This is a genomic window from Pseudoalteromonas sp. D15MCD-2 (assembly GCF_038562745.1).
In the GTDB taxonomy this organism is placed as follows: Bacteria; Pseudomonadota; Gammaproteobacteria; order Enterobacterales; family Alteromonadaceae; genus Pseudoalteromonas.
On the sequence record NZ_JBCFQE010000001.1, the window covers coordinates 3,473,438 to 3,588,780 of the forward strand.

Below are 115,343 nucleotides of genomic sequence, written 5' to 3' on the forward strand. Positions count from 1 at the left end.
CCTTTGTATTTATCGACCAGACGTTTAACGATAGCTAAACCTACGCCACTGCCTTCTACATTTGCATGACTACTTACTCTGTAGAAAGTATCAAACACCTTGTCTTTTTCAGCGTCTGCGATGCCTTTACCTGTGTCTGTTACTTCTATGTAGGCAAGCTCACCTGATGCGCTTATGATTAAGCTGACTTGGCCTTGCTGAGTATATTTAAAAGCATTGCTTAATAGATTAGTAAGAATCGTGATCACCCCTTCTCGGGTGCTTTCAATAAATACAGCCTCTTCAATATCAACCTTAAAGTCGATGGGCTTTTCACCTAACACAGCAAACTGCCCCGCGACCTCTCTGGCTATTGCCGATAATGATACAACTTTAATAATCTCTTCATGGCGCTCATCATAGCGAGTCAAGGTTAGTAGCTTATCGACCAAGTTTTCTAAACGCCGACTATTACGCAATACCAAATTCAGTTGCTCACGCTTTTCAGTATTTCGCTCATCTGCTACGAGCTTTTGCAACGGCGCAATTAACAAACTCAAAGGAGTACGTAATTCATGGGATGCATGTGTGAAAAAACGCACTTTATTTTCGAGTGAGTCACTCAGAGCGTCAGCTTGCTGTTCGATTAGCATTTTTTGCTCTGCGATTTCGTCAGTGCGTTCGCTAACAATTTGCTCCAGATAATATTTTTGTTTGCGTATACGGCGAGTCCAAAGCACTGTGAATAACCACACCATAGCCAAAATCAGCATGGCTGCTAGCAGATAAAACTCACTTGTTTGCCACCAAGGCGCAAGAACCGTTATGTTTAACAGTAATGGGGTGAGCGCATTTGCCCCATTTTCACTACTAGCATTAACTTTCAACTGATATTTACCAGCAGGAAGATTAGTGTAGTCAACAGATAAAAACGACCCTGTAGCTTTTCGCCATTGGTGTTCAAAGCCTGCTAACTGATAGGAGTACTGGTTAGTCTGTGGCTCAGAGTAGTGTAGGTAACTAACCTGAAAATGAACCCGTTTAATTCCCGCAGGAATAGTCACTGAACGGCTTTTTTCTATTTGGTATAAACTGCCTAAACGGCTGACTCCCTGATTTACCACATCCTCATCATCAAACTGCAAACTAGTGAGTGCTAATTGCCCGCCAATAGTATTAACTTCAAGGTCAGCAGGATTAATGACACTAACCCCTTGAGTGCCACCAAACATCAAGCGGCCATCACGGGTTTTTAAATAAGCACCGGCATTAAATTCATTACCTTGTAAGCCATGTCGAGCTTTATAATTTTTTATGCTCATGGTTACAGGGTCTATTTTAGCGAGGCCGTTGTTGGTACTTAGCCAGACCCTATCTTCATTGTCTTTTAGCAACGCATAAACGACTTGATTAGGAAGGCCTTGAGCGACATTAAGCTGATGAACTTGCTGGTTGCTCAAATCAATAATATTTAAGCCGTTCGATGTTGCGAGCCACATTTGCTGATCAATTTTTAAAAACGCTCGCACTGTATTATCAGATAAAGCCAAGTCTCCTTTGCGATAATTAGTGAGGGTATCGGTTGCTGCGTTGTAGTGATAAGCCCCATCACCATCTGTGCCTATCCACAGATCTGCTTGCGAGCTTTTGTATAAACTCGTCACCCGCGCCGTTGGAATTACAAGTTGTGTATTTGCTACAGGCTGTGCAAAACTAATAAATTTGCCGCGCTGCCTATCAAAGCAAAACAGCCCCCCTCCATTAGTGCCGACCCAAACATTATTTTTCTCATCGACTAAAAGGTCATATATACTGTTTTCAGTTAAGCCATGCCCGCCTTCATCTGCCCGAAAGTGACTGATGCTGCCATCGGTATGCAAAACATCAATCCCTTGCTGCCAGCTGCCAATCCATATATCGCCATTACGATCTTCGGCGATGGCTTTAATTGCATTGCTACTGATTGAATACGGTGAACTTTCGGTGGTTATGCGATCTAAACGATTTAATTGCTTATCAAGAATATCGATACCGCCACCCCAGCTGCCATACCAAATACGTTGCTTTGAGTCTTCAAATAACGCCCACGCATCGTTACTTGAAAGTGGCGTTGGCTTTTTTAACTTACTAAATTGCAATGATGCAGGGTCGAGCTTACTGATCCCATGTGCAGTACCAAACCACATAATGTCGCTACTGTCTCGGTAGATACTATATACCCGGTCATGAGCAAGACTATATTTATCAAACGGGTCATGCGCTAAAACGGTGAAGCTTGCATCAATAGGGTCGTAAACATTAATTCCGCCGCCTCGCGTTGCTAGCCAAACTCGGCCTTGGCTATCAAACTCAATATCACGAATTTCATTACTACTAAGCCCAGAATTATCGTCATTAGAAGTTAACCACTGCGTTATTGTTTTGGTGCTTAGCTCAATCTTATACAAACCGCCGCCCTGACTTGCCAACCAAATACTGCCATCAGCGGCCTGTTTGATAGCGAAGATACTGCCATGAATATCTACAGGCTCAGCAAAGCCAGAAAAAACAGTATTAATTTGTTGTTTATTAATAAGATCATAATGAAGTAACCCAGCTCCATGCGTTCCTATCCAAAGTATGTCAGCGATTTTTGATAGCGCATAAATAGGTTTTTTTAACTCTGTTATTAACGTTTCAAGCTGCTCTGTTCGCTTATCGTAACGAAACAGGCTGCCGTCGTAAGTGCCAATATAAACTTGCTGCTGCGCTACTAATAAGCTTGTTATTCGGCGCTCTTTTAAAAGCGGCTTAGAAAATTGATAATTATGTAATGCGAGTTGGTTTACACCACTATTTCGAGTACCTATAAACAACGTTGACTCGTTGTCGATTGCCAATGGGTAAATATAGTTATTCGCTAGGCTATTTTCCTTATCGGATGCTGTGAATACAGTAAACTCATTACCATCAAAACGGTTTAAACCTGCCTGTGTTGAAATCCAGATAAAGCCTTGCTGGTCTTGAACAATATCAAACACAACACTTTGCGATAGACCATCATCAATATCGTAGTTTTGAAATGCACACAAAGCTGAAGGTAAGAACAGAAGAGCTAACAGCGCTATTAAAAAACGGATCATCCCTAAATCTACACATTTATTATTAGTTATTAATCAAGCGTAGTTCAGTTCAGCTAACATTCATAATCATTTCCCAATTTAGGGATGAATAACTAGGAAAGATATCAAGGAGTTGGATTTAGATGTGAGTTAGCGGGGTAAAGGTGCTAGGTGCTAGGTTCTAGGTCAAGCACAATCAGAAGAAAGGTTTGACATGAATTGTGTTGGGTTTCGCTACGCTCAAACCAACCTACACAAAGAATGAACTGGGTGAACACGAGTGAAAACACTGCACTAAACAACACTCTCATTCTACTTAAAACTTATAGCTTAAAGCTTCCAGCTTTTTCAGGCATGAAAAACACGCTTTCGCTTGCCTATTATATAATTTCAGTTGATTGCGGGGGCTGTGAATTTTGAGAGCGAACCGACGACATTCGGGCTCTGAACCGAATTTCAGGCATAAAAAAACACGCTTTCGCGTGCCTACTTATCAAACTCATTTAATTTCAACCTTTAATTTCAGTTGGTTGCGGGAGCTGTGAATTTTGAGGGCGAACCGACGACCTTCGGGCTCTGAACCTGAATTTCAGGCATAAAAAAACACGCTTTCGCATGCCTACTTATCAAACTCATTTAATTTCAATCTTCAATTTCAGTTGGTTGCGGGAGCTGTGAATTTTGAGGGCGAACCGACGACCTTCGGGCTCTGAACCTGAATTTCAGGCATAAAAAAACACGCTTTCGCGTGCCTACTTATCAAACTCATTTAATTTTAATCTTCAATTTCAGTTGGTTGCGGGAGCTGTGAATTTTGAGGGCGAACCGACGACCTTCGGGCTCTGAACCTGAATTTCAGGCATAAAAAAACACGCTTTCGCGTGCCTAGTATTACATATAAATTTTTAATTTCAGTTGGTTGCGGGAGCCGGATTTGAACCGACGACCTTCGGGTTATGAGCCCGACGAGCTACCAGGCTGCTCCATCCCGCGCCTGAAATTATTAAGTTTATTTTACTTCTTGCTTAATTTAAGAAGTCAGCCAATTCAGAGAATTGGTTGCTGGAGCTGTGAAGGTGAAGAGTGAACCGACGACCTTTAAAGTTCCAACAATATACCAATCTTTTAAAAGATTGGTTGCGGGAGCCGGATTTGAACCGACGACCTTCGGGTTATGAGCCCGACGAGCTACCAGGCTGCTCCATCCCGCGCCTGAATATTAAGTTTATTTTACTTCTCACTTAATTTAAGAAGTCAGCCAATTCAAAGAATTGGTTGCGGGAGCCGGATTTGAACCGACGACCTTCGGGTTATGAGCCCGACGAGCTACCAGGCTGCTCCATCCCGCGCCTGTAATCTCTAAGTAACATAAGCATGTTATTGCTGCCCTGTTCCAGAGAGAGCGCTATCATATAGCAATAAGATGAGAAATCAAGAGTTATAGTGACAAATTTAATTCAAGCGAACAAAAAGCACACAAAACACCGTTAGAATGCACGCTGATGAGGACTAATCATTTTTTGCCACTCCCAATCAGGGTGACCCATCACGATAAAATCAGGGTTTTCTGTGCTTTCTCGTTGATTGTAAGTTAACGGGTTGAACTCGGCATCTGTAATACAGCCACCAGCTTCTTCGACAATCACTTGTGACGCACCAGTATCCCACTCACCCGTTGGCCCGATACGTAAAAAGCAGTCCGCTTTACCCTCAGCGATAATACACGCTTTTAATGAACATGAGCCTAATGCCACCGTCGCAAACTGAGTATTTAAATACTGGCTGACCGCTTCAATTTTTTGTCTGCGGCTTACAGCTAAGGTTAAATTATCCGGCGTTGCTACCGAAATTTGCTGATCTTGGCCATTTTCACGTTTAAACGCGCCATTTTGATAACTAGCAAAATAAGTCACTTGTTTCGCTGGCCAATGGATAACACCCAGTACTGGGCGATTATTTTCAACTAAAGCGATATTAACTGCAAAATCACCGCTTTCGAGAATAAACTCCCCGGTACCATCCATAGGATCAAGCAGCCAATAACGGTGCCAATCTTTTCTGTCTGCCAGCGCCGGAATGGGTGTTTCTTCTGACATAATTGGAATATCAGGGGCTATGGCTTTCAAACCAGCCATTAATACATCGTTCGATGCTAAGTCAGCCTTGGTGACCGGAGTATGATCTGACTTTTGCTCAGCACCAATATCATCCTGCTGATAAATGGCCATAATGGCATCGCCTGCTTGCTCAGCTAACCGAATACACGGTTCTAAAAAATCATTCATTGCCCGCTCCCGACTCTAAGTACTTTGTTAATAATAGCAAAGCTGCGACACTTCGTGCTTCAGTAAAGTCTTCTTGTTGCAATAATGATTGCCAATCACTTATTGGCCATTTTACCACGACAAGCGGTTCAGGCTCATCACCGGGTAAGGTTTCAGGGTAGAGGTCTTCAGCATACAAAATATGCATAGTGGCATTAAAGTAACTCGGCGCCATGCTGACTTTTTTAAGTTCAGCAAAATGTTTAGCACCAAAACCAACTTCTTCTTTAAGCTCACGGTCTGCAGCTTGCTGTGGGGTTTCGCCTGGGTCAATTAAGCCCTTTGGAAAACCCAACTGATAATCATTGGTGCCTGCACAATATTCTCGCACTAATAACAGTTCGTTATCGGCCGTTACTGGCACAATCATAACTGCCCCTCTGCCACCGCCACGAATTCTTTCGTATTGCCTTTGCTCATCATTTGAGAACTTCAATTCGAGAGATTCAACAGTAAATAGTCGACTTTTAGCGACAACTTCATTAGACAAAATTTGCGGTGGTGTAGGATGCTTTTTCTGTGTCATTGGCATTAATTTGCTATCATGGCAGTTATGCTCATCATAAATCTTTTAAAGTGAATTGCCTATGTTAAATTGGTCAAAAATCGATACTGTGTTGTTAGATATGGATGGCACCCTACTCGATTTGCATTACGATAATTACTTTTGGCTAACTGTTATTCCCGAGCAATATGCGCGTAAACATAAAATCAGCTTAGACGAAGCAAAAGCTGACATTTTACATCGTTATCAACAAGTTCACGGACAAATTAATTGGTACTGCTTAGATTATTGGCAACAACAACTTGATTTACCAATTATGGCGCTAAAACGTGACATACAACATTTAATCAGAATTCGTGAAGATGTTCCGCCGTTTTTAACTGAGCTTAGAAAAGCAGGCAAGCAATTGATCATGCTTACTAACGCACACCCAGATTGTGCCATGTTAAAGTTTGAACACACTGCTATCGATAATTACTTAGATGGTGTGATCTCAACTCATCAATATGGCGTGAGTAAAGAGCATCAACCATTATGGCAACAAGTACATCAAGAATGGCAGTTTGATAAGGAACGGACTTTATTTGTGGACGACAGCCCTGCCGTGCTAGATGCAGCAAAAGAGTTTGGTATTGGTCATATACTTGCGGTTGCCAACCCTGATAGTCAGCAACCGCATAAGCAGTTCGATGGCTTTTTATCAACCATCGATTTTCGCGAGCTTATACCCGTTGAATGATTACTTCGGGTAACGCTGCTCTAAGCCTTGATATACAAGTTTTGCAAAATCTGCATGCTCTGTATCTAGGCTTTTTACCACTTCAACTAAGTGCTCGTTATCTTCTTGGCCATTCCACACCTTGATATAGCTACCGTCTTTGTAGCCATGATCTTGGCGGAAGAAATTCAAGGTGTTTTTACCAACGTAGCCACGGTATAAATCATCGATATCCATACCGATTTGTGCCATACAACCAGCAAATGCAGCTGCATTAAAACTCTTTTCAGCGACTGCTGAGGCGGCTAATAATTCGAGTGTTTGTTTAAAGTCATCGGCTTTAACTGGTGCACTTAACTCAGCTTCAAGTTGCGCAGCTAAATGCTCATAGCTGGTTTCACCATCAATGCGTAAAGATAAACCAAAATGGAAAATATCAACTAACTCTAAAATAACTTGTTCTGTATCTGGGGTTTGTTTCTTCCACCACTTCCAACCGTAGTGGTCAAGCATTTCAGCACACTCAACCCAAATTGCACGATACCATTCAAAACCTTGGCTAAACCATTGCTCATGAACTTTGGTATTCATCGCATTTTGCATCTCGAGCATAACAACGAGTTTTTGTAAATTAGCAGACATTCTTTATCCCAACTTGCATTTTTTATTTGCCTATATACTACAGTTAAATTTGAGTTTGATGTAGGTAAAGATGAAATAAATCCCGCAACAATCAGGTCATCTTTGCAGTTGATAAAAATAACCGAGGAAGCCCATGTTTAAATCTCTATTCATTAGTGCACTGTTTGTACTATCAAGCCACGTTATCGCTGCAACTGCGACTAATATTGCCGAGTCAGCAGAGCAAGTTAGTCCGTTATTACCTGGCTTAACGGTGCCAAATGTTGAATTGAAAGACCAATACGGTAAAACCGTCTCGCTAGCTGAGCGCTTTAAAGAAAAAACTACCGTGCTGATTGTTTATCGTGGTGGCTGGTGCCCATATTGTTCAAAACAGTTGGCCAGCGTGCAAAAAATTGAGAAAGAATTAGCAAGCTTAGACGCGCAACTAATTGCCGTTTCACCAGATAGCCCTGAAAAACTCGCTGAAACAAAAATTACAGCTCCTAGCTATCAATTGCTTTCTGACGACAGCCTTACTTTGGCGCAAACGTTAGGTTTAGCATTTTATTTAGATGACAAAACAGCAAAGATTTACCGCAATAAGCTTGGGGTTAACTTTGTCTCGTTAGAAGGTGAGCCGAAAGTAGCACTGCCTGTACCCGCAGTATTCGTGTTAGATACAAATGGGTTAGTTCATTTTCAATACGCCAACCCAAATTACAAAGTACGCTTAACAGAAGATTTATTACTAGCTGCTGTTAAATCAGTGAGTGAGCAATAAATTAGCTACCGATAAGCAGAACATGTGTCTGCTTACCGGCCTTGTGTAAATTCTTGCCAAGATTCAATTAAATCAACAAAATCTTCAAAGCCACAGCCACTGCACAGGCCTTCTTCTTCAAGCATTAAATCATCATCTTGGTAGGCAACTAAGTCTTCGTTATCTTGATGTAATGCATGTGCTTCGAACAGCGCTTCATCTTTACTTAAGATCAAATCAATTTCTTGACCTTGTAAGGTTAAAGGCTCATGACTGTTCTTAACAGCAGAGATCAACGCTTGCACCATCGCAATTTTTTCTTTTCCGACTTCTTCGTTTAGCCAACGGCCTATGATGGCGTGTTCAGAGGAAATTTTAATGCGTAAACCGCTAATAGGGTCGCGGATAAATTGATATTCCATGGAGGGTACTCTTAATACGTTATCTGCTAATTATACCGTTTGCAGCTAAACGTGGCGAGTTTAGTCGCCTAAAACAACTCGAGCGCCTAAGTGGCGCTCGTGTTTGTGCTAATTAAATAGCTAGAGTCGCGATTTGAATCGTGCAGCATCAATAATCGCCCATAGGTATACGATTGGCAGTAGAATAAAGCCAACTGCCACATAAATTAGTGCACCACTAATAACCCATGCTAAAAAGAATGCAATAGCCGCCATTAAACGACCTTGTACCAATTGTCCTAAACCAGGAAAAAAGATATTACATATTGCTGCGATTACATTACCGCCAGAACCTTGCTCTGCCATACTAACCTCTGTAGTTTTTAATGATTATACTTTTTATAATCACACTTTATGCCAACTTATTATGACTTACAAATCAAAGTGTTAAAAAGTAGCGTTATTTTAATTTTAGTTCTTTTTGCTAAAAATCGGTCAAATTCACAATTTTTATACTGCAATTTTAATAACTTGCCAAAATAGCTGTTTATAAAAACAGTATTTTATTTAGCCTTGCATAAACACCTGTTATACTCCACCCATTATAGATTGAAAAGGCGTAACGATGGACGTTTCTGAATTACTCGATGGCTTAAATGACAAACAACGGGATGCTGTCGCAGCCCCATTGCAAAATATGCTGGTACTTGCAGGTGCAGGTTCTGGTAAAACTCGAGTACTTGTTCATCGCATCGCATGGCTCATGCAAGTTGAGCAAGCTTCTGCATACAGCATCTTTGCGGTAACCTTCACTAACAAAGCCGCGAAAGAAATGCGTACCCGTGTAGAAGAAACGTTAAAAGCACCGGTTGGTGGTATGTGGATTGGTACTTTCCATGGCTTATCTCATCGTATTTTACGCGCCCATCACCGTGAAGCGAACTTGCCTGAAAGCTTTCAAATCTTAGATTCTGACGATCAACAACGCATGATAAAACGCTTACTTAAAGCGATGAACATCGATGATAAAAAGTGGCCAGCAAAACAATTTGGTTGGTATATCAGCGCGAAAAAAGATGAAGGTCTACGTCCTAAAGACATTCAAGCCTACGATATTAATGAGCAAATGATGCTGAAAGTCTATGCTGCATATCAAGAGGCTTGTGACCGTGCAGGTTTAGTCGACTTTGCAGAAATACTGCTGCGCTGCTACGAAGTACTTAAGAATCACCCAACACTTTTACGTCACTATCAACAGCGTTTTGCCCACATGCTGGTAGACGAGTTCCAGGATACCAACACTATTCAATATGCTTGGTTAAAATTACTCGCAGGTAACACCAACAGTATTATGATCGTAGGTGATGATGACCAAAGTATCTATGGCTGGCGTGGCGCAAAAATTGAGAATATCAAACGCTTCTTAACTGACTTCGAAGCCGAAACCATTCGCCTTGAACAAAATTACCGTTCAACGGCAACAATCTTAAAAGCATCAAATGCGCTGATCAAAAACAATGCTGAACGCATGGGTAAAAGCCTTTGGACAGACGGCAATGATGGTGAGCCTATTTCTGTTTACGCTGCGTTTAATGAATTAGACGAAGCACGCTTTGTCAGCAGCAAACTACGTAGCTGGCTAAATGCAGGTAATGCATTACAAGACGCCGCGATTTTATACCGTAACAACGCGCAATCTCGTGTACTCGAAGAAGCAATGCTACAAGAAGGTTTAAAATACCGCATTTACGGCGGTATGCGCTTCTTCGAACGTCAAGAGATCAAAGATGCGCTTTCATATTTACGTTTAGTGGGTAACCGTCAAGATGATGCTGCTTTCGAGCGCGTTATTAACACCCCAGCCCGCGGCATTGGTGATAAAACGCTAAGTCATATCCGTGACTGCGCGCGCAATGAGTCATTGCCACTTTGGTATGCCGCAAAAGCAATTGTAGAGCAACAACACCTATCTGGCCGTGCAGCAAGTGCCGTCACTAAATTCTTAGAACTTGTTGAGCATATCGAAGATAAAATCAGCGATCTCACCTTAGAAGAGCAAGCGAAATATGCCATTCAAACCTCAGGGTTAATGGCAATGTATCAAGCTGAAAAAGGTGAAAAAGGCCGTGCCCGCGTAGAAAACTTAGAAGAGCTTATTAGTGCTTGTGGTCAATACGAACTTCCTGAAGATGAAGAGTTCAGCTCACCACTACAGGGATTTTTGGCTTATACCTCACTAGAGTCTGGCGAAGGTCAAGCTGATGAGCACGAAGACGCGGTGCAAATGATGACACTACACTCAGCAAAAGGCCTAGAATTCCCATTGGTATTTATGGTTGGTGTTGAAGAGGGCATGTTCCCATCACAACAAAGTAATGAAGAGTCTGGTCGTTTAGAAGAAGAACGCCGCCTCTGCTATGTTGGTATGACTCGCGCGATGGAAAAACTATATATTAGCCATGCAGAAAGTCGCCGTTTATACGGACAAGAAAAATACCATAGCCCATCACGCTTTTTACGTGAAATGCCTGAAGACTGTATCGAAGAAATCCGAATTAAAACACAGGTTTCAAGACCGCCTGCGGCAGGTCGTTTTAGTCCATCAGTAACACATGCCGCATTTGAAGATAGCGGCTTTAACTTAGGGCAACGCGTATTACACGCCAAATTCGGCGCAGGAACCGTACTCAATTACGAAGGTAGCGGCGCACAGTCACGTATTCAAGTGAACTTTGATGACCTAGGCAGCAAATGGCTTGTAACACAGTATGCAAGACTTCAAGCCTTATAATGAGTACTTAACAGCACTGTGTAATGAGCTGGTGATTGCAAAGCATCGCCAGCTTGTCATTGTGCAAGGCAGCGAAACTTGGTGCTACCAGTTTGCAAACCAATTAGCGCTCAAAAATACCTATGTTTTCAGTAGCAGCTCATTATTAGCAAATAGTGAGTTTCCAAAACATGCTCACCAAATTCTTGGCCAAGAGTTTCAACACGCAATTTTTGATGGTTTTAGCGGCTTATATGCCGATAAACTCGCAGCGCTTGCAGGTACCGTAAAAGCAGGTGGTGTACTGATACTGTTGCTGCCCGATGACCGCAAGTGGCAAGACCCTGCACTCACTAGTATTATCTCTTATGGCCAAGTGATTAAACACAGCTTTTTTAATCAGCGTTTATTCTCCAAGCTAAAGTTGCAGCCACATTATTTTACTGAACACTCGCTCCCTGCTTACCAATCAGTATCGCCAGCAACTGCTGAGATAAATCATCAACAACAACAAGCATGTGTTGAGCAAATTATTAAAACCGCAACAGGGCGCGCTAATCGCCCTTTTGTAATCAGTGCGGACCGAGGTCGTGGTAAGTCAGCTGCTTTAGGGATTGCAGCAGCAAGTCTTCAAGATAAAAAAATCCTTATTTGTGCCACGCAAGCCAAAGCCGTACAAACAAGTTTTAAGCATTTAGCCACTGAGCTTGGTGTTAGCAAAGAGCAAAACTTTAAGCAACTAGCTAATCTTAGCTATATTGCGCCAGATACACTGCTAAACGAAAAACCTGACTGCGATCTGTTATTTGTCGACGAAGCAGCGGCGATTCCGGTTCCTATGCTATTGCAGATCCTAAAAAGTTATCCACGAATCGTATTTGCTAGCACTATGGTTGGTTATGAAGGAAATGGGCGTGGTTACACGTTACGCTTTTTACATTACTTACGTAGCCAATATAAATCGCTAAAGGCAGCTACTCTGGATGAACCTATTCGCTTTGCTAAACATGACCCCCTCGAAAATAGCCTACGCGAACTATTACTACTCGATGCAAAGTACCTAGATACGCAGAGTGGTAAGTCTTACCAATTTGAAAATATAAGCAAAGATCAACTCGTTGAAGATGAGCAGCTGCTTAGCCAAATTATGGCGCTACTGGCGCTGGCTCATTACCAAACCACAGTAAATGACTTACGCCAATTGCTTGATGCCCCAGAGTTACAGCTATCGATCTGCAAACAAAAAAATGCATTAAAAGCCGTTTGCTTAATTGCTATTGAAGGTGGCTTAGCACCAGAAATCGCAGAGCAAGTAATAAAAGGAAAGCGCAGGCCTCATGGTCATTTAATGGCGCAAACTCTGACTCAATTGAGCCGAAATACAGAAGACTTGTGTAAACGCTCAGCGAGAGTTGTGAGAATAGCTGTTGCACCTGAATGTCATCAACAAGGTATTGGCTCAGCCCTGTTAAACTACTGCGAAAGCCAATTAAATAATTGCAGTTATTTTGGTGCCAGTTTTGGCGCAAATGCAGCGTTAGTTAAGTTTTGGCAAAGTAATGGCTTTAATATTGTTAAGCTTGGATTTAGTCATGACAAAGCAACGGCTGAACATGCAGCTTTAGTGATTAAAGCGTTAGATAAGCAAACGACTGATAGCGCAGCACTCTTAATAGAAGAGTTTAAACAAGACCTGTCTTTGCAACTCCTTGGTCACTTTAGCTCACTTCCTTGGCAGCTTATTGCAGAGCTATTCAAACGCTTACCAAAAAGTGACCTATCTTCTGCCTTAGATGCAAGAGCTGAGCGGCTGTTAACCGGTGATATTAACCTCTTCCAAGTGCAGCCATTGCTATGGCAAATGATTTGGAGCACACCAATTAGTCTAAATTTATTAGATGAACATACAAAATTCATCCTTATTCGACTAGTATTACAGCAAACCTCTGTAAATAGCTTGATCGAAGAAGCCGGTTTTACAGGTAAAAAAGACTTAGACTCACAGTTCAAAACCGCAGTGCAAGGTTGGTATGCTCACTATAAATCACTTCAAAATAACAGCTATTAAGTGTTTAAGTATTTGTACCTTGCTGCTATCTCAGATAGCTTTAGCTGAACACTCACAGCCTACCATTAAACTCGGAATGTCCACTGCACTCACAGGACCTGCAAAGCAAATAGGCGAACAACTGGCGCTTGGCAGTAATATTTACTTTAATAAAATCAACAAAGAAAACGGTGTTAACGGCCAAAGTATCGACCTGATATTAGCTGATGATGGCTACGAGCCAAAAAATACCGTAGTGAATACCCGCGAGTTTTTATTTGACCAAAAAATCCATGCGATTTTTGGCTCTATGGGCACACCAACAGCCCATGCAATTAAGCCCCTGCTAGATAGACACCGTATTCCATTTCTCATGCCATTTACAGGCGCTGACTTTTTACATAACAGCTCAATGCCAAATGTATTTAATCTTCGTGCGAGCTACCAAGATGAAGCCATAGAGCAAATTAACTACCTAGTTAAAGAGCGTAAGCATGAAAAAATTGGTTTAATGATCCAAGCCGATGAGTTTGGTTATATGGTAGAGAGCAATCTCGTTAACGCCCTAAAAATACATGGTATTAAACCTGTAGAAGTCACGCGATTTAAGCGCAATAGTGATGATATTTCAAAAGCTTTAGCGCTTCTAAAAGAAAGTAATGCAACCGCAATTTGTTTAGTCGGTACCTACAAGCCTCTCGCTGAATTTGTTAACGCTGCAAACAAACAAAACTTCAACCCAGACTATACTTCGGTGTCTTTTGTATCGAGTCATGATTTATATCAGCGAATTAAGCAGCCCGCCAACATTATGGTCACTGAAGTGGTTCCCGACCCTAATAACTGTAAAAACCCTTGGTGTAAGCAGTTTATTGAAGATATCGAGCCTTATCACACGAGTGCGAATAGAATTATATTTGAAGGTTATTTGAATGCCGTTGCATTGGTTAGCGCTGCCCAAAAATGTCCAACGCCTCTAAACAATCAATGTCTGCTGACTGAGCTAAATCGTCTCTTTACTGACACATCAGATTTCGCTGATCTATTTAACACTCACACTGCGGGAAATAACAAAAAAATCTACCGCTCATATTTTAAAAGTAATTAGGTTAAACTACGACTAAATTACAATAATGTTCTATGCTATAGAGACTTAACAAGGCTTTGAGGGAAATATGGATCTGATTAATTTTCGAGTTGGCCAAAAGACCATTTCACTAAAAATTCTCGATATTCTTCTAACCGAGCGTTACGAAGGAAACTTAACGTCGTTGCCAAATGAAAATAAAAGCTTCATTGGAGTTAAAGATTATATGGAAACTCCAACGCCTATCTTTGATTTAGGAATTGTATTAAACAATCACTCAACCAAAGAAACCAATGCTGAATTATCTGACCTTTTAGTCGAAAGAGAAAAAGACCATTTAGATTGGCTAGATGCCTTAGAAAATAGCCTAGTAACAGGTGCACCTTTTACAAAAGCCACAGATCCAGACAAATGTGCATTCGGTCGTTGGTATAACAACTTTGAAACCGATAACGAAGACTTACAAAGTATCTTAGCCAAGTTTGATAAGCCACACCGTGAATTACATGCTATGGCCGGTGAGTTATTAGAATTGCAAAAAAGCCAACCTCACGACAAGGTGATTAGCCTATTTGCAGAGAAAAAGCGCCAAACATTCAACCAGCTTATTAGATTGTTTGAATCGGCACGTGAGCAGATCATTCTTGATTACAAGCCTATCATCATCTTCACCACAAAAGACGGTATAACACCTCATATAGGGCTTCTAGTCGACAAAGTAGAAGACAACATCAACGTAAAAAAAGAAGACATCAAACCGTTAGACCAACTTACCTCGGTTGGTTTTGATGTTGATCCGCAAACTAAAAACATGATGCGCGGACTAATCAAAATGAAGCATAAACACAGCTTGTTATTAGACCCAAGTGCCATCTTCCGCCCAGATCACCTCATGCGCCACGAAGCAGAAGAAACCGAAGAGTATGGGCTTTTTTAGTCGCTAGTTAGCGAGTTAGAAAGAGTAAAGTTAGTGAGGGGAAAGTTGAAAGACCTGGCGTAGGTTGGGTAGAGCGAAGCGAAACCCAACACATCACAGAGCTATCAGCTTTCAGCGTTCAGCCGCGCGGTGTGGGTGTTTGGTGCTGCGTCTTCCTCTGCCGGAGGCTCTAGGCTCTAGGCTCTAGGCTCTAGGCTCTAGGTTCTAGGCTCTAGGCTCTAGGCTCTAGGCTCTAGGCTCTAGGCTCTAGGTTCTAGGTTCTAGGTTCTAGGTTCTAGGTTCTAGGTTCTAGGTTCTAGGTTCTAGGCAAAGTGTACTTGTTGGAATGGCTTTAGCCATGAATGTGTTTGTTATGGTCTGAATTCAGCACTGAAGTGCCTCCTACGAGGTTTTGTTGCTGAGGGTGACTCAGCCCGGTAGATCAACTAACACCTCTTATCTGACGTCTCTTGTCTATTTGGCACTGAAGTACCCCTACGGGGTTTGTTGGAGGGTGACTCAGTTACCTAACAACCCGGTAGATCAAATAACATCTATTATCTAACGTCTCTTGTCTATTTGGCACTGAAGTACCCCTACGGGGTTTGTTGCTGAGGGTGACTCAGTTACCTAACAACCCGGTAGATCAACTGACATCTAATATCTAACGTCTAACCTTCTCATCACGTAGGAATAGCTTTAGCCATGAATGTGTTTTTATGGTCTGAATTCGGCACTGAAGTGCCTCCTACGGGGGTTGTTGCTGAGGGAGTCTCTGTACAGGACAACCCCACATTTCAACTGACGTCTGATGGCTGAAAGCTGACAGCTCAAAACGCAAAAAAGCCCGACTCTTTCGAATCGGGCTTTCTTTAATTTGGAGCCTGGCGATGACCTACTTTCACATAGCAGCTGCTACACTATCATCGGCGCTGTTTCGTTTCACTACTGAGTTCGGCATGGGGTCAGGTGGGTCCAAAACGCTATTGTCACCAAGCAAAAGGCGTGGAAAGGATTCTCGACAAAGCGCGTAGCGCTTACGAGTCCTTTGCGCAAGGTGAACTGATTTCGCATTAAGCGTTGCGGTTCACCCTACATAAATCTGGAATTCTGATATCAAGTAAAATCTACTTTAGTAACTTAACTTCTGTCTGTTACGCTGTCATAAAACGCGTTTGGCGTTGTATGGTTAAGCCTCACGGGTAATTAGTACAGGTTAGCTTAATGGCTCACACCACTTCCACATCCTGCCTATCAACGTTGTAGTCTTCAACGGCCCTTCAGAGACTTTAAAAGTCTAGTGAGAACTCATCTCGAGGCCTGCTTCGCGCTTAGATGCTTTCAGCGCTTATCAGTTCCGAACGTAGCTACCGGGCAGTGCCATTGGCATGACAACCCGAACACCAGCGGTTCGTTCACTCCGGTCCTCTCGTACTAGGAGCAACCCCTCTCAATTCTCAAACGCCCACGGCAGATAGGGACCGAACTGTCTCACGACGTTCTAAACCCAGCTCGCGTACCACTTTAAATGGCGAACAGCCATACCCTTGGGACCGACTTCAGCCCCAGGATGTGATGAGCCGACATCGAGGTGCCAAACACCGCCGTCGATATGAACTCTTGGGCGGTATCAGCCTGTTATCCCCGGAGTACCTTTTATCCGTTGAGCGATGGCCCTTCCATTCAGAACCACCGGATCACTATGACCTACTTTCGTACCTGCTCGACGTGTCTGTCTCGCAGTTAAGCTGGCTTCTACCATTACACTAACCGTACGATGTCCGACCGTACTTAGCCAACCTTCGTGCTCCTCCGTTACTCTTTGGGAGGAGACCGCCCCAGTCAAACTACCCACCAGGCACTGTCCGTAACCCCGATTAGGGGCCAACGTTAGAACATCAACACTACAAGGGTGGTATTTCAAGGACGGCTCCACAAAAACTAGCGTTTCTGCTTCAAAGCCTCCCACCTATCCTACACATGTAGGGTCAATGTTCAGTGCCAAGCTGTAGTAAAGGTTCACGGGGTCTTTCCGTCTAGCCGCGGGTACACAGCATCTTCACTGCGATTTCAATTTCACTGAGTCTCGGGTGGAGACAGCGTGGCCATGGTTACACCATTCGTGCAGGTCGGAACTTACCCGACAAGGAATTTCGCTACCTTAGGACCGTTATAGTTACGGCCGCCGTTTACCGGGGCTTCGATCAAGAGCTTCGTCCGAAAACTAACCCCATCAATTAACCTTCCGGCACCGGGCAGGTGTCACACCGTATACGTCATCTTGCGATTTTGCACAGTGCTGTGTTTTTAATAAACAGTCCCAGCCACCTGGTCACTGCGGCTCCCGTCCGCTTAGAGAGCAAGTCTCATCACAGATAGGAGCGTACCTTCTCCCGAAGTTACGGTACAATTTTGCCTAGTTCCTTCACCCGAGTTCTCTCAAGCGCCTTAGTATTCTCTACCTGACCACCTGTGTCGGTTTGGGGTACGATTCGGTATAATCTGAAGCTTAGAGGCTTTTCCTGGAAGTATGGCATCAACAACTTCACACCCTTGGGTGCTCGTCTCGTGTCTCAGTCTTAAGAGTCCGGATTTTCCTAAACTCTCAACCTACTCACTTTCACATGGACAACCAACGCCATGCTTGTTTAGCCTGCTCCGTCCCCCCATCGCAATTATACCAAGTACGGGAATATTAACCCGTTTCCCATCGACTACGCCTTTCGGCCTCGCCTTAGGGGTCGACTTACCCTACCCTGATTAACATGGGATAGGAACCCTTGGTCTTCCGGCGTGCGGGTTTTTCACCCGCATTATCGTTACTCATGTCAGCATTCGCACTTCTGATACCTCCAGCATACCTCCCGGTACACCTTCAACGGCTTACAGAACGCTCCCCTACCACTCAAACAAAGTTTGAATCCGCAGCTTCGGTGCATAGTTTAGCCCCGTTACATCTTCCGCGCAGACCGACTCGACCAGTGAGCTATTACGCTTTCTTTAAAGGATGGCTGCTTCTAAGCCAACCTCCTGGCTGTCTGGGCCTTTCCACATCGTTTCCCACTTAACTATGACTTTGGGACCTTAGCTGGCGGTCTGGGTTGTTTCCCTCTTCACGACGGACGTTAGCACCCGCCGTGTGTCTCCCGGATAGTACTTTACGGTATTCGGAGTTTGCAAAGGGTTGGTAAGTCGGGATGACCCCCTAGCCTTAACAGTGCTCTACCCCCGTAAGTATTCGTCCGAGGCTCTACCTAAATAGATTTCGGGGAGAACCAGCTATCTCCCGGTTTGATTAGCCTTTCACTCCTAGCCACAGGTCATCCCCTAACTTTTCAACGTTAGTGGGTTCGGTCCTCCAGTTGATGTTACTCAACCTTCAACCTGCCCATGGCTAGATCACCGGGTTTCGGGTCTATACCTTGCAACTACGCGCCCAGTTAAGACTCGGTTTCCCTACGGCTACCCTAATCGGTTAACCTCGCTACAAAATATAAGTCGCTGACCCATTATACAAAAGGTACGCAGTCACCCTCGAAGGGCTCCTACTGCTTGTACGTACACGGTTTCAGGTTCTATTTCACTCCCCTCACAGGGGTTCTTTTCGCCTTTCCCTCACGGTACTGGTTCACTATCGGTCAGTTGGGAGTATTTAGCCTTAGATGATGGTCCACCTATATTCAGTCAAAGTTTCACGTGCTCCGACCTACTCGATTTCACTTAAGATGCATTTTCGTGTACGGGACTATCACCCTGTATCGTCAAACTTTCCAGAATGTTCCACTAACACATAATAAGCTTAAGGGCTGGTCCGGTTTCGCTCGCCGCTACTTCCGGAATCTCGGTTGATTTCTGTTCCTACGGGTACTTAGATGTTTCAGTTCTCCGCGTTCGCCTCTTACACCTATGTATTCAGTGCAAGATACCTGCAAGCAGGTGGGTTTCCCCATTCGGAAATCCTAGCCTCAAGCGCTTTTTACTAGCTTGACTAGGCTTATCGCAAGTTAATACGTCCTTCATCGCCTCCAACTGCCAAGGCATCCACCGTGTACGCTTAGTCACTTAACCATACAACCCAAACGGGTCTTTGTTAGTGACAGCTGTTAACTTCGCCAGAAGTTAATTCATCAAATAATGATGAGAATACTAAAGTAGATACCGATTAATCATTGCTGATTAACTGGCATATTTATTACTTTTGAAAACTCTTTATAGATACGAATATCTATAAGAATTTTAATATCAGCTTTCCAAATTTTTAAAGAGCATATTAATTAGTTAAACCTAGTGGTTTAGCTAACTAACAATCATCTGTGTGGACACTACGAACAAATAAGTTCTAAATCGTATAAGGAGGTGATCCAGCCCCAGGTTCCCCTAGGGCTACCTTGTTACGACTTCACCCCAGTCATGAATCACTCCGTGGTGAACGTCCTCCCGAAGGTTAGACTATCCACTTCTGGAGCAACCCACTCCCATGGTGTGACGGGCGGTGTGTACAAGGCCCGGGAACGTATTCACCGCATCATTCTGATATGCGATTACTAGCGATTCCGACTTCATGGAGTCGAGTTGCAGACTCCAATCCGGACTACGACGCACTTTAAGTGATTCGCTTACCCTCGCAGGTTCGCAGCACTCTGTATGCGCCATTGTAGCACGTGTGTAGCCCTACACGTAAGGGCCATGATGACTTGACGTCGTCCCCACCTTCCTCCGGTTTATCACCGGCAGTCTCCTTAGAGTTCCCGACCGAATCGCTGGCAACTAAGGATAGGGGTTGCGCTCGTTGCGGGACTTAACCCAACATCTCACAACACGAGCTGACGACAGCCATGCAGCACCTGTATCAGAGTTCCCGAAGGCACCAAACCATCTCTGGTAAGTTCTCTGTATGTCAAGTGTAGGTAAGGTTCTTCGCGTTGCATCGAATTAAACCACATGCTCCACCGCTTGTGCGGGCCCCCGTCAATTCATTTGAGTTTTAACCTTGCGGCCGTACTCCCCAGGCGGTCTACTTAATGCGTTAGCTTTGAAAAACAAGTCCGAAGACCCGAGCTTCTAGTAGACATCGTTTACGGCGTGGACTACCAGGGTATCTAATCCTGTTTGCTCCCCACGCTTTCGTACATGAGCGTCAGTGTTGACCCAGGTGGCTGCCTTCGCCATCGGTATTCCTTCAGATCTCTACGCATTTCACCGCTACACCTGAAATTCTACCACCCTCTATCACACTCTAGTTTGCCAGTTCGAAATGCAGTTCCCAGGTTGAGCCCGGGGCTTTCACATCTCGCTTAACAAACCGCCTGCGTACGCTTTACGCCCAGTAATTCCGATTAACGCTCGCACCCTCCGTATTACCGCGGCTGCTGGCACGGAGTTAGCCGGTGCTTCTTCTGTAAGTAACGTCACAGCTAAGTGCTATTAACACTTAACCTTTCCTCCTTACTGAAAGTGCTTTACAACCCGAAGGCCTTCTTCACACACGCGGCATGGCTGCATCAGGCTTGCGCCCATTGTGCAATATTCCCCACTGCTGCCTCCCGTAGGAGTCTGGGCCGTGTCTCAGTCCCAGTGTGGCTGATCATCCTCTCAAACCAGCTAGGGATCGTCGCCTTGGTGAGCCATTACCTCACCAACTAGCTAATCCCACTTGGGCTAATCTTATGGCGTGAGGCCCGAAGGTCCCCCACTTTGGTCCGTAGACATCATGCGGTATTAGCAGTCGTTTCCAACTGTTGTCCCCCACCATAAGGCATATTCCCAAGCATTACTCACCCGTCCGCCGCTCGTCAGCAGAGTAGCAAGCTACTCTCTGTTACCGCTCGACTTGCATGTGTTAGGCCTGCCGCCAGCGTTCAATCTGAGCCATGATCAAACTCTTCAATTAAAAGTTTTTTGAAACCGAAGTTTCGTGCTCAATGAATTCTGAATTTTGATTCTTTCGAATCGAATTGACTGTGCTGAAACAAGTAAACTTGTTTCCGTTGGTCACTCAGTTCAATTGAGACTCTAAATTTGTTTGCGTCATCTAGCGAACTAGAATCTGCTGTTAGAACTCAATCTGTACGAGTGCCCACACAGATGATTGCTTTATATTGTTAAAGAACGTTTGAGATACTTTCGCGTCTCAAGGGCTGTGCATTCTACGCAAGCCGTTATTTTTGTCAACACTTAATTTTGAGAAAAGTTTATTTTTTCAAAACCTAGTCTTACTTGACTTAACCAACTCGTCGTTTTGCTTTTTTGTAAGCAGTCCGCCGTGTCGGTGGATGCGCATTATAGGGAGATCCGAACTGAGATCAACTGTTTTTTTAAGTTTTTATGAAAAAAATGACTGTTCGCGCAAAATACGACCGAAACGGGTGAAAATAGCACTAAAAAAGGCCCTGAAGGGCCTTTTAACGTTATTTTACTATGAGCTTCCAACCTACTTTTGCTTGTAGCTTGGACTCTAGTTGCAGTTCACTGGCCATTAATGGGTGATATTTTAACCAATCACCATCAAATGTCAGTGTGAGAGTGTTTTCATTAACACTGAGATCTATCGCTGGTAGTACATCATCTTGGCGACGCATTGATAAGATCACAGCGATCCGTACTACCCTTGTTAAACATTCTGCGAGTACTTGATGACAGCCTAAGTGAGCAAAGCTGTTTTTAACAAGATCAGCACGATGTTCACTAGCAACAGCTGTGATCAGTTTATGCTCAGATTGCGAGAACCCTGGCATATCTGTGTTTTCTATAATGTAAGCCGTGTGCTTATGATAAAGCTTATACTCGATCAGTAAGCCAATCTCATGCAGTTTTGCAACCGTTCTTAATAATGCGATTGCGTTATCATCGATCGACTGCCATTGCCCCATGATTCTTTTAGCCAATTGCTCTGCTAGTTGCGCAACACGACAAGCCTGTTTTTGATCTACATGATAACGATTCATTAAACCATCAACAGTACGCTTGCGGATGTCATGGTTATGAAGCTCTGGCACCATGCTGTATAAAACGCCTTCACGCAATGCACCGCGCGCAAGACCCATTTGTTTTATATCTAACGATTCAAATAAGGCGATCAATATAGCGAGGCCAGAAACAAACACTAGACGGCGCTCTTCGCTCAAGCCTGGAAGCTCAAGATCAGCAATCGTTTCAAATTGCACTGATTGCTCTTTAATAGCGAGAAGTTTATCAAGCGTTAAAAGCTCATCTTGATTTTGTGCAACCATGATTTCTTGAATCGCTTGCACTGTACCTGACGCGCCGCTCGCAATTTGCCATCCGGTTGCTTGGTATTCATCGACAATTTCTGCAACCACTTCACTTGCAGCTTTAATTGCAGCAGCAAAGTTTTCGTTACTGAGCTTTTGATCTTTGAAGTAGCGTTCTAGGAAGGTAACACAGCCCATATGCAGACTTTTATAATGCAGTGCATCAAAACCCTGACCGATAACAACTTCGGTACTGGCTCCGCCAATATCGATAACCAGTTGTTTACCGCTGCAAGCTGAGGTATGAGCCACGCCTTTATAGATTGTCTTAGCTTCTAGCTCACCACTGATAACATTGATTTTATGACCAAGGATCTGTTCAGCTTTATGCTTGAATACATCAGCATTGCTAGCAAGACGTAAAGTTGCGGTCGCAACAATTGTGATGTTTTTCTGTGGTATGTCTTGCAGACGCTCAGCAAACAAGGCTAGGCATTCCCAACCTCGTTGCATGGCTTCAGTGCTAAGGACGTTGTTTTCATCAAGCCCTGCAGCAAGCCTTACTTTACGTTTGACTCGACCGATCGTTTGTAGACCGCCAGCAATCGATTTAGCGATCAGCATATGAAAGCTATTTGATCCTAAGTCGATTACTGCATACACATTTTTTTGCGGTTGAAGTTGCCCCACCGTTCAAAAACCTCTAGTTACTACTAAGTCTTCAACAACGGCCGTTTATTACGACCGTGATTTCTGGTAACTATTATTTGGTCGACGTCCGTTGTTATTACGATTACGTGGGCCTGTAGAATAGTTCCGCTTTTTCTGAATAGTAGGCTTAGTTAAATCATCAAGCAATGCACTTTTATCATAATGTGATAATGGAATGCTGTGTTCTATATATTGCTCAATTTCGTGGAGATTATAGGCATACTGTTCACAGGCAAAGCTAATAGCGTGTCCTGATGCACCAGCACGTCCGGTACGACCAATACGGTGTACATAGTCTTCACAATCATCTGGCAAATCAAAATTAAATACATGACTTACTTCTGGGATATGCAAACCTCGCGCTGCAACGTCTGTTGCTACTAAAAAGTCTAAATCGCCTTTGGTAAATTGAGCCAAAATTGATTGACGCTTTTTCTGATTTACATCACCGGTTAATAACCCAACTCGGTGACCATCGGCTTTCATCCATGCATAAACATTCTCACAACTGTGTTTCGTATTTGCAAACACAATCGCTTTATCTGGCCATTCTTCTTCAATTAAAGTTAACAGTAACTTAATTTTGTCATCTTGCGATGGATGGAATAGCTCTTCTTGAATACGCTTACCTGTTTTTACATCAGGCTCGACTTGTACATGCTCTGGGTTAGTCATATGTTCAAACGCTAATTCCTGCACGCGATAAGACAAGGTTGCAGAGAATAATAGGTTTAAACGCTCAGACGTTTCTGGCATACGTCTAAACATATAACGAATATCTTTTATGAAGCCTAAATCGAACATACGATCCGCTTCATCAAGCACTACAACCTCGATTTCATTGAGGGTATAACAGCCCTGTTTATATAAATCGATTAGGCGTCCAGTAGTGCCAATTAAAATATCAACGCCTTTTTCTAGTTGTGCACGTTGTTTTTCGTAATCTTCGCCACCATATACTAATCCTAAGTTAAGATTACAGTGTGGCGCTAAAATTTTTGCATCTTTGTGTATCTGAATCGCCAGCTCCCTTGTTGGGGCCATGATCAGGGCTCTTGGATGTTTACTAGATGCTTTGCTAGATTGTAATAACCGATGGCACGTGGCAGTTAAAAACGCCAACGTTTTGCCCGTACCTGTTTGCGCTTGGCCCGCAATATCGCGGCCTTCACAAATAAAAGGTAGGCATTTCGCTTGAATGGGTGTGCAATATTCAAACCCATTTTCGGTTAAACCGGCAACCACTTCCGGTGCGATAGCAAAGTCTGAAAACTTTTTATCGGTCAAATGTGTCTTAGTCATAGCGTTTAAGCATAACGTTTAAACTTGCAATAAGAAACAAGAGTGTTTAAATACGCATTAAATATTTCGCCTAACTAATCGGAGATCGCAATGAGCGAGAAAATTATTCAATTAACTGACGATAGCTTTGAAGCTGACGTACTACAATCAGACAAACCTGTACTTGTTGATTTTTGGGCTGAATGGTGCGGACCTTGTAAAATGATCGCCCCTATTCTTGACGAAGTAGCTGGCGAGTTTGATGGCCGAGTTACCGTTGGTAAACTTAACATCGACCAAAATGCAGGCACACCACCAAAGTTTGGTATCCGTGGTATCCCTACATTACTTCTTTTCAAAGATGGTCAAGTTGCAGCAACTAAAGTTGGGGCACTTTCTAAAACTCAATTAGTAGAGTTTTTAGAAAACAACATCTAATGAAAATATAAAAAAAGGGCTTTTTGCCCTTTTTTTAGCTTTATTTTGTTTAAAGACTGGACGCCTTGCTAGTGACCTGCTAGTTTATAAAGCCAACTAATCCTTAGTTATACCAACAAACCTCACTCATGTATCAAACGATGATTTTGAGTATGACAATTGTAATAAAGAACCCACCAATATGCATTTACGCGAATTAAAAGACAAGTCTATCAAAGAGCTTGTAAACTTAGCTGAGTCCATGGGGCTCGAAAACGTAGCCCGTTTAAGAAAACAAGACATTATTTTCGCCATCCTTAAAGCGCACGCTAAAAGCGGTGAAAATATCTATGGCGGCGGTGTACTAGAGATCTTACAAGATGGTTTTGGTTTCTTAAGATCATCTGAAGCATCTTACTTAGCCGGCCCAGATGATATTTATGTATCACCGAGTCAAATCCGTCGATTCAGCATGCGTACTGGTGACTCAATTTCAGGCCTTATTCGTCCACCTAAAGACGGTGAACGTTACTTCGCACTATTAAAAGTAAATGAAGTAAACTTCGACAAACCTGAAAATTCTCGCACAAAAATCCTATTTGAAAACCTTACCCCACTGCACGCAAACGAACGTTTACGTATGGAGCGTGGTAACGGTAGTACTGAAGACATCACAGCACGTGTACTTGATTTAGCCTCACCAATTGGTAAAGGCCAACGTGCACTTATCGTTGCGCCGCCAAAAGCCGGTAAAACGATGCTACTGCAAAACATTGCGCAATCAATCAGCTATAACCAACCTGATTGTGAGCTAATGGTACTTCTAATCGACGAACGTCCAGAGGAAGTTACAGAGATGCAGCGCCTTGTAAAAGGTGAAGTAGTTGCTTCAACGTTTGATGAGCCTGCAAGCCGTCACGTTCAAGTTGCTGAGATGGTAATTGAAAAAGCGAAGCGCCTGGTTGAGCACAAAAAAGACGTGGTTATCTTACTTGATTCAATCACACGTCTTGCTCGTGCCTACAATACCGTAATCCCATCATCAGGTAAGGTATTAACTGGTGGTGTTGATGCAAACGCATTACACAAACCAAAACGTTTCTTTGGTGCTGCTCGTAACGTAGAAGAAGGCGGTAGCTTAACAATTATCGCAACGGCTCTTATCGATACTGGTTCGAAGATGGACGAAGTTATCTACGAAGAGTTCAAAGGTACTGGTAACATGGAATTACACTTAAATCGTAAGATTGCTGAAAAGCGTGTATTCCCAGCGATTGACTTTAACCGCTCAGGTACGCGTCGCGAAGAATTACTAACCAAACCTGATGAACTACAAAAGATGTGGATCTTACGTAAGATCGTTCATGAGATGTCAGAAATTGATGCCATGGAATTCTTAATTGATAAGCTTTCAATGAGCAAAACCAATGACGAGTTCTTTGACTCAATGAAACGTCAGTAACTATTCCTAGTTTTTAAAAAATGCCTGTTTAATACAGGCATTTTTTTTGCGTAAAACTAAGGACATAACACCTTAAAAGTTATACTTTTACAGAATAAGTTTATTGGTAATTAACAGAAATTTGTTCTATACATTATAGGATTAAAGGTAAGGACCCCTCAATGACTCGCATTAAAGTAGCTGTAGCTCTATTCTTAATAAGCTTACTTAGTTGTATTGCTAGTTTTACCGTATTTGAATTATCTGCAGCAGCAATGGTTGTATTTGCACTAATTGTTGTCGTTCCTTGGCTTGCTTTGATTGGCTACGTTTATACGACTGAGCACAAACAACAAGATCACCTAAGTTTTTTTGTTTCTAACATTACTTCTGAGCAAGGCATCGATTTCACTTTCCGTTTTGACGAAAATGATCGTCAATTACCACAAGCTTGTCATGCCCTAAATGCAAGTCTGACGATGGTTGAGCACATGCTTGGCGAAATATACTCGTCATCTGCCCGCTTATTACCTATGGCTGACGCACTTCGTGATACCTATGCATCGATGACTCAAAAAGCCACCATACAAGATGCTCATGGTATTGATTTAGCAGATACCATTACCCGCACCATTGAAGTATCGAAAGAGCTAGATAGAAGTTTAGAACAAATTTTTAATTCAGTATCTGATGCCACCAAATCAGTACAACAAACCCGTTTAGACACAGATAAAAGCCAGGCGAGTCTTATCAAGCTTGCCGATAATATTAACCTCACCAGTGAGCAGATTATTTTACTTAAGCAAGATAGTGATGCGATTGGCTCAGTTATTGATGTTATCAATAGTATTGCCGAACAAACTAATTTACTTGCGCTAAATGCTGCTATTGAAGCTGCGCGTGCTGGCGAGCAAGGGCGTGGCTTTGCGGTAGTCGCTGATGAAGTAAGAAACCTGGCTGCCCGCACCAGTAAATCAACACAAGAAGTGCGTGAGATGGTAGCTAAAATTCAGCACAGTACAGAGCAAGCATATCAATTAATGCAAACCGCACTGAAAGAAACCGAGCGCACGGTTGAGCTATCTGAGGCATCAACTAAAGAAACCAATAAAATTGAACAAGCGATGCTAGAAATTAATGCGTTTTCTGAGAGTGTTCATGAGCAGGTGGCGATGCAAAGCCAAATGTCAGATGAAGCACAAACCAGTATTGATGCAATGGTTGAGCTCAATTCCGATGCTCTTTCAAGTTCACAAATACAAGCTGTATCGAGTAAAGACTTGGTTCGCCTTGCCCATACCTTAGACGATAAGCTTTCGATGTTTCATATTACACCACCAGAAACCGATCACGAACAGCGCATCGATCGCTCACGCTTCGATACCAATCAAGAAATTGAAAAAATTCAAGACGGTGATATTGAACTGTTTTGATCAACCGAAGCATTATGAAGTTGCTCAAGTAGCTGAGCAACTAAGCTTGTTAAGTCAGTAAGCTTATCTTGCTTTAATGCCGACTCAAGTGCCATTGCACTCATCGCCACATCATCCAGCTCAAACATTTTAGCTGCGCCACCTATACGGTGAGCATCCTGCTGTAAGTTAAACAATTCATGAGCTGCAAAGTGCTGTTGTATCAATGCGCTTTCATGCTCAAAGCTATTGATAAAGCTTGCCACTAAGTCACTCATATCATGCTGGGATTTAGTTGTGGTGCTGTCTTTTTTGCAATGCTTCGCAAGTTGCGTGTAAAACACTTTTTTATCAATCGGTTTAGCAAGGTAACCTGTAAAACCAGCTTCAAGGTAACTGTCGATTTCGTGGCTAATTGCATTGGCCGTTAATGCATATACAGGCTGGGTAAAGCCACACTCTTGTAGTAGCTTGAGTGCATTTAAGCCATCTAACACTGGCATTTGAATATCGAGCAGCACCACATCAGGGAATTCCTTGAGACAATGCTCTACAGCTTGCTCACCATTTTCTACCGCAATCACCTCAAGGCCCATTGACTCTAAATAACGAGAAATTAAACGGCGGTTATCGGGATGATCTTCAGCAAGTAGCACTTTACCAGACAATCTCTTTGTTGCTGGCTGGACATACTTTGCAAGCTCAACTGTTTCCGTGCTTGGTGTATGCTCTTTACACGGCAAGTAAAACGAAAATATGCTGCCTTTATTTAGCTCACTTTCAACACTGATATAGCCACCCATCATCATCGCAAGCTGTTGCGATAGGCTTAAACCAAGCCCGGTCCCACCAAAGCGACGGCTGATGCTATTGTCACCTTGCCTAAAACATTCAAATATTTGCTTAAGCTGCTCGGCGTTCATACCAATGCCCGTATCAGCGACACGAAACCAGACGCCTTGCTCTACTTGAGAGACTTTTAACTCTACTTCACCTTGATTGGTAAATTTAATTGCATTGGCACATAGGTTGATAAGTATTTGTTTAATGCGGGTAAAGTCGAGCTGACTGTAAAATTGTTCGCCAAGCTCATTATGAAATGCAAATTTCAGCCCTTTATCTTTGGCTTGACCACTAAGCATAGAATGAACATCAGTAAGTAATCGAACTAAATCACCTTCCTTTAGGCTTAACTCTAGCTTGTTAGCTTCGATTTTACTGATATCAAGTACGTCATTAATCAGCTCTTTTAAGTGATCACTTTGTTTTTGAATAACAGCAAGCTCATCATTTAACTGCTCTGGTTTATAATAACCATTCATTAGATTATCGGTTTGGCCTAGGATTGCAGTTAAAGGTGTACGAATTTCATGGCTAATATTTGCCAAAAACTGACTTTTAATTTCATTCGCGCTGCGTAATTGATCTGCGGTTTCTTCAAGCTCTTTGGTGCGTTTAGCAACCATTAACGAAAGCTGCTCTTTTGCCCCTTTTTCAATGTTACGACGATAAATAGTAATACCCGTCACCACTATCATCACAAACAAGATAAATAGCATAATGCCCAACTGACGTTGTTTAGACATTTCGAGTTCTTGCACATTCTGTAACTGCTTTAATTCAACAATTTCTTGATTAAGCTGACTTGCTTGGATTTGGCTTTGCAGCTCACCCATCGACTTTAATAATTTTAGGCTTTGCTCGCTTTTGAAAGCGCGAACAAACTCATCAAAACTAGCAACAGCTGCTGCATAGTCACCCTTACCTGACTTAATCAGGGCCATCATTCCAGCGCCGTCTTGTACTCTCAAATCATCTTTATATTGTTTAGCCATAAAAACTGAGGTAGTCAGAGTGGCCTCAGCTTCAGTGAGCTTTCCTTGTAATAACTCAATTTTTGCTTGTGACAATAAGCCAGCCAGCTCTAATGTTTTATTATCAATTTTTTTTGCAAACTCAACAGCTTTTTCTGCATGACTTAAGGCAAGCTCTAAATCACCGGTGCGCAGATACACATTAGCAATATTAGCGTGGCGTGATGAGAGAAAGTAAGCGTTATTCGTTTCTTGGTAGTAGCGCAAAGCACGCTGATAGTAGTGTAAAGAAAGTTGATACTGGCCAAGCTCTGAGTAAGCCACCCCCATATTGCCATACGATTGAGCAACGCCATCTTCATCACCTAATTTTTGGAAAATATCTAACGTTTCTCTATACATATCTAGCGCAATATCATAGCTCGACAAACGAATATAAATACCTGCGATGTTGTGTAAAATATCGGCTTTATCTTGCTCGCTACCATACTCTTCATATATTTCTTTCGCTTCTTTGTAATATTTAAGTGCTTGATCCATATTGAACATGTCAAAGTAAGCAAGGCCAATATTACTGAGTAAGTTTGCTTCGGCAATTGGCTCTGGTAGTTTTTCTGCAACGCTTAATGCCTTGCTATACGCAAGCACAGCTTGTTGCATCAAGCCTTGATAATAATAAGTGACGCCTTGCATTTTTAGACTACGAAAATAGCGATTTGGCGTTGCTGTAAAACTTGTTGCTTGCTCTGCCAATTGGTAGTTTTTCACAGCCGCCGAGAAATTACCTTTATCTAGAGCAAAGTCGGCAAGCTGCATGTATATATCGAGGCTTAGTTCTTGATTTATTGTTTTTTGGTTAAGCAGCTTTTTGGCAAGCTGTTGCTTTTCTTGCCATTGCTCGGATTGGCTAAATTGCTCTAGTAGCGAAGTGGATGCAAAGCTAGACTGCGAACCAAACAAACTACAGCTGAACAGTAAAGCAGTGAGCAAGCTTACACGCAGTGATGTGAACATATGGCGAAATCCCTAAAAATCAACTTAGCCTGAAAATGAAGTTATTTAAGCTCGGCTAAATGCATTCCCTAGTATCTAAAAACATTAGCGTAGTTTCAAAAAAGCAGCTGTGATAGCGTATACCACTGTAGATTACACTAAAGATAGGCTTGCGAACAATGGTTAACCCACTGATTGATGAGATTTTTTACCTTCTTTTGGAACAGCCTATTTGGAAGGTTCATACGCTTGCCAGCGCACTTAGTGAATCAGGAAAAATAGAGCAATTAGACAATGACCCACAAAAAGATCTGTTTAAACGCAACTTTTTAGTTATGAATGGTCTTTATCAACTACAAGCACAACTTGCACCTGAGCAACAGCTACAGATTGCGTCACTTCACATTGAACTTGTTAGTAAGCAAACGGGTAACGCATTAGAAAGTCATGATCCACTACGAGATTACTATTTAGATTGGCAAAACTTTGATACAACGAGCGATGAAATAGATGCGTTGTTAAGTGATTTTTGGCAGCGTTTTTCGTCATTTAGCCCAAACAAGGGCATTCACTCATTACCTCAGCAGCAGCTATTACAATTACTAAAGGCATGGCAGCTACCTACTGATTTTTCGGAAAAACAGTTACAAAAGCGTTGGCGACAACTAGCGCTAAAGCACCACCCAGACCGCCAAGGCTGTGCAATTGAGTTTAAGAAAATACAACTCGAATATGAGCAACTTAAAGCAAGCTGCTCATAACTCAACAATTTATCTGCTCAAACGTCGCGCACGGATCTTGCGCTTTTTAATATTACCTTCAGTCAATTTACGTAACGCAGGTTTTGCAGCAGCTCGCTCAACAGCAATAAAGGCCACATTATCAAGTACGTTAATTTTACCTACCTGATGACCGGCAATTCCCTCTTTGCCTGTTAATGCTCCTAAAATATCACCGGCACGAATTTTTTGCTTCTTGCCTGCATCAATCATAATAGTTGCCATGGTTGGCTTATAAGCGGGCTTTTCTAGCAAGCTAAATGGCGGAATTGGTTCAGGGTCAAAATCACGCTCGTAGTGGTCGCCAATTTGTGCCACTTTAAATTGCTCAGCTTCACCATAAATAGAACATGCAATACCCTTTTTACCTGCTCGACCAGTACGGCCAACACGGTGTACATGGGTTTGTGGGTCATGCGCTAGGTGGTAATTCACTACCATGTCCATATCGTTGATATCTAAGCCACGCGCGGCAACATCCGTTGCAACAAGAATACAGGCGCTTTTATTAGCAAAGCGAATTAAAGTACGCTCACGTTCACGTTGATCTAAATCACCGTGTAAGGCAACAGCACTAAACCCTTCAGCATAAAGATCATCACAAATCTGCTGTGTTTCAACCTTGGTGTTACAAAAAACCACACAGCTTTCTGGTTGGAACTTCAACAACAACAGCTTCAATGTATTAAAGCGCTGTTTATTATTATCTAGCTTGTAAAAGTATTGCTTGATTGTGCTTTTTGTTTGCTCTTCTTCTACCTTAATCATTTCTGGGTTGCTAAGCACTCGCTCAGCTATCGCAGCAATTGATTTTGGATAAGTCGCACTAAACAATAATGTTTGGCGTTGATTTGGAATGCAGTCAACAATAGCATCAAGGGTATCTTGGAAGCCCATATCTAACATTTGATCAGCTTCATCTAACACTAGGGTCTCAACATCATCTAAACGCAATGTGCCTTTGCGAATGTGGTCATCAACACGACCTGGAGTACCAACGATGATATGTGCGCCATGTTCTAGCGAACCAATTTGTGGACCAATAGAGACACCACCACATAAGGTTAAAACTTTAATATTATGGATACCACGTGCAAGCTTACGCACTTCTTCAGCTACCTGCTCTGCTAGCTCTCGGGTTGGACATAAAATGAGAGACTGAATTCGAAACCGTTTCACATTTAACTTAGCCAACACACCTAAACTAAATGCAGCCGTTTTACCCGACCCCGTTTTTGCTTGGGCAATAATATCTTTGCCTTGTAAGATCACTGGCAAACTTTGCGCTTGTACTGGCGTCATTTGCGTATAACCTAAAGTTGATAAGTTATCGGTTAACTCTCGCGGCAAAGCCAAAGATGAAAAAGCAGTAACAGTCACAGTAATATTCCAAACTTGATAATTGAGGGACATCCTCGAAGATGCTGTGGATCATAGCAGAGAATGTGCTGTTTCTCTAAACGAAAACACCGTTCGACATGTTTAATTCATATTTGCTTACAGTTTGCCGCTTTCTAACTCTCTGCATTTGTTCTAGTTTATTGATAGCAATCTTCAGGAAGAAACTATGCTTCTATTTAATACCGCTGCAGCTGATGTTGTTTATAAAAAACAAAAAACGTGCCCTCACTGCCATAGCGAACATTATTCTTTAAGCAATCATAGTAAAGTTTTACGCTTTACTATTTTGCCCATCATGCCACTTTCTATTAATTATCAAAGACAATGTGATGACTGTGGCTATGTTACTCCTGCACCTTGGTATTCACTGCCCGCCTTAGAGTTAGCGTCGTTTATAAAATACTTTATTGGCCTATTCATTATCGTTTACCTATTAACAAATGCATTAATCGGTGCGAATGAACAAACTGAAAATGAGCAAAATTACTTAAACGAGCCAAAGTTATTTGATACCTATTTTGTCTATTCAGATAAATTTACTGGCAAACCAAAACGTATTAATAACTTAAAAGTAGCTCAGCTCGTTGAATTCGATGACAAGAACATGACTTTTAGAGTTGCTAACTACACTTACAAGTACAACAAAGACATCGAAATTGCGATGCGTACCAGCATGCTAGTTCAAGATGATTACTTTTCTAGTAAAACCCTGACTTTCAGTAAGTCACAAATAAAGCAGCTTTATGATGAAGGCAGCATTTATAAAATTATGCGACCTGAGCTTTATAGTTTATTTGGTGGTTTTGTTATGCACCCGCCTAGACCTAAGCCTTTATATACGGGCGTTAAGCTCGATAAACATAATCAGGAAGGGATTACTTACTTCAAAGATGGCCTATACGAGGAAGCGTTGAAAAGTTTTACGCTGTCTGCGGAAGATGGTTATGCATGGGGGCAATTAAACTTGGGTCAGATGTATCGTGATGGCCAAGGGACAGAAGTGAATAACGAAAAAGCAGCTTACTGGCTCAACAAAGCTACCTTACAAGGGAATCCTAAAGCAAAGATTGAGCTCGCAGAGCTATGCTTGAGTTACGATTGTAGTAAATTGAATACTCAATAATCTATTACCCATAAATATCACACATAAGAAACCAGCCTAATTATATGGTTCTCACTATTTACTTTGATTTTGTTATGTTATAACATTTTGTACTGACGTAGTATTTATACTCTTTTAAAGCCGAGTTACTCTCCCTGCTCTGCTTTTGAGATTACGCAGCCTGATGAAAGAATCATCTTTTGAGTTTGTATAACTTGAAGGAAGACCTTGCACACTAGCACGCTTACGTTCCCGTGCTAAATCCTTGCCGGCGAGCTTGCTCGCCGGCACTTTTCTTTAAAGCTTTAAATGATCATCTAAGAAAGCCAATACTTTTTTATAGTAAAGAGTGCGGTGCTCTTCTTTATAAAAACCGTGGCCTTCATCATCTAGAATAGTGATTTCATATGGATGCTTAGCTTTTTTCAACGCTGCTTCTAATGATTCTGCTTGCTCAATTGGCGCACGTTCATCTTCACCACCATGCACAATAAGCACTGGTGCTTTTAGCTTATCGACATTATAAGCAGGCGAGAATGCTTTTAACTCAGCCTCATCTGTACCAATCACTGTTTTTAGGAAATTAACACCATAGCTTCGGGCTTGCGTGTCACCTTCTTCATACATAAGAGGCAAGTCGTAAACTCCCATCAGGCCAATTGCACACTTGAACATATCCGGCTCGATAATCGCGCTTTGTAGTGCCAATTGCACACTTGAACATATCCGGCTCGATAATCGCGCTTTGTAGTGCTGAGTAACCACCGAAGCTGGTTCCCATAATACAAATATTATCTTTATCAACTGTGCCGTCATTAATTAATAGTTTCACACCATCAATAATGTCGTGTTGAATATTTTGCCCCCACTGGCGATAGCCAGCTTCTTGGAAGTTCATACCAAACCCTTTCGAGCCTCGGAAGTTAACCTTTAATACCGCCATACCTTTATTGGCTAACATTTGTACTTCTGGATCGTAGCCCCAGTTATCACGTGCAATTGGGCCACCATGTGGCATAACAACTAAAGGTAAGTTTTTCTCAGCTTTGCCATTTGGCACAGTTAAATAAGCAAGAATTGTTAAACCATCGCGGCTTTTAAAACGCAGTGGTGTGGTTTGCGCCATATCTTTTTGGTTTATCCAGCCACGCGCAGAGAATAACGCTCGTAATTTATTGGTATTCGCGTCATATAGATAATATTGCCCAGGGTTTATATCGCTCGATGCGAAAATAATATTTTTTGAATCATCTTCTGTACTGCTAACTAGCTGTACTTGACTGCCTGGCAGTGCGCCCAATAAATCTTTAAGACGCTGCGATTTAGGCGAATTGCTATCAACAAACGCATAGCTTGGGTAGTCAGCCTCGGTTTCTATGGCAAATAACTCTTTAGAGATTTCATCAACCCAAATATGTGACGGTGAAACATGCTTATCTTGAAAGATTTTCGTCACTTCTTTGGTTTTTAGGTTAATCTTAATAAGGCTTTCTGCTTCTCCACCCTTTGATGCAGTGGCATATACAGACTCGCCAGATTTATCAAATGCCTTTAATGAAATATCGGTGTAATTAATACCTTCTAAATCGAGCTCTTTCCAAAAACCGCCTTCGGGCTCTCGTACATGAAGTGTCGCATTGAGGTAATCGTCACTTGATTCAGCGATACGAACGTTACCATCATGGTCCGTTAGAAATTCACCCATAGGTGCTGGTGATCGCGTAATTAAAGTGCGCAGACCGCGATATACATCGACTTCATAAACAACGGTAGTTGGTTCATTGGTTGCAGTCCACGGGTAAGTGACAACCAAAACTTTTTTATCATCATGAAGTAAGGGATCTAAAAGGTATGACGTTCCTTGAACTGGTGTTTGCTTTTTTAACCGAGTACCAGTTTGCTGTTCACCATGGTAACCAATTACGTATGCGCCACGGCTACCATCGACGTTCACGGCAAATAACTCACCATAATAAATAGGGGTATCTTGCCAACCTTTTAAATACTCTTTTTCAAGAATAACACGCTCGTTGTTAACCCAATGGTATTCGCCAACCTGTGCATTACCCGGAAAAGCAACCGCATGGGTTACTGCAAACTTGGTTGTATCAACAATGATGAGTGAATTTTTACCTTCGTGTTTTTTTATAGCTGCGACGTAGTTGCCATCAGGAGAGATAGTTACACGACTAAAGTCATTACCTTTACTAAAGTCTTCTACTGATAATTTTGCAGGTTTAGCGAAGCTGGTAAATGATAGCGTAAATAACGCTAGTCCCAGCACAAAAGTGAGGTATCGAGACATGATTAACTCCATTTAACGATTTAATTATTATTTTTAACTGAGCAATAATAAAGCAAAGACCCTATATTTGCTACAAAAATTTAACAAAACAACCCAATAATGGATGCTATTTAGCGACGAATTTTGTGCCAAAGTTCAACCACTAACACAACGATAACCCCGGCAATAACGCCTAATAAACCATCAAATATAATCGGCGTAGCCAGCTCACCCGTTTTACCAAGTAAACCCGTAATAAACTCTGTGCTGCCTTGCTGGGCGTGATGTAAAACGGGGATCCCATGTACCAATATGCCTCCGCCAACTAAAAACATAGCAACCGTTCCTGCAAAGGCTAAAAAGCGCATTAACTTAGGCGCTGCAGCAAGTAAAAACTTACCTACTAACTCTTTAAACTTACCGCCACTTTGCTGCGCTTTTTGCAGTAAATACAAACCAGCATCATCTAGTTTAACAATCCCTGCAACTAACCCATACACGCCAATGGTCATAATAATTGCTATTACACTAAGCACTAAAGCTTGATTCACCAGTGTAGCGCCAGCAACCGTGCCTAGCGTTATAACGATAATTTCTGCTGAGAGGATAAAATCAGTGCGGATCGCCCCTTTCACTTTTTGCTTTTCGTATTCTTGTAAGTCTTGTTGTTCAGCCAGAGTTTCATCTTCTTGTTGAGCATGACCAAATAGCTTTTCGATAATTTTCTCTGCACCTTCAAAGCACAAAAACAGCCCGCCAACCATTAACAGCGGAGTAATTAACCAAGGCAACCAAACACTAATCAATAATGCTGCGGGCACTAAGATGGCTTTGTTAATAAACGAGCCTTTTGCCACAGCCCAAACCACAGGCAACTCTCTATCGGCAGTTACCCCTGTGACTTGCTGAGCATTAAGAGCCAGATCATCACCTAACACCCCTGCTGTTTTTTTTGTTGCGACTTTACTCATCGTCGCAATGTCGTCTAAAAGTGTTGTAATATCATCAAGTAAGGTTAGTAAATTTGTGCCTGCCATGGTGGTTCCTTGCCCATTAAATACACTATCAACATAACTTATCCTGCCATTTTCACCAACGGTTAATTTTTCTTTGTTAGGCTTATAGCTCATTCAAAAATAGAGGTGTTTCTATGATTAAACCACTTCTCTCAGGGCTCGCTTTAGTTACCTTGTGCGCGTGTGCTGAGCAAAGTGCACCAAGCAATTATCTGTGCGATGAGACCCTCAGCGCCAGTATTGTTGAATACAGTGATGAGGAAGCAAGACTAACATTTAAGGAGAGTGAATTTTTACTCAATCGCCAAGTAAGCGGCTCAGGGGTTAAATACAGTGCCGATAATGTGCTGTTTTGGTCTAAAGGCGATGAAGCCATGCTGATTTTAAAAGGTAAAAAGTACCAATGTAGCTTAACTCAGTAATAGCAAAAGCTTTGCTTGCGAAATTAGCTTAATCAGTGGTTTTGAGTATAATAGCGACAGTTTATTCAGCGTTTAAGCGGCTATAATGAAATACAAAGATCTTCGCGAATTTATCGAGTTATTAGAACAAAAAGGTGAATTAAAACGGATCAAACAAGAAATTGATCCTTACCTTGAAATGACCGAAATTGCCGACCGTACTTTACGTGCCGAAGGCCCAGCTCTGTTATTCGAAAACCCTAAAGGCCACACTATTCCCGTTCTTGCCAACCTTTTTGGTACGCCTAAGCGCGTTGCAATGGGCATGGGGCAAGATGATGTTAGTGAACTGCGCGAAGTTGGTAAGTTATTAGCTTTTCTAAAAGAGCCTGAGCCACCAAAAGGCATTAAAGAGGCACTAGGGCAAATCCCAGTATTCAAACAAGTACTGAATATGCCAGCTAAAGAAGTAAAAAAAGCGCCTTGTCAGCAAGTTATACTTGAAGGCGATGATGTTGATTTAACTAAGTTACCTATCCAACATTGCTGGCCAGGTGATGCTGCTCCCTTGATCACATGGGGTCTAACGGTTACCAAAGGGCCTTATAAAAAGCGCCAAAACTTAGGCATTTACCGTCAGCAGCTATTAGGTAAAAACAAAATTATTATGCGTTGGCTATCGCACCGCGGTGGCGCATTAGATTTTCGTGAGTGGTGTAAAGAGCACCCAGGCGAACCTTACCCTGTATCTGTCGCATTAGGTGCCGATCCTGCGACAATCCTAGGCGCTGTAACACCAGTACCAGACACCCTAAGCGAATATGCATTTGCTGGTTTACTACGCGGTAGTAAGACTGAAGTTGTTAAATCGGTTTCAAATGACCTACAAGTGCCTGCTACCGCAGAGTTCGTGCTTGAAGGTTATATTATGCCGGGTGAAACAGCACCAGAAGGCCCTTATGGCGATCACACCGGTTACTACAACGAAGTAGACGAGTTTCCGGTGATGACGGTAACTCACATTACACATCGTGAAAACCCAATTTATCACAGCACTTACACTGGCCGTCCACCAGATGAGCCAGCAGTACTCGGGGTTGCTTTGAACGAAGTGTTCGTGCCAATTCTGCAAAAGCAATTCCCGGAAATTGTAGATTTTTACCTACCACCTGAAGGCTGTTCATACCGTATGGCTGTGGTCACGATGAAAAAACAATATCCAGGTCATGCCAAGCGCGTGATGATGGGGGTGTGGTCTTTCTTGCGTCAATTCATGTATACCAAGTTCGTGATTGTTTGCGATGATGATGTAAACGCTCGCGATTGGAACGACGTGATCTGGGCAATTACCACGCGTATGGACCCTGCTCGCGATACGACGATGATCGAAAACACGCCAATTGATTATTTAGATTTTGCATCACCAGTTTCTGGCCTTGGCTCAAAAATGGGCATGGATGCAACCAATAAATGGCCAGGCGAAACAGATCGTGAATGGGGTGAACCCATTGTTATGGATCCAAAAATCAAAGAACGTGTTGATGAATTATGGGACAGCTTAGATATTCTCTAGGCTGTGTCTATGTTAAACTGCTCAAAATTTAACGGTTATGAGTGCGATTCATAACCGAATTTGCTTCTGTGCTTATAAAGGTAAACTATGCAAACACTACTCGCTGACGTTGTTGCGATCAGCCCGCTTACAGACCATGTACATAAGGTCATTTTGAAACCACAGCAACCTGTGTCATTCGAGGCAGGCCAATATATGCAACTTGTATTAGGCGAAAAAGATAAGCGTGCCTTTTCTATTGCAAGCCGCCCGTCGCAAACTGAACAGATTGAACTACATATTGGTGCCGCGGGTGCTGATTCGTATGCAATGCAAGCGCTTGACCATTTACGTCAAGCTCATACAGAGCAACAGCAAGTTAATGTTGAAGTAGGCTTAGGTGTATCACAGCTGCGAGTTGAGGGTAAGCGCCCAATTATTCTACTTGCTGGCGGTACAGGTTTTTCTTATGCCAAATCAATGGCTGATCACCTTGCTGAAATCGGCTGTGAGCGTCCTGTATTATTTTACTGGGGTGTACGTGAGGAAGCTGCACTTTATGCTCATGATGAAATGCAAGCATGGGCAAACAGCAACCCACATTTCCAATACATTCCAGTAGTTGAAAATGCGCCGCAAAGCTGGAATGGCAAAACCGGTTACGTCCACAAGGCTGTTATGGAAGATATCGTGTCTTTAGAACCATATGATATATACATGGCAGGCCGCTTCGACATGATTGGCGTGGTTCGCGATGATTTTATTAATCATGGTGCGGTACGTGAGAACATGTACGCCGATGCATTTGCATTCATTAAATAACTAACTCATACCGGTTATTTTTAAGGCATCCAATTGGATGCCTTTTTTATTTGTTTTACCTATCGCCTTAATCCGTCTAAACGATTTCACAAACTGCATTTCCTTGACCATACTCTGATTAGAATAACGATGGGGAGAGACCCAAATGCTAAATACAAAAGTACAAGACTTTATGCAACGTAAGTTGCCACACATTACGCCTGAAACTGAAATGACCACCGCGATTAGCGAGCTGCAAAAGTTTAAATTACTAGGCGCACCTGTATTCGATGACAACAAAAGCCTAGTTGGCTTTATTTCTGAACAAGAGCTGCTGCAACCGCTCATGCAAAACAGTTATTTCTGTGATGGTGTAGTGAAGGTAAAACAGCTAATGCGCACCGATGTTGTCACGGTAAGTAGCGATCAAAACATCATAGAACTGGCAGATGGCATGCAAACTGGAAAGCCAAAAAACTACCCGGTTATCGAGGATGGTAAGGTTGTTGGCATGATCAGCCGAGGAGACGTGCTCAAGGCATTGTATGAAAACTATGTCTCATGCCAAGAGCACCAAGTGTAAGTTAGCTGCTTAACGATTAACAGCTAACTGTTTTAAAGCAGCTTTATCTGCATCGCTTAAATAAGCAATTTCAAGCGCATTAGCTTGCGCTTTTTCCATATCGGCTTGGCTTAAGCCTGCCGCAGGTGCTGCTACTTGATACTCATACGCTATTTCAATACCTTCAACTGCTGGATCATCAGTATTAATTGATGCCAAAATACCATGGTCTAAGAAGGTTTTTAACGGGTGTTTTGCAAGCTCAGCAACAGTGCTGGTTTGAATGTTACTGGTTAAGCAAGACTCAATACCAATGCGCTTATCACGTAAGTAATCCATTAGTGCATCATCTTCAATCGCTTTTACACCATGACCAATACGCGTTGCACCAAGCTCGTTAATTGCTTGCCAAATGCTTTCGCTACCTCGCGCTTCACCGGCATGAATCGTGGCAGCTAAGTATGCATCGTGAACTTGTTTAAAGTGATCAACAAATAGCTCACCCGGGAAACCAATTTCATCGCCAGCTAAATCAACCGCGACTAAATCATTTTTAAAAGCAAGAAGCGCATCAAGCTCTTGCTGACAGATTTTGGTGCCATATGTACGCGACATGATGCCGATTAAGTTAGCTTTAATTGGTGCGTTATGACACGCACTTTTTACACCATCAACCACTGCTTCAACAACACCTTGCGGGTGTAGGCCTTGGCTTTGCGCCATATAATATGGGCTAAAACGAAGCTCAACGTAATCGAGGTTTTGGGCAATCGCATCTTCAACGTTTTCGATAGCAATACGACGACAAGCATCGTAATCACCCAATACTTTTACACCCCAATCTAGCTTTTGTAAAAACGCCACTAAATTTGGTTCAGGGTCGATAACCTGTACGTGCGGAATAAGCGCTTCAATGTTGTCAGCAGGTAATTCAAGATTAAACTGACGACCAAGGTCTAAGATCGTTTGTGGGCGAACATTACCATCTAGATGACGGTGAATATCAAGCAAAGGGAGTTTGTTATTGATCATAATTAGCACTCAGGTTCAGTAAATTTGCGCGGATCATACGTACCCACGGCGATATTTCAAGTTTAGATGATTTTATTTACTTTTTAGAGGTCAAATGTCTGCTTTAATGGCTGCTAGCATTATGCAAAAAATGCCACAAAGTTTTAAAAAGTTTATCTGCATCAATTGGTTTAGTTAAATAACCATTCATACCACTGGCTAAGCCTTTCTTTAGGTCATCATCATGAGCATTTGCCGATAAGCCAATAATAGGTAAATCGGTGATCAGCAACTTATTACGAATAACCTTAGTCGCTTGTAAGCCATCCATATTCGGCATTTGAATATCCATAAGCACAAGGTCATAGCTTTTTTCACTGATCATCTTAATAGCCTCGTGGCCATCTTTAGCGATATCAGGTTGGCAGCCTTTAGTTTTTAAAATCGAACTCGCCACATGTTGATTCAATGGGTTATCTTCAACCAATAAAATTGCATCATTGGCAAATGAAACAGCAGTCACATCAATATCAGCTAACTCATCATCACTATGAATCACCTCTTCAAGAGGAGACTCAAATGGCAGCGAAATTGTAAACGTTGAACCTTGCCCCTCAGAGCTAGTTAGGCTTATCTCGCCTCCCATCATAACAATGAGTTTTTGACAAATGCTCAAGCCTAAACCTGTGCCACCAAAGCGACGAGAGGTTGAGCTATCGGCTTGTGAGAATGGTTTAAACAGTCGCTGCTGGGCCTCTTTACTGATGCCGATACCCGTATCAATAACACTAAAATAAGTAAATTCACCCTGCTGCCAAATACGTAATGTAATCGTGCCTTCTTGAGTGAACTTCACCGCATTGTTTAACAAATTCAACAATACTTGTTTTAAACGAATTGGGTCGGTATGGATAAGTAGGTGTTCAGAAGCATCAAGCTCAACTCTAAATTCTAAAGAGCGAGAGTTAAGCTCAAACTGCAATAAGTTAGTCAGCTCACTAACCAACGCATTCACATCTATTGGTTCTTGATGTAGCTCCAATCGCCCCGCTTCTATTTTAGAAAAATCTAAAACATCATTGATTACCCGTAATAGTACATTCAGTGCACCATCGGCTTGATCAATATAACCACGGGCTTGTTGCCAGTCAGGCTCTTGCATTGCTAAATAATGCAAACCCTTAATACCATTAATAGGCGTGCGTATTTCATGGCTCATATTCGCCAAGAACTCACTTTTAATTTGGCTGGCTTTATCGGCTTTTAATTTTTCTTCGCGAAGGCTTTGAGTTTGCTTTGCCACTTGCTGACGAATTTGAATATTAGTACCAGTTACAGAAATCAAAAAGGTGATCAATAACCAAACAAACAGCATACCGACTATTTGCGCCAACCAATAAGGCAACCATGACGACTGTGCAACTGACTCCCATAATTTTACCTGCCAAACGCGCTCACCAATAATAAAGTTGAAGCTAGCAATAGCTGTTGTACCTACACGGTGTGGGCTGTAAATTTCGACAGGATTACTGCCGTCAGTAACGTCATAGAAGCTGGCATCGATATCAGTGTTCTGATTAAAATTAAGTGTTTGTGCTAACACTTCTAAATTGACCACGGCGACAACATAACCTCTAAATCCGACCTGGTGATTAGTGTCTGAATAAACTGGGTTGAAGAATAAAACGCCCTTTTCGTTACCATCACCTTGCATCAGGGTAATAGGCTCACTGACGGTGACATTCTTAATTAACCGAGAGTCAGTTAACGCTTGTTTACGTAACTCGTTTGAGGCTAAATCAAAGCCTTGTGCTGGTTCGTTCCCTGCTAAAGGATGAATATATTGCACCGGAAAATAAACCGTTCGCTTACTCACTGGCTGCCACTGCCCTGCAGCATTTTTTTCTTTCACATAATAGTCAGCGCCCAGTTCATCACGCAGTAAATTTTGATAATTATTTAGTTGTGAGTGAATAACCTTAGGTGCCCACTCAAGGGCAAGAATTTCTTCGCTGTATTGTAGTTGCCTTGATGTGAAGCGCTTAAATTCGTCAAAATCAACCATGTCACTACTAGCAAAAAAAGTTGCGAGTAAGGCTAAGTGCGACTTAATTTCATCAACTTGGTGTTCAAGGTTCGTGTGAATAGCACTGACTTTAGCTTGCTGGCGCTGTAAGTCTTTGTCTTTTTTTACACTGGCTGCACCATAAAAGCTGACACAAATAACCACGTAAATTAATAGCGACGGCACAATGATTTGCAGCCGTTGGCGAGTATGGTGGTAACTAAATGCCGCTAAAATTAATGGCGTGAATATCAGTACCCCAATGCTATCGCCAATCCACCATGCGATAAAATTATTAAGCGCCGCATAACTCGGAATAACATTGTTAATGACCAGTAAGCCGGTGCCAATTGATGCAGCAATCAAGCTACACAAAGGGCCGCCAATCATTAAACCAAGCATACTTTGCTTTAATGACGATAATTCAATCGGGCGTTTAACGACATGAATGATAATGTAATAGGCAAGCCAAGCTTGGAATGTAGATGCAGTTGTTACGCCAATTGCCTGCAGCATCATTTGCCAGTGAAAAATATCAGTGGCTTTATCAAGGTGAATAAGGTTTACAAAGAATGCCCCTAGCAGAACCCCTGGCAAGGCACGATTTCTAAGTAGCAAGATACTGGCGAGCGCAATACCTGAAGGCGGCCATGCTGCAACCGCATAGCCATCAATCGCCAGCAATGAATTACTTAAGTACCCTGTAAGAAAGTAAGCAAGTGCAATGCTTATTGTCAGTGTAAATAAGTTCTTCAAGCCATCGCTCCTTTGCTGGCTGGAGTAAAATTATTGATAGAGTACCAATGCTTTTTCTGGTTGGGCACTCTTACTGTAGCTTAGCACCGCTTGCTGCAAATAAGCATGGCGATTATCTGCATTAAGCGCTTTATCAAACACTCGCGCGGCTAAGTCGTATTCACCGTGAGCATTAGCTAAACATGCTAGGGCTAGTAATAAGTCTGTATTTTCGGTGTCTTTTTTTAATACATCCTGCAAACTTGATTGCAGCTTGAGTGCATCGCCAGCGCTACTAGTACGTAAAATACGTGCTAAATCTTTATGCTGTAGCGGTTTTTTGATCATTTTAATTAAGCTTAGCTCAATTTTGTTTAACTCACCTGCCTTCGCCATCGCCGTTAAATAGCTTACCTCTGCGTGTGGCTTCAAGTTTTTGGCTAATTGCTCATAACGCTCAGTTAAATCCCCGTTTGACTGAGCTGCAAAGTAACGGTCGAACAATTGTTGCCATTCTTGCTCTGAAAGTACTTTTTTGCGTAATAAACGTGGCATAAAGTCATTAAGTGCCGCCCACTTTTGCTCTTGCACTAAAACATGGGCATACATTTTAAGCTCTAAACGAGAGGCTTTTTTGCGTTCAGCTAACGCTTTAAGGTCAGCAAAAATAGTGCTGGTTTCGCCGCTAGCAATCCATAAATTAGCCACTTTTAGCTGCTTATCTTGGCTTATTTTATCAAGATAGCTAATTGCTTTTTCATTTTCATTATTCGCCAGTGCCGCTTTAGCTAGAAGCGCAAAACGTATATCGCTCCACTTTTGTGCAACACTGTTGTTATCAAGTGCAAGCTCAAGCTCCGTATAATCGTTATTTATTAAGCTCCATACACCTTGCTCAATAGCCGCTTGTTTACGCTCTTCACTGCGCGCAAAGAAACCATGGCGTGTATGGCTATATAAAGATATTACGTAACGGCAAAGCTTATAAAGTAAAAACAGTGCAGCGAATGCCAATATTAAAAGTGCAGTAACGCCCCAAATAGTCCCTTCAATGGTTGTTTTATTAAAGGCAATTAGTACATAACCCTTTTGATCTATAAAAAAAGGGGCAATCCCTAAGCAGACTGCTATTGCAATAATGATTAATAAAAAGCGGATCATTGTGCCCACTCCTTCACCTGCTCAGTACTTTGTAATGACACTTTTGGACTAAAATTGAGCTGTTCTTTCGAAAGCTCAGCAAGACTTTTTAAGGCCGCTTTTGTTTGCGCATCATCTTGTTTAAAGTAATCTTTTACCAAGCTATGAGCAGCATCAACAGCACTAAAATACACACTGCTTTGTTTACTTAATACAGCATCTTGTGCTTGAGCTAAGTATAAACTTAAGCGCTGTTTTACTAGGTGACGCTCTTGCTCACTTAAAAATGGTGCGATAACCATATCTTCACGTGTGCGTACTTCTACAAAGAAGTCTTTAAACTGCTGCCACGACTTCGCAAGGTTTTGACGCCACTCACTCACATTTTCACTTAATTGATTTGGGTCTTCTTTGACGACCTCTTCAGGGAGTGAAATAGCATTAAATACCAGTTCATCAACTTTTTGATTAATGCCATGCAGTTTTAAATAAATTGCTTCAACAGCCACAGGTTCTATGGCATTCAAGGTTTGTAAATCTTGGTGAATTGCTTGGCGAATAGCGCCTGTACCCGGGTGCTCTGCAAGTAAGCTATCTAAGCGAGATAGCACAGCAGCAGCCCCTTGGTAATCGTGCTCTGCCCACAATTTAAACTCGGCCATACGCTGCAGGCTTGTGACTTCTTGCGGATTAAGCGTGAAAGTTTGCTGCTCGGCGCGCTTTAAAGCCGCTTGTAATTGCTGCTGTGTTTGCTCTGCACTTTCATTTAGTGCATCAGTGACCTTTTGTTCACTGTTATAAAGCGAGTGCTGCATTGTTTGTTGGGCACTTTTTAATGCATCAATTTGCTGCTGTAAGCGTAGGTTTTCATCTGTCAGCTCAGTCAATGCCACAGCCGATTGCTGATCGCTATTTAATTTTAGATAAAACTCATAGCCAACTGCACCAGCCACTAAAAGTGAAATAAGTAACGCTAAGCTACCTGTTTTGCTGATGCCTCTTTTAGCTTGTACAGGCGCTTTCGCCCCAATATTTGCCGTTTGCGCTTTTTTCTCTGGCTTTGCAGTCACTGGCTTTGCGGGTTGTTTTGATTCTGCTTCACTCATTTTGCTACCTTGCTGATTAATGCAGGTGAACATAGCGCTGTCGCTCGCCCCTGCAGCAATATGTATCTGTGTTCTTGCGACATTCTGTTGCTTTAAATAATCAGCGATACGCTCACTGGCAACGAAAAATTGTCGCTCTTTCAACCATGCAAGCTGAGGCTCATTTAGGCCATTAAAAATGGCATCCACCGCTGCATTACTGGTAATGACTATACCTTCTACATCAATTGTTTGCCAGTGGTCCATCCACTTACCCGGTTCGCTCTCAATTGCGCTCCGCTTGTAAACAACCAACTGATTTAATAAAGCACCACGTTGTTTTAAGGTTTTTGCTATGGTCGTGCGCCCACCTTCACCTTTCACTAAAACGATGTTACTTAGTTCAACATCTTGTAGTGTTTTTAATTCAAGCAGACCTTCTGAATCATGCTGTTTGGGCACTGCGGCTCGTCGCCCAAAGGCTTCATAAACCGCATCAGCCGTTTGCTGACCGACCGCATAAAGTTGCGCTGCTTTGTTGATGGTTGGTGTGAGTTTTAATAAGGCATGCACGGCATCTTGCGAGATAAAAATGATTTTATCGGCATTTTCTAGCGGCGCGAGCTCACTACTATTTACGGTGAGGTAATCTAAGGTAAGGACTGGACACAGGGTTGTTTGATAACCCGCCTGCTGAAGCTCAAGAGCAAGCTCAGTGCCTTTTCCTTCTGGACGAGTTATCAAAATATGCATATTAAGCGTCTCTATATACTTCAGCTAAAATTTTATCAGCACCTTGCTCAAGTAGCTTTTCAGCAAGTGTAATACCTAACTGCTCTGCGTCAGCCACAGGGCCTGTCACTTCATCACGCAGCATTTGGCTGCCATCAATAGCGCCCACTAAACCACGTAAATGCACTTGCTCACCATCAACCAATGCAAATGCACCAATTGGCACTTGGCAACCACCTTCTAAACGGCGATTCATAGCACGCTCAGCATTAACGCGAATACGTGTTTCATTATGTTCGAGTGGCGCTAATAGTGCTTTTGTCACTTCATCATCAATACGGCACTCAATACCCACAGCACCTTGACCATTTGCAGGTAATGATACCTCTGGCTCGATAAAAGCTGTAATACGCTCAGGCATTTCTAAACGAATTAGACCCGCTGCAGCTAGGATGATTGCATCATATTGACCATCATCTAGTTTTGCTAAACGAGTATTAACATTACCGCGTAAATCACGAATGTCTAAATCTGGGCGAGCTTCGCGAATTTGGCATTGGCGGCGTAAGCTTGATGTACCAACAATAGCGCCTTGTGGTAACTCATCTAAGCTTTTGTAGTTGTTTGATACAAACGCATCGCGCGGGTCTTCACGCTCACAAATTGTGTGTAACGCTAACCCTTCAGGAAACTCAACAGGCACATCTTTCATTGAATGCACCGCGATATCTGCACGACCATCAAGCATGGCTTGCTCAAGCTCTTTTACGAATAAGCCTTTACCACCAATCTTGGCCAGTGGTGTATCAAGGATAATATCGCCTTGCGTCGACATAGGAACCAACTCTACCGTTACATCGTCGTGGAAGTGCTCTAGTTGAGCTTTTACAAATTCAGCCTGCCATAAAGCAAGTGCACTTTTACGGGTAGCGATACGAACTAGTTTTGTTGTCTGTGTCATGAAAAATCCAATTAATTATCAGGCTGATACTAAATATTACTCAGCTAAAATTCTAAATTCTTTTTGGGCCAGTAAGTTGCCATCTGCGTCAATAACTTCAACACGCCAATCACCCAGTTGTTCTGGCATAATGTTTTTCGTTGAATAAGTACGAAAACGTGGACTACTTACGGCCAATTCAATCGAAGCAAGCTGTTGACCTTGGTAATACCATTGGTGACGAACAGCTTGTCCCTGCATATTTCTAAGCTCGCTAAAAAAGCTCAGGCTATTGCTTATTTGCGCTAATTTTACATCGTTTTTTAAAACGTTTACTGGTTCTCGATCAACAACATCGGTTGTTAATACCGCGCGGCTTACTTTATCTGTGTCTATTTTAGCGCCAATTGCGACGCTGGCAATATGTGCTGACTGCGAAAACTGCTGCTGAGCATCTGGAGCTGCAGCAATCTCTACTTGCTGTTCAGTTTGTGGTGCTTCTTCACCATCAAGGGTGACAGCTAGTGTTTTAGGTTGTTGCTCATCAACAACCTCTTCACTGTCGATCTCAGGCTCTACTGTTGTAACGTCAGATTCTACAATGTTTGAACTCACAACCTCTGCTTTAGTAGTTTCTGTGCTATCAGCCTGCGGTGTTTGCTCATTCATTAACGAAACATCGACTTCTTTTGGCTCTTCTTGCTCAGCGTCATTTAAAGAAGCTTGTAATTCAGCATTTGTAAACTCTGCTTGCGGTTCATCTTGCGGAGATTGTTCAGCATTTACAGCACCAGTAAAGCTATACACTAAAATAGCCAATGCTACTAAGATAACACTGCTAACCATAAAAATGCGTCGCCAATGCCATTGATAAGTCACTGCTGTCGGTGTTGAACTTGCCGATTCAACGGCATTCATATTTGCTGTAATTACAAGTTTCTTTGTCATGTTGGCCTCTAAAACCAAAAAATTAACTCAAGCGAGCAATTAACCACTCTCGAATAGCCATCAGCTCTTCACCACAAACTTGGTGCGCCATCGGATAGTCTTGCCAGCTTACTTCCATGTTGTTAGCGCTAAGCACGTCAAATGCTTGTCTGCCCGCGCTATGCGGTACCACATCGTCAAATCGACCATGTGCCATAAAAATATTTAACCTCTGCTGCTTGGCTTCATCAGCAAATTTTGCAGGCACACACATATAGGTTGAAAGTGCCATTACACCCGCTAATTTATAATCTAGACGTGGCGCTAAGTGCAGCGATACCACACCTCCTTGCGAAAAACCGGCAAGAATAATTTTGTTTGGGGCGATACCATTTGCTATTTCTTGATCAATAATTGCTGCCACTTTTGCAGCAGATTCACGCACTCCTTGCTCATCAGCACGCTTATCTAAATCCATCGATTTAATATCGTACCAAGAACGCATTGCCATACCACCATTTATGGTGACCGGCTGCACTGGCGCATGTGGAAACACAAAACGTACGCCAAGCTCTTTTGGTAGAGCAAGTTGCGGTGCAACGGGAGCAAAACCATCACCCGAATCACCTAAACCATGTAGCCAGATAACCGTTGCTTTGTGGTCGCCTTGTGCTGAGTACTCAACAAACTCTAAACTCATAGTTCAGAACGCCATTCAATTGTTTGACCTGCTTGGCGAGTTGCCGCATCACACATAAATTGCCAAAACTCTGCACCTGAGCGGTTATCAATCCACTTATCGTCGCGTAGTTCAAAATGGTGACCGTTAAATTTAGTCGCTACCCAAACTTGGTGTAATGGTGCTTGCTTGTTGATCACAATTTTACTGCGATCAGGAAAGATGATTTCTAAAATACCTGACGCTGATTCATAGTCTAAATCGGCATCACATTCATCGATTTGCTCTTCAATAGTTAGCATTAATGCATCGGCTAGTGTGTGGTATTCATGATCAGTCATTTTAGTGTCCTTTAACTGGCTTTAAGCCTAGATCTGGGGGCAGATTGTGTACATCAAGTGTAACAGGAATAAATTCATCCGCGAATAGCTGCATTTTTTAAATATTCTGTTACTCTGCGATTATAAAGCCAGCAACCGTATTAATCTAATGAAAGAGACTCATAGCCAAAAATTAAAAACCATTTTACCTCTAAGCGCCCTTCTACTAACCCTAGCAGGTTGCGGACAAAGTGGTGCTCTTTATCTGCCAGATGATACTAAGCCGCCTGCAAAGTCTCAGCCGCAAGCTGATCCATCCGAACAACCAGAACAAAAACAGGACCAATAGATGGACTTTTTTAACTACAATAATAATCAGCTGTTCGCTGAAGACATCGCTGTCAAAGAGCTTGCCGAACAATATGGTACGCCTTGTTATATCTATTCTCGCAAAACCTTTGAACGTCATTATCTAGCATTCGCTGAAGCTGCTAAGTCACATAAAAGCTTGGTGTGCTATGCCGTAAAAGCCAACTCAAATATTGCCGTGCTTAATATTTTAGCGCGACTTGGTTCAGGTTTTGACATTGTCTCAAAAGGAGAGCTTGCGCGTGTCATCCAAGCAGGCGGAGACGCAAGTAAGGTTGTTTTTTCTGGCGTTGCAAAAACCGCTGACGAAATTGCCTATGCACTTGAATTGGGGATCAAGTGTTTTAACGTTGAGTCAGTGGCTGAGCTTGAGCGTATTTCAAAAGTGGCAACGGATCTTAACTTAGTGGCACCGATTTCGATTCGCGTAAACCCAGATATAGATGCAAAAACGCACCCTTATATCTCAACCGGCTTAAAAGAGAATAAGTTTGGTATAGATATTCAAACTGCGGTAACTGTGTATCAACATGCAGCATCATTACCCGGTTTAAAAATTACCGGTGTAGATTGCCACATCGGTTCGCAGCTAACGGAAATAAAACCTTTCTTAGCAGCCCTTGAAAAAGTACTGACTCTTATCGAAGAGTTAAAAGCGGTTGGCATCAAGCTAACTCACCTAGATATCGGTGGTGGTCTTGGGGTGCCTTATAATGGCGAAACACCTCCTCATCCAAGCGAGTATGTTGATAAAATTACCGCTCGATTAGCAGACTACCAAGATTTAGAACTTATTTTTGAACCTGGTCGTGCGATTGCAGCCAACGCAGGTATTTTAGTTACTAAAGTTGAGTTTATTAAACAAAACCAAGATAAGTTCTTTGCTATTGTTGATGCAGGCATGAACGATATGTTGCGTCCATCGCTGTATCAAGCTTGGCAAAGTATTGTACCAGTTGAACCTCGCGCAGATGATACGCCTACTTACAACTACGACATTGTCGGCCCTGTCTGTGAAACCGGTGACTTTTTAGGTAAAGACCGTGAGCTTGCACTTCAAGCCGGTGACCTTTTAGCGCAGCGCAGCGCTGGCGCATATGGTTTTACCATGAGCTCAAACTACAACTCACGCCCGCGTGTTGCAGAGATTATGGTGGATGGCCAACAAAGCCATTTAATTCGCCAACGCGAAACCTTAGAAAGCCTTTGGCAAGGTGAGAAAATTTTACCATAAACGTTTTTATAACCGCCCTGCTCTGTGGCATGATTAGCTCAGAGCAAACCCGAATTAGAGCGTTATGTTAGTTAATTTTTCAAAAATGCACGGCCTAGGTAATGACTTTGTCGTTATTGATAACATTACTCAAAATGTTTTTTTATCACGTGATCAAATAAAGAAGCTGGCAGATCGCCATTTCGGCATTGGCTTCGATCAACTGCTTATGGTTGAAGCCCCTTACTCTCCTGATCTCGATTTTCATTATCGAATTTTCAATGCCGATGGTAACGAAGTTGAACAGTGCGGCAACGGTGCGCGCTGTTTCGCCCGCTTTGTACGTATGAAAGGCCTGACCAATAAGCATAAAATCTCGGTTTCAACAAAATCTGGTAACCTCACGCTTTATATAGAGAAAGATGGCCAAGTAACGGTAAATATGGGCCACCCCAATTTTGAACCGAACAAAATCCCATTAAAAGCCAGCAAGCGTGAGTTGACCTATATTCTTCGCACGGAAGAACATACGGTATTTAGTGGCGCAGTATCGATGGGTAACCCGCACTGCGTTTTAGAAGTTGATGACATTCATAGCGCAGAAGTCGCCACCTTAGGCCCACTGCTTGAAAATCATGAACGCTTTCCACAACGCGCAAATGTTGGTTTTATGCAGGTAATTTCGCAAGATCACATTAAACTAAGAGTGTGGGAACGTGGCGTTAGTGAAACCTTGGCCTGTGGTACAGGTGCCTGTGCTGCGGTCGTGGTTGGTCAAATTCAGAGTAAACTTGCTACTACCGTACAAGTTGACTTACCCGGCGGCAGTTTGCAAGTACGCTGGCAAGGCGAAGGCCACCCTGTACGAATGACAGGCCCTGCTGAGCATGTTTTTGATGGACAAGTGGCACTATGAGCAAACTAACAGAACAACAAATTGCTGAATATTTAAAAGCACACCCTGATTTTTTTATTAAAAACCCTGATGTGCTCGCTGAAGTTGAACTACAACAGCAAACGGCTGGGACAACGTCTTTGGTGCATATTCAACAGCGCCAATTACGTGAACACAATACGCTATTAAAAAATAAAATTGAGCAGCTCGTTGAACAAGCAAAAGAAAACGAGTTAATTTACCGCTTATTTAGCGACTGTCATCGTCAGTTATGGACTAACTACGACTTTACGACACTGGCTAGCAACTTGCGCAATATTATCTGCACGAACCCATCCATTAACGAATGCCAGTTAGTTAAGTACGATAAAAAGTTTGATGAATTAATTGCTCATCGCCTGCAAAACGACGGCATTTACTTGGGTCGAGTAAGCCAACAAGAAAGAGACTTACTGTTTTCAGACACGACTCAATCGACTGCTTTATATCTAATTGGTAACACGAAACACCCTGTGGCTATTTTGGCGTTTGGTAGTGATGACGTAAATCACTTCGAACCGGCAAAAGACAGCTTTTTTGTCCTTGAGTTTGTGCGCTCATTGCAACTGCGCTTATTGGAACTTGCATGAGCGATGTGACAACGCCAGACATTAATGAATTAAGTGATGCTTGGCGAACACCCATCCAACTTTTTGCAGACTACTTACGCTACGAAAAACAATACTCAGCGCACACAGTAAACCAATATACGAGCCAACTAGGCTTCGCAGCTTTGTACTTTAGTAAACTATGTGAAGACTGGTTTGCTGTTCAAGGTGAGCATATTCGCCGTTACAGCATGCAAATGCGCAGCAAACAATTGAGTGGTCGCACAATCAGTTTAAAACTAAGCTGTATTCGCAGTTTATATAAATTCTTAAAAGCCAAAAATATAGCCAGTCAGGTACATTATCACAATCCGGCAGAGGCCATTAAAGGGCCAAAATTTTCCAAGCCTTTACCCAAAAATTTAGACGTAGATCAAATGGCTAAGCTTTTAGAACTGCCAGATGATGAGCCTTTAGCTATTCGTGACAAAGCCATGATGGAATTAATGTACTCTTCGGGTCTGCGCATTAGCGAGTTAGTTGGTGCTAACATACAGGATATAAATCCAACTGAAGGCGAAATTTTAGTCCGTGGTAAAGGTAACAAAGAACGCTTATTACCTGTAGGCAGCAAAGCGCTCAGTGCATTAAAAGCATGGCTGAAAATTCGCCCTCAATTTGCAAATCCTGATGAAATAGCCGTGTTTGTTAGCAGCCAAAAAAAGCGAATTTCCGTACGCCAAGTTCGCTTACGGATGCAAGAATGGGGAATTAAGCAAGGGATCAGCTCGCAAGTGCATCCGCATAAATTACGCCACTCGTTTGCATCACATATCTTAGAATCATCAGGGGATCTGCGTGCCGTACAAGAACTCTTAGGACACAGTAGTTTGTCTGCAACGCAAGTTTATACGCATTTAGATTTTCAGCATTTAGCTAAAGTGTACGATAACACCCATCCACGCGCTAAAAAGCGCTCAACATCAGAGTAAACCCTTGTCATTATGATCCGATTTAACCGTGCCCTATCGCCAGTTTCAGTTTTAAGTTTTGATTTAGACGACACACTTTACAACAACCATCCGATCATAAAATCAGCCTTACAAGCACAAGCTGATTACTTAGAAGCATTAGACCAATGGCCAGACGATAGCATGAGCTACTGGTTAACATGCCGCGATAATGCTTTAAAACATGATGCAACTTTAATTGATGACGTTACACGCTGGCGACAAGCAGCATTACACTATGCCATGACCGATCTGGGTTTTTCAGCAGAGCAAGCTCAGTTGCATGCCGAAAACGCTTATCAGGCATTCGCTGATGCCCGCAGTCAAATAACCGTGACTGATGAAGTGCTTGAATTACTTGCTAACCTCAGTAAACACTACCGCCTCATCGCCATCACCAATGGTAATGTCGAAGTAGAAAAGTTTAACCTTAATGGTGTGTTTGAGTTAGTTTTACAAGCAGGCCCACACGGAAAAGCAAAGCCGCACAGCGCCTTATTTGATAGCGCAGCCAAAAAATTAGAAGTGCCTCACAAGGAAATTTTGCACATTGGCGATAGCCTAGATACTGATGTCCAAGGCGCCAATAATGCCGGATGCCAAAGCGTTTGGCTAAATAACCAAGCAACGCAATATCGTTATCAAGGATTAGCAGATATTGAAATAAGCAATATCATGGCGCTCAATCATTTGATTAAAAAGTAACGACTTTGAGAAATTTGTTTTATGCTGAGCAAGTAGGCAACAAAGATTTAAAACTGGTGGGCGAAACGGATGAATGCTTTTCTTAAATTAATATTGCTACTTTCTCTTAGTTTAAATGGTTACTTTATTTGGCAGCTTTTTAACCCAGCAAAGCCTATAGAAATAGAAACTGTCGCACCAGCGCCTAAAGTACAAAAAGGCACGGTCTTACCTGCCCACTTCCAGCAAGCAGTTGCACTATTTAGCAATCAGTTATTTGATAAAGCCGTCGCTGAGTACACTCAATTACTTGTGAATGAACCTCGCTATGCAAGGCAGCTAAAGCAAGCTTGGCAACAGCAACTAGAATCATGGCTTTCCCATAAAAAATTCACTTTAAGTGAGCAATTTTTAACGGCCTTTTTAAATAGCCACCCTTACGATGTCACCATGCTTGAACTTGAAGCTAAGCGTTTAATCGCACAAGGTGATACCCAACAAGGAATCATCAATTTACTGGCTCTTAGCAACCAGTTAGACAGCAATGATAAACAACAACTTAACAAACAAATAGACGAGCTAAGCACATCCTATATTGATGAACTTATTGCGACGCAACAATGGCAAGCCCTGCTTAATATTAGTCAACAATGGCTTGATTACACGCCTGGCAATGCGCAGTACTTATATAACTATGCATTAGCTAACTATCATTTAGAAGATTACGTCGCGAGCCAAATAACCCTAGATCAACTGCCTGAAGATCATGACTATAAACAACAGGCCGAGCAATTACACCTATTGATTCAACAAGCCTTAGCAGGTGTTGAAGTTATAAAATTAACCGCTCGAGGTTCACATTATTTAGTAAACAGTATTATCAACGATGATATTGAAACCGAACTGATGATCGACACAGGCGCTAGCTTTACTGTAATCAACCAAACATTATTAAACTCGCTTAACACTCCAGCAAATTTTCTTGGCGCACTTAAGGTAAACACAGCTAATGGCATTGTTGAAGCACAGCGGTATCAGCTCGAATCCTTTCAAGTCGGACAACAACGTATTCGTAATTTTGAAGTGCTGGTAATAGAAAATCATGCTGGCTATGGCTTATTAGGTATGAACTTTTTAGAGAATTTTAAGTTTAATATCAATCAGCAAGTGAATGAGTTAGAGTTGATAAAGAACAATTTTTAAGGACAAGCAATGACTCTTAACGAATTTCTTTCGAAATTAGCAAGCACACCACAGCAAATTGAGTTTACCGATACCATGGCGGTAATTGACAGCAATTATGATTTTACCCCAAGCGCTTTTAATAATCATGGCTTGCTTAGCGAGGCAAATGAAAATAATGGCTCATGTAAAATTTTTGCCTTTGCAAAGCTTAATCAACTAAGCAAACAAAATACCCTCGATTGTTTTGGCGCGTTTTATCGTGATGATGTATTACACAATCCTGAAGGGCATGACCACATGAACATTCGCACCTTTATGCTTGCCCCTGAAGCGACCCCTTTCTTAGGAGTTACATTTACCGAGCAAGACGTGCTTAAAGCGAAGTGATTAATACCAAAAATTAAAGGGGTTTTTCCATAAAATAACGGCAGCCGTCGAGTGGGTAGTTACTCATTTCGTATTTGACTTGGTAGCCGTTTTTTTCGTAAAAAGGTTTGGCTTGAAAATCGAGCGTATCAAGTTGAGCGATATTTGCACCAAACGCTTTAGCTTTGCTCTCTAATTCAGCTAACAATCGTGTCGCAAGCCCTTTACCACGTGTCTTATCATCACACCAAAGCCAACTAATAAGCAGCCAATTGCCAAATACTTGACCATGGATACCGGCAACAACATTGTTTTGTTTATTAACGAACTTAAAGCCTAAAGGAATACGCTCGGCATTAAAATGCGCGGCGTTGAAAGCCACAATATGTTCTCTTAGCTGGTTGTTTAGATCAGCTGAGTCATCACTTTTTAATTGATACATAGCATACCTATAAAATGTTATGACTCAGTATACGCTTATATCGTTAATCAGTATAAGTGGTTCTTGCCATAAGGTACTTCGAGCATGTTACTCGCCAGCTTTTCGGGCTGACCGCACATTTCATCATAAGCACTGGTGTGGCGTAAAACCATATCACCATAACTTAAGTGATCGAGGCGCTTTTGAATGTGCAACGGGCTAATATCGCGAATAAACTCACCTTGCTCATCAGTGACATAATACTCAACGTTATTTATTAGCACAGACACTTGATACAGCGCCATTTCCAACGAATGAAGGATAACTTTTTGCAGTGGCTGATGGTCTGCAAGCTCTGATAACTTGATAGGCATGTGCGTTCCTCTTTGATGGTGGAACTATCTATACGTGATTTTGGTATACTGTGATCAAATTAATTGTACAAAAATCACTCATGCCAGAAAAAGTACGACTTGCTAAATTTATTGCCCATGCGGGTGTTTGCTCTCGAAAGCAAGCATCGCGTTTGATAGATCAAGGTGAGGTAACAGTAAATGGCCGTGCCGCAAATCATATAGATCATGTTGATGAGCACGATGATGTGATTGTACTTGGCGAAAAAATTTCAGCAAAAGCGCCACTCACCTACTTTGCGTATCACAAACCCGTTGGTATAGATTGCAAATTAAATGCTGACGACCCAACCAGTCTTATTCATAGTCTGCCTAAAACTACCCGGGTTTACCCAATTGGCCGGCTCGACAAAGACTCCCGAGGTTTATTGATTTTGACCAATGACGGTGAGTTTTGTAATCAACTTATCCACCCTGATTACCACCAACCCAAGCGCTATTTAGTCACCGTAGATAAACCTCTTGATAGTGATTTTTGTAAAAAAATGGCAAACGGTGTGCCTGTAGATAAACAAATAACCCTTCCTTGTGAGGTGGCTCAAGTCACCGAAACACAGTTTTGCATCGTCTTAAAACAAGGTTTAAACCGGCAAATACGTAAAATGGCACGTTTTTCTGGCTACAAAGTCATCGACCTGTACCGCACAGATATCGCAAAACTGTCACTCACCACGCTGAATTTGCCCGAAGGGCAGATAGTCAGTATCAAAAAAAGTGACATTCTCTAACAAAAAAGTTTGCATTAATTGATTACGCGTGTAATCTTAAATTAAAGATTACATCTGTAGGCATAAAAATGATTGAACTTTCTAAAGCTGAATTCGAAGTATTAGATGCGGTATGGCTTGGCTACCCAGCCACGGCTAGTGAAGTAATTGCGCGTTTAAGTGACGATAAAGAATGGCACGAAAAAACCATTAAAACGCTACTAAGCCGTTTAGTTAAAAAAGGCGCACTAAGCTTCGAGAAACAAGGTCGCCAATATAACTACACCCCTTGTATTGCTCGTGAAGAATACACATTAAAAGAAAGCCAAAGCTTTATTGAACGCTTTTTTAATGGCCGTATTGCGCCACTGGTGAGTGGCTTTGCTAAATCAGAGCAACTCTCGCAACATGATATTGATGAGCTGAAAAAGGTCATTGATGATTGGGAAAAACAGCAAAAATAAGGCTTGTTATGTTAGATGCATTTTTTAATTGGCTGTTAGATCAACAACTTTTGATCTCATCTGCAATTATGTTTTTATTACTGCTAGAGCGAAAGTTACTAAGCCAGCTATCGGCACGCTTGGTTTATACACTGTGGGCGCTTTTACCAATTAGTTTATTGTTAGCGAACCTACCAGAACACTTAAAACCAATTCAAAACGACTTTATCAGTAAGCTGACTATCACACCAAACACAGCAATAATGCCGCAGTTTACGCTCACTTGGTTTGCTATTTATGGCTTTATTAGTGCCGCACTGCTGATCACTGCCGTATATTTTCATTACCGTTTTCTAGCAAAACTGCAATTAGTACCAATTACGCTTGATCATCACAACAACCAAAGTATACGCATATACCAAAGCAACCAAGTGAGCTCACCTATGGTTGTAGGAGTTATAAACACCAAGCTAGTAATGCCTACAAACTATCAAAGCCATTACAACAGCCATGCTTTAGCGCTTATTTTAGAGCATGAATCAGTGCACATTAAACGCAAAGATAACCTAATTAATGCCATCGCGTTAAGTGCCACTATTTTGCTGTGGTTTAACCCTGTCGCTTGGCTTGGTTATGCAAGTCTGCGCCGCATTCAAGAGCTTTCATGTGATGAGCAAGTACTCAAAAATAAATCAACTGAACAACGAATTCTATACAGTAAGGCATTAGTGCACTGTGCAAGCTTTAGCAGAACAGGCTTAATGGCTTATTCACAATACGGAGATAAAAACACCATGTTACAACGTCTAAATCAAATAAAGCAGATCGACAACAGCTCATTTATTGCAAAAACAGCGTTAGTTATTTTTACAGCGGGCATGCTTAGCAGCTTTGCCATTGCAAAACAGCCGATGTCCGTTGAAAAGACAAAGGACTATCAAGCGGTTATGCGTGTAGAGCCGATATACCCAATTCAAGCTGCAGAGCAAGGTATTAGCGGTTCAGTCGTTTTGAAATACGATATTTTACCAAGTGGCGCCACCAGCAATGTTAGTGTAGTAAGTGCAGAGCCTGAAGGTGTTTTCAATCGAGAAGCGAAAAGAGCCTTAAAACAATGGCAATATGCGCCGTCTGAATCTGGCTTTCAAAACGCCTTAGTACAACTCGATTTCGCCTTAGACGAAAACTATCAAGCAAAGGATTTAATAGAAAAAATTAAAGTTAGCTCTAAGTAAAAGTAACCACTTAAGACCCTAAAGCAAGCGCCTTATTTAAGCCGCTTGCTTTGTGGTTTTTAACTTATTGCTTTGTAACTAGAGGCAAACAGCAATCATCGCCACAGCACAAACATAGCCTACTAGCCAAACTAATGAGCGCAGAATATCTTGGTTTATGTAGTAGAAAATACAATACAACACACGGGCAATAACATGCACAATCGCTAGGGTCTCAGTTACCTGATAGACATTATTGCTACCTATAACGACTGCCAGAGCGACAGCAAAAATAATCAGCGATTCAAAGCTATTTTGATGTGCTGCCAACGCACGAGCACCAAAGCCGGTTAGTTTAGCTTGTTGCTCACGCGGGTGCTTATTGTCGTAGCCTGCCAACTTATTTTGTGCAAAAGCCACAGGCGCTTTGGCTAAATAGGGTATGAGTACTGCGATGAGTGCACAGATAATCAGTGTGGTCATGATATTTCCTTATCTTTTAACTGTAATACCCTACCCTAGCGTAAACAAAAAAAAGCCGCTACTTAAAACAGCAGCGGCCAGCAATAGCATCATTGTCACTATAGTCTAATGACGGCATAAAAGCCCTGCGGCATATTGTCACAGCTGAGTTTTTCTCAAGTTGGTCGATAAGCTAATGCTCTCATACTTTGGTTTTGTTACTCTAAGCGCCTCTCCTCATTAATTTATTTTCAATATGACTTGGATTTTCTTAACTATTTTTGCGGCATTTATGCAGTCGTGGCGCAATGCACTGCAAAGTAAACTGAGTGCAACAGTGAGCGTTGCAGGGGTAACGCTTGCTCGCTTTATTATTGCCAGCCCAATTGCTGCCCTGTATTTATTTGTACTTTATCAGTATCAAGACGCCGCACTCCCTGACTTTAATCTGGCTTTTATTGGCTACATTGTTGGCGCCAGTATCGTCCAAATCGTTGCCACCGGTTTGATGGTAAAACTGTTTAAAATGAATAACTTTGCAGTCGGTGCCGGGCTTGCAAAAAGTGAAGCGCTGATGGCGGCCATTTTAGGCGTTATGTTCTTCGGCTCAGCACTCTCACTGCTAGGTTGGGTTGGCGTATTTATTGGTGCAATTGCGGTATTGCTATTAAGTGGCATCGCGAATGTTAAACACTTTAATTTGGGCACCGCACTGCTTGGGCTTGCTTGCGGCACTTCTTTTGCTCTTTCATCGTCATGGATCCGTGAGGCAAGTTTAAATTCAGGGCTGACTTTCCCACACTCGGCCGCTTGGGTGTTGTTACTGATTATCAGCTTACAAACCCTGATGCTGTGCGTGTATATTGCATTCAAAGAACGCGATACATTTAAGAAAATGTGGCATCACAAAGGCACTACTACCGCTGTTAGTGTTTGTAGCTGTTTAGGTTCAATTGGTTGGTTTAGCGCTATGAGCTTGCAGCATGTTGCTTATGTAAAAACACTGGGGCAGATAGAAGTATTCTTTACCATTTTGGTATCGATTCTTTGGTTAAAACAACCTTTAAAGCGCCAAGACACGGCTGGGCTTGTGTTAATTGCACTGGCAGCCATTCTGGTAATGCTACCAAATTAGGCTTATTCCTAGTCATTAAAAAAGCGGCATAGCCGCTTTTTTAATGACTAATTTTTAGGGTTATTACACCGCTAATTATCAGCAATACTCCGGCAATGCGGCCAAAAGTGGCGGCATCACCATAAAATAAAATACCAACCAAAAAAGTGCCTGCGGCTCCTATGCCTGTCCATACCGCATAAGATGTTCCCATCGGAATATCCTTTTGCGCCAACCACAACATAAACCCACTAGCGACCATAAATGCGACGGCTATCGCAATGCCTAACCAGCGACTGTCTGCCTGTTGAGACATCTTAAGGCCAACAGGCCAGCCAATTTCTAACAGACCTGCGACAATTAAATACAACCACGCCATTAGTGATCTCGCTTTTTCAAGATCACGTCATACAAATCTTCGCGGCGGTCTTTTAAGTTTCTAACAGTACCTTCACTGTGAAGGATTTTCAGTTTATCCATATCTAAATCACTGAATAACAGCATTTCGGTATTCGGTGTTGCTTCATTCAAGGTTGCATCATGCGGGAACGAAAAGTCAGAAGGGGTAAGCACTGCTGATTGCGAATACTGTACGTCTAAGCTTTCTACTTCAGGTAAGTTACCAACCGAGCCTGCAATCACAACATAACATTCATTTTCAATTGCGCGTGCTTGTGCACAATGGCGTACACGTAAGTAACTATTTTTTGTATCCGTCCAAAATGGCACGAACAAAATATCTAACCCTTGCTTAGCGAGAATACGTGACAGCTCAGGGAACTCTACATCGTAACAAATTTGAATACCAACACGACCCGCATCCGTTTCAAATACAGCAATTTTATCACCGCCTTGGATCACCCAGTCATTTTGCTCGTGAGGGGTAATATGAATTTTACGCTGCTCATCAATTTTACCGCTGCGGTGGCACAAATAGCTGACATTATAAATCTTGTCATCTTCTGCGAGTGGCATGGAGCCTGTGATAATATTGGCATTGTATTCAACCGCCATGCGTGACATTGCATCACGGAAGGTTTCTGTGTACTCGGCCAAATAGCGAATAGCTTCCGTTTGATTACTTTGTTCGGTAAGACCCATTAACGGGGCATTGAAAAATTCCGGAAACAGAATAAAGTCACTCTTATAGTCAGACACCGTATCAACAAAGTATTCCACTTGCTTGAGCAGCTCTTCAACAGACTCAACACAGCGCATTTGCCACTGTACAGCACCGACACGCACAATTGATTTAGTCGACTCAAGTACCGTATCCGTCGGCTCAAACATAATGTTATTCCACTCGAGTAAAGTGGCATAACCAACTGACTCCTGATCTTCAGGAAGGTATTTTTTAAGTAAACGTTTAACTTGGAAATCATTAGATAACTGAAAGCTTAAAATCGGATCGTACAGCTCTTTGTGGTCAACTTTTTCGATGTACTCCATCGGCGACATCTCTGCACTGTGATTGTAATAACGCGGAATACGCCCACCCGCTAAAATAGCGCGTAAGTTATATTGACGACACAGCTCTTTACGTGCATCGTATAAGCGACGACCCAGTCGCATCCCTCGGTGAGTTGATGAAATCACCACATCTAAACCATAAAGTGCATCACCTTCAGGATCACTAAATACACGGTCATGACCATCAACAATGTCTTCGTAGGTATGTGGGTTAGAAAAGCGCGCGTAATCAACCTGTACACTCAAGGCGATGCCCACTAAAACACCATCGTCAACAATGCCTATTTGCCCTTCAGGAAACTGATCTATTAGCCTAAAAATAGTATGGCTTGGCCAAGCACCTCCAAGCCCTGGGTAAGCTTGATCCATGAGGGTCTTTATTTGTGGGTACTGTTCTTTGGTTAGATTACAGATCTCTAAATGCGTTTTTTCCGCCGGCATAGCTACTCCTTTTTAGGCACGAGAGAATAATCACAGCAAACATTGCTCAGCATGTTTCTAGATTAGCTTTAACTAGAGTGGCATCAAATGCCCACTCTGCCAAGCCCCAAGCTTAACAAACATGATGTGAACAGGCGCTTAGCCTCATTCATAAACATCAGTGACATGCGTTTACAAAGCAAAAGCGAGCAATTATAAACCTGCATTGCTCAACTTTTCATCTATAATTACGCTACTCTCCATGTGTATTTGAGGTTGGATTGATCAAACACTTATTAAAACAATCAAAGCAATCTGGCTTAGAAGAGATTGAACACGTTAAATTTCTGATTATTTCTAAAATCGCCTATTTCGCGTTGATTGTTCATGTCTTGCTGATCCCCGTATTTGCTCACATAGGTGCAAATACGCTTGCTTTAGTTAATATCTTGAGTGTGCTTGCTTGGGCAAGCGGCATATTCTTGATTAAGCAAGGACTGACTTCGCTTGCTCTTAGAGTATTTTGTCTTGAAGTAATTATTCATGCAGTAATTGTCTGTGCCACCCTTGGCTTAGGCGCAGGGTTCCAGTTTTACCTTTGGACTGTGTCTTGTATTTTAATGATCGATTATCAATTAACCTTTAAGCGTGCAGCTTTATATAGCTTAGTGATGATTGCGATATTCGCCCTGCTATATGTATTTTTTTCAGATGTTCAGTACAGCTTTGCTTACCCAGAATTACTACCACATGTAAATGTAATCAATATTATTATTGCCGGTTTACCTATGGTCTATGGCATGGGTCTAATTAGAGAAATCACCTTGTCGCAACGGGTTGAGTTAACAGAAATGGCAGCCCGCGACCCTCTCACCAAGCTCTATAACCGCCGTTTTGCAAAAAAATTAATCACTGCTGCACATCAAAAAAGTATTGAGCAAGAGAGCAGTCTTTGTATTGTTATGGCTGATATTGATAAGTTTAAAAGTATTAACGACAATTACGGCCATGATAAGGGAGATACAATACTCATTAATATTGCGAAGCTAATTCACCAATTCATTAATGATGAAGATATAGCGGTACGCTGGGGTGGCGAAGAGTTTTTAATTTTATTAACCAACACTGATGCAAAACAAGCCTTCGCAAAAATTGAAACTTTACGTATCAAAATCGCCGAACTAAAAGCGCATCATGAATTCCCCGATCTCAATGTCACGATGAGTTTTGGGCTTATTGAATGGCAACCGCTCGCTTCAATAGAAAAAATGCTGCAACACGCCGATGAAGCGCTGTATAAAAGTAAGCATGCAGGGCGCAACCAAACAACTATTGCTAAAGGCCATCGCCCTGCTTTCAAAGATGCTGATGCGGTTAATTAACCGCATCGATAGTGATACTGTGGGCAATCTCCTGCGGTAATAATGGCGTTAAACCATTACTGACATAATCGTTAAACCCGGCACGATAAAATTCTGACAATGGATGCCCCGACTGCCCACCCGGAATAGCCATTATAGCTTTATCTAAGTGCCCAGGTTGAACAATAAAGCGCTGTGAAGCACCAAAGCTACGTCCTTGCACCGAAGGCATAAAAGTATCACCAAACCCAGGCTCCGTAGGCATATTCAATAAGCTTTTCAGTGCGGGTATTTGCTTGGCAAATGGGTGCTCAATCACTAATTCGTTAACCTTGCCCCACTCCCAGCTATGCGGGTTGTTACCATATTGCTCGGTTAGTTTAGTGATAACGCGGTCAAAAGCTCCTATCATTTGTTGTTGCCAGTTTGCATACTCAGGGTTTAACCATGCCTGAGGCTGCGCTTCGATAAGTTGCCAAACAGCAGGTTCTAAGTCTCGTTTTACTGGTTTTAAGCTACTATCGAGAGCTTTTAGCTTATTCTCTAACGGGCTAAATAAGCCGTTAATCACTTCACTGCGGTAGCGCTTTACTAAGGTGTAGCCAATTGAGTCGCTACAAGCACACGCCTGCCAATTATTTAGCTCTTTTAAATACAGGGCATATTTATCGCCTGCAGTGCTAAGCTGTTTGACCAGCAGTTTATGCCAAGCCGTTAAGAAACGCGCTTCGTTATCATGTTGTAAGTCATAAAAATCTTGTTCGTTGAACTGTTGTTTTTCAAATAAGCGGTCGCGAATTTGTGCCGAGCGAGCCCCCATGGCATAAGCACCATTACCAAAGCGCTGGTCATCCTCTGCGGAAACAACGCGTGAGTTGCCCGTCCATAAACGGCCACTTTCTGGGTTTTTAACAAATGGACGCTGGGTTTCGTTTTCGTGCCACTGTGCAGGATACGCTTGCTCAGCCACAGCTAATTGATGGGGCTCTTTACGGGCAGGCACGGCTCCCATATTCTTCCAAGCTGCATTACCTTTATCATCAACAACCATCAGATTTTGTACAGGAATACCCACCTCAGCAGCAAGCGCTAGTGCATCATCAACCGTGTTTGCTTGCTCAAGCTTAAGTAACTCCATATCAACCGCATACTCATGGTGGGCAACCCAACTTAGCGCATAAGGTTTGCCGTTGATTTCTGTAACTGGGCCATACTCACTCATGGTTAAAGCGTAATTTTCGCTGTTGCCGTCATTGAGTAAGATAGGTTCATCTACCTGCCAGGTTTTCTCTTTACTCTCAAGAGCTATCCAGTCGGCTGTATCTAGATAACCATTGGTGAATCCCCAAGCTATCTTATTATTGGTACCAACAACAATGGCAGGAGCCCCAGGTAGTGACACACCGGTGACTTGCTGCATTTCACCATTGAGTGGGTAATTGAGCTGGGCTCGGTACCAAATGATTGGCACAGCAAACGATAAATGCATATCGTCAGACAGCATTGCAGCACCTGTTTCAGTTAACTGTCCAGTAACCGCCCAGTTATTACTGCCAAGTTCCTTTCGGTCTGCAATGTCAGTCATAGCCCATTGAGCGTCTTTGAGATTAGGAATACCGCCGTTATAAGGCGCTAATTGGCTATTATCGAGTGCCGCTTGATAAAGGCTAGGCTGAGTAATAAAGTCAACCATCGCCTTACCATATAAATCTTCGATTTCGATCAGTGTTTTGTCGCGCTCAAAGGTGGCCGTTTGTAAATCTAAATACATACTAAAAATGATTAGTAAGCTGTCTTCGCTTTGCCAAGGTTTTGCTTCAGCGCCTGTGAGTAAATATTCAAAGCTATCGAAACCCACTTGCGCATGGCCTTCATTAACCCCATTCGCGTACGCTTTTAATAGCGCTTTATCTTTAGCAGGTAACTGCGCGACAGCAATCTGACTGCGTTTACGTAACTGATGAAAGCGCATTTTTTTATCAAGCCCAACGGCTGCTTTACCAAATAACTCACTAAGCTCACCTGCAGCATTACGGCGCAGTAAATCCATTTGAAAGAATCGGTCCTGACCATGAGCAAAACCAAGAGCATAGGCTGCATCTAATCGGTTTTCGGCATGAATAACAGCCTGTCCTAAGGTATCTCGCTCAATCTTAACTGATTGCGAAATAGCGTCGCTTTTACCGCGACCATCAAGTGCCGGTAAACTTAAGTTTAATACGCCATAAACAAGCCCCGTTGCGAGTAACATTACAACGAACAAACCTATTAGTAACCATTTGATTATCTTAAACATGCCAATTATCCTTGCGCTAAAGTAACACTATATTAACCTGAGTTTTGTGAAAGAATAGTGTTGCGATACAAATAATTGAAATTAGGTTTATAGATTTGCTGTTCATTGTTAATTACCACAGAAATTGTCTATAGTAGGTAAATAGTATAAAACTTGATATTTCTCATGCCGCTAGCGACCGAAACAGATAATAAAAAACTACAAAAACTGAAGCTAGCCTTCTGGTTTTCACTTGCCTGGATCATCGTGATTGGTCTTGTAATCGACCAAATTAATTACAGCCGCGAGAAAGATGCTTTTCGTGCACAGGAACTGGCAAAAGTAAGTGCCTATCGTGCAGAGCTCGAAGCAACCTTAATATCTAACATTCAACTTGTGCGAGGGCTTGCAGTTGCTGTAGCTGCCGAACCCAATTTAGACCAAGCCCGCTTCACGCAAATTGCCAGCCCTTTATTTTCAACGTCTTCAGAGCTTAGAAACATCGGCGCGGCCCCTGATATGGTTATTCAGATGACTTATCCTCTTGTGGGTAATGAGAAATCTATCGGGCTAAACTTTTTAGAAAACCCAGCGCAGCGTGACGACGCAATTAGAGCACGAGATGAAAACCGTATTGTTATGGCCGGCCCCTTAGAGTTGGTGCAAGGTGGTCAAGCATTAATAGCAAGAATGCCCGTATTCACTCCACCAGAACTCACTTTTTGGGGGCTCCTCTCTGTTGTTCTCGACATAGATAAAATCTACACAAACTCGGGGTTAATCGCGCTAAGTCAGCATTATGATGTTGCCCTACAAGGCAGAAATGGCCTTGGTGCTAAAGGTGATTTTTTCTTCGGCTCTAAGGACGTGCTCAATACCAACCCTCTGAGCTTTAGAATTAACTTTCCAGGTGGTGAGTGGCAGATGTACGCCACACCAAAATCTGGATGGCAGCCACCAAGTTCTGCTATTTGGCCGCTAAGACTGGCCATTATTTTATTCTGTATCTTGTTTGCTGGCGCCTCTGTATTCTTTTTACGCATGGTTGAAAGACAGTACAAAAGCGAACGTATGTTAGAAACTATGAGTAGCCTTGCTAAAGTCGGCGCTTGGTCTTTTAATCTAGAGACAAGAACCGTCTATTGGTCTGATATGACCAAGCAAATTTTTAAGTTTCCTCTTAATGTACAACCAGAGTGGCCTGCTAACTTTACACATTTTAAGGCTGGTGAAAGCCGGGATAAAATTCGTCGCCTTAACGAGCGTGCAATCAAGTATGGTGAGAGTTTTGAGACTCAAGTGCAAATCATCACTGCTGAAGGTGATGAAGTTTGGGTGCTGCTACATGGTGAAGCCGAGCATAAAAATGGCCGTTGTATAAAGCTTTTTGGTTCACTACAAAATATTGATACCCGTAAGCGAGGTGAGCTAGAAAACAACAAAATAGCCTTACATAATGAGATTTTAGCCTCTCTTACCGTTAATGATGCTGTACTGACGGGTAACCTTAACTTATCTAAACATGTGATTGTGCAAGCAATTTGTCACGCATTTGATATTGATCGCGCGAGTATTTGGCTATTTAGTGACGATCGCCAATCGCTCAATACCTTTGCTATTCACGACCAAAGTCAGCCTGAATTTAGCGAGCCGATTTCACTGCAACAATTTGAATTTCAAAATTATTTTGATGCCATTAACAATCACGCTGTAATTAACGCCAGTGATGCTCAGCAACATCCACTGACTAGTGACCTACGTAGCAACTACCTTGATTGGTTTAATATACGCTCAATGCTGACAGTGATCATTCCTACTGGTAGCAAAACAATGGGAGTTGTGTGCGCCGAAAAATGTCATAACCGCAGACATTGGAGTAAAAATGAAGAAAGCTTTTTAATCGCAGTTGCGGCACTCATTGGTAGTTTACACGCAAGTCAGCGCCGTATAGAGACCGAACAACAACTCGTTCAAGCAAAAGAAGCTGCTGAACAAGCAGTAAAAGCCAAAAGTGAATTTTTAGCAAGCATGAGTCATGAGATCCGCACCCCTATGAATGGCGTGATCGGGATGCTCAATATCATCAAACAAACCAAACTAGACACCCAGCAAAACCACCATATAGATTTGGCGCAATCATCGGCTGAATCACTATTGCATATCATTAACGATATTTTAGATTTCTCCAAAATTGAGGCCGGTAAGCTCGATATTGAAAATGTTAGCTTTAATGTATCAAAACTACTTGGCGATACTATCGAATCGTTTGCCATTAAAGCAGAACAAAACAATACCAAGTTGCTGCTAGATACCACACACCTTAATCACGGCTTTATCATTAGCGACCCTAATCGGATTAGGCAAATCATCAATAACCTAGTTAGCAATGCGGTTAAATTCACGAAAGATGGTGAGATAATTGTTATCGCCAAACTCGAAACAAACAACGAAGAATTGTTCTTGAACTGTTCTGTTATTGATTCGGGTGTAGGTATTAAACCTGAAAAACAAGCCGCTCTATTTGACTCATTCACGCAAGCTGATGCATCAACTACACGCCAATACGGCGGTACAGGGCTTGGCCTTGCAATAGTAAAACAGCTGTGTCAGTTAATGGATGGTGATGTCAGTGTGGTTAGTTCATACGGGGAAGGCAGCACCTTTAATTTTACTGTAAAAGTTAAACGTGATCATACAAAGCAAGCGCCAGAGCCAAGCCACATTATAGATAAAAAGCATATTTTAATTGCTGATAATTGTAAGCTCAGTATCAATATTGCCAAAAAGCAATTACAACTATGGGGGGCTGAGGTCGAGACCTATACTGATATGCCAAGCTTACTCAATCGTGCTGCAATGCCAACCGATAATGGCTGCGATGCAATTTTAGTGGATTATCTTTTTTATAGCAGCGCAACAAAAGAGCACCAACAAGCATTCTTAAAATACTTTAATGCCACCAGCTGTAAACGAATTTTAATGGCCCCAATGAGCCTTACTGAAAAACAAACGAGACAAACATTAAAAGTTGAGAGTATTATCTTTAAACCATTAACGCAGTCTGATTTATTTAATTCACTGGCGAACGACAAATACATTGAACAGCAGCAGGTTAATAAAGAAGCCTTAATAACCAAGGTCGTGACCAGTAGCGATAATACTGAGTCGCAAGTCTTGCTGGTTGAAGATAATAAAGTGAATCAGATGGTGGCAGGTTCGTTGCTAAAGCAAGCAGGCATTAGTTTTGATATCGCTGAAAATGGCCTTGAAGCGATTGCAAAACTTTCAAGCCGAGAGCAAAGCCCCTACCAATTAGTGTTAATGGATTGCCAAATGCCAGAAATGGATGGTTACCAAGCAACGCGAGCCATTCGGGCAGGTGAAGCAGGCGCAGCTCATCAGGGGGTTAATATCGTCGCACTCACTGCAAATGCGATGCAAGGTGACAAAGAGCGTTGTTTAAACGCAGGTATGAACGACTATGTCACCAAACCCCTTAAATTTGACTCGCTCAATAAAAAGTTAACAGTGTGGCTAAGCACTGAAGAATAAAAAGAGAGTAAAACCATGCAATTATCATCAATTCAACAACGTGTTATTGGCTGTTTACTCGAAAAGCAAAGTACAACACCCGAACATTACCCGTTATCTTTAAACTCACTGACTAATGCATGTAATCAAAAATCTAACCGTGAGCCAGTATTGTCTCTCACTGAAGCGCAAGTACAAGATACCCTCGATGAGCTTATTGCATCACGGTTAGTCACTGTTGATGAAGGGCTGTCAGGGCGTGTAAATAAATATGCTCACCGCTTTTGTAATACCGAATTTGGCAGTTTGCAATTTACTGAGCAGCAACGCGCCATTATCTGTTTGTTACTGTTACGTGGCCCGCAAACACCAGGCGAACTGAGAACTCGCAGCAACCGCCTCGCTGAGTTCAGTAACGTCAATGAAGTCGAAGCCGCATTAAATGCACTTATAGAGCAAGAACATGTGGCACGCTTAGCACGAGAGCCTGGCAAGCGAGAGAGCCGCTACATGCACTTATTTGTTGACCCAGACAACATTACTGAAGAAATGGCTGCTAAAGAGCCTGTTCAAGGTAACAGTAGTGAAGTGCAACAATTACGAAGCGAAATCGAAGATCTTAAGCAACAAATTAACGCAATAAAAGCGCATTTAGGTCTTTAATAAAAACCGCGCCCGTAACATAATGTACAAGACGCTGACAACCACAACGAAAATAGGAGCTCTACCATGCGTGCCGACATTCTGGCGGAAATGAAAGTCCAACCAACTATTGATGTAAAAGCGGAAATCACCCGTCGTGTTAACTTTCTTAAAAGCCGACTTATTGCTGCGCACTCTCGCTCACTTGTATTAGGGATCAGTGGCGGTGTTGACTCATCAACCTGTGGCCGTTTATGCCAATTAGCGGTGGATGAATTAAACCAAGAACATAACACGAACGAATATCAATTTATTGCCGTGCGCTTACCTTACGGCGTACAAGCAGATGAAGACGAAGCACAACTAGCCGTAGATTTTATTCAACCAAGTAAACGTATGACGGTTAACATTAAAGCGGCTGTTGATGGCATGCATGAACAAGCAATGGCAGCTGTAGTTGGTGGTGGTGCTGAATTACCAGAGCAAGCTAAAATCGACTTTATCAAAGGTAATGTAAAAGCACGCCAACGCATGGTTGCGCAGTATGAAATTGCCGGTTTCAGCCAAGGCTTAGTTGTTGGTACCGATCACAGTGCTGAAAACATCACTGGCTTCTACACAAAATTTGGTGACGGAGCATGTGACTTAGCACCTTTATTTGGTTTATCAAAGCGTCAAGTTCGTGCGCTTGCTGAGCACTTGGGAGCGCCAGCTGTACTTGTGCATAAAGCCCCAACGGCCGACTTAGAATGTGATCGCCCAGGTCTAACTGACGAAGAAGCGCTTGGCCTCACTTACGATCAAATTGATGATTTCTTAGAAGGTAAAGAAGTCAGCAATGAAGTAGAAGAAAAGCTAACAGCAATTTACTTACGTACTCAACATAAGCGCCAAGCGATCCCAACGGTATACGACGAGCTTTAAAAACAGTTAAAACACTAAAAGGGCAATAATCATTGCCCTTTTTCCTTCCTCGTACAGACCCTTAGCAATATTCAAAACCTTCAATCACTCATTATCGGCCGCGCTAAATGATCTAGAGCGCTATGCTTGACGTAAAAGTTAGCAACATGATTGCAGTAAAGATGAAATAGTTCTGTAATTTGGTTTATAGTTGTTACAGTTAAGTACATTACATTTCAAATCAAAAATCTAAGGTTTTATATTAGTTTATGTCATCGCCCATTTTAATTACTGGCGCAGGCCAACGTATTGGACTCGCTCTGGCCGAGCACTTTTTAGCGCAAGGGCAAGAAATCATAGTCACTTACCGTACCCGCCATGAAGCAATTGATGTGCTTGCAGGTAAAGGCGCTATTTGCATCCATGCTGATTTTAATAGTGACCAAGCTATCGGGCATTTTATCGAAGAATTAAAAACCCATACCAACCAGCTCAAGGCAATTATCCATAATGCGTCTAGCTGGGATTGCGAAGCAAATAACCACGATTACGCAGACCTATTCGATAACATGATGCGTATCCACGCCAAAGCGCCCTATTTAATTAATTTAGCAGCTTCTGATTTGCTACTGCATTATCAGCAAAACAGTGGCCAAGCCGCAGATATTATTCACTTAACCGATTACGTAGTTGAAAAAGGCAGCCCTAAGCACCTTGCTTATGCAGCAAGCAAAGCAGCGCTTGATAATTTAACCAAGTCGTTTGCCGCTAAATTTGCACCAGCCATTAAAGTGAATGCTATCGCCCCTTCGTTAATTATTTTTAACGAACACGATAGCGACGAATACAAAGCCAAAACATTAAAGAAATCGCTAATGGGCATTGAGCCCGGCTGCGCCGAGATTATTAACAGCGTAGAACTATTACTAAGCAGTCACTACATCACAGGTCGCTCTATGCCTGTTGATGGTGGCAGACATTTAAAATAACGAATTACTGAGAAAGCTATGCACGATGATTTAAAAAATAGTTACCAACAAATAATTACCGCAGTAGGTGAAGATCCTGCTCGTGAAGGATTACTCGACACACCAAAACGCGCAGCAAAAGCGATGGAGTATCTGACTAAAGGCTATCGTCAAACATTAGATGAAATTACCAATAATGCGGTATTCACTTCAGATGCCGATGACATGGTCTTGATCCAAGACATTGAGCTTTACTCTATGTGTGAGCACCACTTGCTGCCATTTGTTGGCCGCTGCCATATCGCTTATATCCCTAACGGCAAAGTGCTTGGTTTATCTAAGTTTGCGCGAATTGTTGACATGTATGCGCGTCGTTTTCAAATTCAAGAGCAATTAACCCATCAAATTGCTAAAGCGGTTGAAGAAGTAACTGGCGCGAAAGGTGTTGGTGTAATCGTTGAAGCAAAACATATGTGTATGATGATGCGCGGCGTTGAAAAGCAAAACTCAAGCATGCGTACATCGGTTATGTTAGGTAACTTCAGAGCCGATCCAAAAACCCGTAACGAGTTTTTACAACTAGTTAGAGGGTAATGATGGCCAATGCAATTATTAATGTCACTAATCTCAGGCTACGAACCTTTATAGGTTTTAACCCTGAGGAACGTGAGAAAAAACAAGATGTAGTGATTAACTTAGAAATTCACTACCCTGCTGATCAAGCTTGTGAAACTGACGCAGTCGATAAAGCGCTAAACTACAAGACCATTACTAAAGAAGTGATCAGCCTTGTCGAAGAAGGCCACTTTTTGCTGTTAGAAAAACTGGTTGCTGAAATTTTAGCAATTTGCCACCAGCATCAAAGTGTTCACTATGCCAAAGTACGCGTCGATAAACCTCATGCGCTGCGCTTTGCAGATTCAGTATCACTGACCCTTGATTGGCAAAAAAGTTAAAATAACTTTTCTAGCCCTACTGCAAAGGCAAGCACAGCTAAATAACGTGCGCCTTTGCCTAGGCTCACGAGTAACAAAAAGATTGAAAACTTAACCCTAAAAATTCCGCCAACAACCGTTAAAGGGTCGCCGACAATAGGCAGCCAAGCAAATAGCAAACTGTAAATACCGTATTTATTAAATTGCTGTTCGGCTTTGTCTATCGACTTTTGTGAAACAGGAAACCATTTACGGTCTTTAAATCGCATAACCTGCGTGCCCAGCCAATAATTCACACAGCTCCCGAGCACATTACCCACAGTCGCACTTAGCCATAACAGCCAAAGTAGATAGTCACCACTGGCTATCATTGCTGTCATCACTAATTCTGAAGAGCTAGGTAATAAGGTTGCGGAAATAAACGCGCTGAAAAATAACGATAAGTAGGCCATAAACATCACATAAAAAAGCTCAGCAAATGGCTGAGCTTTTAGTATATGGCAATTAGTTTACTTTATAAATTCTATCGCCATTGGGTATTTAACTTCTTTACCATCGTTGGCTTTAATCGCCGATACTACCACCATAATCAATGAGAATAGCGCAACCAATGGCAGCAGAATGACACCAACGACAACAAACATCAGCATAAAGCACACAATGTAAGCAATCATCATGGTTAATTGAAAGTTTAATGATTTGCGACCATGCTCAGCAACAAGTGGCATTTCTTCTTTTTTTACAAGCCAAACAATCAAAGGCCCAATCACCGAACCAAACGGGAAAAGCAAGCCTGCTAAGGCACTTAAGTGACAAAACATCGCCCATGTGCGCTGCTCTTTGTCTGCCACAATTATTTCAACTTTTTGATTATCATCCATTTTAAATTCCTTGTTATGGGTCTGTTTGTTTCTCTACTATAAACCGTAATGACTTTTTACCCTAGTTAAATTGGTTAAATTTAAAACTCTCAACCAGCAAAAAAGGCTGTAATCAACGTTGTGATAAAAATGTGATAACTTCGTGAGGGTTTCTGGATATTGCTATTCGATACTGGTTTTGAATCATCAAAAACAGGAATCTCACATGAAAGCTTTACCTTTAACTTTATTCGCTGCATGCGCAGTAACTAGCCTTGCAAGCCAAGCTGCTGAGCTTGATATAAAACTAACTAACCTCACGCAAGGTTTACACTTTACTCCTATTCTCATTACTGCCCATAACAGTGACAGCAAACTTTTCAGCGTTGCTATGCCTGCTTCTACAGCCCTACAGACTATGGCTGAAGGTGGCAATCTCGAGCCATTAATGACTGAAGCCACAGCCGCAAACAGCGACATGGTTGCCAACCCAGCTGAAGGTCTATTAGCCCCAGCAAGCTCAACGATGGCGAGCTTATCCACCAAGGATGGCAATAACTACTTATCTCTAACAGCCATGCTACTGCCTACCAATGATGGCTTTGTAGGTTTAGATAGTTGGATGATCCCAACAGAAACTGGTACCTACACTATTTATCTCAATGCGTATGATGCAGGAACCGAAGCCAATGATGAGCTTGTTGTTGATGGTTCAGGAATGCCGGGCACGCCAGGCATTCCTGCCGCACCGGGTGGTAATGCGGGTATGAATGGCAGCGGCGTCACCAGTAGCGAAACCAATATGATGGTGCATATTCATCCGGGTAATTTAGGTGACGACGATTTAGAGGCAGGTATGAGTGACCTCGATAACACAGTACACAGATGGTTAAACCCAGTTGCGATGCTAACAGTTACGGTTAAATAGGAGGTTATTATGCGCTTTTCAAAAAGCTTAATTATCCTCGCACTGAGTGCCAGCCTTGCGGCCTGTGGGGATTCAGATAATAACGAGGTGGAAGTAACAGATCCTGTAATGCCCGTTATGAGCTATGAATTTACAGTACAAGTTACGAATTTAACCAATGCCCAACCATTGTCACCGATTGCAGCCATTGCTCACTCTGAGGGTATGCTTTGGCAAATAGGTGAACCAGCTTCAGCTGCGCTCGAATTAATGGCTGAAGGAGGAGATAACAGTGAATTATTAGCAACTGATTTTGCTATGGCCTCAAGCTCAGCTGAGAGTCCACTCCCTCCAGGTGAGCAAGTCACTTTAATGCTGAGTACTGAGCAGCTTGATTCATTAAAAATCAGCTTAGCGACCATGTTGGTGAATACAAATGACGCGTTTACCGGTCTTAATGCAATAGACGTGTCTTCGTTAGCGGTTAATGAGTCACTGTCTCGCACTAGTTTTGCCTATGATGCAGGCACAGAGGCTAACTCTGAAGCACAAGGCACGATCCCAGGCCCTGCCGACTCAGGCGAAGGCTACAACGAAATGCGTGACGATATTAACCGTGTTGCAATGCACCCAGGTGTGGTTAGTCAAGATGATGGCCTGACAAACTCAGTGCTCACCAGCCAGCATAAGTTTGATAACCCGGTTGCTCGGATCACGATAACGCGGACGCAATAATAATCGCACTCCTTACACAGAAGGTCATAAGGATGTGCCTCTGTGATTTGGAGTGAGCCATGCGCCAAGAAAAATTATTAATCGTCGAAGATGATAGAGCAATCCGCCAACTTATCAGCACACAATTGCACTGCCTAAACTTACATATTGATGAAGCCTCGAGCGCAGAAGCTGCAATAAAGAAGCTTGCCAGCTCAAGTTATGGCTTAGTACTGCTTGATATTAACCTGCCACAAATGGATGGCTTGAGCTTATGTCGCAAAATTAAAGAGCACTACCCAAGTATTGCCGTTATTTTACTGACCGCACTCAGTAGCGATATGGACAGAGTGATTGGTCTGGAAATGGGCGCTGATGATTACATTTGCAAGCCGTTCTTCGCTAGAGAGTTACAAGCACGAATAAAAACGCAATTACGGCATAGGTCACAACTTATAGCAGCTCAATCACACCATGAAGATAGCGCTCAAGCGGCAATTCAACTTGGAGAGCTACACATTGAGTTTGCCAGCCACCAAGCATTTTTAGCTGACCAAGCAATTAACTTAACCGCCACCGAATTTGATTTACTGGTCTACTTTGCCAAACACCCAAACCATGTTTTTAGCCGCCAACAGTTACTTGACCAAGTATGGGGTTATCAACACAGCGGCTACGAGCATACGGTTAATTCCCATATAAACCGTTTACGCAGTAAGTTTGAGCAACATCACTCAGCCAATTTTATCGAAACAGTTTGGGGTGTAGGCTATAAATTAAACCCCGGTCAATTGAGTGCAAACTAATGAAATCAATGACGCTTTATCAAAAACTCGCTTGGTCATTAGTGCTTATTTTTAGCCTGTTGTGCGCACTGGTTTTAAATTGGAGTAAGCAGCTAGAGCAAAGCTCGGTACACCATGCTCAGCAAAACTTGCACCTCCAATTAGCCGAACATTTAGTGCATGATAACCCACTGATCCAGCAAGGTGTGTATGACTATAAGGCACTAGAAAACTTATTTCACACGCTGATGATACTTGGTCCGGCATTTGAATTTTATTTTGTAGATCCAGAAGGTCATTTACTGACTTATTCCGCCAAACCGGGGCAAGTCGTGCGGCAACAAATAAACTTAAGCCCGATACAGCAGCTACTCGACAACCCCACTGCCACGCCAATTTATGGTGACGATCCACGTAGCAACGATGGCGTAAAAATTTTTTCGACCGCACCAGTTTATAATCAGCAACAACTGCAAGGCTATTTGTACGTGATAATTGGCGGGCAAGCTTACGATACAACCCTTAAAAACATTAAAGCCAATGATAACCTTTGGCTAGCCGCAATGTGGTTTGTAGCCGCCTTAGTTGCGCTCTTTATTGCGATGTTGCTGTTGTTTCGGTTTTTCACTTTACCGTTAAAAAAACTCAATAAAGAGCTTAATAAAATAGAAGCAGCGAACTACAGCCTAACCAGAATGTCATTGGATTCTAGCTACAGTGCTGATGATGAAATTGGCAATTTAAGCAAAGGCGTCAATGCCATGCTGGCGCGTATTGATGAGCAGTTTCAGTCATTACAGCAAGCCGATAAGCAACGCAGAGAGTTACTCACTCACTTATCACATGATTTACGTACGCCGCTATCTTCACTGCACGGCTTTTTGGAGGTGATCAATAAACCGGATAGCCACTTAAACGAGCCTGAGCAACGTCATTATCTCAACCTTGCAATGGATAACTGCCAGCAACTAAAACAGCTGATTGAACAAATTTTTGAGCTGGCTAATTTAGAGTGCGGCCAAGTGAAAATACAATCCGAGACCTTTAATTTGGGCGAGTTAATTTATGATTGTGTGGCAAAGCTTGCTCTAACAGCGCAATCAGCGGGAATTTCACTCAAAGTTATTCCTGAAATCTGCGATTTTACCGTGACAGCAGACATTGCAAAATTAGAGCGGGTACTTACAAACTTAATCGAAAATGCCATTCGGCACACCTCACATGGCGGTGAAATTGCCGTTAAGGTTAGCCAGCAAAGTGATCAGTTATACGTAGCAGTGTCTGATACCGGGGTTGGTATTCATGAGGATGAACTCAATGCGATTTTCGAACCTCACTATCAGGCTCGTAATAGTATAAAACGAGGCTCAACTGGCTTGGGACTTGCTATTTGCAAGCAACTGCTCACCCTAATGGATAGTGAAATAAACGTAAAAAGTACCTTAGGAAAAGGCAGTGAATTTCGCTTTAATTTAGCTATGCAGGCACCCGCTTAATCACGGATGCCTGCGTTGTTATTATTTTTCGATACCCGCCAAATCGAGCATAAAGGCGTAATATAAAGCGGTATCTTGCAAGCTTTTAAAGCGCCCAGAAGCACCGCCGTGCCCTGCTTCCATGTCGGTTTTGAACAGCAACAGGTTATCATCGGTTTTATATTCACGTAGCTTAGCAACCCATTTTGCAGGCTCAAAATACTGAACTTGAGAGTCGTGTAAGCCGGTGGTGACTAGCATATTTGGGTAAGCCTGCTTCTTAACTTGGTCGTACGGGGAATATGACAGCATGTAATCGTAATAGACTTTATCGTTCGGGTTACCCCACTCGTCATACTCATTCGTTGTCAGTGGCAAGCTGGCATCTAGCATGGTCGTAACTACATCAACAAAAGGCACAGCAGCAATCACCCCTTTATAAAGTTCAGGTGCTTGATTCACAACAGCCCCCATTAGCAAGCCTCCTGCACTGCCACCCATGGCAAAAATATTATCCTTATCACCATACTTTTGAGCTGCTAATGATTTAGTCACATCAACAAAGTCATTAAAGGTGTTTTGTTTTTTCAGCAACTTGCCGTCTTCGTACCAAGGACGACCCAGCATTTGTGAGCCACGGATATGCGCAATCGCAAACACAAAACCACGATCAAGTAAGCTTAATCGAGAGCTAGAAAAGCTCGGATCCATGGTCGCACCATACGAACCATAACCATATTGCATAAGCGGATTCGAGCCGTCTTTTTTGAACTTGTCTTTACGATAAACAAGGCTCACAGGAACATCGACACCATCTCTAGCCGTCACATAAACTCGCTCAGAGGCATAGTTGTCAGGATTAAAATCACCTAATACTTTACGTTGCTTAAGCAGTGTTTTTTCGCCACTTTCTAGGTTGATATCGTAGCTGCTGCCTGGCGTCGTCATACTTGAATAGTAAACACGTAAGTTAGGATTATCTAACTCACCATTACCATAGCTAAAGACCATATAAGTTGGGTCATTAAAAGCAACGACTTGCTCTTGTTGGTTACGAAGGTCGCGAATAGTGATTCGGGTTTGCCCCATTTCTCGCTCTTCATAAACCAAGTGATTATTAAATAACTCAATGCCTTCAAGTTTCACGTTATCACGACCTGCAATTAGCGTTTGCCAGTTAGCTTTATCATGAGCCTTATCGCGGCGCACTTTCATCAGTTGAAAATTAACTGCATTTAAATTAGTAACGATGTAGTACCAATCGCCTAATTTACTGATGTCATATTCAAGCCCAGCTTCGCGTTCAATAAAACGCTTTGGCATTGCTTTGACATCATTGGCATCAATAACCGACACACCCGATGCACTGGTACTGCCATGGCTAATATAGATTTCTTGTTGGTCTTTACTCTTATAAATACCGGTGTAGTAACTGGTATTTTTCTCTTCGTAAACGAGTTCGTCGTCGGCTTGAGGGGTGCCTAGTGTATGGCGATATACTTGGTAGCCTAACAGCGTTTGTAGGTCTTTTTTGATGTAGTAAAAGGTTTTGTTGTCATTAGCCCACACGACATCACCTTCTGTACCTTCAAGGCTCTCTGTAAGCATTTTACCTGTGGTTAAATCTTTTACTTTAATTGTGTAAATACGACGACTCACAGTGTCTTCACCATAAGCCAGCAAATTGCCATTTGGGCTGACAGCTAAACCAGTTACGGCAAAATAGTCATGATTTTTAGCAAGCTCATTCACATTTAAGATAACCTGCTTACCTCCTCCTTGGCTATCTTTGCTGCGCACATAAACCGGGTATTCGTCATCACCGCGCGTTTGTGAGAAATAGTAATATTCCCCTTTTTTTGTCGGTACCGTATCGTCATCCTTCTCAATACGCCCTTTAAGTTCTTCGAACAGGGTGTTTTGTAGTGTTTGTGTATGCGCTAACTTGCTTTCAACATACGCATTTTCAGCATTCAAATGAGCAATAACAGCGGCATCTTTTCGCTTATCATCACGCATCCAATAGTAGTTATCGATACGAGTGTCTCCATGAATGGTCATTTCATGAGGTATTTTTTTGGCAACGGGGGCAGCTATCTGAGCTTGCTTTGTAGTAACGGCTTGCTCTTTATTATCGGGGACTTTATTACACGCTGATAGAGCAGCTAAAGAGAGTGCTGCAAGGCAAAGTGAATGGCCAACTTTCATAGGGATCCTAAATTAATTTTTATTATTAAGTCCCTAATATAAGTAATTAATCGTGAGTTTATAAGTAGCCTTTGTGAAGCAATGTAAAAAGGGAGCCGAAGCTCCCTTTTATCACTTATTTATCAAGTAATTACTTTTGCTTACGACGACGCATAAATGCGAACGGTGCAGCAAGTAATGTTAACCATGCTAGTGAACCTGAAGAAGATTTTTTCTTCTCTGGTTCTTCAACTACAACTGGTTGCTCAGACGCTTCATCAGCTAGGTTGTTAACTGTAACAGTTACCATAGCAGACTCTGAAACATTACCTGATCTGTCAGTTGCAACAACTTCTAGTTCAATTGATGTTAAACCAGCGTCATAATCAAGTACGTCTTGATTCATAACTACAACATCACCTGAAGATGTTACTGAAATAGCTGTTGAACTTGAGCTAATTACAATGAACTCTGTAACAGGGCTTGCTAAATCAGCACCATAAGTTGCTTCTAGCGTACCAATTACCGTACCGTTTTCAGTGTTTTCATCAACAGAGAACTCAGTATCAACAACAACTGGTGGAGTATTCGAGTCTGATTCAGGTGTTGCAGCATACGCTTTAGAACCCGAGTCTGAAAGAATCATGAAGTCTTCACCTGCATTGTATAAAGTAGCTGAAGCACCTGGTTCAATTGAGCTAACAGCTTCACCAGCTTCATCTACAAACATTGCATATACATCACTTGATGCATCTGTGAATGTGTAAGTACCCATTGCAACATCACCTTCTTCAGTTGCAATTGGTGTCCATGTTTCTTCTTCTGTACGGAAACGAACATCTACAGTTGCTCGACCAATGTCATCGGCTGTTAGGCCAAATGCTTCAATACAGCTTTGCATTGTGAGGTGGTTGTTACCGATAATTTGGTAATAATTATCTAAGAAACCAGAAGCACTACCATAGCCGTGAGTAAAGGTAATTGCAGTGCCCGGCTCAACATCGTAGAACCACTCTAACTTACCATTTTGTACTGTAACATCGTAAACACCATCTTGGTCCATATCGAAGTCAGCCATGAAACCACCCACGTAAGAGTGAGTAATTCCCTCGTTTAGCACTAATGTAGTAAGTGTTACATAACCGCTTTCACAAATTTCAGCTGATACAGCAAATGTTTCGATTGATGCGCCTACTAAGTCAAAACGTTGGTCTTCATCAATATCATCAGTCATTACTGTAGGAGCAAATACAGGATCAAGTGCTACCGCACCTGTGTTTGTTACTTCATGTGCAACGCCGTTATCAGTCACAACTGGCATGAAGCTCATTGCCGCATTTGCTTTTGGTAATACGTGATAAACAAGGTGGAATGCTTCATCGCTGCCATCAGAGAAGATTAGCGCACCATCAAGCTCTAGGTTAGTTAAGTCAGCCGTAGCATCTTGAGAACCAATATTTTCCTCAGTTAAAGTCCACTCAGGTAGAGTTGCAGGATCAATTGTTGCTGTCACGTCAAATGACATTGTTTGACCTGCTGGCACTGTAATTGACTCTGGGTAGTCAAGTGAGAATGAACCACGCTCAACATCGTCTGCATAACGCTGCTCAAGAGAAAGTGTGTACACTTGGTCTTCGTTAGAGAAGTTCTTAACTTGAACTGTTTTAGTAAGCTCAACTGTTTCTGATGCGTTTACTAAACCAAACGAAAGAGCAGCTTGTTTAGTATCTGCAGCCCATGCAGCAACTGGTAAGTTAGCCGCTTTGTTTACATCAACAAGACCCGCACCGATATAACTAATTGGTGCAAGCTCAGCGTCTGGGTTAATCGCTAACGGCTCCATAGTTACATTTAGGTTTGCCGTGTTCATTAACGTCGCTTTAATTTCAAACGCGTTACGCTCTGGCAGCGCTTCTTTTAATAAGCTCACCGCACCAGCAGTAATTGGGCCCGAGAATGAAGTACCTGTTGCGCCAGTAAGACCATCACCAAGACCAGGATGAGCAGTCATGATGTTTACACCTGGTGCTGTAATCTCTGGTTTTAACAGCCCGCCCATTGAAGGACCACGCGATGTGAAATCAGCAATCGCGCCAGACATAACAAGACGCTCAACTGTTAGGTTAAATGTACCGCCCGCTTTTAGAGCTGTACCAGCTGCAAACGTTACGCCTACAGAAGGGATAGTAACAGTTGGATCTGAACCGCCCATAGGTGCTGGCGTGCCATCGTCATTATTGTTTGCAATAATAACAAACTCTGCGCCTTTAGCTTGTGCTGCTAATACTTTAACTGTAAATGCACATGCACCACGGTCGATGATAACGCCTTTACCTGTAAAATCTACGTCGTCAGCAAACGCTTCACAAGCCGTTTGATTTGCATCTGGGTACACAAGTTCCAAGTTTTCATTAGTGTAGCTAAATGCCATCTGTGGACCAAAGCTGGCTGGCTGCACAACAGCTTCTTCACCATTAACTGTACCACTACCAACTGATTCTTCACCGGTAGGGTGAGTCATAGCACCCACTGAAAGAGCGTTTTCAGTTGTACTTGGGCCACCTACGATGAATGGATAAGCACCATCATTACCAGCAGAGATAACAACGTTTGTACCAAGTTTAACTGCTTGGTTGATGAATAGGCCAACTGCATCGTTTGCAATATCACCGTAATCGCCACCAAGTGACATATTTACAACATCAACACGGTCGCTCATATCACCGTCACCATTCGGATCCATTGCACTTTCAAGAGCTAAAAGTTGTGCAAGGCCTGGACAGCCACTATTACATACAGAGTAAACAAATAAATCTACGTTTGGTGCAATACCGTTAACAGAGTGAGAAACGTGTGTACCGTGGTTTGTATCTACATCAATAGGATCGGCATCATCGTTAATGTAATCATAACCACCTAATACTTTACCTTGTGGCCAATCAACTGACGCAGGATCAGCAATAGCTGCCGCATATGCTTCGTCGGTACCCGCACCACCAAAGGCTGTATGGGTGTAGTCAATACCTGTATCAAGCACAGCAACGCGAACACCTTCACCTGTTGCTAAACCATTAGATACTAAAGGAGTTGCTTCAATATAGTCAGCGCTGTCAGCAACATGCAATTCATAATCGTATACTGGGTAAATGCCCTCAACTTGAGAGTTCGATAGTAACTTAGCAACATCTTGCTTATTACCATTGACTACGATTGAGCTTACTAGTGTTGATGTTTTAGCAACAACTTGTACAGGCAAGTCCATACTGTTGATTGCTTGCTCTACGCTTGCTTGCGCTACTTTTGCTTGCGCTTGAATTGACGCTACATCCGCGCCCATTGTTTTAGCATTAACTGATGCTGGAGCATTTAACTTAATTAACCAGCTTGTAGCTTCGCGATGAGCTTTTTGTTCTTTTTTAGTTACCGCGCTCGATTGGATTAATTTTTTGCCGGCAAGATTATATTTAGAAAAGTCATTGGCTTGTGCACTAGCGCACATTGCACTGGTTACAGCCAAAGCAACTGCAGTTCTTTTTATTAGATTTTTAGACATGGGTTCCCCTGGGATATGTTATGTTATCGTCTAAATAGTGATTGAAACAAAGTTTCAGAACCAATATAAAACGGAAACCCTAGCAAGAACAACATTTCTGTTACATAAGAATTACATTCAGCTAAAACAAAGAACACTGAGTTTAAGTAACATATTGTTTTAAAATGATTTAAAGATGCAAGCTAGAGTTGTAAACGTTTGTAAATGAACAGTGTGTTGAGTTTTAGTAAATAGAGTATTGAAAATGAATTCAGAAGTAATCAACATTCTTACCATGGCAAAGGTGATTCAAACGGCTGTTGCACCCGTCTTTTTAATTACCGGTATTGCTGCAACATTAGGCGTACTTTCCAATCGTTTGGCACGTATCACCGATAGAGCTCGGCAGTTAGAACGTAAACTTAAAGTCAGTACCGATGAAGACTTCAATAAGTCATTAACAACGGAGCTAAGAGCACTGTTGAAACGCTCACGCTGCATTCATATCGCATTTAGTTTAAGTGTACTCAGTGCCTTATTAGTATGTGCTGTGGTTATGTGTCTATTTTTATCGCATATCCAATCGATCAACTTAAGCGTGACAATTGCTAGCTGCTTTGTGGCCGCTATGGCGCTGTTGATATGTGGGTTTTTATCTTTACTATGCGAGGTTTTCTTAGCCACCAGAAGCATGCGCCGTGGCATGATCTTCGCCGATATTGATATTAATGATTAAATTAAACTTAAGTTAAGATTAACCGCAATACACTTGAATATTATATTGAGCTAAGATACAACTCAGTTAGTTTACTTTTATGACATCTTAAGGGGCAAAAGGAATGAAATTAAAACAATTAGTAGTGGGTGCAATGCTATCTACAATGGCACTTGGCGCATCAGCAAATTCTGTATTTGAAGAGCCAAGCGATGCAATCGAGTATCGTCAAGCAGCATTTTCAATGATCCGCGTACAAATTGGTGACATGGGCGATATGCTAAAAGGAAAAGTACCTTTTGATGCAGAACGTTTTCAAAAGCGTGCCGACAATGCAGCGGCATTATCTAAAATGCCTTGGGAAGCTTTCGTAGCGGGTTCTGACAAGGGTGATACATCTGCACTTGCAGCTGTATGGAGCGACAACGAAACCTTTATGAAAAAAGCAGTTGCTTTCCAACAATATGCAGATGAGCTAGCAGTTGCAGCACAAAGCGGCGATAAAAAAGTAATTGGCAAAGCATTTGGCGCATGGGCTAAAGGCTGTAAAGATTGCCATAAGTCTTTCAAAGACTAGTTAAAAATTTGAACTAAAAAGGCGCTTATTAGCGCCTTTTTTAATGTCTTGAATTACCTACCCAAGCAAATAGCTGAGCGGCTCTGCACCCCAAGTCGTAAATAGCACCACTAAGCACACTGCAAAAATAACAAAAGCTATCAACGGCGATTTTGTAACAGGCTCAGTAACCGCAACTTGGTCGCTACTGCCCGTTAGCATAGGTTTCACTAAGTTTTTTCCTTTAATGCGGTAAATCACAATCGCCAATACATGCAACACAATGGCATACAACAAAATGTCAAAGTTTAAATGATGTAACCAACCGGCAAACTCTACGGTATCTGAGGATACATGCTCGACGAGTGGACCATCCGTTAAGATATCGTCACTGGTCATTAAGCCAGAGGTTAACTGTACGATAAGTAACGCAAAAAAGGCTATCACCATATAACTACCCGCCGCGCCATGACCCGCCTTATGTTCATTGCTTGTAAATGACTTAATTGCAGCAACAGGTGAATGAATCAGCGCAGACAGCTTTGCCGTTTTACTACCAATAATGCCCCAAACAAGACGTGTAATAATAAGCGCTAGAGTGAAGTAGCCTGCAGCAAAGTGCAGCTCCAACATACCTTCTTCAGCACTAAAATAGAGGGTTGCGATGGCCGCAACTAATAACCAATGGAAGCTTCTTATAAAGCCATCCCATACTTTAACTTTAGACATTGTAACTTTCCCTTTAAAAGACGCTAATGATTTCAGCAACAGGCTCGGCTATACATTATTGCAAACTTCAGTTATTTTGACACACCTCTATTTCAGCTGTTTTGATCTGAGCCATAACAACAAACATGAGCGATAAGATGCATAAATCAACAACAAGAGCCTTGCTTAAAGGATTTTTCGACATGCTCCCCTTATGCCTTGCGGTGTTACCTTGGGGAATTTTATGTGGCTCGTTAGCAGTTCAAAATGGCTTCAGTGCTTTAGAAACACAAGCTATGTCGTTATTGGTATTTGCAGGCTCAGCACAGCTCGTTGCGATTGAATTAATGGCAGGAAACACGCCGCTTTTAACTATTTTATTTACCACACTCATTATTAGCTCACGGCACTTTTTATATGGTTTAGCTATTCGCCACAAAGTAATAGATCAACCCTTTCGTTGGCGACTGCCAGTGAGTTTTGTACTAACAGATGAATTATTTGCTTTTTCGCATCATCACAAAGCCTACCGCACAAAAGTGCGCCTTATTTACGCGCTAAGTGCCGGCTTTAGTTTTTATATTGCCTGGAATATCTGGACCCTCCTTGGTATTGTCGCAGGAAGCTTACTTCCCGATTTAACACACCTAGGTCTTGATTTTGCCATCGCTGCCACGTTTATTGCTTTAGTTATTCCGGGTGTAAAGAACCTTGCAACACTGGCTACAGTGATCACCGCAGGCGTTGTAGCAACACTATTAAAAAGTCAGGGCTTTCAACTTTGGCTTGTCACCGCGGCTCTTATCGCTATGACGGTTGGTTATCTAATTAGTCGCTGGCAAGCAAAAGAGGAGCATACGCTATGATGATCACCATTTTATTAATGGCGTGTATTACCTTCTTCACACGTTACTTATTTTTGCACCGCGCATTACCATTCAAAGTCGGTCCGAAAATGCAGCAATTTTTAAGTTTTAGCGCCCCAGCCGTACTCACCGCAATTTGGGTGCCCATTGTGTTTATTAATGACGAAGGGATAAATCTAGATTGGCAAAATCCCTATCTAAGCGCTGCTGTTGTGTCTGTTATCGTGGCCTATAAAACACATAACATATACTACACAACACTGGCAGGGATGGGATTGTTTATAATTTTAAGTTAGCTGCGATGCTTAACGCCAAGTAAGAAAAACCATTGATTAAAATTCACCCTTTTAGAAAGATGCCAAGCAAGTTAGAATCAATGCAACAATAATAAAAAGTTATCATTATGAGCGAATTTCACCAACTTTCTGCCACCAGCCTACAAGGCCAAACCGTTGACTTTTCTGATTTTGAAAACAAGGTCGTACTTGTTGTAAATACAGCAAGTAAATGCGGTTTCACTCCACAATATGAAGGCTTACAAGCACTGCATGAAAAGTATCATGAGCAAGGCTTAGTAATAATTGGCTTTCCATGTAACCAGTTTGGTAAACAAGAGCCTGGGGATGCGAAGGAAATTAAAGAAGGCTGCCTAATTAACTATGGCGTTAGCTTTTTAATGATGAGCAAAGTCGATGTGAATGGCGAACATGCTCACCCTGTTTTTAGATACCTAAAATCAGAGTTACCGGGATTTATCACCCGCAAAATAAAATGGAACTTCACCAAATTTTTAATTGGTAAAGATGGCAAGGCCATTAAGCGATATGCGCCACTGACAAAACCTGAACAGCTCGAGTCAGACATCGCAGCTGCACTGGGCAAATAACAAAGCCTAAAAGCAATAAAGAGGCAAATTGCCTCTTTATCTAAATTTATGCTTAGTCGTTCAAGTACTCGTCAAAGTCGTCATCGCCTAAGTTTCTGCGCAAGCGTTTTTGTTCAAGATAGTCTTCCAACTTCTTCTTTACGCGTTGCTTTTTCTTGTCGTGTTGATTACGCCCGACCATTTCGTACTCGTCTTCAACAAAATCGTCATCTAGCGCGTCATAACTAAATGTCTTACCCACAACCCACTCCATAAAGTGTTTGAGACCAATTCTTGAGATTAAAATTTGCTCGATGAATTGGCAAAGATTAAAAAGCTCAGTAGTAATTTAGTATCTAAAAAACCACCAAAATAAAGCCATACACCCATGCTAAATAGGTCATATGTCAATATTGTGAATAAATAGCGCTAAATTTGATTTCTGAAAAGTGAGAGTTTTTTATCGTTTCGATAAAAGTCATTTATGCATGTGTATTTTTTAGTTAATTTGACTAAAAAATGGTTAAAAAATTATTCCCCGCTATTTTTAAAAAACCATAAAAACACAACAAGACATTGAATTAATTGAATTTATAAATTTTGGCATTCAATTTGATTATGTATTTGTGTCATTTCAAACAGGAAAGAAAAAAATGAAAAAGTTATTGTTAGTAAGTTCTTTATTTATCGCTACCGGCGCAATGGCTCATAACGATAATGATACAAATATTTCATTCAGCGGTGAGCAGTGTGATGTTGAATTTATAAATGATGTACGCATTACACCAAGCGAGTTAGAAGTATACACAGCCGATAATCGCACTATGAAAATCATCGATCAACACACTTTATATATCGATGGTCAAAGCGTGTCGCTTGATGCTTCACAACAGCAAGCAATTGCAGATTACTCAGACAGCTTACGCAGCCAACTTCCTGAAGTAGCAAATATCGCACTTGATGGTGTAAAAATAGCTGGTGTAGCCATCGAAGAAGTCTCAAATGCTTTCAATATTGATGGCCTAAGCGACATTTCAGAATTAATGGACGATATCAGCGTAGAAGTACAAAACGCTTTCTATCAGCAAGGTGCGTTCACCATGGGTCAGCAAAATTTCGAAAAATTTGGCCAAAACTTTGAAGACCAATTCGATGAGCAAATCGAATCGGCTGTCGAGTCAGCCATGATGCAATCGATGGGCAGTATTTTAGTGGCGCTAGGCTCTGAACTTTTAGGTTCAGGTGGCGACATGGATGAGTTTGAGCAACGTATGGAAAACATGGGCGCACAAATCGAAGCGCGTGTAGAAACACAGGCAGCTCAACTTGAAGAGCGTGCAGATGCATTATGCGGCAGCTTTGCTGATATCGCTCATAAAGAGCAAGAGCTAGTGGTTCTAGTACCAGAGCTAAAAGAGTATCAACTATTTACTTTCAAACAGAATGCAGAGTAATTGACTAATTAACATCCCTGAACCAAAACACTTGGTCCTTTCGCGCAGAGCTTGCTCTGCGCTTTTTTATTTTTTGGCCAGCACAGTCAGCTGCGATAACGTTTTAATCGCCTGCTCTAAGTTTTCAGACCAAGGCAAGCCATAACTTAAACGAAAACAGCTACGGTACTTTTTACCCGCTGAGAATATCAACCCTGGAGTAATACTGATCCCCGCCTCAAGTGCCAAATGGAATAACTTTACCGCATCATATTGGCTACCAAGGTCAACCCAGATAACACAGCCACCCTGCGGATTACTAATACGCGCACAACTTGGCATATATTGCTGCAGGCACCAAATCATACGCTCTTTGTTGGTACTTAAGCGCTGTCTAAGCAAACGAATGTTACGGTCGTACTCACCGCTAGCTATAAACTCATACAAGGTCCACTGGTTTATAAGTGGCGCGGAGCAACTAAGCGCGCGTTTGTGTCGTCTTGCTTGCTCTGCAAACTTACCAGCAATGATCCAACCAATGCGGTAACTAGGTGCGGCTGTTTTTGAAAACGACGCGCAGGTGATCACTAAGCCCTTTTTTGAATAAGCTTGTGCAGGAGTGGCACGCTTAGCTGTAAAATGTAAGTCACCATAAACATCATCCTCAATAAGCACCACGTCACGCTGCTCTAAAAGTGCCACTAATTGCTCACGCTTGGCATCAGGCATAAAACTGCCAACAGGATTATTTAATGAGGTTGAAAACACACAGGCTTTTATATCATGCTCATCGAGTGCTTGAGCCAAATCATCTAGCCATATTCCTTCATCGGGGCACAGCGGTATTTCCAGCGCCTTTAAGCCTAAGCTTTCAATTAATTCGATAATGCCAAAATAACAAGGCGACTCGATAGCAATAACATCACCGGGTTTAGCGACACACTTAAGGGCAATCGCCAACGCTTCTTGAGCACCATTGGTGATCACTAATTCATCGCTATCAACCCCAATGCCAAAATCCAGATAGCGATGAATGAGTTGTTTTTTAAGTGGTGCAAAGCCATCCATCGGGCCGTAATTAATTGCCGATGCGCCCGCTAATGTCATTACTCGGCGCATTGTTCGTGCCAGTGCTTTATCTGTCGGTGCTGCGGCTACAGGGTTAGCGATACCAAATGGCACCACATTAGCCTTATGGATGGCACCATAAACTTGCTCTATTAAGCCTTGCTTATTGACTGTGGTAGGTTCTCGACTGAGCCTAACTCGCTTTGGTCGTGACTGATTTAACTGTGAAGACTTTAAAAAGTACCCTGACTTTTCTCTTGCTTCAATCAATCCTTGCCCTTCAAGTAATTGATACGCCTGTTTTACAGTAGGAATACTAATATTGAGCTTGTCTGCCATTTTTCTGAGCGAAGGTAACTTTTCACCCGGTAATAACGAGCCTTGCAAGCAAAGATCTCTAACTAGCTGAATAACTTGTTGATATAAGAACTCACTGTTACTACGACTGATAACTTGTGACATAGCCCACCAAACTGTATAGGTTGCATTTCTAGTTTTCTGTATATGTTAAGTATACAGAAGAGGATTAAAATGAACATACTTTCAATTTTTGGGTACTAACTATGAAAAGCGCCGCTCTCTACCTTGCTACAGTACTGATCTGGGGATCGACTTGGCTAGCTATTGAGTTTCAACTAGGTGATGTCGCTGTTGAGGTCTCTTTATTTTACCGCTTTGCCATTGCAGCTATTTTAATGTGGGCCTTTGTGCTCATGAAAAAGCTACCTATGCATTATTCACTGCGTGATCACGGATTTTTTGCTTTATTAGCCTTATTTAACTTTGGTTTAAATTATTTAGTGCTGTATTGGGCGCAGAACTATCTCACCTCAGCAATGGCCTCAATAGCGTTTTCGATGTTGCTATTGATGAACATTATTAACACCCGCTTGTTCTTCGCAAAGCCAATTGCGAAACGAATTTACTTTGGCGCTCTACTCGGCGTAATGGGTATTGCCAGCTTATTTTGGCCACAAATTCAGCAATTCGACTTGAGTAATGGTGCGTTGGTCGGGTTACTACTTGCGCTATCTGGAACCTTTGTGGCTTCATTGGGAAATATGGTCAGCGTTCGAAACTCTCAGCGTAATATTCGCGTACTTCAAGGCAATGCCTGGGGTATGTTATACAGCGCTTTAGGTCTAGCTGCTTATGTTTTAGTAAGCGACGTTGAGCTCACGTTGAACGCCCCAAGTAGCTATTGGGTATCGCTTTTCTACTTAGCAGTGTTTGGCACCGTAATCGCATTTGCTTGTTACTTCGCGCTACTTAAAAACATCGGCCCTGAGCGCGCAAGCTATGTGATCGTGTTATTCCCACTGGTTGCAGTGGTGTTAAGTACTTTATTTGAAGGATTTGAATGGCAAGCGAATACCTTTATGGGATTTAGCTTGGTGTTATTCGGTAATGCTATCGTGCTGACTCCTACTCGACAAATTAAAGCATTTTTTGCTGCACGTAACCTACAGCAAAAAAGCTCCGTCCCCAGTTAGAAGTGACTATGTCGCCTCTAACAACAAGCGCCGGCAAATTTGCCGGTGCTTTTTTATGGCATATGAAAACGAAGTGCTTGTTTGTGAATCTTAACTTTAGCCGGAGTAAAACCAACAAGCTCACCATCGGCTTCTATAGCCAACCCTTTCGTGGTGACCTCTGCAGTTGTTAACTGGGTATATTCTAGCGCTTGCAAACCATGATGCTTTACGAGCAGTAAATACAAAAAGCTGATCAGGTTTTTCAACAAACCGCCAGCAGGCATGCAGTAGCAATCAAGCTGACCATCATTTAACTTTGCCCGAGGGGCAATCTTTAAGCCACCACCAAAGTAATAATGATTAGCAAAAATCGTCGCTAAATTACTGTAGCTGAGTGCTTTACCATTAAACTCACCCTGAAGTGACTGTGCCTTAAATGAAAATAGCTGCTTGATGCCCTGCCAAGTGTAGCCAAACGAGCTAAAACTTCCGGCTTTATTTAGTTGAGTCACGACTTCAGCGTCAAAACCTATTCCCGCCACATTAATAAAATAGCGCTGATTGATTTGTCCAACATCGATTAACTCTGTACGGCTATTAAAAACAGCGTCATACCAAGCTTGTTGTTTACACGCAAAGCCACGAGCAAAATCATTTCCTGTGCCTGCCGGAATTAACGCGATAGAACAGCGACTCGACATTAATGCATTAACAGCTAAATGCAGCGTCCCATCACCACCAATCACCACAACTTGAGTTTGGTTTTTAGCCAAAAGCGCTATATCAGCGCAATCATTCTCAAACTTGCCTGTGGTTAAATACAATTCAGGCTCAATCTGTCTTTTTTTACATTCTTTTAGTAGCCAATCAACACTGTTTTTATGATTTTTTTTGTCACTTGGCTTTATTATTATCAACATCAACGGTTACTTCTTTTCTTGCACGGCAAAAACACCACACTCGTTCAAATTATATTAATCTGAATAAATAGTCACTTTCTCACTCTAAAAACGCATAAATAAAAATAATAAAAATTAAAAACCTTTATTTACCTATACTTCAGCGTTAAAGAAACTGCATAAGCATGCAAGATATCACTTAGACAAAAACTTAACCCCATGTTAATAAAAGGCTTTTGGATTAGAAAAAGTTATCCGACAGACTCAATTTTTATCGTTTTATTTTTGTCCAGTTTGATTGCAAAATACTCACGTTTTCAACCAAACACAACCCGGAGCAAAGTAATGAACCCAATTAATACATTAAACCAAAACGCTGCAACTCATGTTGCCGTAAAACCAACAAACCGCAAAGCAAAAATGTTGGCAAAACTAAATCGCTACGGCAAAAAGTTAGCTCTTGGCGGCGCAGTACAACACAAGTAATCCCCAACCATGGTTACTTTATCGGTGCAGTAAACACCCAACCACTAACGAAGATCCTTCTTTAGCTCCTCCGTTTACTGCTCCAACCCCTTTCTTTTAAGTTAAAAACAGCAATTAATTAAACCTTTTTACAAAAAACCCCCTCTTTACGCTCAAAAAACAAGCAAACAAACTTTTTCCTATTTACACAGCCGATTCAGCTAAGTATTATTCTCGCATCACGATGTGGAGAGATGGCAGAGTGGTCGAATGCACCGGTCTTGAAAACCGGCAGGGGTTTGTAGCCCCTCTAGGGTTCAAATCCCTATCTCTCCACCACTTATTTTTATTTGTTGATTTATTTCAGCAAATTACAATCAGAATTATGCGCTGGAGAGGTGGCCGAGTGGCCGAAGGCGCTCCCCTGCTAAGGGAGTATAGGGTTTGTAGCTCTATCGAGGGTTCGAATCCCTCCTTCTCCACCATTTTATTGTTAAAAACCGCTTTTTAGCGGTTTTTTTATGCCCGAAAACTTGCACACTTCATTATATTTCATGCATGCTAAGTATCTATTTGCTACACAAAGTGATGCCATGATTCGTTTTGCATTTTTTACTCTTGCCCTATTTGCCAGCGCCAACAGTCAAGCCACTATTTATAAGTGCATGATTGACGGGGTTGCTACTTTTACGGAGAAACCTTGTGGAAAAGATGCAGTAATCGTGAAAATTGCACCGCCACCAGCAAGTAGCCAAACACCAGCTACAGAGCAGCCGCAAAAGCCAAAAAAACCTGCCGACTTAAGTGTTGAAGATTATTTAAAAATTCAAAAAGCCGATCGTGAAATAGAGCGCCTTCAGCTCGAAATTAAAGAACTACAAAAACAACAAAGTGAGCGCATCGATAAACTCAATAATATGACGCAAGATGCCGCAAACAGATTAGGCGCAGCGTCTATTGATGATGCTATCAGTAAACAAAGTGAGCGTATTAACGCTTACTATAAGAGCCAAATCAGCATCCTCGAAAAACAGGTAGCACAGTTAGAAGAAAACAAAAAGCAGCTCAAAGAGCGAGGCACGCAATCCAATTAGCTTAACTTACTAAAACTGGTCAGACATGATATAACAACATTTGCTGATTTAGTTTAGGGGTCAATTGATTTGCACATTCACACGCTCGAAGGTTATATTCAAAATATCTATTTAGTTGAATATCCAGATAAATTGATGCTGCTTGATGGGTGTTGCCGTGCTGATGTGAATACCGTATTTGACTATATTACCGAACAACTAAAGCGCCCCATCACTGACTTAAAACTGATTGTAGTCACCCATATGCACCCAGATCATGCCGGTGGAGCGCATGCACTAAGAAAGTTAAGTGGCGGCAAAATAGCGACGTCGAATGCTCCAGGTCAATGGTATAGAGGCATTGATGGTTTCTTAATGCATTTAACCGATATCGCTTTGGCTTGGTGGGTCGCAGGTAGGTTAAATAAAAAACGCCACAACCTTTGGTACAGCCGCCATCTAGATGCAGATTATTACCTTGCTACTGATGCAACCCTACCCGGCTTTGACGATTGGCAAGCACTACATAGCCCAGGTCACACTGACCGAGATATTAGCCTGTATCATATTCCTAGCGAGCGAATTTACATTGCTGATTTACTAGTAAAAGTAAAAGGGCAGCTTGTGCCACCCTTTCCTGTTTTTTACCCAAAGCTGTATTTAAGCTCTTTGTTGATGCTAAAAGCGCTACAACCAAAACGGATTATGTTTGCCCACAGCAATGAAGTCAGTATTGATGACATCGACTTTGAGCAAATTTTAGCGCTGGTCCCAGAAAAACCAATGACGCATTGGCGTTCAGTCAAAGCAAAGGCTCGACAAGCACTTAATTTAAAGCGCTTTTCACAGTCGTGATAAAAGTATCTATATCCTGCTGATCATTATAAATATGAGCAGAGACTCTTAAGCCTAAGTGACGTTCATCAACCGCAATATTCGCTGCAATAAGCGCAGCTTTAACAGCCGCTTGTTGCTCGCCAAAATGCATAATAGCCGTACCAGAGCATTTGTCAGCCTGTATTGGTGAGTGCATATAATCAGCTAATTGATCATGAAACTGCGCGAGCATTGCTAAGTTATGAGCACGTACTTTCTCAATACCAAGATCAGCAAAGTAATTAATACTATGCGAAGCCAAAATATAAGGTGCAACTGAAGGGGTACCGCCCCAAAAGCGCAATGCGGTTTGATGATAAGCAAAGTGCTTAATATCAAACTCAAACGGATTTTGATGAGAAAACCAACCAACATCTTGTGGCTGACAAAGTGAAAGCTGCTTGCTGCTAACCCATAAATAAGCAGCACCAGGGCCACCACATAACCATTTTACACTCGAGCCCAACATAAAGTCGGCATCAAGCTTAGTTAAGTCGACCTCTAAAATGCCCGCAGACTGCGCAACATCTAGTAAGCTCAATGTGTTGTGTTGTTTCGCGATATTTATAATTTCATGAATAGGCGCTTGCTGACCCGTGTTTGAATAAACATGGCTAATAAAGACTAAATCAATATCATTTTTCGCTAAATATGACTGCCAAATCTGCGCATCGGTTAGGTCTTCATGCTTACCTATAAACACGATTTCAGCACTTTCCGGTAGGGCTTTTTGCATCGCAAAACCCATACTTGGAAAGTCACTTTCGGCCATCAATACTTTGCAATTTTCTTGTTGAAGTCGCGGGTGCGACATCAACAGCTTGGTTAAACCACTCGATAAGTTAACTTGTGGGCAAAATAACTCACTATGCGAGTTAAATAATTTAGCGAGACTACTCGTAAATGCCTCAACACCTTGCAACCACTGTTGCCATGGTTCTTTATTTTCATTTTGCCAAGCAGCAAAAAACTGCTGATGAAAATGCTGCTCAGCAGATTTTAAGGGTCGCCCCACAGAGTGGTTAAGCAAATAGCTGCCTTGTGGAATTACAAAATCGTCTTTACTCATTACTTAATCCACTGTTTTAACTTAGTTAAATCATCAAACCGAGTTCGAATATCGTCCCTTTTTGCTGCCGCACGACGATCACGTAACTGCTCTAGTGAGTTAAGTAACACATGCAAAGGCGGCCCACTGGCTGTGACTTTATCCATATGTTGTTGCTGCATTTGCTGTGAAGGCTGCGCGATGTATTTACTGACCAACTGATTATGGTGGCCAATGGCAGTATCACCATGCAGTTTACACACTTGAATGAACAGCTTTAAGTTAGTTTGTAACCATTCGCTATCGCGCTCAGCTTCTGCCGCTAAAAAGTCATCCATAATGCTTGTCATACGCATACTTTCACGCAGGATCTGCTGATCTTCAGGCATCATATACAAGAATTTATCCACCAGCATTTGCGAGTAGCTAGGTTCATTAGCAAAACAAAGACCAAGCAGTAAATCGATAACATTAATGCCCGCAAAATCACCAGCATTCGCGCCACGATATACCTCTTTACCTACTCGATACGGCTTGTAATACGGGCGTACACAATAGAAAAAGCGGTCTGTATCGAGCTTGTTGTATAACGTATTATTCGACTCAATCACATCAAGCAATGCTTGTTTTGCCACTGCGAGTAAATCTGCTGCGATAGGGTGTGATATCCCTAACGGCTGAATTTTTAATAAAGCATCTGCCGCGCGCTTATACGCTAAAATGCCCTTGGTATTGTAATCAATAAAGATTTTCTCATCTTCAAGATCTGTAAAGCGCTTATACAAACCATCAACCGCTTTATTGTGGGTGGTTAAATGTGCCGTTGCAAAACGTGGGGTTACGCCAATAGATGCACCAATGTGCATTGCCAACGCTGAAGCTTCAACAAGCGGTGAGCTTGTTTCACGAGAAGGCTCAGTGATCTCATGTCGACGGCATGCCGCCATATACAAGCCAACATTACCTAATAAGTCAAAGGCATTATCAAAGCCTTCATCTGTATTACCCTCTGCCAGTAAGGCACGAATATGCTCATTACCCTCTTGCTCTAATTGACGCTTAAGGTGCTCACCGACACCCTCTACATTCGCTTTATCGTCTTGTTGCCAATATAGTTTTTCTAATTCGCTGTTGATCTCAACAAAACGGGTGCGAAGCCAGCTATCAAATGCCTTAGTGTTCTCAGTCACAGGCTCACTCCAAAATAATTATATTGCGATAATGTTAACAGAGTTCAATGAGTGCTAATCGCCAAAATATAGACTAGAATCCATCTAGATTAGTGAAAATCACTCAAATAAAAATGAAATTAGATAAAAAAGACCAACAATTACTTAATGCTTTACAGGATAATGCGAGAACTTCTGTCTCAGAGCTGGCACACTCGGTTAGCCTGTCCGATACCCCTTGCCTACGCCGCATTAAAAAGCTCGAATCAGCAAATGTGATCAGTGGTTACCATGCTGCCATCAATCCTAAAGCAGTTGATTTAAATGTGTCTGTGTATGCCTTTGTTCGCTTAAACCAGAACTCTGTTACCGCTGCTGAGCAATTTGAACAGCAGGTTGAGAAGCTTGACCATGTACTTGAGTGTTCTGTTATTTCAGGCAGTTATGATTACCTGCTGAAGATCGTTGCCGCTGATTTAGAAAGCTATGAAAGCTTTGTGAAACATAAATTAGGTAGTATTGATTGTATTGCTAACATCGAATCGACAGTGGTCTTAAAACAAGCGTTCACTAAGCGTCATTTACCGCTCGCTTGACGCACCTTGCTTGCAAATAAAACATAACTCGATAAGCTAAAAATAGGCTTTAAAAGGATGCTTAAAATATGAAATTCATCAACTTAGTTGCTATCTCTTGGGCCATCAGTGGGCTATTTAGCAGCTCATTAATGGCACAGCAACAAACCTGCCTTGCTCAGCTTGAAGACCAAGAACTGATGATGAAAAGTAAGCGCGAAGGACTGTTTAGAGAGCCATTACCACGCACCCATAGCACCTTTAGCTATAATATCGAGCAAGCATTTAGTGACTATTTAACCGCTGCTTACCTGCAAATTAGTAGCGAAAACCCGCGCGCTAATTTGCCATGCCCTGTTTACACAGACACCTATCAGCAGCTTGTTGCACAAGGCGCTCGACCAGCTAACGCGACTGTTGCCGATTTAATAAGCCCATTTGAACTTAAACAGGCCAATAGCCGTAAAGCAGTGCTCTTGATCCACGGTTTAACCGACTCACCCTTTACCTATCACGACCTTGCACAAGTGTATTATCAACAAGGGTATACGGTACGCACAATTTTACTACCTGGGCATGGTACCGCTCCTGCAGCACTTAGAGACATCGATGCCGATGATTGGCAAAAGGCTAGCGTGTATGCCATTGAGCGCACATTAAAAGATTTTGATCAGGTGATATTAGGGGGCTACTCAACCGGTGCTGCACTGGTTATTGATTACTTAACTCAAGGCCCGGTCGATAATAAGATTACTGCTGCTATGTTGTTTTCACCCGCAAGCGAGCCACACAATAAAAACGGTTGGCTGGCGAAATGGGTTGATGCGATTCCATTTGTGAATTGGATTGATAAAGATGCGGACCTTGATTTTGCCAAGTATGAGTCGTTTCCATTTAGTGCAGCCTCAGCTAGTCACGAAGCAATGAGCCGTATTAGCCTTGATGAACTACGTCATCGCCAACTCCCTAATGTAGCGATATTTAGCACCTTTAGTGATGTTGACACCACAATAGATAACCAAGCGACCTTTAAAATTTTAACTAAGCTACACGACCCAAAAACACGCAAGAATAACCAGCTTGATCGGCTTGTATACTATGGTGATGACGATAATATTCCCGCCAGCTTTCCAGCTGATTACCAAATAATTCGTGATGACTGCGACACCGATGACTGTAAAAAAATCAAAGGAATGTCACATATTGGTATTGTTAATAAACCCAGCAACCCTTACTACGGTCGCACAGCATTGTATCGCAATTGCGGAAGCTACTTAGATGACGATAAGCTTTATACAGCCTGCAAATACCAAAAAGACGTTGTGATGGGTGAACGCACAGCCGAAAATTTACAAGCGCACAAACCCTTTGCACGACTCACGTTTAACCCTTATTTCGATAAGCTTGCTATGCATATCAACGGTTTCATCAAAGATATTGAATCGGCTAAACAATGAGTGAGTTTAGCCACCGCTGGTTTAATCAAATAAGCGAGATTGATGCCACTCTTTGGCAATCATTTTTTGATGATACGCCCTTTACTGATCACGCTTTTTTAGCGGCTTTAGAACAAACAGGATGTGTGAGTGAAGAGTCGGGCTGGCAACCTATGCACCTAGCAATTTACCAGCAAGAACAGGTCATTGCCTTACTACCCGGGTATCTAAAATACCACTCTTATGGTGAATATGTATTTGACTGGGCTTGGGCTGAAGCCTATCAACAACATGGCTTAGAGTATTATCCCAAATGGCTGTGTGGCGTACCATTCACACCTATTGCTGGGCAAAGAATTAGTATAAATCACAATAACCCCACTGAAGTCTATGCTTACACTCAGCATGTACTCACAGCAACAGCAGCGCAGTTAGGCTGGTCAGGTTGGCATATAAATTTTTGCCACCAGCAACAAGCGACTGCATTAACTAGCGATACCGTAATGCAACGTCATGGCGTGCAGTTTCAGTGGTTTAATGAAGGCTATAATTGCTTTGAGGATTTTTTAGCTTCACTCACCGCAAGAAAGCGTAAATCGCTCAAAAAAGAACGCGCTAAAATAACTGAACAGCAGATAGCCGTAGAATGGATCGAAGGTGCTGACATCAGCAAACAGCACATGCAGCAATTTAGTCATTTTTACCGCCAAACCTATTTAAAGCGCTCAGGCCACAATGGTTATTTGAATACCGCCTTTTTCGAGTTATTGCAGCAAAGCATGGCCGACAAACTGGTGCTAATGTTCGCTAAATATCAAGGAGAGGTGATTGCCGCCACTCTCAGTTTTAAAGATCAGAACTGTTTGTATGGTCGTTACTGGGGAACGAACTATGAGCTCGATAGTTTGCACTTTGAGCTTTGCTATTATCAAGGTATTGAATACTGCATTGCCAACAAACTTAAACAGTTCCATTCTGGCGCGCAAGGTGAGCATAAAATAAGTCGCGGTTTTAAACCCGTATCTACCTATTCACTGCATCATATTCAGCACGGTGATTTTGCAGCTGCCATTAGCGATTTTATTACTAGAGAACGCCAACATATGGCGCTCTATAAAGCCCATTGCGAAAGCTTACTGCCTTTTAAACAGCAATAATTGGTTATTCGCTGGCATTTGCACATCTTCAACCAAGGTTAAGCCAGCTTGCTCTGCAAGTTGGCAAATCGCTTCAAAATCACGAATCGCACTATTTGCATCTCGCTGTTTTAAAAAAGCATCGAATTCGGCATTACTAGCACTGGTAAACTTACCTTGGTACTTAAATGGTCCATAAATACACAGCTTACCTTTTGGCGCTAAGTGCTTTGCTACACCTTGGAAAAAGCGCTCCACCAGTGGCCAGCTAATAATGTGCATTGTGTTCGCGGTGAAAATGGCATTCACAGTTTCAACCGGCCAAGGATCATTAAGGTCGAGTGTCAGTGGCGCATGCAAGTTAGTTAATGCAGCTTCTTGATGCCATTGTAAAATCCCTGGGTGATTAACCTCGCGATCACTGCAATGCCACTGCAAATGTGCTAAATGCGTTGCAAAATGCACACTATGTTGCCCAGTACCTGAGCCGACTTCTAATACATCCGTCACATCAGAAAAGAACGCTTCTAATACGTTTAAAATAGGTAATTTGTTGTTTTCACAGGCTTGAGAGAAGGGTTTATCCATACAAATTAGTGCACCATGTTTGGTAATTAGTGCACAACAGTAAAGCAAAAATAAATAATAAAGTCGCGGTGAATTTATTAGTTAAAAATATAAACCCATTATTTTCAACAAGTTAAATTTATTAATCAATATTGGTACAGCTTATGCTATTTCTTAAGTGAATTAATCAATAGGAGCAATATTATGTATATCTCACCCTACACCGCTGTAGATGCAGCACTTGCAGCCAGCGAACGTGCTGAAAGCGAAAAAGCCGCCTTAACAAGTTGTGACGACAGAGCAACCGTGATCGATCTTCTTTCTCAATGTAACAAAGAAAATGTACAGGCGCCGAAAAAACATGAAACAGACCAGATTTTTATTCTCGGCTACAATTAATCACACACAGTTAATCCATTCAGTCTTAGCTTCATTTCATAAGACTTGCACTAAAACCGATTAACTGTAATGATAACAATTATCATTACAGTTAATCGGTTTTTCTATGCACTCTCACAATGCTATGCTCCATTATCAGCGGCAAATGAAATGTGTTTGCCAAAGACCTGGGCTACATGCCCCTGCACTTGTTGCGAACTATGTTGAAGCGGGTTTAAACATTGCACGCTATTACGAAAAGCATCACAACTTTATTTTGCAAGAGCTGTATCTAAGACGCACCTTTCATGAACTACTTGAAAAGATGTGTGATTCATTAGTGCATAATGCAATTCGTAAACAATGTTTGGCTCAGCTTTATAAACCGCAACTTGCGCTAAAGCGTTACTACAAAACTCATAACTGTATTGAAAAGTATTTCAGTTTGGAGCGAGAAGCGTGTCTTCTCAGCCAAGAATTTAACCCGATTTAGGAGTGTTTATGAGCCAATTTAGAACCGAATCAGATAGCATGGGTGAACTACAAGTCCCTGCCAATGCGTTGTATCAAGCTCAAACGCAACGCGCTATCAATAACTTCAAAATTAGTGGCTTAGCCATGCCTAAGCAATTTATCACCGCCCTCGCCTACATTAAGCAAGCTGCCGCGCAAAGTAATGCTGCTTTAGGCCATTTGAGTCAAGGTAAAGCTAAAGCTATTGAGCAAGCATGCCAAGAGGTCATCGACGGTAAACATTTTTCAGAGTTTCCTGTTGATGTATTTCAGACAGGCTCTGGCACTAGCTCAAATATGAATGCCAATGAAGTCATTGCAACGCTGGCGAGCCAATTTGCAGGGGAAACCATTCACCCCAACGATGATGTGAACATGGGACAAAGCTCAAATGATGTGATCCCCACTGCGATTGCTGTAAGTAGCGCTATTAACATCATTTATGAGCTGTTTCCTAAACTCGATAAACTCAGTCAAAGCCTACAAAGCAAACAAGCCGAAGTGGGCCATATTGTGAAAACCGGTCGCACACATTTAATGGATGCAATGCCTGTGAGTTTTTCACAAACACTGGCTGCATGGCAGTTACAAGTGGATCATGCAATGGCAGGCATTCGCCAAGCTCTTGAGCGAGTTTGTGAACTTGCACAAGGTGGCACAGCAGTTGGTACCGGCATAAATGCCGATCCAGCATTTGCCGGTGAGTTTTGCCAACACTTGAGTGAGAATGTAGGTATTCGCTTTAGCCCAAGCAAAAACTTCTTTTATAACATAGGCTCACAAGACGCCATTGTTGCGCTCTCAGGCCAGCTAAAGGTACTTGCTGTAGCACAAATGAAAATAGCCAATGACTTGCGCTGGATGAACTCTGGCCCACTTGCAGGTCTTGGTGAAATTGAACTTGAAGCTCTACAGCCAGGTTCATCAATTATGCCGGGTAAAGTAAACCCTGTGATCCCTGAAGCGGCGGCTATGGTCAGCGCACAAGTAATTGGCAATGACGCGACCATTACAGTGGCTGGTCAAGCCGGTAACTTTGAGCTCAATGTAATGCTACCTGTGATTGCCCTAAACATTTTGCAAAGTATCGAACTTTTAGCAAATAGCAGTGAAGCACTGGCAGATAAAGCGATTGCCAGCTTTAAAGTAAACCAAAGCAATGTTGATAAAGCGCTCGCTAAAAACCCAATTCTGGTTACTGCACTTAATCCGGTGATCGGCTATAGCAAAGCCGCAAAAATTGCCAAATTAGCTTATCAAGAAGGTCGCCCTATTATTGATGTTGCTGCTGAGCATACGGATATTTCGCGCGAAGAACTGAGCGAGTTACTGAACCCAGCCAAACTAACCCAAGGTGGTTTGTAATACCTATTTATTGCAGATAGCTGTAAAACTTTTATCTTATTGTAGCTCTGTGAATACAGAGCTACTTACTGAAAGCTAACGTTTTTATTGCTCCACTTTGAGCAATGTGTATGATAGTGAGTACTTATTCAACGATTTTTAGGTATGTTATGCGCTATCCACTATTGGCAATTTTATTTCCTGTGTTATTAACTGCGTGCTCGGACGCTGCAACTAATGAGCAAGCCGAATCAACGGCAACCAGCAATAAACTTGTCGAGGCACCAAAAGCCGTTGAAATAAAAAACGCTGAGGAAGTGACCAAAGCAGCCCCAGATAAAGCCACTATTAGCTCTGCCCATGAGCAACTTAAACAATTAATCGATGATCCAAGCTGTGACAACAGCACCCAATGTAAAGTATTACCTGTTGGTAGTCGTGCTTGTGGCGGCCCAAGTAGCTTTATTGTTTATTCAACCAAAACAGCTGACACTGCTGAGGTTGAAAAGCTTGCAAAAGATATCACCGCCCTTGAAAAGCAATTTAACGCAGCAAACGACATGATGAGTATTTGTCAGCATCTAACCGCACCAGGTGCGCAGTGTTCTGAGAATACTTGTGTTAGAATCGAAGGCTCAGCGGCAAGTGTATACTAAGGAATAAGCAATAATGGTTCGTTCATCGACTTTCAAGAAACTTTTCATCACCACAACTGTGTTAGCAAGCATTGCTTTAAGCGGTTGCGAAACAACAACGTCGGGTAGTTCTGCGCGCGTTGATTTAGGTGATTTAAACGATCAGCTGAACGATATCGTTAGCAATAATAGCTGTACCGCGAGCTTTCAATGTAAAGTGTTAGAAGTTGGTGAGCGGGCATGTGGTGGGCCAAGTCGCTATGTGGTTTATTCAACGTTAAACAATACACAAGAGCAAGCAGAGCAACTTGCAGAGCGAATTACAGCGGCTGAGAAGTCATCTGATCAAGCATTAACTGTTAACGGTTGCTCACCAGTTCTGCCTATACAATCGCTGTGTATTTCACAGCAGTGCCAAGCAATCGAGATTAAGTAAATAATGCAATAAGGCCGGATACTATCACCACGCTGATGATACAAATCCCGGCCTTATATATGTACTTAACCTGCATTGTATTATGCACCCAGTAAGCATAAATGTAGCGAACAAAGTAACTTGCTGCAGTGCCAAATAATGCAAAAATAACTAAATACGCAAGTAAAATAATATCCACAGTCATGCCACTTCTTTAAAACATCTAGCCTCAGTGTAAGGGCTTAAAGAAGTAAAGGCAAAACCTTAGCTTTTTTTACTGTGTTCAATGAGTAATTCAGCCACGCGCTGCTTCACAGCACGCTTATCATCGGCTGCAACACCAAAGCGCTCAGCCAATAAAGCAATCTCTTCATCATTTAAGTTAAACGATAAACGCTGTCTGGTTTTTTTCGACTTAACGTCGAGCTCCAAAATCTTACGGATCATATCTGATGGCGTAAGCTCTTGGTCAATGGCTTGCTTCTTAATTGATTTTTGCACTTCAGAGCTTAAATCAAACGCCATTTGCGTGGCTCTAACGGCTTGCTCCTGACGCTGCCATTTGGCTTTTGCATCACTCACTTGGCATCCCCAGGAAATAAGTCAACAATATCGCTAATTGGTCTGGTTAACGTCAGTGATACCTCTGTTTCACCGCCTTCCCAAATCTCAATATTTAAACTATGCGATTCATCATCTGAGCTTAAACAGATCATTTCACACGGCTCACCACCTTCGTCTTCATAACGAGGTAAAGGTTTATTGCGGTAGTCCTTATTATGGAAATAACACACATAAGGTGCTTCTGATTGTTTGTAGCTCGATGCTAAAAAGTGACTAAAACGCTCCGGACTATTTTGCACGTTAATTGCCGTTAATTCGTCTTCATCAAAAATACGAGCGAACTCATCAAGGGTAAAAATCTCATCAACATCGTCGCGTTGAATTTTGATCGCAAAGTTTGCCCATTGCTCACCGTCATCTGATTCAATTTGCAAAAACACCACTTGGCCAGATTCACTCTCGAGTACCAACTCATACTCTGCACTACGTTGGTACTGATACGTTTGCACATCAATAACACGCAGTGTTTGTCCTTTTAACCAGCTTGGGTAAGCGAACGAATCAATCACCGTCAGCATATCACCAACAAGTAATTGGCTTGGATCAGTAAGCTGACGCTCTGGGGCTTTTTTAGATTTGAAAAAGTTAAACATAGGCTGACTCCTTGTTGAAGCAAAAAAGGTAACCCAGTGCGTGAGTTACCTTTTGTCTTTCCGTTAACTGATTAGCTATTTTGTTTTGCTTTAATACGCGCCAGAATATCCGCGCTTTTCGGATTGGTATCACCAATACCCGCTTCAGCCATTTTCGCTTTTAAATCATCGCCATTAGTATCAGCTTCTAATTGCTTAGCCGCACCTAACTGGTCTTGGCGGTCTTGCTGACGCTGCTTAATACGCTCAAGAGACTCACGTGCTGATGTCATTGATGAGCTGTTAGTATTTAGCGTGCTATTAACAGCCATTGTTGCTTGCTGAACACTCTCTGTCGTTTTAACCATCGTTAATTGACGTTGGTTTTCTTTAATCGACTTTTCAGCATCTTTAACTTGCTGCTTTAGTTGCACAATGTGGTTACTAAAACCAGCTAACACTTCTTCGTGCTCTGCTTTCTCAGCTTCAAAATCACCGATTTTTTCTGCGATTTCTAATGCTAGCGCTTCATTGCCTTTTTCAAGTGCTTGACCTGCATACGCTTCATGTTCTGCAATTGATGCATCTAGTGCGCTAATTTTACGCTTCGTTTGCATCTCTTTTGCCATTACTTCGGTAAGGCTTTTTTTAGCGCGTTGTAGGGCATTTTGTGCATCAGCAATTTCTTGTTCAAAGATACGGATACCGTTTGCATCAACAATTGCTTGTCCTGCTTCACGAGCGCCACCACGTACAGCTGTAAATAGTTTCTTTAAAATACTCATAATCTTAACTCCAGAAATTGCTAATTAATCGTTTAAATAAATGGTCACGGCTTCAAGTGCATCAATCGCATTGTCTGCCAGTGTTACCAACTCATGGGTAATATCATCAAACGATGAATTAACCGATAACGCGCCAAAAATAGCGTATTTATCATCAATTTTTGCAAATGCACTTAATGGAATTGGTACATTTAAACGTAGTAACGTTTCGTTTAACTCATTACGCATATCTGCTTGTACTTCGTTTTCAGCAAACAGGTAGCTTATACACAGTAGTTGCTCTTCTGTTTGGGTAACAAAGATAGGTAACTCATCATTCCCATCGACGATAACTTGTAACACATCTTGCTCACCTTCGTTGGCAATCAAGAAAGACTCAAAGCTCACACCTTCTGTTTCAAAAGAAGCCAGTTTGATTGATAGTTCATTTAATTCCATGTCTCACCTTTTTACGTTTTGACATATTATGTCTGAGTTAAGATTTGCATAGCCGACATATTATGTCAACTATAAAATATCAATTTTTGTACAATTCGGTTTCAACTTGCCACGCTTGGCGGTAATAATCATATAAGGTTCCTGAACCTAATCTATTGACTTCAATCGTGTTTACTTGTTCAAAAAAATGATTCGGAAACACAAAAGAAGCCAATAAATATTCTTTGCTTACCCAACGAGATGGCACCGGTAATTCATTCGTTTCACGAATTCGCTGACTTGCTGATTTGCCAGCGGTGGTCGCGATAGTCCAACCCCATTGACCAAACGAAGGAATATTCTGTTGGTATTGCTCAACATAACCAAAGCCAGCTGCTTTCATTGTTTTAGCAATACTCAAAAATGCTTTCTTCGCATGATAAGGGGATGTTGATTGCACGGCCACAGCTCCATCAGGTGCCAACAACTGACGCACATGATTATAAAAATAATCACTGTACATCTTATTAAGATCAGGGTGATTAGGGTCTGGTAGGTCAATTAAAATAGTGTCAAAGCGCTCGCCTTTAGCAAGCATAGCTTCGACCTCTAAAAAGGCATCTGCAATGCGAATATCAGCGCGGGGATCGCTCATAGAGTGCTTATTTAGCGCTGTTAAACGTGTTCTGATTTCCTCTGGCGCATCATAGTCGCCGACATCATTACCAAATAAGTTTAACAACTGACCATCTAAGTCAACTAAGGTGACATGCTCTACTGGCCACTTCAAAACATCACGCAATGCAAGCCCATCACCACCCCCGATGATCAACACGCGGTCGTGGCGATTTGAAGCCAACATAGCAGGATAGACAAGCATAGAATGATAAATTTGCTCATCCACACTTGAGAATTGTAAACGGCCATTGAGGTAAAGATCGGTAATTGCATTGGGCTGATTGCGGCTCAAACGCTCAGTTAAAACTAGGTGCTGATACTTAGTTGCTTGCGAGTAGATAACTTTATCTTTGTATAAAACATTGCTTAGGTTTTTCATCCAACTGGTGCCAAGCACAAGCACAAACGCAAAAAACACCAACAACAGCACATGGCAAACTAGCAGTAGCTTAGCGAAGCGAACATGTTGATGATAGCGCCATAAAAACACGAGACCAGCAATAATATTAAACAACGCCGTCCAAGCTGCTGCTTGCATAATTGGCATCGCAAGCATAATGCTCACCCAAATCGCAGCACCGACACCGGCACCGATATAATCCGCCCCGTAAATAGTTCCCGCATTATTTTCTAAAAAGCGGCCATAAACTTGCTGGCGAATACGCGCAATTAGCGGGATCTCCATACCGATCAATAGCCCGAGTAACAGACCAAACACATAGGGTAAGAAACGTGACCACTCTTGTAGCTTTTCAAATACATAGCCATTAAGTACGGTATCTGCAGGCAAGTTAAAAATTTCGGAGAAGATATGCGGCAATGAATAACTGACAGCGATAACACTCGCTATCGCTAAAATACAGCCCATGCCGACCAAGGCAATAATACTCTCTAGCCACGCGAAAGCAGTAAATGCATCTTTAAACCAACGTGCTAAAAATGCACCGATACCCATAGCGACAATCATGGTGCCGATCATGGCATAAATGGCACTCTCGACCGAGCCTAAGACACGACCAGCATAATGAGATAGAAGGTATTCATAAATAAGGCCGCACCCAGCGAGTACGGCCATAACAGTTATTAATAGGAAATCATGCCCAAGTAGATTGGCTCTACTTGGGGCGCTTGTTGTAGTAGACACTTAATTAGGCACCTAACAAGGTTGCCATGGTCGAACCAATCGCAAATGAGATTGCTGCAGAGATAGCTGCTACACCCACGTTCTTCTGGCGGTTCACTTCATCTGAAATATCACAACCAGATAGGATGATTTTGATAGTCACTAAGTGTAGTAAAATGAAAGCAACTAAACTCACTGCTGCACTTACTGCCCAGTAACCTAAACTAGCAACAATGTTGTCAGCCGCATAAGGAGCAATACCTGATGCAGCCGTTAATGCCAATGCACTACCCACTAAAAAGCCAGCATAACGAATACCTACTGCTAAGTTACCGTCAATAACCGCTTGCTGTAAGCAATCACCACTGCGATTAGTACGCTTGAATAACTGCACTCGATATTGACTGATCAGTAGCATCGCAATGCTGCCAATGGCAAAAGCTGCGATCACAATTGGAACACCATGCCAGCCTTCGGTCGCAACCCAAAATAAAGCAGAGCGAATGACAATCGCTACACTCACCACATGGCCAAAATCAATGAGTGCAGCAGTAGCATTACCTTTTACGATTTCGTCATGCAGGCTCACTTTACGAAGCGCTACCTTGTCTTGGAAGAAGTGACCTAGCTTGATAAGCACAATCGCCATCACACCATAACCTAGCATTTGTAATGCTTCTTGTTGTAAAGTCGGTGCAAATGCGCCGCTGCTCACGCCACTAAGAACAATAGCAAGTGCCACAAGCCCAGCCGCAAAACTAATACCAAAAGCAAAATTGTCACGCTCAGTTATTTCATCATTAGCGTGTAAGTTAGATACCCAGCCTTTGATAAATTTTAGGCTGACAAATAAAGCGATAATGATTGCAAAGTCGATTGCTAAAGCTTGCAACGACCAAGTGGTTATTCCATTAAATTCATACATGTGTTGTAACTCCGGTGGTTATTCTTTTCACTACTTACCGCGGCTAATGCCACGTGATGTTCTGCTCGAGCTGTTACGTAATGACCCAGAGCTTTTACTGTAACTACTGCTAGAAGCATAGCTACTACGTGTGCGTGGCGGCGTATAGCTGCTACGGCTTAATCCAGATGCGCCACTACGCTTCTTGGCATACGGACTAGTGAATTGTTTACCTTGGCGTTGATAAGACTGACGAGTACGTGTCTCTACCGTTTGTTGTGCTTTAATCTGTTTTGGGCTCGAATAACGGTAACGGCCATAGTCATTGTAATAGCTGTACTTTCTGTGACGGCTCCAGCGACCATACTCAACTCGGTCGAATACATCGCCCAACATGCGATACATCCCGTACCATACCCAAAAGCTGGTACCGCTGCTATTTGTTTGCCATTGCCCATAGTTAGGGTTGCCAACTAACTGGTTACCAACACTTTCGCCTTCAGCAGCTTCACTAATTGCGCCAACGCGCGCCAATGACCCCTGCGACATATCAGCAAGCATATTGATAGGATCGGTAAGCGCATCTTGAAATAAAGATGGCTTGGCAGCATCACGAATAAGATCAAGTTGATGAAGAGTATCTTCATATGGTGGTATTAGATAAGTAGACTTAACATCAGCTAAGCGTTGTGTAAGACCTGAATAAATAGCCCCTTCACGAGTCGCATCAAGACTAATTACACGAGCGATCTCAGAAAGTTGTGGTTGCTGCTCAGCAAGCACCTTGCCGTATTGTTTAAGTATCGTCGCATTACGCAAAGAGCCATTATCAAGCGCTGTACCGAGTTGATTTAATTCAACTTCAGCTTTTTCTATGGATTGTTGTATTGTTTGTTTCAGCTGCTCTTCTTTCGACTCACAGCCCATAAGCAAGCTTACCAAACAAAACAGGCTAATAAGTTTCCAAGCTTTTATTTGAGACATTCATGTCACCTGATTGTGGTTTAAAAACGCAAATAGTTTTACATAGCTCAGGTACTAAACCAAGATTAAAATTGCAACAAAGGGTAAATTGGGTCGTGAATTGCTAGTTAGCAAGGGGAAAGTTTAAAGGGCTGGCGTAGGTTGGGTAGAGCGAAGCTAAACCAAACACATCACAGAGCTATCAGCTTTCAGCCGTCAGCGATCAGCCGATAGGTGGAGGTTCTAGGCTCTAGGCAAAGTGTACTTGTAGGAATGGCTTTAGCCATGAATGTGTTTGTAAAGGTCTGAATTCGGCACTGAAGTGCCTCCTACGGGGTTTGTTGCTGAGGGTGACTCTGCACTAAACAACCCCACAGTTCAACTGACGGCTGATAGCTGATAGCTGAAAGCTCCAGACGCAAAAAAGCCCGACTCTTTCGAATCGGGCTTTCTCTTATTTGGAGCCTGGCGATGACCTACTTTCACATAGCAGCTGCTACACTATCATCGGCGCTGTTTCGTTTCACTACTGAGTTCGGCATGGGGTCAGGTGGGTCCAAAACGCTATTGTCACCAAGCAAAAGGCGTGGAAAGGATTCTCGACAAAGCGCGTAGCGCTTACGAGTCCTTTGCGCAAGGTGAACTGATTTCGCGTTAAGCGTTGCGGTTCACCCTACATAAATCTGGAAATCTGATATTTTCTTACAGCTTAAAGCTTATGGCTTACAGCTTCGTAAAATCTACTTTAGTAACTTAACTTCTGTTCGTTACGCTGTCATAAAACGCGTTTGGCGTTGTATGGTTAAGCCTCACGGGTAATTAGTACAGGTTAGCTTAATGGCTCGCACCACTTCCACATCCTGCCTATCAACGTTGTAGTCTTCAACGGCCCTTCAGAGACTTTAAAAGTCTAGTGAGAACTCATCTCGAGGCCTGCTTCGCGCTTAGATGCTTTCAGCGCTTATCAGTTCCGAACGTAGCTACCGGGCAGTGCCATTGGCATGACAACCCGAACACCAGCGGTTCGTTCACTCCGGTCCTCTCGTACTAGGAGCAACCCCTCTCAATTCTCAAACGCCCACGGCAGATAGGGACCGAACTGTCTCACGACGTTCTAAACCCAGCTCGCGTACCACTTTAAATGGCGAACAGCCATACCCTTGGGACCGACTTCAGCCCCAGGATGTGATGAGCCGACATCGAGGTGCCAAACACCGCCGTCGATATGAACTCTTGGGCGGTATCAGCCTGTTATCCCCGGAGTACCTTTTATCCGTTGAGCGATGGCCCTTCCATTCAGAACCACCGGATCACTATGACCTACTTTCGTACCTGCTCGACGTGTCTGTCTCGCAGTTAAGCTGGCTTCTACCATTACACTAACCGTACGATGTCCGACCGTACTTAGCCAACCTTCGTGCTCCTCCGTTACTCTTTGGGAGGAGACCGCCCCAGTCAAACTACCCACCAGGCACTGTCCGTAATCCCGATTAGGGACCAACGTTAGAACATCAACACTACAAGGGTGGTATTTCAAGGACGGCTCCACAAAAACTAGCGTTTCTGCTTCAAAGCCTCCCACCTATCCTACACATGTAGGGTCAATGTTCAGTGCCAAGCTGTAGTAAAGGTTCACGGGGTCTTTCCGTCTAGCCGCGGGTACACAGCATCTTCACTGCGATTTCAATTTCACTGAGTCTCGGGTGGAGACAGCGTGGCCATGGTTACACCATTCGTGCAGGTCGGAACTTACCCGACAAGGAATTTCGCTACCTTAGGACCGTTATAGTTACGGCCGCCGTTTACCGGGGCTTCGATCAAGAGCTTCGTCCGAAAACTAACCCCATCAATTAACCTTCCGGCACCGGGCAGGTGTCACACCGTATACGTCATCTTGCGATTTTGCACAGTGCTGTGTTTTTAATAAACAGTCCCAGCCACCTGGTCACTGCGGCTCCCGTCCGCTTAGAGAGCAAGTCTCATCACAGATAGGAGCGTACCTTCTCCCGAAGTTACGGTACAATTTTGCCTAGTTCCTTCACCCGAGTTCTCTCAAGCGCCTTAGTATTCTCTACCTGACCACCTGTGTCGGTTTGGGGTACGATTCGGTATAATCTGAAGCTTAGAGGCTTTTCCTGGAAGTATGGCATCAACAACTTCACACCCTTGGGTGCTCGTCTCGTGTCTCAGTCTTAGCGACCCGGATTTTCCTAAGTCACCAACCTACTCACTTTCACATGGACAACCAACGCCATGCTTGTTTAGCCTGCTCCGTCCCCCCATCGCAATTATACCAAGTACGGGAATATTAACCCGTTTCCCATCGACTACGCCTTTCGGCCTCGCCTTAGGGGTCGACTTACCCTACCCTGATTAACATGGGATAGGAACCCTTGGTCTTCCGGCGTGCGGGTTTTTCACCAGCATTATCGTTACTCATGTCAGCATTCGCACTTCTGATACCTCCAGCATACCTCCCGGTACACCTTCAACGGCTTACAGAACGCTCCCCTACCACTCAAAATAAATTTTGAATCCGCAGCTTCGGTGCATAGTTTAGCCCCGTTACATCTTCCGCGCAGACCGACTCGACCAGTGAGCTATTACGCTTTCTTTAAAGGATGGCTGCTTCTAAGCCAACCTCCTGGCTGTCTGGGCCTTTCCACATCGTTTCCCACTTAACTATGACTTTGGGACCTTAGCTGGCGGTCTGGGTTGTTTCCCTCTTCACGACGGACGTTAGCACCCGCCGTGTGTCTCCCGGATAGTACTTTACGGTATTCGGAGTTTGCAAAGGGTTGGTAAGTCGGGATGACCCCCTAGCCTTAACAGTGCTCTACCCCCGTAAGTATTCGTCCGAGGCTCTACCTAAATAGATTTCGGGGAGAACCAGCTATCTCCCGGTTTGATTAGCCTTTCACTCCTAGCCACAGGTCATCCCCTAACTTTTCAACGTTAGTGGGTTCGGTCCTCCAGTTGATGTTACTCAACCTTCAACCTGCCCATGGCTAGATCACCGGGTTTCGGGTCTATACCTTGCAACTATACGCCCAGTTAAGACTCGGTTTCCCTACGGCTACCCTAATCGGTTAACCTCGCTACAAAATATAAGTCGCTGACCCATTATACAAAAGGTACGCAGTCACCCTCGAAGGGCTCCTACTGCTTGTACGTACACGGTTTCAGGTTCTATTTCACTCCCCTCACAGGGGTTCTTTTCGCCTTTCCCTCACGGTACTGGTTCACTATCGGTCAGTTGGGAGTATTTAGCCTTAGATGATGGTCCACCTATATTCAGTCAAAGTTTCACGTGCTCCGACCTACTCGATTTCACTTAAGATGCATTTTCGTGTACGGGACTATCACCCTGTATCGTCAAACTTTCCAGAATGTTCCACTAACACATAATAAGCTTAAGGGCTGGTCCGGTTTCGCTCGCCGCTACTTCCGGAATCTCGGTTGATTTCTGTTCCTACGGGTACTTAGATGTTTCAGTTCTCCGCGTTCGCCTCTTACACCTATGTATTCAGTGCAAGATACCTGCAAGCAGGTGGGTTTCCCCATTCGGAAATCCTAGCCTCAAGCGCTTTTTACTAGCTTGACTAGGCTTATCGCAAGTTAATACGTCCTTCATCGCCTCCAACTGCCAAGGCATCCACCGTGTACGCTTAGTCACTTAACCATACAACCCAAACGGGTCTTTGTTAGTGACAGCTGTTAACTTCGCCAGAAGTTAATTCATCAAATAATGATGAGAATACTAAAGTAGATACCAATTAATCTTTCGATTAATGGCATATTTTTACTTTTGAAAACTCTTTATAGATACGAATATCTATAAGAATTTTAATATCAGCTTTCCAAATTTTTAAAGAGCAAGAGAATAAACTTCTCAAAATTAAACACACTCTATTCTCAAGCAGTTTATTACCTGATTAAGAATGTTTATTTTTAAGGAGTAAAAGTGGTGGAGCTAAGCAGGATCGAACTGCTGACCTCCTGCGTGCAAGGCAGGCGCTCTCCCAGCTGAGCTATAGCCCCACATATGCTGGTACTTATTGTCATTTTTGCCACTTCATAAGAAGTGGTGGGTCTGAGTAGATTTGAACTACCGACCTCACCCTTATCAGGGGTGCGCTCTAACCAACTGAGCTACAGACCCAAACAATAAGTGTTGTTCTCTTTACAATTAACAATCATCTGTGTGGACACTACGAACAAATAAGTTCTAAATCGTATAAGGAGGTGATCCAGCCCCAGGTTCCCCTAGGGCTACCTTGTTACGACTTCACCCCAGTCATGAATCACTCCGTGGTGAACGTCCTCCCGAAGGTTAGACTATCCACTTCTGGAGCAACCCACTCCCATGGTGTGACGGGCGGTGTGTACAAGGCCCGGGAACGTATTCACCGCATCATTCTGATATGCGATTACTAGCGATTCCGACTTCATGGAGTCGAGTTGCAGACTCCAATCCGGACTACGACGCACTTTAAGTGATTCGCTTACCCTCGCAGGTTCGCAGCACTCTGTATGCGCCATTGTAGCACGTGTGTAGCCCTACACGTAAGGGCCATGATGACTTGACGTCGTCCCCACCTTCCTCCGGTTTATCACCGGCAGTCTCCTTAGAGTTCCCGACCGAATCGCTGGCAACTAAGGATAGGGGTTGCGCTCGTTGCGGGACTTAACCCAACATCTCACAACACGAGCTGACGACAGCCATGCAGCACCTGTATCAGAGTTCCCGAAGGCACCAAACCATCTCTGGTAAGTTCTCTGTATGTCAAGTGTAGGTAAGGTTCTTCGCGTTGCATCGAATTAAACCACATGCTCCACCGCTTGTGCGGGCCCCCGTCAATTCATTTGAGTTTTAACCTTGCGGCCGTACTCCCCAGGCGGTCTACTTAATGCGTTAGCTTTGAAAAACAAGTCCGAAGACCCGAGCTTCTAGTAGACATCGTTTACGG

102 protein-coding genes, 7 tRNA genes and 6 rRNA genes (2 of these 115 running past the window's edge) are annotated in these 115,343 nt (G+C 42.5%); 58 read left to right on the forward strand and 57 right to left on the reverse strand.

Features of this window, described 5'->3' with window-relative positions:
• From AADY36_RS15970 to nudE, 6 genes are all read right to left on the reverse strand, one after another.
• Positions 1–3,101 carry the 5' portion of a hybrid sensor histidine kinase/response regulator transcription factor gene (locus AADY36_RS15970; protein WP_342409218.1) on the reverse strand. The gene continues 886 nt to the left of window position 1, outside the view, so 3,101 of the gene's 3,987 nt are visible here — the first part of the coding sequence; the start codon lies at positions 3,099–3,101; the stop codon falls past the left edge of the window.
• Between the two features lie 895 nt (positions 3,102–3,996).
• A tRNA-Met gene (locus AADY36_RS15975) sits at positions 3,997–4,073 on the reverse strand.
• Between the two features lie 141 nt (positions 4,074–4,214).
• Positions 4,215–4,291 (reverse strand) — tRNA-Met (locus AADY36_RS15980).
• 61 nt (positions 4,292–4,352) lie between these two features.
• Positions 4,353–4,429 (reverse strand) — tRNA-Met (locus AADY36_RS15985).
• Positions 4,430–4,567: 138 nt separating this feature from the next.
• Complete coding sequence (cysQ, locus tag AADY36_RS15990; protein WP_055021754.1) at positions 4,568–5,365, reverse strand: 3'(2'),5'-bisphosphate nucleotidase CysQ; 798 nt, start codon at positions 5,363–5,365, stop codon at positions 4,568–4,570.
• The gene (nudE, locus tag AADY36_RS15995) at positions 5,358–5,930 is read right to left on the reverse strand and encodes an ADP compounds hydrolase NudE (RefSeq protein WP_171040476.1); all 573 of its coding nucleotides are present in this window, start codon (positions 5,928–5,930) and stop codon (positions 5,358–5,360) included. The genes cysQ and nudE overlap by 8 nt, the downstream gene beginning before the upstream one ends.
• 61 nt (positions 5,931–5,991) lie before the next feature.
• Between nudE and yrfG the strand changes: the two genes are divergently transcribed.
• Complete coding sequence (yrfG, locus tag AADY36_RS16000; RefSeq protein WP_054563941.1) at positions 5,992–6,648, forward strand: GMP/IMP nucleotidase; 657 nt, start codon at positions 5,992–5,994, stop codon at positions 6,646–6,648.
• Here the strand turns inward: yrfG and AADY36_RS16005 are convergent, their stop codons facing one another.
• Positions 6,649–7,269, reverse strand: coding sequence for a dUTP diphosphatase (locus tag AADY36_RS16005; protein ID WP_054563942.1), 621 nt, complete (start codon positions 7,267–7,269; stop codon positions 6,649–6,651).
• Between the two features lie 133 nt (positions 7,270–7,402).
• On the opposite strand from AADY36_RS16005, the gene AADY36_RS16010 reads away from it, so the two are divergent.
• Positions 7,403–8,032 carry a peroxiredoxin-like family protein gene (locus AADY36_RS16010; RefSeq protein ID WP_054563943.1) on the forward strand — a complete coding sequence of 210 codons (630 nt, stop codon included), beginning with the start codon at positions 7,403–7,405 and terminating at the stop codon, positions 8,030–8,032.
• Between the two features lie 32 nt (positions 8,033–8,064).
• Here AADY36_RS16010 and AADY36_RS16015 read toward each other — a convergent pair whose 3' ends face one another.
• Positions 8,065–8,433: a YacL family protein gene (locus AADY36_RS16015; protein ID WP_054563944.1), complete on the reverse strand. Its 369-nt coding sequence runs from the start codon at positions 8,431–8,433 to the stop codon at positions 8,065–8,067.
• A 120-nt stretch (positions 8,434–8,553) separates the two neighbouring features.
• Positions 8,554–8,778, reverse strand: coding sequence for a hypothetical protein (locus AADY36_RS16020; RefSeq protein ID WP_054554878.1), 225 nt, complete (start codon positions 8,776–8,778; stop codon positions 8,554–8,556).
• Between the two features lie 259 nt (positions 8,779–9,037).
• On the opposite strand from AADY36_RS16020, the gene uvrD reads away from it, so the two are divergent.
• The 4 genes from uvrD (at position 9,038) to AADY36_RS16040 (ending at position 15,253) form a co-directional block, all read left to right on the forward strand.
• Complete coding sequence (gene uvrD, locus AADY36_RS16025) at positions 9,038–11,203, forward strand: DNA helicase II (protein WP_054563945.1); 2,166 nt, start codon at positions 9,038–9,040, stop codon at positions 11,201–11,203.
• Complete coding sequence (locus AADY36_RS16030; protein WP_342409219.1) at positions 11,181–13,250, forward strand: GNAT family N-acetyltransferase; 2,070 nt, start codon at positions 11,181–11,183, stop codon at positions 13,248–13,250. Before uvrD ends, AADY36_RS16030 begins: the two co-directional genes overlap by 23 nt.
• A complete protein-coding gene (locus tag AADY36_RS16035; RefSeq protein ID WP_095209797.1) occupies positions 13,213–14,337 on the forward strand; it encodes an ABC transporter substrate-binding protein in 1,125 nt (374 codons plus the stop codon). Before AADY36_RS16030 ends, AADY36_RS16035 begins: the two co-directional genes overlap by 38 nt.
• 67 nt (positions 14,338–14,404) lie before the next feature.
• Complete coding sequence (locus AADY36_RS16040) at positions 14,405–15,253, forward strand: CZB domain-containing protein (protein WP_342409220.1); 849 nt, start codon at positions 14,405–14,407, stop codon at positions 15,251–15,253.
• A gap of 861 nt (positions 15,254–16,114) precedes the next feature.
• Here the strand turns inward: AADY36_RS16040 and rrf (AADY36_RS16045) are convergent.
• From rrf (AADY36_RS16045) to rhlB, 5 genes are all read right to left on the reverse strand, one after another.
• A 5S ribosomal RNA gene (rrf, locus tag AADY36_RS16045) occupies positions 16,115–16,229 on the reverse strand.
• A 188-nt stretch (positions 16,230–16,417) separates the two neighbouring features.
• Positions 16,418–19,300: ribosomal RNA gene (locus tag AADY36_RS16050) — 23S ribosomal RNA — on the reverse strand.
• A 281-nt stretch (positions 19,301–19,581) separates the two neighbouring features.
• Positions 19,582–21,122, reverse strand: a 16S ribosomal RNA gene (locus tag AADY36_RS16055).
• Together the 16S, 23S and 5S rRNA genes form the textbook arrangement of a ribosomal RNA operon.
• A gap of 517 nt (positions 21,123–21,639) precedes the next feature.
• Positions 21,640–23,133 (reverse strand): guanosine-5'-triphosphate,3'-diphosphate diphosphatase, encoded by a 1,494-nt coding sequence (gene gppA, locus AADY36_RS16060; protein ID WP_342409221.1) that lies wholly within the window; start codon positions 23,131–23,133, stop codon positions 21,640–21,642.
• Between the two features lie 48 nt (positions 23,134–23,181).
• A complete protein-coding gene (gene rhlB, locus AADY36_RS16065) occupies positions 23,182–24,456 on the reverse strand; it encodes an ATP-dependent RNA helicase RhlB (protein ID WP_054554680.1) in 1,275 nt (424 codons plus the stop codon).
• 90 nt (positions 24,457–24,546) lie between these two features.
• Between rhlB and trxA the strand changes: the two genes are divergently transcribed.
• From trxA to AADY36_RS16080, 3 genes are all read left to right on the forward strand, one after another.
• On the forward strand, positions 24,547–24,873 hold the full coding sequence (trxA, locus tag AADY36_RS16070) for a thioredoxin TrxA (protein ID WP_054554679.1): 327 nt from the start codon (positions 24,547–24,549) through the stop codon (positions 24,871–24,873).
• Between the two features lie 181 nt (positions 24,874–25,054).
• Positions 25,055–26,314, forward strand: a complete 1,260-nt coding sequence (rho, locus tag AADY36_RS16075; protein WP_054554678.1) for a transcription termination factor Rho — start codon at positions 25,055–25,057, stop codon at positions 26,312–26,314.
• Positions 26,315–26,475: 161 nt separating this feature from the next.
• On the forward strand, positions 26,476–27,726 hold the full coding sequence (locus tag AADY36_RS16080; protein WP_054563666.1) for a methyl-accepting chemotaxis protein: 1,251 nt from the start codon (positions 26,476–26,478) through the stop codon (positions 27,724–27,726).
• Here AADY36_RS16080 and AADY36_RS16085 read toward each other — a convergent pair.
• A complete protein-coding gene (locus tag AADY36_RS16085; RefSeq protein ID WP_342409222.1) occupies positions 27,699–30,533 on the reverse strand; it encodes a tetratricopeptide repeat protein in 2,835 nt (944 codons plus the stop codon). The genes AADY36_RS16080 and AADY36_RS16085 overlap by 28 nt on opposite strands.
• Positions 30,534–30,691: 158 nt before the next feature.
• On the opposite strand from AADY36_RS16085, the gene AADY36_RS16090 reads away from it, so the two are divergent.
• Complete coding sequence (locus tag AADY36_RS16090) at positions 30,692–31,273, forward strand: DNA-J related domain-containing protein (RefSeq protein ID WP_342409223.1); 582 nt, start codon at positions 30,692–30,694, stop codon at positions 31,271–31,273.
• A 9-nt stretch (positions 31,274–31,282) separates the two neighbouring features.
• On the opposite strand, the gene dbpA is transcribed toward AADY36_RS16090, so the two are convergent.
• Positions 31,283–32,671: an ATP-dependent RNA helicase DbpA gene (gene dbpA / locus AADY36_RS16095; protein ID WP_342409224.1), complete on the reverse strand. Its 1,389-nt coding sequence runs from the start codon at positions 32,669–32,671 to the stop codon at positions 31,283–31,285.
• A 187-nt stretch (positions 32,672–32,858) separates the two neighbouring features.
• Between dbpA and AADY36_RS16100 the strand changes: the two genes are divergently transcribed.
• Positions 32,859–33,815 carry a tetratricopeptide repeat protein gene (locus tag AADY36_RS16100; RefSeq protein ID WP_285221979.1) on the forward strand — a complete coding sequence of 319 codons (957 nt, stop codon included), beginning with the start codon at positions 32,859–32,861 and terminating at the stop codon, positions 33,813–33,815.
• A gap of 276 nt (positions 33,816–34,091) precedes the next feature.
• Here AADY36_RS16100 and AADY36_RS16105 read toward each other — a convergent pair whose 3' ends face one another.
• The 3 genes from AADY36_RS16105 to AADY36_RS16115 all read right to left on the reverse strand — a co-directional run bounded on the left by AADY36_RS16105 (position 34,092) and on the right by AADY36_RS16115 (position 37,115).
• Entirely contained in the window at positions 34,092–34,421 is a 330-nt protein-coding gene (locus AADY36_RS16105; RefSeq protein ID WP_342409283.1) for an alpha/beta hydrolase family protein, read from the reverse strand.
• Positions 34,414–36,099, reverse strand: a complete 1,686-nt coding sequence (locus tag AADY36_RS16110; protein WP_342409225.1) for an alpha/beta hydrolase family protein — start codon at positions 36,097–36,099, stop codon at positions 34,414–34,416. The genes AADY36_RS16105 and AADY36_RS16110 overlap by 8 nt, the downstream gene beginning before the upstream one ends.
• A 110-nt stretch (positions 36,100–36,209) precedes the next feature.
• Positions 36,210–37,115: a DUF808 domain-containing protein gene (locus AADY36_RS16115; protein WP_342409226.1), complete on the reverse strand. Its 906-nt coding sequence runs from the start codon at positions 37,113–37,115 to the stop codon at positions 36,210–36,212.
• A gap of 113 nt (positions 37,116–37,228) precedes the next feature.
• On the opposite strand from AADY36_RS16115, the gene AADY36_RS16120 reads away from it, so the two are divergent.
• The 4 genes from AADY36_RS16120 (at position 37,229) to AADY36_RS16135 (ending at position 40,431) form a co-directional block, all read left to right on the forward strand.
• Positions 37,229–37,516, forward strand: a complete 288-nt coding sequence (locus AADY36_RS16120) for an MliC family protein (protein WP_054563672.1) — start codon at positions 37,229–37,231, stop codon at positions 37,514–37,516.
• Positions 37,517–37,601: 85 nt separating this feature from the next.
• A complete protein-coding gene (ubiD, locus tag AADY36_RS16125) occupies positions 37,602–39,068 on the forward strand; it encodes a 4-hydroxy-3-polyprenylbenzoate decarboxylase (RefSeq protein ID WP_054554671.1) in 1,467 nt (488 codons plus the stop codon).
• 87 nt (positions 39,069–39,155) lie between these two features.
• Positions 39,156–39,869, forward strand: a complete 714-nt coding sequence (gene fre, locus AADY36_RS16130) for an NAD(P)H-flavin reductase (protein ID WP_342409227.1) — start codon at positions 39,156–39,158, stop codon at positions 39,867–39,869.
• A gap of 145 nt (positions 39,870–40,014) precedes the next feature.
• Positions 40,015–40,431, forward strand: coding sequence for a CBS domain-containing protein (locus AADY36_RS16135; RefSeq protein ID WP_054563674.1), 417 nt, complete (start codon positions 40,015–40,017; stop codon positions 40,429–40,431).
• 9 nt (positions 40,432–40,440) lie between these two features.
• Here AADY36_RS16135 and add read toward each other — a convergent pair whose 3' ends face one another.
• The 8 genes from add to cyaY all read right to left on the reverse strand — a co-directional run bounded on the left by add (position 40,441) and on the right by cyaY (position 50,065).
• Positions 40,441–41,442, reverse strand: a complete 1,002-nt coding sequence (add, locus tag AADY36_RS16140; protein WP_342409228.1) for an adenosine deaminase — start codon at positions 41,440–41,442, stop codon at positions 40,441–40,443.
• Between the two features lie 103 nt (positions 41,443–41,545).
• Positions 41,546–44,242 carry a CHASE domain-containing protein gene (locus AADY36_RS16145; RefSeq protein ID WP_342409229.1) on the reverse strand — a complete coding sequence of 899 codons (2,697 nt, stop codon included), beginning with the start codon at positions 44,240–44,242 and terminating at the stop codon, positions 41,546–41,548.
• A gap of 30 nt (positions 44,243–44,272) precedes the next feature.
• Positions 44,273–45,382 (reverse strand): heme biosynthesis HemY N-terminal domain-containing protein, encoded by a 1,110-nt coding sequence (locus tag AADY36_RS16150; protein WP_239962440.1) that lies wholly within the window; start codon positions 45,380–45,382, stop codon positions 44,273–44,275.
• Positions 45,379–47,199: a uroporphyrinogen-III synthase gene (locus AADY36_RS16155; protein ID WP_342409230.1), complete on the reverse strand. Its 1,821-nt coding sequence runs from the start codon at positions 47,197–47,199 to the stop codon at positions 45,379–45,381. Before AADY36_RS16155 ends, AADY36_RS16150 begins: the two co-directional genes overlap by 4 nt.
• A 1-nt stretch (position 47,200) precedes the next feature.
• Entirely contained in the window at positions 47,201–48,139 is a 939-nt protein-coding gene (hemC, locus tag AADY36_RS16160; RefSeq protein ID WP_054554664.1) for a hydroxymethylbilane synthase, read from the reverse strand.
• Between the two features lie 36 nt (positions 48,140–48,175).
• Positions 48,176–49,066, reverse strand: a complete 891-nt coding sequence (locus AADY36_RS16165; RefSeq protein WP_342409231.1) for a DUF2914 domain-containing protein — start codon at positions 49,064–49,066, stop codon at positions 48,176–48,178.
• Positions 49,067–49,088: 22 nt separating this feature from the next.
• The gene (locus tag AADY36_RS16170) at positions 49,089–49,745 is read right to left on the reverse strand and encodes an alpha/beta hydrolase (protein ID WP_342409232.1); all 657 of its coding nucleotides are present in this window, start codon (positions 49,743–49,745) and stop codon (positions 49,089–49,091) included.
• Positions 49,742–50,065: an iron donor protein CyaY gene (gene cyaY / locus AADY36_RS16175; RefSeq protein WP_054554661.1), complete on the reverse strand. Its 324-nt coding sequence runs from the start codon at positions 50,063–50,065 to the stop codon at positions 49,742–49,744. The genes AADY36_RS16170 and cyaY overlap by 4 nt, the downstream gene beginning before the upstream one ends.
• A 148-nt stretch (positions 50,066–50,213) precedes the next feature.
• Between cyaY and lptM the strand changes: the two genes are divergently transcribed.
• The 8 genes from lptM to AADY36_RS16215 all read left to right on the forward strand — a co-directional run bounded on the left by lptM (position 50,214) and on the right by AADY36_RS16215 (position 56,374).
• On the forward strand, positions 50,214–50,393 hold the full coding sequence (lptM, locus tag AADY36_RS16180; protein ID WP_054554660.1) for an LPS translocon maturation chaperone LptM: 180 nt from the start codon (positions 50,214–50,216) through the stop codon (positions 50,391–50,393).
• Positions 50,394–51,647 carry a diaminopimelate decarboxylase gene (gene lysA / locus AADY36_RS16185; RefSeq protein ID WP_054563682.1) on the forward strand — a complete coding sequence of 418 codons (1,254 nt, stop codon included), beginning with the start codon at positions 50,394–50,396 and terminating at the stop codon, positions 51,645–51,647. It begins immediately after the preceding gene.
• 64 nt (positions 51,648–51,711) lie between these two features.
• Positions 51,712–52,542 (forward strand): diaminopimelate epimerase, encoded by an 831-nt coding sequence (gene dapF, locus AADY36_RS16190; RefSeq protein ID WP_054563683.1) that lies wholly within the window; start codon positions 51,712–51,714, stop codon positions 52,540–52,542.
• Positions 52,539–53,150: a DUF484 family protein gene (locus tag AADY36_RS16195; RefSeq protein WP_239962436.1), complete on the forward strand. Its 612-nt coding sequence runs from the start codon at positions 52,539–52,541 to the stop codon at positions 53,148–53,150. Before dapF ends, AADY36_RS16195 begins: the two co-directional genes overlap by 4 nt.
• Positions 53,147–54,100: a tyrosine recombinase XerC gene (locus AADY36_RS16200; protein ID WP_342409233.1), complete on the forward strand. Its 954-nt coding sequence runs from the start codon at positions 53,147–53,149 to the stop codon at positions 54,098–54,100. The genes AADY36_RS16195 and AADY36_RS16200 overlap by 4 nt, the downstream gene beginning before the upstream one ends.
• A 12-nt stretch (positions 54,101–54,112) precedes the next feature.
• Positions 54,113–54,823, forward strand: coding sequence for an HAD-IA family hydrolase (locus tag AADY36_RS16205; RefSeq protein WP_055199240.1), 711 nt, complete (start codon positions 54,113–54,115; stop codon positions 54,821–54,823).
• Positions 54,824–54,892: 69 nt separating this feature from the next.
• On the forward strand, positions 54,893–56,005 hold the full coding sequence (locus tag AADY36_RS16210) for a retropepsin-like aspartic protease (RefSeq protein ID WP_055021657.1): 1,113 nt from the start codon (positions 54,893–54,895) through the stop codon (positions 56,003–56,005).
• A 9-nt stretch (positions 56,006–56,014) separates the two neighbouring features.
• A complete protein-coding gene (locus AADY36_RS16215; protein WP_342409234.1) occupies positions 56,015–56,374 on the forward strand; it encodes a HopJ type III effector protein in 360 nt (119 codons plus the stop codon).
• A gap of 13 nt (positions 56,375–56,387) precedes the next feature.
• Here the strand turns inward: AADY36_RS16215 and AADY36_RS16220 are convergent, their stop codons facing one another.
• Entirely contained in the window at positions 56,388–56,795 is a 408-nt protein-coding gene (locus AADY36_RS16220) for a GNAT family N-acetyltransferase (RefSeq protein ID WP_342409235.1), read from the reverse strand.
• Positions 56,796–56,842: 47 nt separating this feature from the next.
• A complete protein-coding gene (locus tag AADY36_RS16225; protein ID WP_054563690.1) occupies positions 56,843–57,148 on the reverse strand; it encodes a DUF6482 family protein in 306 nt (101 codons plus the stop codon).
• 80 nt (positions 57,149–57,228) lie between these two features.
• Between AADY36_RS16225 and AADY36_RS16230 the strand changes: the two genes are divergently transcribed.
• The 3 genes from AADY36_RS16230 to AADY36_RS16240 all read left to right on the forward strand — a co-directional run bounded on the left by AADY36_RS16230 (position 57,229) and on the right by AADY36_RS16240 (position 59,572).
• Positions 57,229–57,915: a pseudouridine synthase gene (locus AADY36_RS16230; RefSeq protein ID WP_342409284.1), complete on the forward strand. Its 687-nt coding sequence runs from the start codon at positions 57,229–57,231 to the stop codon at positions 57,913–57,915.
• Between the two features lie 68 nt (positions 57,916–57,983).
• Positions 57,984–58,358, forward strand: coding sequence for a BlaI/MecI/CopY family transcriptional regulator (locus AADY36_RS16235; RefSeq protein ID WP_054554650.1), 375 nt, complete (start codon positions 57,984–57,986; stop codon positions 58,356–58,358).
• 8 nt (positions 58,359–58,366) lie between these two features.
• A complete protein-coding gene (locus tag AADY36_RS16240; protein WP_239962432.1) occupies positions 58,367–59,572 on the forward strand; it encodes a M56 family metallopeptidase in 1,206 nt (401 codons plus the stop codon).
• Positions 59,573–59,650: 78 nt separating this feature from the next.
• On the opposite strand, the gene AADY36_RS16245 is transcribed toward AADY36_RS16240, so the two are convergent.
• Complete coding sequence (locus tag AADY36_RS16245) at positions 59,651–60,034, reverse strand: MAPEG family protein (protein ID WP_055199242.1); 384 nt, start codon at positions 60,032–60,034, stop codon at positions 59,651–59,653.
• Between the two features lie 235 nt (positions 60,035–60,269).
• Between AADY36_RS16245 and AADY36_RS16250 the strand changes: the two genes are divergently transcribed.
• Positions 60,270–61,148: a DMT family transporter gene (locus AADY36_RS16250; protein ID WP_082401736.1), complete on the forward strand. Its 879-nt coding sequence runs from the start codon at positions 60,270–60,272 to the stop codon at positions 61,146–61,148.
• A 40-nt stretch (positions 61,149–61,188) separates the two neighbouring features.
• Here AADY36_RS16250 and AADY36_RS16255 read toward each other — a convergent pair whose 3' ends face one another.
• Together AADY36_RS16255 and AADY36_RS16260 are read right to left on the reverse strand one after the other, a co-directional pair.
• Entirely contained in the window at positions 61,189–61,506 is a 318-nt protein-coding gene (locus tag AADY36_RS16255; protein ID WP_054554646.1) for a DMT family transporter, read from the reverse strand.
• A complete protein-coding gene (locus tag AADY36_RS16260; RefSeq protein ID WP_055199243.1) occupies positions 61,506–63,038 on the reverse strand; it encodes a carbon-nitrogen hydrolase family protein in 1,533 nt (510 codons plus the stop codon). The genes AADY36_RS16255 and AADY36_RS16260 overlap by 1 nt, the downstream gene beginning before the upstream one ends.
• A 260-nt stretch (positions 63,039–63,298) precedes the next feature.
• On the opposite strand from AADY36_RS16260, the gene AADY36_RS16265 reads away from it, so the two are divergent.
• The gene (locus AADY36_RS16265) at positions 63,299–64,399 is read left to right on the forward strand and encodes a GGDEF domain-containing protein (RefSeq protein ID WP_239962428.1); all 1,101 of its coding nucleotides are present in this window, start codon (positions 63,299–63,301) and stop codon (positions 64,397–64,399) included.
• On the opposite strand, the gene AADY36_RS16270 is transcribed toward AADY36_RS16265, so the two are convergent.
• Positions 64,392–66,674 (reverse strand): penicillin acylase family protein, encoded by a 2,283-nt coding sequence (locus tag AADY36_RS16270; protein WP_342409236.1) that lies wholly within the window; start codon positions 66,672–66,674, stop codon positions 64,392–64,394. The genes AADY36_RS16265 and AADY36_RS16270 overlap by 8 nt on opposite strands.
• Before the next feature lie 165 nt (positions 66,675–66,839).
• On the opposite strand from AADY36_RS16270, the gene AADY36_RS16275 reads away from it, so the two are divergent.
• The 6 genes from AADY36_RS16275 to folX all read left to right on the forward strand — a co-directional run bounded on the left by AADY36_RS16275 (position 66,840) and on the right by folX (position 73,653).
• Positions 66,840–70,205, forward strand: a complete 3,366-nt coding sequence (locus AADY36_RS16275) for an ATP-binding protein (protein WP_285221990.1) — start codon at positions 66,840–66,842, stop codon at positions 70,203–70,205.
• Between the two features lie 15 nt (positions 70,206–70,220).
• Positions 70,221–70,847, forward strand: coding sequence for a YceH family protein (locus AADY36_RS16280; RefSeq protein WP_239962415.1), 627 nt, complete (start codon positions 70,221–70,223; stop codon positions 70,845–70,847).
• Positions 70,848–70,913: 66 nt separating this feature from the next.
• Positions 70,914–71,750, forward strand: a complete 837-nt coding sequence (gene nadE, locus AADY36_RS16285) for an ammonia-dependent NAD(+) synthetase (protein ID WP_054563697.1) — start codon at positions 70,914–70,916, stop codon at positions 71,748–71,750.
• Between the two features lie 248 nt (positions 71,751–71,998).
• Positions 71,999–72,718, forward strand: coding sequence for a dihydromonapterin reductase (folM, locus tag AADY36_RS16290; protein WP_054563698.1), 720 nt, complete (start codon positions 71,999–72,001; stop codon positions 72,716–72,718).
• Positions 72,719–72,736: 18 nt separating this feature from the next.
• Entirely contained in the window at positions 72,737–73,291 is a 555-nt protein-coding gene (gene folE / locus AADY36_RS16295) for a GTP cyclohydrolase I FolE (RefSeq protein WP_054554638.1), read from the forward strand.
• A 2-nt stretch (positions 73,292–73,293) separates the two neighbouring features.
• Positions 73,294–73,653 (forward strand): dihydroneopterin triphosphate 2'-epimerase, encoded by a 360-nt coding sequence (folX, locus tag AADY36_RS16300; protein WP_054554637.1) that lies wholly within the window; start codon positions 73,294–73,296, stop codon positions 73,651–73,653.
• Here folX and AADY36_RS16305 read toward each other — a convergent pair.
• A complete protein-coding gene (locus tag AADY36_RS16305; protein WP_054563736.1) occupies positions 73,650–74,084 on the reverse strand; it encodes a YqaA family protein in 435 nt (144 codons plus the stop codon). The two genes, folX and AADY36_RS16305, sit on opposite strands and share 4 nt — an antisense overlap.
• Positions 74,085–74,141: 57 nt before the next feature.
• On the reverse strand, positions 74,142–74,513 hold the full coding sequence (locus tag AADY36_RS16310) for a DUF4870 domain-containing protein (RefSeq protein WP_054563699.1): 372 nt from the start codon (positions 74,511–74,513) through the stop codon (positions 74,142–74,144).
• A 205-nt stretch (positions 74,514–74,718) separates the two neighbouring features.
• Here AADY36_RS16310 and AADY36_RS16315 point away from each other — a divergent pair, with 205 nt between their 5' ends.
• From AADY36_RS16315 to AADY36_RS16330, 4 genes are read left to right on the forward strand one after another with little or no spacing between them, the layout of a single operon-like run.
• A complete protein-coding gene (locus AADY36_RS16315) occupies positions 74,719–75,420 on the forward strand; it encodes a spondin domain-containing protein (RefSeq protein ID WP_287202407.1) in 702 nt (233 codons plus the stop codon).
• Positions 75,421–75,429: 9 nt separating this feature from the next.
• A complete protein-coding gene (locus AADY36_RS16320; RefSeq protein WP_054563701.1) occupies positions 75,430–76,134 on the forward strand; it encodes a spondin domain-containing protein in 705 nt (234 codons plus the stop codon).
• 59 nt (positions 76,135–76,193) lie between these two features.
• Entirely contained in the window at positions 76,194–76,919 is a 726-nt protein-coding gene (locus tag AADY36_RS16325) for a response regulator transcription factor (protein ID WP_055199249.1), read from the forward strand.
• A complete protein-coding gene (locus AADY36_RS16330; RefSeq protein WP_287202405.1) occupies positions 76,919–78,394 on the forward strand; it encodes a sensor histidine kinase in 1,476 nt (491 codons plus the stop codon). Before AADY36_RS16325 ends, AADY36_RS16330 begins: the two co-directional genes overlap by 1 nt.
• A gap of 21 nt (positions 78,395–78,415) precedes the next feature.
• Here AADY36_RS16330 and AADY36_RS16335 read toward each other — a convergent pair whose 3' ends face one another.
• Both AADY36_RS16335 and AADY36_RS16340 read right to left on the reverse strand, forming a co-directional pair.
• Entirely contained in the window at positions 78,416–80,581 is a 2,166-nt protein-coding gene (locus tag AADY36_RS16335) for a S9 family peptidase (RefSeq protein ID WP_287202403.1), read from the reverse strand.
• 130 nt (positions 80,582–80,711) lie between these two features.
• Positions 80,712–84,113, reverse strand: coding sequence for a S8 family serine peptidase (locus tag AADY36_RS16340; RefSeq protein WP_342409237.1), 3,402 nt, complete (start codon positions 84,111–84,113; stop codon positions 80,712–80,714).
• A gap of 244 nt (positions 84,114–84,357) precedes the next feature.
• On the opposite strand from AADY36_RS16340, the gene AADY36_RS16345 reads away from it, so the two are divergent.
• Positions 84,358–84,828 carry a DUF2721 domain-containing protein gene (locus tag AADY36_RS16345; RefSeq protein WP_054554628.1) on the forward strand — a complete coding sequence of 157 codons (471 nt, stop codon included), beginning with the start codon at positions 84,358–84,360 and terminating at the stop codon, positions 84,826–84,828.
• A 103-nt stretch (positions 84,829–84,931) separates the two neighbouring features.
• Positions 84,932–85,384 carry a c-type cytochrome gene (locus AADY36_RS16350; protein WP_058585373.1) on the forward strand — a complete coding sequence of 151 codons (453 nt, stop codon included), beginning with the start codon at positions 84,932–84,934 and terminating at the stop codon, positions 85,382–85,384.
• 57 nt (positions 85,385–85,441) lie between these two features.
• Here AADY36_RS16350 and AADY36_RS16355 read toward each other — a convergent pair whose 3' ends face one another.
• Positions 85,442–86,092: a cytochrome b/b6 domain-containing protein gene (locus tag AADY36_RS16355; RefSeq protein ID WP_342409238.1), complete on the reverse strand. Its 651-nt coding sequence runs from the start codon at positions 86,090–86,092 to the stop codon at positions 85,442–85,444.
• A gap of 125 nt (positions 86,093–86,217) precedes the next feature.
• Here AADY36_RS16355 and AADY36_RS16360 point away from each other — a divergent pair, with 125 nt between their 5' ends.
• From AADY36_RS16360 to AADY36_RS16370, 3 genes are all read left to right on the forward strand, one after another.
• A complete protein-coding gene (locus AADY36_RS16360) occupies positions 86,218–86,937 on the forward strand; it encodes an AzlC family ABC transporter permease (protein WP_342409239.1) in 720 nt (239 codons plus the stop codon).
• Positions 86,934–87,233, forward strand: coding sequence for an AzlD domain-containing protein (locus tag AADY36_RS16365; protein ID WP_063529256.1), 300 nt, complete (start codon positions 86,934–86,936; stop codon positions 87,231–87,233). The genes AADY36_RS16360 and AADY36_RS16365 overlap by 4 nt, the downstream gene beginning before the upstream one ends.
• Positions 87,234–87,340: 107 nt before the next feature.
• Positions 87,341–87,823, forward strand: coding sequence for a glutathione peroxidase (locus AADY36_RS16370; protein ID WP_054563709.1), 483 nt, complete (start codon positions 87,341–87,343; stop codon positions 87,821–87,823).
• A 52-nt stretch (positions 87,824–87,875) separates the two neighbouring features.
• Here the strand turns inward: AADY36_RS16370 and AADY36_RS16375 are convergent, their stop codons facing one another.
• The gene (locus AADY36_RS16375; RefSeq protein WP_082389337.1) at positions 87,876–88,064 is read right to left on the reverse strand and encodes a PA3496 family putative envelope integrity protein; all 189 of its coding nucleotides are present in this window, start codon (positions 88,062–88,064) and stop codon (positions 87,876–87,878) included.
• A 391-nt stretch (positions 88,065–88,455) separates the two neighbouring features.
• Here AADY36_RS16375 and AADY36_RS16380 point away from each other — a divergent pair, with 391 nt between their 5' ends.
• The gene (locus AADY36_RS16380) at positions 88,456–89,256 is read left to right on the forward strand and encodes a YggN family protein (protein ID WP_054563710.1); all 801 of its coding nucleotides are present in this window, start codon (positions 88,456–88,458) and stop codon (positions 89,254–89,256) included.
• 66 nt (positions 89,257–89,322) lie between these two features.
• Here the strand turns inward: AADY36_RS16380 and AADY36_RS16385 are convergent, their stop codons facing one another.
• Positions 89,323–90,765, reverse strand: coding sequence for an aminotransferase-like domain-containing protein (locus tag AADY36_RS16385; RefSeq protein ID WP_239964694.1), 1,443 nt, complete (start codon positions 90,763–90,765; stop codon positions 89,323–89,325).
• Between the two features lie 101 nt (positions 90,766–90,866).
• Between AADY36_RS16385 and AADY36_RS16390 the strand changes: the two genes are divergently transcribed.
• Positions 90,867–91,796 (forward strand): DMT family transporter, encoded by a 930-nt coding sequence (locus AADY36_RS16390; RefSeq protein WP_342409240.1) that lies wholly within the window; start codon positions 90,867–90,869, stop codon positions 91,794–91,796.
• Between the two features lie 53 nt (positions 91,797–91,849).
• Here the strand turns inward: AADY36_RS16390 and AADY36_RS16395 are convergent, their stop codons facing one another.
• Complete coding sequence (locus AADY36_RS16395) at positions 91,850–92,698, reverse strand: diacylglycerol/lipid kinase family protein (RefSeq protein ID WP_342409241.1); 849 nt, start codon at positions 92,696–92,698, stop codon at positions 91,850–91,852.
• 324 nt (positions 92,699–93,022) lie between these two features.
• Here AADY36_RS16395 and AADY36_RS16400 point away from each other — a divergent pair, with 324 nt between their 5' ends.
• From AADY36_RS16400 to AADY36_RS16420, 5 genes are all read left to right on the forward strand, one after another.
• Entirely contained in the window at positions 93,023–93,163 is a 141-nt protein-coding gene (locus tag AADY36_RS16400; protein ID WP_166341396.1) for a hypothetical protein, read from the forward strand.
• A gap of 227 nt (positions 93,164–93,390) precedes the next feature.
• Positions 93,391–93,481: transfer RNA gene (locus tag AADY36_RS16405), tRNA-Ser, on the forward strand.
• A 53-nt stretch (positions 93,482–93,534) separates the two neighbouring features.
• Positions 93,535–93,627, forward strand: a tRNA-Ser gene (locus AADY36_RS16410).
• Positions 93,628–93,663: 36 nt separating this feature from the next.
• The gene (locus AADY36_RS16415) at positions 93,664–94,236 is read left to right on the forward strand and encodes a DUF4124 domain-containing protein (RefSeq protein ID WP_342409242.1); all 573 of its coding nucleotides are present in this window, start codon (positions 93,664–93,666) and stop codon (positions 94,234–94,236) included.
• Positions 94,237–94,305: 69 nt separating this feature from the next.
• Positions 94,306–95,070 carry an MBL fold metallo-hydrolase gene (locus tag AADY36_RS16420; RefSeq protein WP_239964002.1) on the forward strand — a complete coding sequence of 255 codons (765 nt, stop codon included), beginning with the start codon at positions 94,306–94,308 and terminating at the stop codon, positions 95,068–95,070.
• Here the strand turns inward: AADY36_RS16420 and AADY36_RS16425 are convergent.
• Positions 95,042–96,160 carry an aminotransferase class V-fold PLP-dependent enzyme gene (locus AADY36_RS16425; RefSeq protein ID WP_239964003.1) on the reverse strand — a complete coding sequence of 373 codons (1,119 nt, stop codon included), beginning with the start codon at positions 96,158–96,160 and terminating at the stop codon, positions 95,042–95,044. The two genes, AADY36_RS16420 and AADY36_RS16425, sit on opposite strands and share 29 nt — an antisense overlap.
• A complete protein-coding gene (locus tag AADY36_RS16430; RefSeq protein WP_054563718.1) occupies positions 96,160–97,329 on the reverse strand; it encodes a PrnB family protein in 1,170 nt (389 codons plus the stop codon). The genes AADY36_RS16425 and AADY36_RS16430 overlap by 1 nt, the downstream gene beginning before the upstream one ends.
• A gap of 113 nt (positions 97,330–97,442) precedes the next feature.
• On the opposite strand from AADY36_RS16430, the gene AADY36_RS16435 reads away from it, so the two are divergent.
• From AADY36_RS16435 to AADY36_RS16445, 3 genes are all read left to right on the forward strand, one after another.
• A complete protein-coding gene (locus AADY36_RS16435) occupies positions 97,443–97,904 on the forward strand; it encodes an Lrp/AsnC family transcriptional regulator (protein WP_054563719.1) in 462 nt (153 codons plus the stop codon).
• Positions 97,905–97,972: 68 nt separating this feature from the next.
• On the forward strand, positions 97,973–99,340 hold the full coding sequence (locus AADY36_RS16440; RefSeq protein WP_239964004.1) for an alpha/beta hydrolase: 1,368 nt from the start codon (positions 97,973–97,975) through the stop codon (positions 99,338–99,340).
• Positions 99,337–100,476: a GNAT family N-acetyltransferase gene (locus AADY36_RS16445; protein ID WP_239964005.1), complete on the forward strand. Its 1,140-nt coding sequence runs from the start codon at positions 99,337–99,339 to the stop codon at positions 100,474–100,476. The genes AADY36_RS16440 and AADY36_RS16445 overlap by 4 nt, the downstream gene beginning before the upstream one ends.
• Here the strand turns inward: AADY36_RS16445 and AADY36_RS16450 are convergent.
• On the reverse strand, positions 100,453–101,043 hold the full coding sequence (locus AADY36_RS16450) for a DUF938 domain-containing protein (RefSeq protein WP_239964006.1): 591 nt from the start codon (positions 101,041–101,043) through the stop codon (positions 100,453–100,455). The two genes, AADY36_RS16445 and AADY36_RS16450, sit on opposite strands and share 24 nt — an antisense overlap.
• A 183-nt stretch (positions 101,044–101,226) precedes the next feature.
• On the opposite strand from AADY36_RS16450, the gene AADY36_RS16455 reads away from it, so the two are divergent.
• The 5 genes from AADY36_RS16455 (at position 101,227) to AADY36_RS16475 (ending at position 104,328) form a co-directional block, all read left to right on the forward strand.
• Positions 101,227–101,421 (forward strand): hypothetical protein, encoded by a 195-nt coding sequence (locus tag AADY36_RS16455; protein ID WP_054554610.1) that lies wholly within the window; start codon positions 101,227–101,229, stop codon positions 101,419–101,421.
• Between the two features lie 145 nt (positions 101,422–101,566).
• Positions 101,567–101,893 carry a hypothetical protein gene (locus AADY36_RS16460; RefSeq protein WP_058585360.1) on the forward strand — a complete coding sequence of 109 codons (327 nt, stop codon included), beginning with the start codon at positions 101,567–101,569 and terminating at the stop codon, positions 101,891–101,893.
• 8 nt (positions 101,894–101,901) lie between these two features.
• Positions 101,902–103,278, forward strand: a complete 1,377-nt coding sequence (locus tag AADY36_RS16465; RefSeq protein WP_055022357.1) for a class II fumarate hydratase — start codon at positions 101,902–101,904, stop codon at positions 103,276–103,278.
• A 149-nt stretch (positions 103,279–103,427) separates the two neighbouring features.
• Positions 103,428–103,913 carry a hypothetical protein gene (locus AADY36_RS16470; RefSeq protein ID WP_062566274.1) on the forward strand — a complete coding sequence of 162 codons (486 nt, stop codon included), beginning with the start codon at positions 103,428–103,430 and terminating at the stop codon, positions 103,911–103,913.
• Between the two features lie 13 nt (positions 103,914–103,926).
• Positions 103,927–104,328 (forward strand): hypothetical protein, encoded by a 402-nt coding sequence (locus AADY36_RS16475; RefSeq protein ID WP_342409243.1) that lies wholly within the window; start codon positions 103,927–103,929, stop codon positions 104,326–104,328.
• Here the strand turns inward: AADY36_RS16475 and AADY36_RS16480 are convergent.
• From AADY36_RS16480 to AADY36_RS16540, 13 genes are all read right to left on the reverse strand, one after another.
• Positions 104,321–104,506: a hypothetical protein gene (locus AADY36_RS16480; protein ID WP_054554683.1), complete on the reverse strand. Its 186-nt coding sequence runs from the start codon at positions 104,504–104,506 to the stop codon at positions 104,321–104,323. The two genes, AADY36_RS16475 and AADY36_RS16480, sit on opposite strands and share 8 nt — an antisense overlap.
• A 65-nt stretch (positions 104,507–104,571) precedes the next feature.
• Entirely contained in the window at positions 104,572–104,889 is a 318-nt protein-coding gene (locus AADY36_RS16485; RefSeq protein ID WP_054554605.1) for a hypothetical protein, read from the reverse strand.
• Positions 104,886–105,524 (reverse strand): hypothetical protein, encoded by a 639-nt coding sequence (locus AADY36_RS16490; protein WP_055199258.1) that lies wholly within the window; start codon positions 105,522–105,524, stop codon positions 104,886–104,888. The genes AADY36_RS16485 and AADY36_RS16490 overlap by 4 nt, the downstream gene beginning before the upstream one ends.
• Positions 105,525–105,595: 71 nt before the next feature.
• Entirely contained in the window at positions 105,596–106,288 is a 693-nt protein-coding gene (locus tag AADY36_RS16495) for a PspA/IM30 family protein (protein WP_054563727.1), read from the reverse strand.
• A 24-nt stretch (positions 106,289–106,312) separates the two neighbouring features.
• Entirely contained in the window at positions 106,313–106,726 is a 414-nt protein-coding gene (locus AADY36_RS16500; RefSeq protein ID WP_054563728.1) for a YjfI family protein, read from the reverse strand.
• Positions 106,727–106,805: 79 nt separating this feature from the next.
• A complete protein-coding gene (locus tag AADY36_RS16505) occupies positions 106,806–108,458 on the reverse strand; it encodes a polyamine aminopropyltransferase (protein ID WP_414858337.1) in 1,653 nt (550 codons plus the stop codon).
• 73 nt (positions 108,459–108,531) lie between these two features.
• Positions 108,532–109,431, reverse strand: a complete 900-nt coding sequence (locus AADY36_RS16510; RefSeq protein ID WP_342409244.1) for a DUF350 domain-containing protein — start codon at positions 109,429–109,431, stop codon at positions 108,532–108,534.
• Between the two features lie 30 nt (positions 109,432–109,461).
• Positions 109,462–110,394, reverse strand: a complete 933-nt coding sequence (locus AADY36_RS16515) for a hypothetical protein (RefSeq protein ID WP_054554600.1) — start codon at positions 110,392–110,394, stop codon at positions 109,462–109,464.
• Between the two features lie 442 nt (positions 110,395–110,836).
• A 5S ribosomal RNA gene (gene rrf / locus AADY36_RS16520) occupies positions 110,837–110,951 on the reverse strand.
• 220 nt (positions 110,952–111,171) lie between these two features.
• Positions 111,172–114,055 (reverse strand): 23S ribosomal RNA (locus tag AADY36_RS16525).
• Positions 114,056–114,338: 283 nt separating this feature from the next.
• Positions 114,339–114,414: transfer RNA gene (locus AADY36_RS16530), tRNA-Ala, on the reverse strand.
• A gap of 44 nt (positions 114,415–114,458) precedes the next feature.
• Positions 114,459–114,535, reverse strand: a tRNA-Ile gene (locus tag AADY36_RS16535).
• 76 nt (positions 114,536–114,611) lie between these two features.
• Positions 114,612–115,343 (reverse strand): 16S ribosomal RNA (locus tag AADY36_RS16540) (it continues 809 nt past the right edge of the window).

Coding starts and splice junctions, on each gene's coding strand:
- AADY36_RS16355 (WP_342409238.1), bottom strand. CDS start 86,092: ATGTCTAAAGTTAAAGTATGGGATGGCTTTATAAGAAGCTTCCATTGG.
- AADY36_RS16465 (WP_055022357.1), top strand. CDS start 101,902: ATGAGCCAATTTAGAACCGAATCAGATAGCATGGGTGAACTACAAGTC.
- AADY36_RS16110 (WP_342409225.1), bottom strand. CDS start 36,099: ATGTCTCGATACCTCACTTTTGTGCTGGGACTAGCGTTATTTACGCTA.
- AADY36_RS16450 (WP_239964006.1), bottom strand. CDS start 101,043: ATGGATAAACCCTTCTCTCAAGCCTGTGAAAACAACAAATTACCTATT.
- AADY36_RS16155 (WP_342409230.1), bottom strand. CDS start 47,199: ATGCATATTTTGATAACTCGTCCAGAAGGAAAAGGCACTGAGCTTGCT.
- AADY36_RS16490 (WP_055199258.1), bottom strand. CDS start 105,524: ATGTTTAACTTTTTCAAATCTAAAAAAGCCCCAGAGCGTCAGCTTACT.
- AADY36_RS16460 (WP_058585360.1), top strand. CDS start 101,567: ATGAAATGTGTTTGCCAAAGACCTGGGCTACATGCCCCTGCACTTGTT.
- AADY36_RS16505 (WP_414858337.1), bottom strand. CDS start 108,458: ATGGCCGTACTCGCTGGGTGCGGCCTTATTTATGAATACCTTCTATCT.
- rhlB (WP_054554680.1), bottom strand. CDS start 24,456: ATGACTAAGACACATTTGACCGATAAAAAGTTTTCAGACTTTGCTATC.
- folE (WP_054554638.1), top strand. CDS start 72,737: ATGCACGATGATTTAAAAAATAGTTACCAACAAATAATTACCGCAGTA.
- AADY36_RS16280 (WP_239962415.1), top strand. CDS start 70,221: ATGCAATTATCATCAATTCAACAACGTGTTATTGGCTGTTTACTCGAA.
- rho (WP_054554678.1), top strand. CDS start 25,055: ATGCATTTACGCGAATTAAAAGACAAGTCTATCAAAGAGCTTGTAAAC.
- AADY36_RS16360 (WP_342409239.1), top strand. CDS start 86,218: ATGAGCGATAAGATGCATAAATCAACAACAAGAGCCTTGCTTAAAGGA.
- AADY36_RS16370 (WP_054563709.1), top strand. CDS start 87,341: ATGAGCGAATTTCACCAACTTTCTGCCACCAGCCTACAAGGCCAAACC.
- AADY36_RS16035 (WP_095209797.1), top strand. CDS start 13,213: ATGCTCACTATAAATCACTTCAAAATAACAGCTATTAAGTGTTTAAGT.
- AADY36_RS16415 (WP_342409242.1), top strand. CDS start 93,664: ATGCCCGAAAACTTGCACACTTCATTATATTTCATGCATGCTAAGTAT.
- AADY36_RS16260 (WP_055199243.1), bottom strand. CDS start 63,038: ATGCCGGCGGAAAAAACGCATTTAGAGATCTGTAATCTAACCAAAGAA.
- AADY36_RS16135 (WP_054563674.1), top strand. CDS start 40,015: ATGCTAAATACAAAAGTACAAGACTTTATGCAACGTAAGTTGCCACAC.
- AADY36_RS16350 (WP_058585373.1), top strand. CDS start 84,932: ATGAAATTAAAACAATTAGTAGTGGGTGCAATGCTATCTACAATGGCA.
- lptM (WP_054554660.1), top strand. CDS start 50,214: ATGAAAGAGACTCATAGCCAAAAATTAAAAACCATTTTACCTCTAAGC.
- lysA (WP_054563682.1), top strand. CDS start 50,394: ATGGACTTTTTTAACTACAATAATAATCAGCTGTTCGCTGAAGACATC.
- AADY36_RS16150 (WP_239962440.1), bottom strand. CDS start 45,382: ATGATCCGCTTTTTATTAATCATTATTGCAATAGCAGTCTGCTTAGGG.
- AADY36_RS16030 (WP_342409219.1), top strand. CDS start 11,181: ATGCAAGACTTCAAGCCTTATAATGAGTACTTAACAGCACTGTGTAAT.
- AADY36_RS16495 (WP_054563727.1), bottom strand. CDS start 106,288: ATGAGTATTTTAAAGAAACTATTTACAGCTGTACGTGGTGGCGCTCGT.
- AADY36_RS16425 (WP_239964003.1), bottom strand. CDS start 96,160: ATGAGTAAAGACGATTTTGTAATTCCACAAGGCAGCTATTTGCTTAAC.
- AADY36_RS16015 (WP_054563944.1), bottom strand. CDS start 8,433: ATGGAATATCAATTTATCCGCGACCCTATTAGCGGTTTACGCATTAAA.
- add (WP_342409228.1), bottom strand. CDS start 41,442: ATGATCAATAACAAACTCCCTTTGCTTGATATTCACCGTCATCTAGAT.
- AADY36_RS16445 (WP_239964005.1), top strand. CDS start 99,337: ATGAGTGAGTTTAGCCACCGCTGGTTTAATCAAATAAGCGAGATTGAT.
- AADY36_RS16340 (WP_342409237.1), bottom strand. CDS start 84,113: ATGTCTAAAAATCTAATAAAAAGAACTGCAGTTGCTTTGGCTGTAACC.
- AADY36_RS16390 (WP_342409240.1), top strand. CDS start 90,867: ATGAAAAGCGCCGCTCTCTACCTTGCTACAGTACTGATCTGGGGATCG.
- AADY36_RS16385 (WP_239964694.1), bottom strand. CDS start 90,765: ATGTCACAAGTTATCAGTCGTAGTAACAGTGAGTTCTTATATCAACAA.
- AADY36_RS16205 (WP_055199240.1), top strand. CDS start 54,113: ATGATCCGATTTAACCGTGCCCTATCGCCAGTTTCAGTTTTAAGTTTT.
- folX (WP_054554637.1), top strand. CDS start 73,294: ATGGCCAATGCAATTATTAATGTCACTAATCTCAGGCTACGAACCTTT.
- AADY36_RS16230 (WP_342409284.1), top strand. CDS start 57,229: ATGCCAGAAAAAGTACGACTTGCTAAATTTATTGCCCATGCGGGTGTT.
- AADY36_RS16400 (WP_166341396.1), top strand. CDS start 93,023: ATGAACCCAATTAATACATTAAACCAAAACGCTGCAACTCATGTTGCC.
- AADY36_RS16200 (WP_342409233.1), top strand. CDS start 53,147: ATGAGCGATGTGACAACGCCAGACATTAATGAATTAAGTGATGCTTGG.
- AADY36_RS16215 (WP_342409234.1), top strand. CDS start 56,015: ATGACTCTTAACGAATTTCTTTCGAAATTAGCAAGCACACCACAGCAA.
- AADY36_RS16510 (WP_342409244.1), bottom strand. CDS start 109,431: ATGTATGAATTTAATGGAATAACCACTTGGTCGTTGCAAGCTTTAGCA.
- AADY36_RS16255 (WP_054554646.1), bottom strand. CDS start 61,506: ATGGCGTGGTTGTATTTAATTGTCGCAGGTCTGTTAGAAATTGGCTGG.
- AADY36_RS16085 (WP_342409222.1), bottom strand. CDS start 30,533: ATGTTCACATCACTGCGTGTAAGCTTGCTCACTGCTTTACTGTTCAGC.
- AADY36_RS16020 (WP_054554878.1), bottom strand. CDS start 8,778: ATGGCAGAGCAAGGTTCTGGCGGTAATGTAATCGCAGCAATATGTAAT.
- AADY36_RS16395 (WP_342409241.1), bottom strand. CDS start 92,698: ATGTTGATAATAATAAAGCCAAGTGACAAAAAAAATCATAAAAACAGT.
- AADY36_RS16470 (WP_062566274.1), top strand. CDS start 103,428: ATGCGCTATCCACTATTGGCAATTTTATTTCCTGTGTTATTAACTGCG.
- AADY36_RS16165 (WP_342409231.1), bottom strand. CDS start 49,066: ATGACAAAGAAACTTGTAATTACAGCAAATATGAATGCCGTTGAATCG.
- nudE (WP_171040476.1), bottom strand. CDS start 5,930: ATGACACAGAAAAAGCATCCTACACCACCGCAAATTTTGTCTAATGAA.
- AADY36_RS16365 (WP_063529256.1), top strand. CDS start 86,934: ATGATGATCACCATTTTATTAATGGCGTGTATTACCTTCTTCACACGT.
- AADY36_RS16235 (WP_054554650.1), top strand. CDS start 57,984: ATGATTGAACTTTCTAAAGCTGAATTCGAAGTATTAGATGCGGTATGG.
- AADY36_RS16040 (WP_342409220.1), top strand. CDS start 14,405: ATGGATCTGATTAATTTTCGAGTTGGCCAAAAGACCATTTCACTAAAA.
- uvrD (WP_054563945.1), top strand. CDS start 9,038: ATGGACGTTTCTGAATTACTCGATGGCTTAAATGACAAACAACGGGAT.
- folM (WP_054563698.1), top strand. CDS start 71,999: ATGTCATCGCCCATTTTAATTACTGGCGCAGGCCAACGTATTGGACTC.
- AADY36_RS16380 (WP_054563710.1), top strand. CDS start 88,456: ATGAAAAAGTTATTGTTAGTAAGTTCTTTATTTATCGCTACCGGCGCA.
- AADY36_RS16515 (WP_054554600.1), bottom strand. CDS start 110,394: ATGTCTCAAATAAAAGCTTGGAAACTTATTAGCCTGTTTTGTTTGGTA.
- AADY36_RS16240 (WP_239962432.1), top strand. CDS start 58,367: ATGTTAGATGCATTTTTTAATTGGCTGTTAGATCAACAACTTTTGATC.
- AADY36_RS16195 (WP_239962436.1), top strand. CDS start 52,539: ATGAGCAAACTAACAGAACAACAAATTGCTGAATATTTAAAAGCACAC.
- hemC (WP_054554664.1), bottom strand. CDS start 48,139: ATGACACAGACAACAAAACTAGTTCGTATCGCTACCCGTAAAAGTGCA.
- AADY36_RS16500 (WP_054563728.1), bottom strand. CDS start 106,726: ATGGAATTAAATGAACTATCAATCAAACTGGCTTCTTTTGAAACAGAA.
- dapF (WP_054563683.1), top strand. CDS start 51,712: ATGTTAGTTAATTTTTCAAAAATGCACGGCCTAGGTAATGACTTTGTC.
- AADY36_RS16345 (WP_054554628.1), top strand. CDS start 84,358: ATGAATTCAGAAGTAATCAACATTCTTACCATGGCAAAGGTGATTCAA.
- AADY36_RS16090 (WP_342409223.1), top strand. CDS start 30,692: ATGGTTAACCCACTGATTGATGAGATTTTTTACCTTCTTTTGGAACAG.
- AADY36_RS16325 (WP_055199249.1), top strand. CDS start 76,194: ATGCGCCAAGAAAAATTATTAATCGTCGAAGATGATAGAGCAATCCGC.
- ubiD (WP_054554671.1), top strand. CDS start 37,602: ATGAAATACAAAGATCTTCGCGAATTTATCGAGTTATTAGAACAAAAA.
- AADY36_RS16435 (WP_054563719.1), top strand. CDS start 97,443: ATGAAATTAGATAAAAAAGACCAACAATTACTTAATGCTTTACAGGAT.
- AADY36_RS16225 (WP_054563690.1), bottom strand. CDS start 57,148: ATGCCTATCAAGTTATCAGAGCTTGCAGACCATCAGCCACTGCAAAAA.
- AADY36_RS16220 (WP_342409235.1), bottom strand. CDS start 56,795: ATGTATCAATTAAAAAGTGATGACTCAGCTGATCTAAACAACCAGCTA.
- AADY36_RS16310 (WP_054563699.1), bottom strand. CDS start 74,513: ATGGATGATAATCAAAAAGTTGAAATAATTGTGGCAGACAAAGAGCAG.
- AADY36_RS16210 (WP_055021657.1), top strand. CDS start 54,893: ATGAATGCTTTTCTTAAATTAATATTGCTACTTTCTCTTAGTTTAAAT.
- AADY36_RS16315 (WP_287202407.1), top strand. CDS start 74,719: ATGAAAGCTTTACCTTTAACTTTATTCGCTGCATGCGCAGTAACTAGC.
- AADY36_RS16250 (WP_082401736.1), top strand. CDS start 60,270: ATGACTTGGATTTTCTTAACTATTTTTGCGGCATTTATGCAGTCGTGG.
- fre (WP_342409227.1), top strand. CDS start 39,156: ATGCAAACACTACTCGCTGACGTTGTTGCGATCAGCCCGCTTACAGAC.
- AADY36_RS16330 (WP_287202405.1), top strand. CDS start 76,919: ATGAAATCAATGACGCTTTATCAAAAACTCGCTTGGTCATTAGTGCTT.
- AADY36_RS16245 (WP_055199242.1), bottom strand. CDS start 60,034: ATGACCACACTGATTATCTGTGCACTCATCGCAGTACTCATACCCTAT.
- AADY36_RS16010 (WP_054563943.1), top strand. CDS start 7,403: ATGTTTAAATCTCTATTCATTAGTGCACTGTTTGTACTATCAAGCCAC.
- cyaY (WP_054554661.1), bottom strand. CDS start 50,065: ATGACTGATCATGAATACCACACACTAGCCGATGCATTAATGCTAACT.
- AADY36_RS16005 (WP_054563942.1), bottom strand. CDS start 7,269: ATGTCTGCTAATTTACAAAAACTCGTTGTTATGCTCGAGATGCAAAAT.
- AADY36_RS16100 (WP_285221979.1), top strand. CDS start 32,859: ATGCTTCTATTTAATACCGCTGCAGCTGATGTTGTTTATAAAAAACAA.
- AADY36_RS16275 (WP_285221990.1), top strand. CDS start 66,840: ATGCCGCTAGCGACCGAAACAGATAATAAAAAACTACAAAAACTGAAG.
- AADY36_RS16080 (WP_054563666.1), top strand. CDS start 26,476: ATGACTCGCATTAAAGTAGCTGTAGCTCTATTCTTAATAAGCTTACTT.
- AADY36_RS16455 (WP_054554610.1), top strand. CDS start 101,227: ATGTATATCTCACCCTACACCGCTGTAGATGCAGCACTTGCAGCCAGC.
- AADY36_RS16440 (WP_239964004.1), top strand. CDS start 97,973: ATGAAATTCATCAACTTAGTTGCTATCTCTTGGGCCATCAGTGGGCTA.
- AADY36_RS16120 (WP_054563672.1), top strand. CDS start 37,229: ATGATTAAACCACTTCTCTCAGGGCTCGCTTTAGTTACCTTGTGCGCG.
- cysQ (WP_055021754.1), bottom strand. CDS start 5,365: ATGAATGATTTTTTAGAACCGTGTATTCGGTTAGCTGAGCAAGCAGGC.
- AADY36_RS16475 (WP_342409243.1), top strand. CDS start 103,927: ATGGTTCGTTCATCGACTTTCAAGAAACTTTTCATCACCACAACTGTG.
- AADY36_RS16170 (WP_342409232.1), bottom strand. CDS start 49,745: ATGAGTTTAGAGTTTGTTGAGTACTCAGCACAAGGCGACCACAAAGCA.
- AADY36_RS16105 (WP_342409283.1), bottom strand. CDS start 34,421: ATGTATGAAGAAGGTGACACGCAAGCCCGAAGCTATGGTGTTAATTTC.
- AADY36_RS16305 (WP_054563736.1), bottom strand. CDS start 74,084: ATGGCCTACTTATCGTTATTTTTCAGCGCGTTTATTTCCGCAACCTTA.
- trxA (WP_054554679.1), top strand. CDS start 24,547: ATGAGCGAGAAAATTATTCAATTAACTGACGATAGCTTTGAAGCTGAC.
- AADY36_RS16335 (WP_287202403.1), bottom strand. CDS start 80,581: ATGAAAGTTGGCCATTCACTTTGCCTTGCAGCACTCTCTTTAGCTGCT.
- AADY36_RS16320 (WP_054563701.1), top strand. CDS start 75,430: ATGCGCTTTTCAAAAAGCTTAATTATCCTCGCACTGAGTGCCAGCCTT.
- AADY36_RS16270 (WP_342409236.1), bottom strand. CDS start 66,674: ATGTTTAAGATAATCAAATGGTTACTAATAGGTTTGTTCGTTGTAATG.
- AADY36_RS16115 (WP_342409226.1), bottom strand. CDS start 37,115: ATGGCAGGCACAAATTTACTAACCTTACTTGATGATATTACAACACTT.
- nadE (WP_054563697.1), top strand. CDS start 70,914: ATGCGTGCCGACATTCTGGCGGAAATGAAAGTCCAACCAACTATTGAT.
- yrfG (WP_054563941.1), top strand. CDS start 5,992: ATGTTAAATTGGTCAAAAATCGATACTGTGTTGTTAGATATGGATGGC.